Source organism: Mucilaginibacter sp. P4_C11, from assembly GCF_056402115.1.
Map to the genome: position 1 here is coordinate 57,672 of NZ_JBFUIA010000022.1, position 85,216 is coordinate 142,887.

At 41.9% G+C, this 85,216-nt stretch carries 78 protein-coding genes and 1 pseudogene (1 of these 79 running past the window's edge); 52 read left to right on the forward strand and 27 right to left on the reverse strand.

What is annotated here, in order from left to right; genetic code table 11:
* Positions 1 to 663 carry the 3' portion of an aminotransferase class V-fold PLP-dependent enzyme gene (locus AC1DU2_RS19770; RefSeq protein WP_477386278.1) on the forward strand. 561 nt of this gene lie to the left of the window's left edge, so 663 of the gene's 1,224 nt are visible here — the last part of the coding sequence; the start codon falls outside the window, past its left edge; it ends in the stop codon at positions 661 to 663.
* A 13-nt stretch (positions 664 to 676) separates the two neighbouring features.
* Here the strand turns inward: AC1DU2_RS19770 and AC1DU2_RS19775 are convergent, their stop codons facing one another.
* Positions 677 to 1,396, reverse strand: a complete 720-nt coding sequence (locus AC1DU2_RS19775) for a LytR/AlgR family response regulator transcription factor (protein WP_477360134.1) — start codon at positions 1,394 to 1,396, stop codon at positions 677 to 679.
* On the reverse strand, positions 1,393 to 2,442 hold the full coding sequence (locus tag AC1DU2_RS19780; RefSeq protein ID WP_477386280.1) for a sensor histidine kinase: 1,050 nt from the start codon (positions 2,440 to 2,442) through the stop codon (positions 1,393 to 1,395). The genes AC1DU2_RS19775 and AC1DU2_RS19780 overlap by 4 nt, the downstream gene beginning before the upstream one ends.
* A 186-nt stretch (positions 2,443 to 2,628) precedes the next feature.
* Between AC1DU2_RS19780 and AC1DU2_RS19785 the strand changes: the two genes are divergently transcribed.
* Positions 2,629 to 4,845, forward strand: a complete 2,217-nt coding sequence (locus tag AC1DU2_RS19785; protein WP_477386282.1) for a carbohydrate binding family 9 domain-containing protein — start codon at positions 2,629 to 2,631, stop codon at positions 4,843 to 4,845.
* Between the two features lie 34 nt (positions 4,846 to 4,879).
* On the opposite strand, the gene AC1DU2_RS19790 is transcribed toward AC1DU2_RS19785, so the two are convergent.
* The 3 genes from AC1DU2_RS19790 to metK form a co-directional block, all read right to left on the reverse strand.
* Positions 4,880 to 5,329, reverse strand: coding sequence for an SRPBCC family protein (locus AC1DU2_RS19790; RefSeq protein ID WP_477386284.1), 450 nt, complete (start codon positions 5,327 to 5,329; stop codon positions 4,880 to 4,882).
* Positions 5,330 to 5,741: 412 nt separating this feature from the next.
* Positions 5,742 to 6,779: a YncE family protein gene (locus AC1DU2_RS19795; protein WP_477386286.1), complete on the reverse strand. Its 1,038-nt coding sequence runs from the start codon at positions 6,777 to 6,779 to the stop codon at positions 5,742 to 5,744.
* 364 nt (positions 6,780 to 7,143) lie between these two features.
* Entirely contained in the window at positions 7,144 to 8,394 is a 1,251-nt protein-coding gene (gene metK, locus AC1DU2_RS19800) for a methionine adenosyltransferase (protein ID WP_147053396.1), read from the reverse strand.
* A 219-nt stretch (positions 8,395 to 8,613) separates the two neighbouring features.
* Between metK and AC1DU2_RS19805 the strand changes: the two genes are divergently transcribed.
* The 33 genes and pseudogenes from AC1DU2_RS19805 to AC1DU2_RS19965 all read left to right on the forward strand — a co-directional run bounded on the left by AC1DU2_RS19805 (position 8,614) and on the right by AC1DU2_RS19965 (position 39,639).
* On the forward strand, positions 8,614 to 9,501 hold the full coding sequence (locus AC1DU2_RS19805; RefSeq protein ID WP_477386288.1) for a diacylglycerol/lipid kinase family protein: 888 nt from the start codon (positions 8,614 to 8,616) through the stop codon (positions 9,499 to 9,501).
* Between the two features lie 6 nt (positions 9,502 to 9,507).
* Positions 9,508 to 9,843 (forward strand): translation initiation factor, encoded by a 336-nt coding sequence (locus tag AC1DU2_RS19810; RefSeq protein WP_477386290.1) that lies wholly within the window; start codon positions 9,508 to 9,510, stop codon positions 9,841 to 9,843.
* A 396-nt stretch (positions 9,844 to 10,239) separates the two neighbouring features.
* Positions 10,240 to 11,073 carry a MotA/TolQ/ExbB proton channel family protein gene (locus AC1DU2_RS19815; protein WP_477360120.1) on the forward strand — a complete coding sequence of 278 codons (834 nt, stop codon included), beginning with the start codon at positions 10,240 to 10,242 and terminating at the stop codon, positions 11,071 to 11,073.
* Between the two features lie 86 nt (positions 11,074 to 11,159).
* Entirely contained in the window at positions 11,160 to 11,774 is a 615-nt protein-coding gene (locus tag AC1DU2_RS19820) for an ExbD/TolR family protein (RefSeq protein WP_477360118.1), read from the forward strand.
* A 6-nt stretch (positions 11,775 to 11,780) separates the two neighbouring features.
* Positions 11,781 to 12,326 (forward strand): ExbD/TolR family protein, encoded by a 546-nt coding sequence (locus AC1DU2_RS19825; protein ID WP_477360116.1) that lies wholly within the window; start codon positions 11,781 to 11,783, stop codon positions 12,324 to 12,326.
* A 39-nt stretch (positions 12,327 to 12,365) separates the two neighbouring features.
* Positions 12,366 to 13,196 (forward strand): energy transducer TonB, encoded by an 831-nt coding sequence (locus AC1DU2_RS19830; RefSeq protein WP_477360114.1) that lies wholly within the window; start codon positions 12,366 to 12,368, stop codon positions 13,194 to 13,196.
* A gap of 4 nt (positions 13,197 to 13,200) precedes the next feature.
* On the forward strand, positions 13,201 to 13,440 hold the full coding sequence (locus tag AC1DU2_RS19835; protein WP_477360112.1) for a hypothetical protein: 240 nt from the start codon (positions 13,201 to 13,203) through the stop codon (positions 13,438 to 13,440).
* The gene (locus AC1DU2_RS19840; protein WP_477386292.1) at positions 13,430 to 14,350 is read left to right on the forward strand and encodes a PstS family phosphate ABC transporter substrate-binding protein; all 921 of its coding nucleotides are present in this window, start codon (positions 13,430 to 13,432) and stop codon (positions 14,348 to 14,350) included. Before AC1DU2_RS19835 ends, AC1DU2_RS19840 begins: the two co-directional genes overlap by 11 nt.
* Positions 14,351 to 14,359: 9 nt before the next feature.
* Entirely contained in the window at positions 14,360 to 16,057 is a 1,698-nt protein-coding gene (locus tag AC1DU2_RS19845) for a tetratricopeptide repeat protein (RefSeq protein WP_477360108.1), read from the forward strand.
* 276 nt (positions 16,058 to 16,333) lie between these two features.
* Complete coding sequence (locus AC1DU2_RS19850) at positions 16,334 to 16,705, forward strand: NADH-quinone oxidoreductase subunit A (protein ID WP_090651790.1); 372 nt, start codon at positions 16,334 to 16,336, stop codon at positions 16,703 to 16,705.
* A 120-nt stretch (positions 16,706 to 16,825) separates the two neighbouring features.
* Positions 16,826 to 17,368, forward strand: a complete 543-nt coding sequence (locus tag AC1DU2_RS19855) for an NADH-quinone oxidoreductase subunit B (RefSeq protein ID WP_090651791.1) — start codon at positions 16,826 to 16,828, stop codon at positions 17,366 to 17,368.
* A gap of 2 nt (positions 17,369 to 17,370) precedes the next feature.
* On the forward strand, positions 17,371 to 17,874 hold the full coding sequence (locus AC1DU2_RS19860) for an NADH-quinone oxidoreductase subunit C (protein WP_477360106.1): 504 nt from the start codon (positions 17,371 to 17,373) through the stop codon (positions 17,872 to 17,874).
* Between the two features lie 64 nt (positions 17,875 to 17,938).
* Positions 17,939 to 19,150, forward strand: coding sequence for an NADH-quinone oxidoreductase subunit D (locus AC1DU2_RS19865; protein ID WP_477386294.1), 1,212 nt, complete (start codon positions 17,939 to 17,941; stop codon positions 19,148 to 19,150).
* On the forward strand, positions 19,143 to 19,667 hold the full coding sequence (locus tag AC1DU2_RS19870; protein ID WP_477360103.1) for an NADH-quinone oxidoreductase subunit NuoE family protein: 525 nt from the start codon (positions 19,143 to 19,145) through the stop codon (positions 19,665 to 19,667). Before AC1DU2_RS19865 ends, AC1DU2_RS19870 begins: the two co-directional genes overlap by 8 nt.
* 4 nt (positions 19,668 to 19,671) lie before the next feature.
* Entirely contained in the window at positions 19,672 to 21,033 is a 1,362-nt protein-coding gene (nuoF, locus tag AC1DU2_RS19875) for an NADH-quinone oxidoreductase subunit NuoF (protein ID WP_477386296.1), read from the forward strand.
* Between the two features lie 42 nt (positions 21,034 to 21,075).
* Positions 21,076 to 21,435: pseudogene (locus AC1DU2_RS19880) on the forward strand (four helix bundle protein).
* Between the two features lie 56 nt (positions 21,436 to 21,491).
* Complete coding sequence (locus tag AC1DU2_RS19885) at positions 21,492 to 22,481, forward strand: NADH-quinone oxidoreductase subunit G (RefSeq protein WP_439699265.1); 990 nt, start codon at positions 21,492 to 21,494, stop codon at positions 22,479 to 22,481.
* Positions 22,481 to 23,521 carry an NADH-quinone oxidoreductase subunit NuoH gene (gene nuoH, locus AC1DU2_RS19890; protein ID WP_477386298.1) on the forward strand — a complete coding sequence of 347 codons (1,041 nt, stop codon included), beginning with the start codon at positions 22,481 to 22,483 and terminating at the stop codon, positions 23,519 to 23,521. Before AC1DU2_RS19885 ends, nuoH begins: the two co-directional genes overlap by 1 nt.
* A gap of 4 nt (positions 23,522 to 23,525) precedes the next feature.
* A complete protein-coding gene (locus AC1DU2_RS19895; protein ID WP_147053380.1) occupies positions 23,526 to 24,023 on the forward strand; it encodes a NuoI/complex I 23 kDa subunit family protein in 498 nt (165 codons plus the stop codon).
* A gap of 60 nt (positions 24,024 to 24,083) precedes the next feature.
* Positions 24,084 to 24,581, forward strand: coding sequence for an NADH-quinone oxidoreductase subunit J family protein (locus tag AC1DU2_RS19900; protein ID WP_090651869.1), 498 nt, complete (start codon positions 24,084 to 24,086; stop codon positions 24,579 to 24,581).
* The gene (gene nuoK, locus AC1DU2_RS19905) at positions 24,581 to 24,910 is read left to right on the forward strand and encodes an NADH-quinone oxidoreductase subunit NuoK (protein ID WP_090651799.1); all 330 of its coding nucleotides are present in this window, start codon (positions 24,581 to 24,583) and stop codon (positions 24,908 to 24,910) included. The genes AC1DU2_RS19900 and nuoK overlap by 1 nt, the downstream gene beginning before the upstream one ends.
* A 130-nt stretch (positions 24,911 to 25,040) precedes the next feature.
* The gene (gene nuoL / locus AC1DU2_RS19910) at positions 25,041 to 26,951 is read left to right on the forward strand and encodes an NADH-quinone oxidoreductase subunit L (protein ID WP_477386300.1); all 1,911 of its coding nucleotides are present in this window, start codon (positions 25,041 to 25,043) and stop codon (positions 26,949 to 26,951) included.
* A gap of 22 nt (positions 26,952 to 26,973) precedes the next feature.
* On the forward strand, positions 26,974 to 28,449 hold the full coding sequence (locus tag AC1DU2_RS19915; protein ID WP_477386302.1) for a complex I subunit 4 family protein: 1,476 nt from the start codon (positions 26,974 to 26,976) through the stop codon (positions 28,447 to 28,449).
* 64 nt (positions 28,450 to 28,513) lie between these two features.
* Positions 28,514 to 28,888: a four helix bundle protein gene (locus AC1DU2_RS19920; protein ID WP_477386304.1), complete on the forward strand. Its 375-nt coding sequence runs from the start codon at positions 28,514 to 28,516 to the stop codon at positions 28,886 to 28,888.
* Positions 28,889 to 28,966: 78 nt separating this feature from the next.
* Positions 28,967 to 30,349, forward strand: a complete 1,383-nt coding sequence (locus tag AC1DU2_RS19925) for an NADH-quinone oxidoreductase subunit N (RefSeq protein ID WP_147053376.1) — start codon at positions 28,967 to 28,969, stop codon at positions 30,347 to 30,349.
* Positions 30,350 to 30,404: 55 nt separating this feature from the next.
* Positions 30,405 to 31,052 carry a DedA family protein gene (locus AC1DU2_RS19930; RefSeq protein WP_090651803.1) on the forward strand — a complete coding sequence of 216 codons (648 nt, stop codon included), beginning with the start codon at positions 30,405 to 30,407 and terminating at the stop codon, positions 31,050 to 31,052.
* Positions 31,053 to 31,073: 21 nt separating this feature from the next.
* Positions 31,074 to 31,619 carry an inorganic diphosphatase gene (locus tag AC1DU2_RS19935; protein ID WP_274209777.1) on the forward strand — a complete coding sequence of 182 codons (546 nt, stop codon included), beginning with the start codon at positions 31,074 to 31,076 and terminating at the stop codon, positions 31,617 to 31,619.
* A 7-nt stretch (positions 31,620 to 31,626) separates the two neighbouring features.
* Positions 31,627 to 32,967 carry a hemolysin family protein gene (locus AC1DU2_RS19940; RefSeq protein ID WP_477360085.1) on the forward strand — a complete coding sequence of 447 codons (1,341 nt, stop codon included), beginning with the start codon at positions 31,627 to 31,629 and terminating at the stop codon, positions 32,965 to 32,967.
* A 12-nt stretch (positions 32,968 to 32,979) separates the two neighbouring features.
* The gene (locus tag AC1DU2_RS19945) at positions 32,980 to 33,690 is read left to right on the forward strand and encodes a 16S rRNA (uracil(1498)-N(3))-methyltransferase (protein ID WP_477386307.1); all 711 of its coding nucleotides are present in this window, start codon (positions 32,980 to 32,982) and stop codon (positions 33,688 to 33,690) included.
* Positions 33,687 to 34,349: a DUF4159 domain-containing protein gene (locus AC1DU2_RS19950; RefSeq protein ID WP_477360081.1), complete on the forward strand. Its 663-nt coding sequence runs from the start codon at positions 33,687 to 33,689 to the stop codon at positions 34,347 to 34,349. Before AC1DU2_RS19945 ends, AC1DU2_RS19950 begins: the two co-directional genes overlap by 4 nt.
* 130 nt (positions 34,350 to 34,479) lie before the next feature.
* Complete coding sequence (locus AC1DU2_RS19955; protein ID WP_477360079.1) at positions 34,480 to 34,977, forward strand: acyl-CoA carboxylase biotin carboxyl carrier protein subunit; 498 nt, start codon at positions 34,480 to 34,482, stop codon at positions 34,975 to 34,977.
* A gap of 127 nt (positions 34,978 to 35,104) precedes the next feature.
* Positions 35,105 to 38,224, forward strand: a complete 3,120-nt coding sequence (locus tag AC1DU2_RS19960; protein WP_477386309.1) for a SusC/RagA family TonB-linked outer membrane protein — start codon at positions 35,105 to 35,107, stop codon at positions 38,222 to 38,224.
* Positions 38,225 to 38,241: 17 nt separating this feature from the next.
* Positions 38,242 to 39,639, forward strand: coding sequence for a RagB/SusD family nutrient uptake outer membrane protein (locus tag AC1DU2_RS19965; RefSeq protein WP_477386311.1), 1,398 nt, complete (start codon positions 38,242 to 38,244; stop codon positions 39,637 to 39,639).
* Positions 39,640 to 40,040: 401 nt separating this feature from the next.
* On the opposite strand, the gene AC1DU2_RS19970 is transcribed toward AC1DU2_RS19965, so the two are convergent.
* Positions 40,041 to 41,741: an SUMF1/EgtB/PvdO family nonheme iron enzyme gene (locus tag AC1DU2_RS19970; protein WP_477386313.1), complete on the reverse strand. Its 1,701-nt coding sequence runs from the start codon at positions 41,739 to 41,741 to the stop codon at positions 40,041 to 40,043.
* Positions 41,742 to 41,978: 237 nt separating this feature from the next.
* Between AC1DU2_RS19970 and porV the strand changes: the two genes are divergently transcribed.
* The gene (porV, locus tag AC1DU2_RS19975; RefSeq protein WP_477360071.1) at positions 41,979 to 43,148 is read left to right on the forward strand and encodes a type IX secretion system outer membrane channel protein PorV; all 1,170 of its coding nucleotides are present in this window, start codon (positions 41,979 to 41,981) and stop codon (positions 43,146 to 43,148) included.
* Between the two features lie 2 nt (positions 43,149 to 43,150).
* Complete coding sequence (gene ispF, locus AC1DU2_RS19980) at positions 43,151 to 43,633, forward strand: 2-C-methyl-D-erythritol 2,4-cyclodiphosphate synthase (RefSeq protein WP_477360069.1); 483 nt, start codon at positions 43,151 to 43,153, stop codon at positions 43,631 to 43,633.
* Between the two features lie 81 nt (positions 43,634 to 43,714).
* On the opposite strand, the gene AC1DU2_RS19985 is transcribed toward ispF, so the two are convergent.
* The 3 genes from AC1DU2_RS19985 to AC1DU2_RS19995 form a co-directional block, all read right to left on the reverse strand.
* On the reverse strand, positions 43,715 to 47,170 hold the full coding sequence (locus AC1DU2_RS19985) for a trifunctional glycoside hydrolase family 18/polysaccharide deacetylase/glycosyltransferase family 2 protein (protein ID WP_477386316.1): 3,456 nt from the start codon (positions 47,168 to 47,170) through the stop codon (positions 43,715 to 43,717).
* 68 nt (positions 47,171 to 47,238) lie between these two features.
* A complete protein-coding gene (locus AC1DU2_RS19990; RefSeq protein WP_477386318.1) occupies positions 47,239 to 47,400 on the reverse strand; it encodes a FeoB-associated Cys-rich membrane protein in 162 nt (53 codons plus the stop codon).
* Positions 47,401 to 47,458: 58 nt separating this feature from the next.
* The gene (locus tag AC1DU2_RS19995; RefSeq protein WP_477386320.1) at positions 47,459 to 48,652 is read right to left on the reverse strand and encodes a hypothetical protein; all 1,194 of its coding nucleotides are present in this window, start codon (positions 48,650 to 48,652) and stop codon (positions 47,459 to 47,461) included.
* A gap of 316 nt (positions 48,653 to 48,968) precedes the next feature.
* Between AC1DU2_RS19995 and AC1DU2_RS20000 the strand changes: the two genes are divergently transcribed.
* The 3 genes from AC1DU2_RS20000 to AC1DU2_RS20010 are packed head-to-tail and all read left to right on the forward strand — an operon-like array spanning position 48,969 to position 50,701.
* The gene (locus AC1DU2_RS20000; protein ID WP_477386322.1) at positions 48,969 to 49,970 is read left to right on the forward strand and encodes an NAD(P)H-dependent glycerol-3-phosphate dehydrogenase; all 1,002 of its coding nucleotides are present in this window, start codon (positions 48,969 to 48,971) and stop codon (positions 49,968 to 49,970) included.
* A gap of 33 nt (positions 49,971 to 50,003) precedes the next feature.
* Positions 50,004 to 50,315, forward strand: a complete 312-nt coding sequence (locus AC1DU2_RS20005) for a hypothetical protein (RefSeq protein ID WP_477386324.1) — start codon at positions 50,004 to 50,006, stop codon at positions 50,313 to 50,315.
* Between the two features lie 50 nt (positions 50,316 to 50,365).
* On the forward strand, positions 50,366 to 50,701 hold the full coding sequence (locus AC1DU2_RS20010; RefSeq protein ID WP_477360059.1) for a hypothetical protein: 336 nt from the start codon (positions 50,366 to 50,368) through the stop codon (positions 50,699 to 50,701).
* A gap of 322 nt (positions 50,702 to 51,023) precedes the next feature.
* Here AC1DU2_RS20010 and AC1DU2_RS20015 read toward each other — a convergent pair whose 3' ends face one another.
* From AC1DU2_RS20015 to AC1DU2_RS20030, 4 genes are all read right to left on the reverse strand, one after another.
* Entirely contained in the window at positions 51,024 to 52,871 is a 1,848-nt protein-coding gene (locus AC1DU2_RS20015) for a DEAD/DEAH box helicase (RefSeq protein WP_477360057.1), read from the reverse strand.
* Between the two features lie 203 nt (positions 52,872 to 53,074).
* A complete protein-coding gene (locus AC1DU2_RS20020; protein ID WP_477360055.1) occupies positions 53,075 to 53,716 on the reverse strand; it encodes a response regulator in 642 nt (213 codons plus the stop codon).
* Positions 53,703 to 55,649, reverse strand: a complete 1,947-nt coding sequence (locus AC1DU2_RS20025) for a sensor histidine kinase (RefSeq protein ID WP_477386326.1) — start codon at positions 55,647 to 55,649, stop codon at positions 53,703 to 53,705. The genes AC1DU2_RS20020 and AC1DU2_RS20025 overlap by 14 nt, the downstream gene beginning before the upstream one ends.
* A 115-nt stretch (positions 55,650 to 55,764) precedes the next feature.
* A complete protein-coding gene (locus AC1DU2_RS20030; protein WP_477360051.1) occupies positions 55,765 to 56,235 on the reverse strand; it encodes a DUF4293 domain-containing protein in 471 nt (156 codons plus the stop codon).
* Positions 56,236 to 56,368: 133 nt separating this feature from the next.
* On the opposite strand from AC1DU2_RS20030, the gene AC1DU2_RS20035 reads away from it, so the two are divergent.
* The 5 genes from AC1DU2_RS20035 (at position 56,369) to AC1DU2_RS20055 (ending at position 59,617) form a co-directional block, all read left to right on the forward strand.
* Positions 56,369 to 56,899 carry a DUF892 family protein gene (locus tag AC1DU2_RS20035; RefSeq protein ID WP_477360049.1) on the forward strand — a complete coding sequence of 177 codons (531 nt, stop codon included), beginning with the start codon at positions 56,369 to 56,371 and terminating at the stop codon, positions 56,897 to 56,899.
* Positions 56,900 to 57,192: 293 nt separating this feature from the next.
* Positions 57,193 to 57,474 (forward strand): hypothetical protein, encoded by a 282-nt coding sequence (locus AC1DU2_RS20040; protein ID WP_477360047.1) that lies wholly within the window; start codon positions 57,193 to 57,195, stop codon positions 57,472 to 57,474.
* 159 nt (positions 57,475 to 57,633) lie between these two features.
* The gene (locus tag AC1DU2_RS20045; RefSeq protein WP_477386328.1) at positions 57,634 to 58,038 is read left to right on the forward strand and encodes a DUF983 domain-containing protein; all 405 of its coding nucleotides are present in this window, start codon (positions 57,634 to 57,636) and stop codon (positions 58,036 to 58,038) included.
* Positions 58,016 to 58,678: a DUF2461 domain-containing protein gene (locus tag AC1DU2_RS20050; RefSeq protein ID WP_477386330.1), complete on the forward strand. Its 663-nt coding sequence runs from the start codon at positions 58,016 to 58,018 to the stop codon at positions 58,676 to 58,678. The genes AC1DU2_RS20045 and AC1DU2_RS20050 overlap by 23 nt, the downstream gene beginning before the upstream one ends.
* Positions 58,679 to 58,810: 132 nt before the next feature.
* Positions 58,811 to 59,617 carry an OmpA/MotB family protein gene (locus AC1DU2_RS20055; RefSeq protein ID WP_477386332.1) on the forward strand — a complete coding sequence of 269 codons (807 nt, stop codon included), beginning with the start codon at positions 58,811 to 58,813 and terminating at the stop codon, positions 59,615 to 59,617.
* A 447-nt stretch (positions 59,618 to 60,064) separates the two neighbouring features.
* On the opposite strand, the gene AC1DU2_RS20060 is transcribed toward AC1DU2_RS20055, so the two are convergent.
* The 3 genes from AC1DU2_RS20060 to AC1DU2_RS20070 all read right to left on the reverse strand — a co-directional run bounded on the left by AC1DU2_RS20060 (position 60,065) and on the right by AC1DU2_RS20070 (position 62,748).
* Positions 60,065 to 60,298: a hypothetical protein gene (locus tag AC1DU2_RS20060; protein ID WP_477360036.1), complete on the reverse strand. Its 234-nt coding sequence runs from the start codon at positions 60,296 to 60,298 to the stop codon at positions 60,065 to 60,067.
* A 167-nt stretch (positions 60,299 to 60,465) separates the two neighbouring features.
* Positions 60,466 to 60,768, reverse strand: coding sequence for a DUF4286 family protein (locus tag AC1DU2_RS20065; RefSeq protein WP_477386334.1), 303 nt, complete (start codon positions 60,766 to 60,768; stop codon positions 60,466 to 60,468).
* Positions 60,769 to 60,942: 174 nt separating this feature from the next.
* Positions 60,943 to 62,748 (reverse strand): tetratricopeptide repeat protein, encoded by a 1,806-nt coding sequence (locus tag AC1DU2_RS20070; RefSeq protein WP_477386336.1) that lies wholly within the window; start codon positions 62,746 to 62,748, stop codon positions 60,943 to 60,945.
* 152 nt (positions 62,749 to 62,900) lie between these two features.
* Here AC1DU2_RS20070 and AC1DU2_RS20075 point away from each other — a divergent pair, with 152 nt between their 5' ends.
* Genes AC1DU2_RS20075 through AC1DU2_RS20085 form a run of 3 tightly spaced genes read left to right on the forward strand, consistent with a single transcriptional unit; the run spans position 62,901 to position 67,129 of the window.
* The gene (locus tag AC1DU2_RS20075; RefSeq protein ID WP_477360030.1) at positions 62,901 to 64,787 is read left to right on the forward strand and encodes an alpha/beta hydrolase family protein; all 1,887 of its coding nucleotides are present in this window, start codon (positions 62,901 to 62,903) and stop codon (positions 64,785 to 64,787) included.
* Positions 64,788 to 64,792: 5 nt separating this feature from the next.
* Positions 64,793 to 66,433, forward strand: coding sequence for a sensor histidine kinase (locus AC1DU2_RS20080; RefSeq protein WP_477386338.1), 1,641 nt, complete (start codon positions 64,793 to 64,795; stop codon positions 66,431 to 66,433).
* 3 nt (positions 66,434 to 66,436) lie between these two features.
* Complete coding sequence (locus AC1DU2_RS20085; protein ID WP_477360026.1) at positions 66,437 to 67,129, forward strand: response regulator transcription factor; 693 nt, start codon at positions 66,437 to 66,439, stop codon at positions 67,127 to 67,129.
* A gap of 86 nt (positions 67,130 to 67,215) precedes the next feature.
* Here the strand turns inward: AC1DU2_RS20085 and AC1DU2_RS20090 are convergent, their stop codons facing one another.
* From AC1DU2_RS20090 to AC1DU2_RS20100, 3 genes are read right to left on the reverse strand one after another with little or no spacing between them, the layout of a single operon-like run.
* Complete coding sequence (locus tag AC1DU2_RS20090; RefSeq protein ID WP_477360024.1) at positions 67,216 to 67,833, reverse strand: class I SAM-dependent methyltransferase; 618 nt, start codon at positions 67,831 to 67,833, stop codon at positions 67,216 to 67,218.
* 1 nt (position 67,834) lies between these two features.
* Positions 67,835 to 68,722 (reverse strand): UbiA prenyltransferase family protein, encoded by an 888-nt coding sequence (locus tag AC1DU2_RS20095; RefSeq protein WP_477360022.1) that lies wholly within the window; start codon positions 68,720 to 68,722, stop codon positions 67,835 to 67,837.
* A 27-nt stretch (positions 68,723 to 68,749) separates the two neighbouring features.
* On the reverse strand, positions 68,750 to 70,030 hold the full coding sequence (locus tag AC1DU2_RS20100) for a metallophosphoesterase (RefSeq protein WP_477386340.1): 1,281 nt from the start codon (positions 70,028 to 70,030) through the stop codon (positions 68,750 to 68,752).
* A 133-nt stretch (positions 70,031 to 70,163) separates the two neighbouring features.
* On the opposite strand from AC1DU2_RS20100, the gene AC1DU2_RS20105 reads away from it, so the two are divergent.
* The gene (locus AC1DU2_RS20105) at positions 70,164 to 71,108 is read left to right on the forward strand and encodes an Rpn family recombination-promoting nuclease/putative transposase (RefSeq protein ID WP_477386342.1); all 945 of its coding nucleotides are present in this window, start codon (positions 70,164 to 70,166) and stop codon (positions 71,106 to 71,108) included.
* A 157-nt stretch (positions 71,109 to 71,265) separates the two neighbouring features.
* On the opposite strand, the gene AC1DU2_RS20110 is transcribed toward AC1DU2_RS20105, so the two are convergent.
* From AC1DU2_RS20110 to AC1DU2_RS20120, 3 genes are all read right to left on the reverse strand, one after another.
* The gene (locus AC1DU2_RS20110; protein WP_477360018.1) at positions 71,266 to 72,771 is read right to left on the reverse strand and encodes a sigma 54-interacting transcriptional regulator; all 1,506 of its coding nucleotides are present in this window, start codon (positions 72,769 to 72,771) and stop codon (positions 71,266 to 71,268) included.
* A 108-nt stretch (positions 72,772 to 72,879) separates the two neighbouring features.
* Complete coding sequence (locus AC1DU2_RS20115) at positions 72,880 to 73,977, reverse strand: vWA domain-containing protein (protein WP_477386344.1); 1,098 nt, start codon at positions 73,975 to 73,977, stop codon at positions 72,880 to 72,882.
* A 233-nt stretch (positions 73,978 to 74,210) separates the two neighbouring features.
* The gene (locus tag AC1DU2_RS20120; RefSeq protein WP_477360014.1) at positions 74,211 to 75,089 is read right to left on the reverse strand and encodes a carbohydrate kinase family protein; all 879 of its coding nucleotides are present in this window, start codon (positions 75,087 to 75,089) and stop codon (positions 74,211 to 74,213) included.
* Positions 75,090 to 75,252: 163 nt separating this feature from the next.
* Here AC1DU2_RS20120 and AC1DU2_RS20125 point away from each other — a divergent pair, with 163 nt between their 5' ends.
* A complete protein-coding gene (locus tag AC1DU2_RS20125; protein ID WP_477386346.1) occupies positions 75,253 to 75,672 on the forward strand; it encodes a YybH family protein in 420 nt (139 codons plus the stop codon).
* A gap of 56 nt (positions 75,673 to 75,728) precedes the next feature.
* A complete protein-coding gene (locus AC1DU2_RS20130; RefSeq protein ID WP_477386348.1) occupies positions 75,729 to 76,721 on the forward strand; it encodes an AAA family ATPase in 993 nt (330 codons plus the stop codon).
* Positions 76,722 to 76,725: 4 nt separating this feature from the next.
* On the opposite strand, the gene AC1DU2_RS20135 is transcribed toward AC1DU2_RS20130, so the two are convergent.
* The gene (locus AC1DU2_RS20135; protein WP_477386350.1) at positions 76,726 to 77,637 is read right to left on the reverse strand and encodes a helix-turn-helix domain-containing protein; all 912 of its coding nucleotides are present in this window, start codon (positions 77,635 to 77,637) and stop codon (positions 76,726 to 76,728) included.
* A 57-nt stretch (positions 77,638 to 77,694) separates the two neighbouring features.
* Here AC1DU2_RS20135 and AC1DU2_RS20140 point away from each other — a divergent pair, with 57 nt between their 5' ends.
* On the forward strand, positions 77,695 to 78,672 hold the full coding sequence (locus tag AC1DU2_RS20140; RefSeq protein WP_477386352.1) for a phytanoyl-CoA dioxygenase family protein: 978 nt from the start codon (positions 77,695 to 77,697) through the stop codon (positions 78,670 to 78,672).
* 64 nt (positions 78,673 to 78,736) lie between these two features.
* On the opposite strand, the gene AC1DU2_RS20145 is transcribed toward AC1DU2_RS20140, so the two are convergent.
* The 4 genes from AC1DU2_RS20145 to AC1DU2_RS20160 form a co-directional block, all read right to left on the reverse strand.
* On the reverse strand, positions 78,737 to 79,291 hold the full coding sequence (locus AC1DU2_RS20145; protein WP_477386354.1) for a hypothetical protein: 555 nt from the start codon (positions 79,289 to 79,291) through the stop codon (positions 78,737 to 78,739).
* A 499-nt stretch (positions 79,292 to 79,790) separates the two neighbouring features.
* Positions 79,791 to 80,672, reverse strand: coding sequence for a cupin-like domain-containing protein (locus AC1DU2_RS20150; protein WP_147053222.1), 882 nt, complete (start codon positions 80,670 to 80,672; stop codon positions 79,791 to 79,793).
* A 262-nt stretch (positions 80,673 to 80,934) separates the two neighbouring features.
* Positions 80,935 to 82,056: a radical SAM family heme chaperone HemW gene (hemW, locus tag AC1DU2_RS20155; protein ID WP_477386356.1), complete on the reverse strand. Its 1,122-nt coding sequence runs from the start codon at positions 82,054 to 82,056 to the stop codon at positions 80,935 to 80,937.
* 85 nt (positions 82,057 to 82,141) lie between these two features.
* Positions 82,142 to 84,646, reverse strand: coding sequence for a mechanosensitive ion channel family protein (locus AC1DU2_RS20160; protein WP_477386359.1), 2,505 nt, complete (start codon positions 84,644 to 84,646; stop codon positions 82,142 to 82,144).
* Positions 84,647 to 85,216 lie beyond the last annotated feature (570 nt).

The following is an 85,216-nucleotide window of genomic DNA, read 5'->3' on the forward strand; positions in this document are numbered from 1 at the left end:
GCTAAATATTGCCAGGAGAACGGTGATAAAACATGGTATATTTTAGATGCCTGCCAATCGGCAGGGCAAATGAAGCTGGATGTTCAGCAGTTGCAATGCGATTTTTTATCGGCAACTAACCGTAAGTTTTTAAGAGGGCCGCGTGGTTCGGGCTTTTTGTATATTTCAGATAAAGCTTTGCGGGCCAAACTCGAGCCTTTGTTTATTGATATGCGCGGCGCGCGATGGACAGAAAAAGACCAATATGAGCAACAGCCCGATGCAAAACGTTTTGAAGACTGGGAGTTTGCCTACGCAACCGTAGTTGGCAGCGCCGAAGCAATCAGGTACTGCCTGGCCATTGGCGAAGACAGGATCTGGCAGCAGGTTAAACAGCTATCTGCCTATTTGCGCGGCCGTTTAGCATCAATACCAAATGTCAGGGTGTTGGATCAGGGGCCCGAATTGAGTTCGTCTGTTACTTTTACGGTTGCAAACTCATCGGCCGAGTTCCTGGTGAAGCAATTTTCACAGCACAATATCAACGTGGTATCGTCCTATCGTGAATTTGCGGTTATCGATTTTGACGAAAAGCAGGTAGAGTGGGCCATCAGGGTATCGCCTCATTATTATAACACCGTTGATGAACTTGACGCGTTGGTTGATTGCCTGGCCGGTTTTTAATTTAAGGAGGCGTTTAACCCTCCAGTTTGCCCAACACCTCTTTGGCGTATGAGCTACCGATTGGGATACTTTGCTTGCCAATTTCAATATGGCTGCCCGTATAGGCATTAATATGGTTGATGGAAATTATGTAAGAACGATGTACGCGGATGAAGTAATTGGCCGAAAGTTTTTCTTCCAGGTAGCCAAGGGTTTGGTAGGTAATAACGGGTTTATCTGTAGTATGTATTTTTACATAATCCTTCAGGCCTTCAATGTACAGGATATCTTTGAGTAGCAACCGCACCATTTTTTTATCGGCCTTTACATAAATAAAAGCATGCTGATCGGGCTTTGATGGTTGAAGTGGTGCGGGCAGGCTTATAACCTCGGGTGTTTTGGCGTTGATGAATTTATCAACAGCTTTTAAAAAGCGCTCAAATGATACGGGTTTCAGCAGGTAATCAATCACATTAAGTTCGTAACCTTCCAGTGCAAACTCGCGGTAGGCCGTTGTCATGATAACCGGCGGCGGATTTTTAAGTGTCCGCAACAGTTCTATCCCTGTTAATTGAGGCATCTGGATATCTAAAAACACCAGGTCCACGTTGTTTGCTTTAAGTGCGTTGTAAACCTCCATGCCATTGGCGCAAATGGCAACCGGGTTTAAGTTGTGGAGTTTGCTTACATGGTTTTGCATAATTTCGCGGGCAAGCTCCTCGTCGTCGGCTATGATGCAGTTTATAGGTTTCATAGGTCAAGTTTCAGGTCGGCCTCAAAAATGCCATTGTTTTGGTTTAGTACAAGCTCATGGTGGTCCGGGTAAGTTAGCTCCAGTCGCCGTTTAACATTTTTAAGCCCAAGTCCATAATTATCCGGTTTGGGCAACGGTTGATAACTGTTTTCTACCTTTAAATACAACCGTTTCCCGGTAACTTTCAGGTTAATGGTTATCCAGCCATCGCTTTCGGCAAGGCTGTGTTTAAAAGCATTTTCAACAAAAGGCAACAACAAAAGCGGGGCTATCATTTTGCCGGCAATATCGCCCGAGTATTGGAACGATAATTCAAGCCTGTCGGCAAAGCGCATTTGCTCAATACCAATATAGCTTTCCAGGTGTTTGATCTCGTCCTGTAGCAATACCTTGTTTTCGCTTGCTTCATACAACATATAATGCATCAGATCCGATAGGCGAAGCACCACTTTTGATGCCTGTTCGCTGCCCTTTAGTGTAAGCGCATAAAGTGTATTTAGTGTATTGAAAAAAAAATGCGGGTTTATTTGCGCTTTTAACAGCCCCATTTCGGCGTTAAATTTTTCCTTCTCCATTTCGCGCATGTTTTTTTCCTGCTGATATGCATTACGCATAAGTTTAATAAGCATGGCAATAAATAGGACAGGAGCATTGCCCGCCGCATTTTTGAAGATGCGTACCGGAATCCAGAAATCTGTTTTTTCCATTTTAAACATAGCCGGGTCATGAATTTTATCCCATGGTACCCAAATGGCGTAAGCAAAAAAGCGCGGCAGCAAACCACCAATTAATATTAACACCACCATCCCCATGGCGTACTGAATATACTTTTGAGGATAATAAAATAGCGGCATCAGCACATACAGGTTTAAATAAGTAACCAGCATGCAAATAGGAACGCTTGTTGACAACTGCGGATCAAGCTTAAAAGCAAATACATCCTTATCTTCCCAACCATTGTTTACACATTGGTACAGGATATAGGCCAGCCAGAACAGCAGGTGCAGTGTTATAGCCTGGTATGGTATCTGCCTGTTTTTTTGCATGTTGTAAAATTGAACATTCTAAGCTATTTGTACCTGCTTTTTCGACAAATACCCTTTTTTAAGCCGTTAATTATACGTTTACCCCCTTTAACGGGTTTAAGCCCGGCAAAGGTGTATCGGCGGCATATAAGCGGCAGTACGTCTAAAAGTACAAAATAGAAGGTTTTAGCTCCATTTATTTGGGGCATGAAAATTTTTAAGGCTGCAAGATTTAGCAGGAGTTTGTGTTTATTGGTAATACTTACGGTAACCGGTTTACAACAGTTATATGCACAGGACGCGTTTGCCCCGCTGCCGGTAGCAAGCCGCCCGCATTTGCAGGCCACACGCATTACCGGGCCAATAAATATTGATGGTATACCCGATGAGGCCGCGTGGAATAACGCGCCGGTAGCCGCTCATTTTACTACGGCTTACCCACGGCAGGGAGATAAGGCTACCTACGATACCGAAGTACGGTTGTTATACGACGACAAAAACATCTACATCAGCGCCCGCTGCGATTTTCCGCCAGGGAAGAAAAGCCTCCAGGTACAGGATTTGCGCCGCGATTTTAGCTACAGCAATAACGAGCTTTTTGAAATCCTGATTGATCCTTTTAAAGATCCGCGCATGCCGGTGATGACATTTTGTGTAACGCCCTACGGCACGCAAATGGATATTATGCACTATGCCGATTTTAGTTACGACTATAAATGGGATGCGGTATGGCAGGCCGCCAGCAAAATACAGGAACATTCATGGACAACCGAAGTGGCCATTCCGTTTACTTCATTGCGGTATCCAAAAAACTCAACAGAGTGGAGCATTAACTTTGCCCGCAACATCCGGTTTATTGGCGAAACCAACGGCTGGTCGCCGTGGCCGCAGGCTTTTAGCGAAACCCAGCTGGCTTATGGCGGCATTCTTACTAACATAGTGCCCCCGGAAGCCAGCTTCAATTTACGGGTTGAGCCCTATGCTTTGGTAAATGCAAGCAGAGTAGATAACAACAAGCCGCATTACAAATCCGAGTTTGGCGGCGAAATTAAGTATGCCATCAACTCCAACACCCTGCTTGAAGGTACCATTAATACCGATTTTGCCCAGGCCGATGTGGATAAGCAGGTAGTTAACCTGAGCAGGTCGAGCGTTTTCTTTCCCGAAAAACGGCAGTTCTTTTTAGAGAATTCAAGCTTGTTTTCGGTAGGTCAAAACAGCATTATTCAGCCGTTTTTTAGCAGAAGGATAGGGTTGAGCGATAATGGCTCGCCTTTAACCATCAATGGCGGCTTAAGGTTTATTCACCAGGATAACAAACAGTCTGCCGGAGTACTGGTGATGAAACAAAATGGCGATACTACCGAAAACGGGGCGTTGTTTGGCGTTTTCAGGTACAAAAGAAGCGTTAGCCAAAGTTTGCAACTGGGGGCGATGGAGGTATTGCGGCAAAACTTTGCCGGCTTAAATCAGCCCGCATCTGTTAACCCTGTCGAGGTGGTGGATGCTTTTTGGCAGGTAAGCCAGCCGTTATTTATAAGGGGGATGGCATCCTATTCGGGCAACTCGCTAAGCGGGCAAAAGGGGCCTGCCGCCTTCGCCGAATTTAACTACTCGGCTACACACTTTTTTATCGATTGGTTTCAAACTGCTGTATCTAAAGGTTACCAGGCACAAACCGGCTTTACCGCCAGGGACAATTTTATCAATACACAACCCACGCTGTATGTTTTTATGCATAAAAAATGGTTCCCCAAAAATGTACAGTTTTTTAGCCCGCAATTTACTGCCGATATTTACCATGAGGCATCAAGCGGCAAATTCCAGGAGGCCAGCGTAGTGGTGATGCCGCTGCAATTGTTTTTTACCAATCAATCGCACCTTAATTTTAGTATCACCAGTTCGTGGGAGAACCTGACAGATAATTTTCAACCGGTGCGGAATGTTGACATAGCCGCGGCCAATTATCACTTTAACCGGTACGAATTTTATGGCATTACCAATGCAGCAGCCCCCCTTAGTGCCGAAACCCGGCTGAGTACAGGCGGCTACTATAATGGCAGGCTTAATAGTTATTTTTTATCGTTACGTGCTGCCCCCGTGCCCCGGCTATCGCTGGTAATAAGCTATACCCGCAACGATTTTAAAAATGTGGGCATAAACCAGGTATCAACCACTACCCACCTGTTAGCGCCCGAATTGCGGGTAGCTGCAAATCCCAAAATGTTGCTCTCGGCCTTTTACCAATACAATACTGATGCCCGTAACGGATCGTTAAATGCCCGCTTCTCCTGGGAGTACACGCCGCTATCGTTCATTTACCTGGTGGTAAACAGCGTTAATAATTACTATAAAACCCCATTCGGAATCCCGCAGCGACAGCAGGGAGGTATCCTGAAGCTTACTTATATAAGGCAGATATAAAGGATAAAGTCTGCCGGTTTTGAAATGAATAATATCATTCTGCCTCCGCAATCGTTTTTACAATATCCAGTGCCTTAGGCCAAACATCCTTAAAGAAGGTGATTATGTCTTTAGGGAAATTGCCGCCGCTAAGTTGAATGGTAAGCAGGGTTTTGCCGTTGTTGATTTTGAGGGTATATTCTTCTAACGAACCCCTGCATACCTTGGCGCCGCTGCTGTCATAATTCTCGATACCATTAACTATTTCGCCAATGCCTTTAATTGCCAGAAATTCATTTGGGATGGCCTTATCTATCAAGCCTACCATCCCCGATCCTTTATGATCTAAAAATAAGGCCTTGCTGCCTTCTTTCCAGTCGGTAACGGCGTGCGAGCCTTCGCAAAAAACGGCAGTCCACTTTGGGTAATTAGCATCGGTAAAAAGTACGTCCCAAACCTTTTGGGGTGATGCATTGATCTCGATATTGAATGTCAGGCTTTCCATTTTGGTGTGTTTTGGTTACCTCAAAAATGGGTAATATTCAACAGGGTTCAAGGGGCAAAAGCGACAATTTGGGGTGTTGATACAGACGAATGTTGTGTTATGGGTAAATTGACGCTAAAACTGGTAAACGCGTGTAAACAGGGTTAACATAACTTAACATAATTTTGATTTATTTTTTGCTTAAGTCATTTATAATCAGTTTTTTACAGCAAAAACATGGTTAACACATGTTAACCATGTTTTCGCTGTTTTCCAGATATGAAACTTAAGGTTGAAATAACACGAGGAGGGTAGGCATTAAATATCAAACCCCACGCTGTACTTCAACTAACTACCACAACTCCAGTGTTTAATTAAACTTTTAAATAAAATCGGCGTTCTTTACTCCATTAATCACTACTCCTTAAATAAATCAGTTTTTCCCAACTTCGATAATATGGAACGAGCCAGGCACTTGTTTTGGGCGCGGCTTTGGGTTTTCGGCAGTTACCATACCTGGCTCTGTTTTGGCGGCAGGCAGGTACAGTTTGTGGGTTAACAGGTCGATGCCGATGGTACGGGCGCTGGGTTCGGTCGGGATGTTTTCTACAAACTCAAATTTATCGGCGCTAAGCTCTTTTACCACGCTAATAGTTCCCTCGCCGTTTGAGGCATAGGCTAATTTTAGTTTAGGATCAAACACCAGCCCGTCGCAACCGCCTATCGGGAATTTGGCTAAGTTTTTACCATTGGCGGCGTCCATTACCACCATGGTGCTGTTGCCGCCGCAACCAATAAACAGGCGATTGGTAACACGGTCGATATCTAAACCCGACGGTTCATCGCCGCCTTCAATTTTATAACGGGCCTCTACTTTTAAGGTAGTAGCGTTTATCACAACCACTTCGTTGGTAGTTTCGGCATTTACAAATACTTTTCCTTTGCCGTCAGATACGCCGGTTTCGGGTTTGGCATCCAGCGGGATGGTAGCCACAACTTTATCGGTAGCTACATCAATAACTGTAGCATCTTTACTACGGCCATTAAACGTGTACACTTTTTTTGCAAAAGGTTCATAAAATATAGCGTCGGGGTTGGTGCCTACGGCTATTTCATTTAAAACCTTTAAGGTGGTTAAATCAAAAACAATTACTTTATTGGCACGGCCTGCGCTGATGTAACCCTTATTTAAAGTATTAACCAGTGCAATTCCGTGAACACCCGGGGTATTTGGAACATAGCCAATAGAATCGCCGGAAGTTGATAAGATATTAACCTGGTTGCCATGCGATGTATAGATACGTTTATTGGCTCCATCTACAGTAATATAATCCCAGCCACCGGGGCTTTTTATGGGGAAGCTTTTTAACATATGGAAGCCTGTTTTTTGTTGGGCCTGGGTATAAATCGGTTTAGCAATTATTAAAATAGCCATAAAGGCCAATCCGGGTATAAGTTTAGCACTTTTCATAATTAATTGATTTTATGCAATCTACCTGTTTGATTCTGTAGAAATGTTGGATATTGGAAAAGAAACGGCATGCCAAATGTTTTGAAAAAAAAGTGATGTAACCCGTTACATTGACAAAAGGGGGAAACTGCTAAACCGATTAACAAGGGGAGGGCTTCGTGCTATCAAATTAATTAAAAGGAATAGTATGTAAACGCGTAAGGGATTGGCGCGGATACCGGCCTGCGTGGTTAAGGCCTGTGCAGTATGAGCATAAAGCCCGGCCCGACCAAAGGAGGGATACGCCCAAAAACATTCTTTTGGCAAAAAAAAGAGCGACCGGTTTACACCAGTCGCTCTTTTTCTATAATTTTTGTTTAAAAGATTACAAGCCGAAGGCGGCTTTCACTTTATCAACATAATCCAGCTTTTCCCAGGTAAACAACTCCACTTCGCGTACCAGTTCGCTGCCATCATGGGCAATAAAGGTTTTGGTTACGGTTTCGCTTGGTTTACCAAAGTGGCCGTAAGCCGCTGTTTCGCTGTAAATAGGGTTACGCAGTTTAAAACGGGTTTCAATAGCGTAAGGGGTCATGTTAAATACCTCTTCTACTTTGTTTGCTATCTCGCCATCGTGTAAAGCAACTTTGGCAGTGCCGTAAGTGTTTACGTAAATACCCATAGGCTGGGCAACGCCAATGGCGTATGATACCTGTACCAGTACTTCGCTGCAAACACCGGCAGCTACCAGGTTTTTGGCAATGTGGCGGGTTGCGTAAGCGGCAGAACGGTCAACCTTTGAAGGATCTTTGCCAGAAAAAGCACCGCCACCGTGTGCGCCTTTACCACCATAAGTATCCACAATAATTTTACGGCCCGTTAAACCGGTATCGCCATGCGGCCCACCTATCACAAATTTGCCGGTTGGGTTAATGTGGTACTTAATCTGGTCGTTAAAAAAGTGGGCGTATTTTGGATACTTCGCTTTAACACGAGGGATGAGGATGCTGATGATATCTGCGCTGATTTTGGCCAGCATAGCAGTTTCTTCGTCAAAATCATCGTGTTGGGTTGATATTACGATGGCATCTATACGTTGTGGCTGGTTATCATCGCTGTACTCTAAAGTTACCTGCGATTTTGCATCCGGGCGAAGGTATTTAATCTCGCTGTTTTCGCGGCGGATGGCGGCAAGCTCTATCAATAAAGCGTGGGCAATATCCAATGCCAGGGGCATATAGTTGTCAGTTTCGTTAGTGGCATAGCCAAACATCATGCCCTGGTCGCCAGCGCCTTGCTCTTCGGGGGCCTTGCGTTCAACACCCTGGTTAATATCTGGTGATTGCTCATGAATAGCCGATAGCACGCCACATGAACTGCCATCAAACATATATTCGCCTTTGGTGTAGCCAATTTTGTTGATCACCTCGCGGGCTATTTTCTGTACATCTAAATAGGCTTTTGATTTTACTTCGCCGGCTAAAATTACCTGCCCGGTGGTTACCAGTGTTTCGCAGGCTACTTTTGAGTTAGGGTCGAATGCTAAAAAATGATCAATCAGCGCGTCTGAGATCTGGTCGGCAACTTTATCCGGGTGTCCTTCTGATACGGACTCAGAGGTAAATAAATATGGCATATAAATTTTTTATACAATTAACGTAAAACAGCCGAGCGGGGATTTTTGAGGGATCGTAGTAAAAAGAAGCATGGGTATTAGCACTTTTTTACGTGGTTGCAATCCTTACCTTTTATACAAAGGGCGTTAAATCAGTCCACTTTCGGGTTGCAAAAATAAAACAAATTTTACAAAGCCGAAAATACATTTACTTTTGATACTTTAAATAATAACAGATAATTGAAACGTAAAGCGTTATTTATAATAAACCCTATTGCTGGGGGCAAGCAGAAGGATGGTGTGCCGGAGCTGATAGATCAACACCTTGATAAAAATGTTTTTGATTACCATATAATATTTACAGATGGGGTTTCGCATGCGCAGCAAATAGCCGCAGATGCCGCCGGTAAGGTTGATGTAGTAGCAGCAGTAGGCGGGGATGGTACCGTGAACGAAATTTCGTCGGCCATAGTGGGGAGTACTACCGCATTGGGCGTTGTGCCATTTGGTTCGGGTAATGGCCTGGCGCGTTTTTTAGGGATACCCATGGATACTGTGGCATCAATAAAGGCGTTAGGGGGGTATAGGGTTGAAACCATCGATTCGGGATTGATGAACGGACAGCCCTTTTTTAACATGGCGGGCATGGGGTTTGATGCCCATATAGCCGAAGTGTTTTCGCATGGTAAAAAGCGAGGCTTTTTAACGTACATTAAATCGAGCATGCAGGAGATTATGAGCTATAAGCCCGAAAAGTACAGCCTGGAGATTGATGGTGAAAAATATGAACGCGATGCCTTTATTATAAGCATTGCCAATTCATCGCAATGGGGTAATGATGTGCATGTAGCCCCCAGGGCATCTGTGCAGGATGGTTTGCTTGACGTTTGTATTATCAGCAAATTCCCGGTTTGGCGCCTGCCCGAGATTGGCGCGCGGTTAATGCTCAAAACAATTGAGGCAAGCCGGTATATCGAAATTATAAAGGGAAGGGACATCCATATTAAAAGAACAGGCCCCGGGCCGATACACCTGGATGGCGAGCCGCAGGTAATGGCTGCCGATTTACATATTAATATAAAACCAAATTCGCTGAAGGTTATAGTAGGAGCCAGCTATCAAAACTAAATAATCATGGCAAAAAAGAATTTTACAGGAGTAGTTTATTCAACCGACCCTGATTTTGAATACCAGGAAAACGGAGGACCGGATGCGCAAACCCTGCCTCCGCAACAACAAAATCTAAAAATCTACCTTGATCGTAAAGGCGGCAGCAAGCTTGTAACCAGGGTGAGCGGTTTTATAGGCGCAGATGCCGATTTGGAGGCCATTGGCAAAAAATTAAAAACAAAATGTGGGGTGGGCGGTTCGGTAAAAGATGGCGAGATATTGATACAAGGCGATTTTAGGGATAAAATCCTCGGCCTGTTACAAACCGATGGCTATAAAGCAAAAAAAGCAGGCGGATAGTTGCCTAAATGCTTCATTGCCTATATATTAAGCTGGTTCATAGCGTATTTTATACACTGAAACAGCGTAAAAAAGCGGCCGTTGTGCCACACCAATTATAGCGCATAATATATGTGTAACGAAATAGTAGCATAAATTTTATCACTATTGCTTGATAATATTAAAAAAAATGGTTTTCATTGCAAATAATTGTAGTGGCAACACACAATATTTTATTGGTATTACGTTATTTATATCCAATCGCACACAAAATGTAATTTGGTATTAAAAAATTGTAAAGAATAATATAAATGGTTTTTTTATTTAAAGAAAATTCTATTTTTGTTATTCGCATTTAAGAGCACATTTAACTAACTTATAACATAAACAAAAACTAAAACTAAAAATTTAAAAGTAATGGCAAACGCACCAACAAAACCAACTACTCCTGTTAAAAAAGAAAGCTCAAGTGCATCTGGCATGTTTGCTTCTCTAACTATCCCTATTTGTATAGTAGTAGCAATTTGCATATATATTTTCATCCTTGGCGATCCAAGCCACTTCAAGGGTGGAGATGTTGCAGGTACCCCAGCAGATATCTTCGGCACTGTACACAAAGGTGGTGTGATTGTACCTTTAATCATGTCCTTCTTATTAATGGTTATCGTTTTCTCTATCGAGCGCTTTGTGGTAATTAGCAAGGCTTCAGGTACAGGAAGTGTGGATTCTTTCGTAAGGAAAGTACAGGCTTCTTTAAATTCAGGTAACATCGCTGCTGCTGCTGCAGAGTGCGATAAACAAAAAGGTTCGGTAGCAGCGGTTATCAAATCGGCATTGAAAAAATATGGCGAAATGGAAGCAGAACCAAACCTTGATGTTGACCAAAAAACATTAGCTATCCAAAAAGACATCGAAGAAGCAACAGCTTTAGAAATGCCAATGTTAGAGCAAAACTTAACTATCATCGCTACATTAGTATCTATCGGTACATTAACCGGTTTGTTAGGTACGGTAATCGGTATGATCGGAGCGTTCTCTACATTAGCAGCTGCCGGTGCACCAAACCCTTCTGAACTTTCGGCACACATTTCTGAAGCTTTGATTAACACAGCTTTAGGTATCAGTACTTCAGCTATCTCAATTATCATGTACAACGTATTTACGTCAAAAATTGATAAACTGACTTACGCTATTGACGAAACTGGTTTCAGCATCGTACAAACATTTGCTTCGTCACATAAAAACAAATAAGAATATAGTAGTGAACCTGCACGTGTAGATAACGCCGGTAGGGTTTAAAAACATTATACACTATATATTTTTAAATAAATTTTAATATGGCAAGGATAAAAGTTCCAAGAAAGAGTACAGCAATCGACATGACCGCCATGTGCGACGTGGCGTTCCTGCTGCTAACTTTCTTTATATTAACAGCAAAACCAAGAACCGACGATCCGGTTCCAATCGATGTACCAAGGTCTTCTATTCAAGTGCCTGTTCCTGATGAGAATTTTGCAACGATAACTGTGGGTCATAACAAGGCTTTCTTCGGCATCGAGGGAACAGATCTTCGAAAAGAAACTTTAGAGAAAGTGGGAGCGATTTATAAACAGACTTTTACACCGGAGGAAATGAAAAAGTTTGCGGGTATAGAGTCATTCGGTGTACCGATTGCGAATATGCATCAATTCCTTAGTTTGTCATCAGAACAGCAAAGACAGTTTGCTCAGCCAGGCATCCCAAGAGATTCGGTAAGCAATGAGTTGTTTAACTGGGTCCGCGAAGCTCGTAAAGCTACAGCATCGCTGCATAACGTACAGATGCGTATAGCTATAAAAGGCGACAGCAAGGAAGACTACCCTGTTATAAAGGATGTTATTGGGATTTTGCAAAAGCAAAAACTTAATAAGTTTAGTTTAATAACCTCAATTAGTGGCGGCGCAAAAAAATAAGAAATCATGGCAGAATTAGATACCTCCGGGGGAGGGAAACATAAAGGCGGGAAGGTTAGAAGTAAAAAGCAATCAACCCGTATAGATTTAACCGCGATGGTGGATCTGGCTTTCTTATTAATCACGTTCTTTATCATGACAACCACATTGGCCAAGCCTAAAGCGATGGACCTTGTAATGCCTGATAAGGATGAGAAAACTAAAGATCAGTTGCCTATTGCTGCTTCGCGTTCATTAACCCTTTTATTGGGTAGCAATGATAAACTGGAGTGGTACATTGGTGAACCAGGCAAATCGGCACCCGAAGTTATCGGCTACGGGCCGGATGGCTTACGCAAATTGCTGGTTGAAAAAGGTAAAGATGTACAACAATCAACAGGTAAAGCTATGTTTGTTGTAATAAAACCGAGTGATAAATCAAAATACAAAAACATGGTTAGCGTAATGGATGAAATTAACATTACCAATATACAAATGTATGGTATTGTTGATATCTCAGCACCAGAAGTTGAGTTGCTGAAAAGAGAAAATCTTTACAACGATAACAAATAATAATAGATAACGTTAACTAACATTAAAGCCTGACAAAAAATGTTTGGATCAAAATTAGACATATTAGATCAGAAATGGATCGACGTTGTTTTTAGTAGCAGGAACAAAGCATACGGTGCTTATGAACTGAGAAAGGATAATGCGAAAAATACGAACAGGGCGCTTGTAATTGCCATTATATTGTTTGTATTTATAATTTCTTTACCTACTATAATCAACAAGCTGAAAGGCTTGATTCCAAAAGCTGATGAAAAAGTAAAGATAACAGACGTAGTGCTGTTACCGCCACCACCGGTGGATCAAACCAAAAAACCACCTCCGCCGCCACCAGAACCGCCAAAACCAAAAGTTGACCAGGTTCGTTTTCCGCCTCCGGTTGTAAAACCAGATAACGAGGTTAAGGAAAAAGATCCGCCAACAGTTAAGGAACTTCAGGTAGCCGACCCAGGTCAGAAAGACCAGAAAGGTGATCCTAACGCAGATATCAGGATTGACGAACCGGTAGGTAACTCGGATATTAAACAAGTTGTTGAGGAAGACCCTAATAAGATTTTCGCATCAGTTGAAAATTTGCCGGAGTTTCCGGGTGGCCAGGATAAATTTATTGCTTACTTAAGTAAAAATATCCGTTACCCGGCTGTTGATCGTGAAAACGGTACGCAAGGTCGTGTAATCCTTACCTTCGTTGTGGAACGTGATGGTTCGTTAACTGATATTAAAGTTACCAGGAGTCTTAGCCAGGGTACTGATGCAGAAGCTACGCGCGTGTTAAAATCGTCGCCAAAGTGGAAACCAGGTATCCAGAACGGTCGCCCGGTACGTGTACAATATAGTGTACCGGTAAGCTTTGCGTTAGCTGCCGATAATTAAGATAATGTCAATTAATTTTAATAAAGAGCAAAAATCGCCCAAAAGGCGGTTTTTGCTTATTATAGGAACTACCGTATTCATTTGCTTCATAGCTTTTGGATTAATGATTATGTTTTGGGATAAGCTTCAATTATCCTTACAGCCATATCAGCGCATTCTTTTTGGGGCCTTCATTATTGTATACGCAGGGTTAAGGTTTTCGAGGTTGTTCAAAAAAGATCAATATGATGAGGATGATGAATAGGTTAAAGTATACATTTCTGGCATTTAGTTTAATTATAGGGATACAGGCTTGCAAGCAAAAACCTGTAAAGGGCATCACTAATGATAGTTTTACATCAGGTAAGGTGACTTTTGCTGTTGATGATTCATTTGCACCAATTGTAGGGCAGGAGATGTATGTTTTTAAAAGCAGATACCCTGATGCTGATCCAACGGTTTTATACCTGACTGAAAACCATGTTGTAAATTTGTTGTTGAACGATAGTGTAAGGGTAGCCATACTTTCACGCGATTTGGATACAGCCGAAGTCAATGTGATTAAAAGACGGCAGTTAGACGTTAAAATAGTGCGGTTTGCCGTTGATGCGGTGACACTCGTTGTAAATAAGAACTCAAATGATACGCTGACTTCGGTAGCTGAGTTGAAAAAAATGCTTAATGGGCAGGGCGATATTAATAAAACTATTGTTTTTGATAACCCAAATTCAAGTTTGGTAAGGTATTTGAAAGAATTGTCTGGTAATAAGGAATTTAAGCAAAAGAATATTTATGCGCTTAAATCAAACAAAGAAGTTATAAAATATGTAAGCGAGCATCCTGATGCTTTGGGGATAACAGGTTACAGTTGGTTGGTTGATCCTGATAAGGAGTATGCTTCCTATGTAGATAATGTTAAGATAGTAGGCGTTAAGGACGAGGCTAATAAGAAGTTTCCAAACGAATACTTTAAACCTTCGCAGGAAACGCTTGTCTTAAAACAGTACCCTTTAAGCAGGGGATTGTATATCGTTGATTGTTCAAGCAAAACGGGCTTAGCATTGGGATTTGCCAGTTTTATAGCCGGCGATGTAGGGCAGCGAATTATTTTAAGATCTGGTTTATTGCCTGACAACATACCACCGAGAGAAATTAATATAAGAAGTAAATTATAACTAAATAAGATGAAAATGATCAGTAAAATAGCTAAGGCAACATTAGGACTGGTATTAATAGGTTCATCATCAGTTTTTGCGCAAAGTCTAGCCGACGCCAAAAAAGCTATTGACGCCGAACAATATCAGAAAGCCAAATCGATGCTTAAAAACCTTACGACCACGCAGGCCGATAAGGACGAAAATTTCTTTTACCTGGGTTGGGTATATATCAAACAGGATTACTCAGATTCTGCCAAAACTGCATTTAACAAAGGTATTGCTGTAAATCCAAAATCGGGTTTGAATTATGCCGGTTTAGGCGCTGTTGCCCGGTTGGATAAAGACAAAGCAGGTGCAACAACAAACTTTAACCAGGCTATATCCCTTGCCGGTAAAAGCGCTAAACCTTATGTATTTGTAGGTAAAGCTTATTTGCTGCCCGTAACTACTGATGGTAAAGTTTCTGTTGACGATGCAAGCGCCGCTATCGCCGTTTTGCAAAAAGGTAAGGTAGTTGCCCCTAAGGATGTAGAACTGTTAATTACTTTAGGTGATGCTTATGCTTCGCAAATAAAGAGTAACGAAGCTTACCAGGCGTATTCTGATGCCTCAACCATCGACCCTAAAAACCCAGCTGCTAAAGTAGCAACCGGTGTTTTGTGGAGATATGCTAATAACTTCGAAGATTCTGAAAAACAATTCCAGGATGCATTAGCCATCGACCCTAATTATGGTCCGGCTTACCGCGAATGGGCCGAAACAGATAACCGTTGGGCAACAACTGATCCTAAAATGGCATCAGCAAAAATTAAACAAGCGGTTGAGGAATACAAAAAATATATTAGCCTTACAGATCAGTCGCCAGAATCGCAAATGCGTTATGCCGACTTCCTGATCAGCGCCGGCCAGTACGCCGAGCTACAGCCCGTTGCAGCTGATTTGGTTAAATCAGTAAAATCAAACTTAAGGGCTTACCGCTACCAGGCTTACGCAGCTTACGAGAATAAGGATTATCCGACAGCATTAACAGCGATGAATAACTGGATGACAAAAGCGGATCCTAAAAGGATTGTACCCCGTGATTATTTATACCTTGGCCGTATTCAAATGGCATCTGGCCAGGATTCAACTGGTATCAACACTTTAAGGAAAGCCCTTACATTGGATTCTACACAAACAGATGTTTATGGAGAAATTGCTAAATCGCTTTTCCGCGGTAAAAAGTATGCTGAAGCCGGAGATGCTTATAAATTAGTTACTCAGAAAGGTGGCCGCAGTGTAAAACTTAGCGATTACTTCTATGAAGGCATTAGCTATTACTATGGTTATGATGAAAAGAAGCCTACTGCTGATAGTTTAATTGCAAGGGCCGATTCCGCATTTAGCTATGTGGTTCAAAAAGCCCCGACTACCGCAGATGCCTACATTTATCGTGCCCGTGTTAACGAGTTGAAAGATAAAGACAGGAACAACATTGTTGGCTACGCTAAGCCTTTTTATGAGAAATACATCGAGGTTGTAACTGCTAAAGGCGCACCTGATGATAAAGCCAAGAAAAACCTTGCAGAAGCCTACGTCTATTTAGGTACTTATGCCGAGTTTAAAGATAAAGATTTGGCCAAGGCTACAGACAATTATACCAAAGCGAGGGATAATGACCCTACTAATAAGCAGGTGGTAGCTTTCTTCGCCCGCAAAGCAGGCGGAGCCGGCAAAAGCAAATAGCTTTTAGAACCAAGAGTTAAGAATCAAGGGTCAAGACCAGGAAGTGCAACGCTTTTCCTGGTCTTGACCCTTTTTTTATGCCCGTTTTGAAACAGACTTAAGGTTAGCTTCAAAAAGCCGACACGCTCAATCGAAAACTTCGCAAGTTGGATAGTTACCTGATACTTTCACTGTCATAGGGGCTGTATCCCGATTTTTTTTTGTCTTAACTCTTGATTCTTGACTCTTGAATCTAATAAGGCTTTTTTATTATCAATCCATTAGTATATTTGCAGCATGGAAGCACACAGTTTACCGGGTAGCTATCTGCCCATTATATTTCAAATGCTGGTTGCATTAGGGTTTGTTGTTACTACCATGTTTGTAACACACAAGATTGGCCCTAAACGTAAAACAAAAGACAAGCTTACACCTTTTGAATCGGGTATCGAGGTTGTGGGTAATGCCCGTACACCTATTTCTATCAAGTATTTCCTGGTAGCTATCCTGTTTGTATTGTTTGATGTCGAGGTTATTTTTATGTACCCATGGGCGGTTAATTTTAAAGCTATGGGCGAACAGGGAATGATTGAGATGTTCATCTTTATGGCTACCCTCTTATTAGGTTTTATCTACGTTATTAAAAAAGGCGCGTTAGACTGGGATTAGTTTAGAACAATTCTAAATATAGCCGTTGGCTACGCATAGTGTACCTTTTACATCGTTATTTACGTAATTTTGCGCTCGTTACCTGTTAGGTCAGGTAATGTTTTCTATTAACATTATTCAATGAGTGATATTCAAATAGTTAATGCCCCTATGGGGGTTGAAGGTTCCGGTTTTTTTGCCACATCGCTTGATAAGGCGGTTGGCTTGGCCCGCGCTAACTCACTATGGCCATTGCCTTTTGCCACATCATGCTGCGGTATTGAATTTATGGCTACAATGGCTTCTCACTATGATCTTTCGCGTTTTGGTGCCGAGCGTTTAAGCTTTTCGCCACGCCAGGCAGATTTGCTGATGGTTATGGGTACCATAGCCAAAAAAATGGCGCCGGTACTGCGCCAGGTTTACCTGCAAATGGCCGAGCCCCGCTGGGTTATGGCTGTTGGCGCCTGTGCATCAAGCGGTGGTATTTTTGATACTTACTCGGTGTTGCAGGGGATTGACGAAGTTATCCCGGTAGATGTTTATGTACCCGGCTGCCCGCCACGCCCTGAAGCTATCATTGATGGTTTTATGAACATCCAGGAGCTGGTAAAAACAGAAACAGTGCGCAGAAGGAACGAGCCTAAATACCAGGAATTATTAGCTAAATACGGAATCCAATAAGAATGGCCCAGATACCCAACGAAGAGCTTTTAAAAAGAATCGGCGAGAAATTTGGCGAACAGGTTACCTTAGTGGGCGAACCTTATGGTTTGCTGACTGTAGAAACAAGCCGCGAACAGATCATTGACCTGTTAACTTTCCTGAAGACAGACCCGGCCCTTAAATTTATATTTTTAACAGATATTACCGGGATTCACTACCCTGAGCAGGAAAAGCAGATTGGTATTATTTACCATTTGCACAGCCTTACAACCAATACCCGTATCCGGATAAAAGTATTTTTGGTTGATGGCGATGTATACATCCCAACAGCCACCGTATTATGGGAAGGCGCTAACTGGATGGAACGCGAAACTTACGACTTTTTTGGAGTGATCTTCGATGGTCATCCCGATTTGCGCCGTATTTTGAATGTTGACGATATGACGGCTTTCCCGATGCGGAAGGAATTCCCGCTGGAAGATCCTAACCGTGTTGACAAGAAGGATTACTTTTTTGGAAGATAAATACGTGCCGCACAGGGTAACCTTATGCGGCATTACTATATAAAAAGAAATATAAATTATACTGATGCAAAACCATCCTGTATATACAGATAACGATCCGCAAAACGAGCTCTCGACCTTAAACCTCGGCCCTACGCACCCTGCAACCCACGGTGTGTTTCAAAACGTGCTGCAATTGGATGGTGAAAGAATTGTGAGCGGCGTATCAACCATAGGGTATATTCACCGCGCGTTTGAAAAAATTGCCGAACACCGCCCTTTTTACCAGATAACCCCGTTAACCGACAGGCTTAACTATTGCTCATCGCCCATCAACAACATGGGCTGGCACATGACGGTAGAAAAACTGTTAGGAATTACCACACCAAAACGCGTTGATTACCTGCGCGTAATTGTGATGGAACTGGCCCGTATTGCCGACCACATTGTTTGTAACGGTGTATTGGGTGTAGATACCGGCGCTTTTACCGGCTTCCTGTACATGATGGAGTTCCGCGAGGCTATTTATGAAATTTACGAAGAAGTTTGCGGCAGCCGCTTAACAACCAATATAGGTCGTATTGGTGGTTTCGAAAGGAATTTTAACTCCATCGCTTTTGCCAAACTGCGTAAGTTTTTGATTGATTTCCCTAAAACATTAAAAGAGTTTGAATCGCTGTTTAACCGTAACCGCATCTTTGTCGACAGGACAAAAGACGTGGCTGCTGTTACCGCCGAGGATGCCTTAGCCTATAGCTGGACAGGCCCGATATTACGTGCCACCGGTGTTGATTACGATGTAAGGGCCATGAACCCATACTCGTCATACGAAGATTTTGAATTTGAAGTGCCCGTAGGCACCAATGGCGATGTTTACAGCCGCTTTTTGGTACGCAACGAAGAAATGTGGCAAAGCCTGCGCATTATTGACCAGGCGTTAACCAAACTGGACAAAGAACCATCGGATGTTTTCCATGCTGATGTGCCGGAGTTTTACCTGCCTCCAAAAGAAGAAGTTTATAATAATATGGAAGCCTTGATCTATCACTTTAAAATTGTGATGGGCGAGATACCAACCCCTAACACCGAGGTTTATCATTCGGTTGAAGGTGCCAATGGCGAATTAGGTTTTTATTTGGTGAACGATGGCGGGCGCAGCCCATACCGTTTGCATTTCCGCAGGCCAAGCTTTATCAATTACCAGATGTATGCGCCAATGAGCCGTGGTATGTTATTATCAGATGCGATTATTAATATGAGTAGTTTAAACGTTATAGCCGGAGAGTTAGATGCTTAGAGTTGAAGATACTCAGGTTTCGGTTGAGTTTAGCCCGGAACTGCTGAATAAATTTGCTGACGTGGTTACCCGCTATCCCGCAGGTAAGCAAAAATCGGCATTGTTGCCTATCCTGCACTATGTACAGGCCGAGTTTGGCTGGGTAAGCCCGCAGGCTATGGATAAGGTTGCAGCCTATTTGGATATATTACCGATAGAGGTTTACGAAGTAGCTACATTTTACACTATGTACTTGCTTAAGCCAAGTGGTAAATACGTATTGGAAGTATGCCGTACAGGCCCCTGTGGAGTTGTTGGCGCCGATAAGATCATGGATCATATTGAGCAAACGCTTGGTGTACCCGAAGGCGAAGTTACAGCCGATGGCTTATTTAGCTGGAGAGGCGTAGAGTGCCTTGCCGCCTGTGGTTACGGCCCCGTGCTTCAAATTGGCCCCGAATATACTTTTTATGAGAATTTAACTAACCAATCGGTTGATAAACTGATTGGAGATTTAAAGGCAAAAGCAAAAAATTAAAGCAATGGGACGCAAATTACTTTTAGAACATATAAACGTACCCGGCATCAATACATTTGATGTTTACCGCCAAAAAGGTGGTTATGCATCTGTAGAGAAAGCTTTAAAAACCATGACGCCCGAGGCGATTGTGGAAGAGGTAAAAAAATCGGGCTTACGCGGTCGTGGTGGTGCGGGTTTCCCAACTGGCATGAAGTGGAGCTTTTTGGCTAAACCCGAGGGGGTAGAACGTTACCTGGTTTGTAATGCCGATGAATCGGAGCCAGGTACATTTAAAGACCGTTATTTGATGACTTACATCCCTCACTTATTAATTGAGGGGATGATTGTTGCCAGCTTTGCGCTGGGTGCCAAAACATCATACATCTACGTTCGCGGTGAAATGATGCCACAGATACGCATCCTGGAGAGGGCCATCGCGGAAGCTAAAGCAAAAGGATTTTTAGGAAAAAACATATTAGGATCGGGCTACGACCTGGAGCTGTACGTACAACCGGGTGGTGGTGCATACATCTGCGGGGAAGAAACCGCCCTGTTAGAATCATTGGAAGGCAAGCGTGGTAACCCGCGTATTAAACCGCCATTCCCGGCTATTGCCGGTTTGTATGGCTGCCCAACAGTGGTAAATAATGTGGAATCAATTGCCGCCGTAGTACCTATCATTAACGAAGGCGGCGACGAATATGCTAAATTAGGCATTGGCCGCAGCACAGGAACCAAGCTGATCTCGGCTGGTGGTAATGTGAAAAAGCCAGGGGTTTATGAAATTGACCTTGGCCTGCCTGTTGAAGAATTTTTATACTCCGACGAATATTGCGGTGGCATTGCCAACGGCAAACGCTTAAAAGCGGTTGTAGCGGGCGGTTCATCTGTACCGATTTTGCCGGCTAACCTGTTCCTGAAAACCATTAATAACGAACCACGCCTGATGAGCTATGAATCATTAGCCGATGGTGGATTTGTAAGCGGTACCATGATGGGTTCGGGCGGTTTTATAGCTTATGATGAAGACCAATGTATAGTACGCAATACCTGGAACTTCACCCGTTTTTACCACCACGAAAGCTGCGGACAATGTTCGCCCTGCCGTGAAGGTACCGGATGGATGGAAAAGGTATTGCACCGTTTAGAGCATGGCCATGGCAAAATGAGCGATATGGACCTGCTGGTTGATGTATCTAAAAAGATTGAAGGAAATACAATTTGCCCGCTTGGTGACGCGGCTGCCTGGCCTGTAGCCAGCGCTATCCGCCACTTCAGGGATGAGTTTGAATGGCATGTAACACATGGTGCTGAAGCAACGATAAGAAACTTTGGTTTAGCTCATTATGCTGATCCGCTGCCGAAACCGGAAGTTTTGGCATAGTTAAGTCAAAATTAAAAAGTCAAAATTCAAAAATAGGAAGCATTGAATGAAAAAACTTATGACATCAAACACAGGTGTTATCAGTTCTCGAAAGAGTTAGTACAATTCATATCAACAGCTAAATACGAAAGAATACACTTTTCAATGTTTGACCAGCTCCTGAGAAGCGGCACTTCAGTAGGGGCAAATATTATAGAGGCAAAGTCGGGCAGTTCGACTAAGGATTTTAAGAAGTTTTACATTATTGCTCTTAAATCTGCTAATTAAACGAAATATTGGTTGTGTCTGTTAAGAGATACCGTATTTCAAAACGAAAAAGAACAACTAAATAAGTTGCTGAATGAAGCTGATGAAATATACAAAATCATTGCTTCTATTATCATCAACCTTAAAAGTGAATAATTAGGTCCGTTCAAAAGTAATTTTTGACTTTTGACTTTTTAATTTTGACTTAAAAGATGAAAGTAACCATAGACGGAATACCCGTTGAAGTAGAACCAGGAACAAGCATACTTAATGCCGCAAGGCAGATAGGTGGCGATATTGTTCCGCCTGCTATGTGCTATTACTCCAAGCTGGAAGGCAGTGGTGGTAAATGCCGTACCTGTTTGGTTAAGGTGACCAAAGGATCTGAAAAAGACCCGCGCCCTATGCCAAAACTGGTAGCATCATGCCGTACAGGTGTTATGGATGGCATGGAGGTGCAAAACATTACATCGCCCGAGGTTATCGAGGCCCGTAAAGGTGTGGTTGAAATGTTATTGATCAATCACCCGCTGGATTGCCCGGTATGCGACCAGGCCGGCGAATGCCACCTGCAAGATTTGGGCTTTGAACACGGCGCGGCTAAAACCCGCTACGAATTTGATCGCCGTACTTTTGAAAAAATTGATATTGGCGATAAAATTCAACTGCACATGACGCGTTGCATCCTTTGCTACCGTTGTGTTTTCACTGCCGATCAGATCACCAATACCCGTTTACACGGCATCCTGAACAGGGGCGATCACTCTGAGATATCCACCTACATCAGCAAAGCTGTTGATAACGATTTTTCGGGTAACGTAATTGATGTTTGCCCGGTAGGCGCATTAACAGATAAAACCTTCCGCTTTAAAAACCGTGTTTGGTTTACCAAGCCGGTAGATGCGCATCGCGATTGTGATAAATGCTGTGGTAAAGTAACTTTATGGTATAAGGGTGAAGATGTGATCAGGGTAACCGGTCGTAAAGATGTTTATGGCGAGGTGGAAGAGTTTATTTGCAATACCTGCCGCTTTGATAAAAAGAAAACGGCTGATTGGGTAATTGAAGGCCCGCGTAAGATATCGCACAAATCGGTTATCAGCTCAAATCATTACGAGTTTACACCGCTGCCGGTTGTTAAAACCAACCCGGTATTACTGGAAGCCAATAAAGAACAATTTGAAAGGGATACACGCTTATAATGGGAACCGATTTAATATTTAGGATTGTACTGATCGTTATCATTTTCCTGATCAGTTTGGTTGTGGCCATGTACTCAACCTATGCCGAGCGTAAAATAGCGGCGTTTTTCCAGGATAGGATAGGCCCTAACCGTGCCGGTCCGTGGGGAATATTACAGCCGCTTGCCGATGGTGGTAAAATGTTTTTGAAAGAAGAGATCATCCCTACAAACGCTACACCTTTTCTGTTCATTGTAGGCCCTTGCCTGGCTATATTAACGGCCTGTATAGGTTCGGCGGTTATTCCATGGGGTCAAAAAATGGTTATCGGCGGTCACACAATTGATCTGCAGGTTACTGATATCAATGTTGGAGTATTATATATCTTCGGAGTGGTATCATTAGGTGTTTATGGCGTAATGATTGGCGGCTGGGCATCAAACAATAAATACTCATTGTTAGGAGCTATCCGTGCTGCATCGCAAAACATCAGCTACGAAATTTCGATGGGCTTATCCATCATTGCTCTATTGATGCTTACCGGTACTTTAAGTTTGAAAGAGATTGCCGAGCAGCAACATGGCTGGAACTGGAATATCATCCGTCAGCCATTAGGTTTTTTGATATTTATAGTATGCGCGTTTGCCGAAACTAACCGGACGCCGTTTGACTTGCCCGAGTGCGAAACCGAGCTTGTAGGTGGTTACCATACGGAGTATTCGTCAATGAAATTAGGTTTCTATTTGTTTGCAGAGTACATCAACATGTTCATTTCATCGGCAGTAATGGCTACCCTTTATTGGGGCGGTTATAACTACCCGGGTATGGATTGGGTTACTGCACATGTAGGCCCGGCAATTGGCCCCCTGATTGGTACAGTAGTGTTGTTCGCGAAAATATTCCTGTTCATCTTCTTCTTTATGTGGGTACGCTGGACAATTCCACGTTTCCGTTATGATCAGTTGATGGATTTGGGCTGGAAGATATTGATACCATTGGCAATTGCCAACATAGTGCTTACCGGTGTGGTGAGTACAGCACTTAAACACTTTGGATTTTAATTAAATGGAATCATTAAGCAATAAGAAAAAAGTATTGGAAGTAAAGCCGCTCAATTTTTTGGAGCGTGCTTACCTGCCGGCCATTGTTGGCGGTTTGGCCACTACGATGAAGCACTTTTTCAAGAAACCGGTAACCATCAGTTATCCTGAAGAGAAGCGTGAGTTTTCTGAAAACTTCCGCGGCATGCACTCGCTTAAGCGCGATGAGGATGGTAAAGAACGTTGCACTGCCTGTGGTTTGTGCGCTTTATCATGCCCTGCTGAGGCTATTACCATGACGGCCGCCGAACGCCAGAAAGGCGAAGAGCACCTGTACCGCGAAGAAAAATACGCTGCTGTTTACGAAATAAACATGTTGCGCTGTATTTTTTGCGGCTTATGCGAAGAGGCCTGCCCTAAAGAAGCCATTTACCTTGACGGAGATATTGTACCTGCCGACTATTTAAGGAAGGATTTTATTTACGGTAAAGACAAATTAGTAGAGGCACCCTTAAATCAATAAAGAAGTTTTATACCTTTGCCCAACCTTAAAGCAGGGCAAGGGTATTTTGTAAATATAAACATGAGTACATTTTACTTCATCGCGTTTTTGTCCATATTCTTTTCGATATTGGTAATCTCGGCCAAAAATCCGGTACATAGTATCCTTTATCTTATACTTACCTTTTTTACGTTCACCATTCACTATATTTTACTGAACGCCCAGTTTTTGGCAATCGTAAATTTTATAGTGTACATGGGCGCTATCCTGGTATTGTTCCTGTACACCCTGATGCTTATTAACCTGAATAAGGAAAGCGAGCCGGTTAAGCCGTTTATGATCAAGATAGCCGGTGTATTTGGCGGTGGCATTCTTGCTGTTGCAATTGCATCATCATTAAAACTAGTTGCCACATCAAACCCGGTGGTATTGCAAAACCCCGACCTTGGGTTAGTGAAAAACCTGGGTAAAGTATTGTTTAACGAATTTTTATTGCCGTTTGAAGTATCGTCTGTATTGCTGTTATCGGCAATGGTAGGCGCTGTTTTGCTGGCTACAAAAGACCCTAAAACTACATAATGGAAAGTTTAACAAATACCATGCACGCGGTGCCTCTTAATCATTACATATTGTTAAGTGCCATTATTTTTTCGATTGGCGTAATGGGAGTATTAATCCGCCGCAATGCCATCGTGATATTTATGTCGGTTGAGTTGATGCTGAACTCGGTAAATCTGTTGCTAACCGCATTTTCTGTATATAGGGGCGACGCCACCGGCCAGGTTTTCGTATTTTTTATCATGGCATTGGCTGCTGCCGAAGTAGCTGTGGGCCTTGCTATTATCGTGATGATTTATAGGAACACAAATTCGATAGATATTAACGTGCTGAATAGGCTGAAGTGGTAGCAGCCCCCCGGCCCCCTAAAGGGGGAGGATTAGAAAATGAGTATTCAACGCTTTTCGCAAGAGAAGTTTATAAATAGAACAATTAAAAAATAAAAGTCTCACCCTTCAGGGGGAGATTTAGAGGGGGCTTATGAATCAATATATCTGGCTTATTCCCATATTACCGTTAGCCGGTTTTGTTATTAACGGGCTTGGCCGTAATTCATTATCAAAAGGCGTAATAGGCTTTATTGGCAGTGCGCTGGTATTGGCATCTTTTGCCTTAAGCATTGCCGTTTTCTTCCAGGTAAAAGCAACCGGGGTAATTAACGTTAATTATTTCGATTGGATTAACGCAGGTCCTGTAAAAGTACCTTTCGCGTTTCTTGTAGATCAATTGAGTTCTATCATGCTGTTGATTATTACAGGCGTAGGTTTCCTTATCCACCTGTATTCTATTGGCTATATGCATGATGATAAAGGGTTTGGTAAGTTCTTCGCTTATCTAAACCTGTTTGTTTTCTTCATGCTTTTATTGGTGATGGGTTCTAACTACATCATTATGTTTATAGGATGGGAGGGCGTTGGTTTATGCTCATACCTGTTGATAGGCTTTTGGTATACTAATCCGAGCTATGCCGATGCTGCCAAAAAGGCTTTTATCATGAACCGTATTGGCGACCTTGGCTTTTTGATGGGGGTATTCCTTATTATATATGCTTTTGGCACTATTGAGTATATCCCGTTGTTTCACAAAGTAGAAGTAATGAAAGTTGGTGCTGCGCCGCTTACAGCTATTGCTTTATTACTGTTTGTAGGTGCCGTGGGTAAATCGGCACAGTTACCCTTGTTTACCTGGTTACCGGATGCGATGGCCGGCCCGACACCAGTTTCGGCATTAATACATGCTGCAACAATGGTTACTGCCGGTATTTATATGATTGCCCGCTCAAACATTATTTATACACTATCGCCGTTTGCTATGGAAGTGGTGGCAATAGTAGGTTTGGCTACAGCATTGTTTGCTGCACTAATTGCCCTTACACAAACCGATATTAAAAAGGTATTGGCTTACTCAACCGTATCGCAATTAGGGTATATGTTTTTGGGCCTGGGCGTAGGTGCTTATACTGGGTCTTTTTTCCACGTGTTAACTCACGCTTTCTTCAAGGCCTTATTATTCCTTGGTGCGGGTTCTGTTATTCACGCTGTAAGCGGTGAGCAGGATATGCGTAAAATGGGTGGCTTGAAAGGTAAACTGCCTGTAACCTTTGTAACCATGCTGATAGGTACCATCGCGATATCTGGTATCCCGCCATTCTCTGGTTTCTTTTCAAAAGACGAAATTTTAGCCCACGCCTACGAACATAGCACTACATTTTATGTAATTGGTGTGTTTACAGCCATGCTTACCTCTTTCTATATGTTCCGGATGATGTACCTTACTTTCTGGGGTAAGTTCCGCGGAACGCATGAGCAGGAACATCATCTCCATGAATCACCGGCTACAATGACGATTCCTTTGATCGTGTTGGCGGTATTGTCTATTGTTGGTGGCTTAATTGGCGTACCGGAAGTATTGGGCGGGCATCATGAATTGGCCCATTACCTGGCACCGGTGTTTAAAGCTTCAACGGCGGCATTGCCAATGGGCGAGTTATCAGCAGGTACGGAAAAGGCTTTGATGGGAATTTCGGTTCTGTTAGCAATGGTTGCCTTAGTGTATGCTTATATAAAATATGTTAAAAATGGCCGTGTTCCGGTTGCTGATACCGAAGAACGCCCGGCCTTAACCAGTTTATCTTACCATAAATTTTATGTTGATGAGCTGTATGATTTCCTTATCCGTAAACCCCTGGATTTTCTGTCGACCTTCTTCTACAACGTGGTAGAAAAATTAGGTATCGATGGATTGGTGAACGGCATTGGTAAAGGTACAATTGAAACCAGCAAGGGCTTGCGCTTACTGCAAACCGGTAATGTAGGTTTTTACATATTTGTAATGGTGCTGGGTATTATTGGCGTGTTGCTGTATACCGCATTTGGATTAACTAAAGTATAAACGATAGCGTTTAAAACATAAAATGACCGTTAGTATATTAATTTTTTTACCGGTAATTGCCGCAGTTATAGTAGCCTTTTTAAAAGGCAACACAGCCAAATATGCCGCTTTATTTTTTGCAATAGCCGAGCTGGCAGTAGCAGGCTTGTTTTTAAGCAAATTTGTACCCGATGCAACCTCGCAGTTTGTTATAGATGCACCATGGATACCCAGGTTAGGCATCTATTTTAAAGCGGGTATTGATGGGATTAGCATGATTGTAGTGTTACTTACAGTGTTGCTTGTTCCGCTTATCATATTAAGTACGTTTAAGCACGAGTACAAAAATGCGGGTGCTTTTTACGGCCTGATTTTATTTATGCAGGCCGGGTTACTACTGGTGTTTACTGCTATGGATGGCTTTTTGTTTTACGTAGGATGGGAGGCAGCATTAATTCCAATTTACTTTATATGTGCCCTGTGGGGTGGTGAAAACCGTATCCGTATTACGCTTAAGTTTTTTATCTACACGTTTGCAGGCTCGTTGTTTATGCTGGTGGCCATCATTTACCTCTACCTGCAGTCGCCGACGAAGACGTTTGATATACATGCCTTTTACACTTTAAAATTAGGCACTCAGCAGCAGTCGTGGGTGTTTTTAGCATTCTTTTTGGCATTTGCCATTAAGATGCCTGTATTCCCGTTCCATACCTGGCAGCCCGATACTTATACCGAAGCCCCAACCGGCGGTACCATGATGTTATCAGGTATTATGCTTAAGATGGGTGTTTATGGAGCAATTCGCTGGATGATCCCAAATGCACCGGCAGGTCTTGACCACTGGCAGGCCATAATAACTATATTGGCAGTTATAGGTATTGTTTATGCGTCGATTATTGCTTTTAAGCAAACTGACGGCAAGCGTTTGGTGGCTTATTCATCTATTGCGCACGTTGGCTTAATTGCCGCGGGTATATTTACATGGAGTCAGCAGGGGGTACAGGGAGCGATGGTGCAGATGCTTAACCACGGTATAAACGTTGTTGGTATGTTTTTTATATGGGATATCATCAGCACCCGTTTAAACACCCGCGAAATAGGAAATCTTGGCGGTATTGCCAAAGTAGCTCCCAAATTTTCGATAGCTTTTTTAATTATTGTATTGGGTACTGTAGGCCTGCCGTTAACCAATGGTTTTGTGGGCGAGTTTTTACTGTTAGATGGTGTGTTTCAGTACAGCGCATTCCATTACATGAATATCGCCTTGGCTGTTATTGCCGGTACAACCATTATCTTAGGTGCGGTTTATATGCTGCGCATGTACAAAAATGTAATGCAGGGCGAAACCAATGAATTAACCACTAATTTTAAAGACATCAGCGGCTCTGAGCAATTAGTGCTTGGCATTATCTGCGTATTAATAATTGGTATAGGTATATACCCGCAGCCTATTTTGCATATATCTGAAGCGGCTGTTACTAATTTGATAAATACTTTGAATACAAAGCCAAGCTTTTAATATAAACTCTAAATTCTAATTTCTAAACTCTAAAAAGAAAAGAACAAAATATTGAATGAAGTAGATGGAAACCGGAGATAACAACGCTAAAAAGTTTAATCTGGAAGATAGAACATTTGATTTCGCCAATAATTGTAAAGAGTTTTTAAAGAAGATAGAGAAAAATATACATAATGTTGAATACTACAAGCAACTTGTAAGATTGTCAGGTTCGGTAGCGGCGAATTTTATAGAAGCTAACGAAAGCTTTAGCAGGAACGATTTTTCGCACAGGATAAAGATCTGTAGAAAAGAGGCAAAAGAGAGTCGTTTATGGCTCAGACTAATAGATATAAATGAACAACAACTGGCAAACTCCAGGGATATGTTAATTCAGGAAACGATGGAATTGACAAGAATCTTTGGAGCAATGCTTGAAAAAATACTAATTAACAGCTAACCCGGGTTTTTGAATTTTAACGAAGCTTTAAGGGTTTTATTTAGAGTTTAGAATTTAGGTTTTAGGATTTATAAAAACATGACTACTTTAATCATCATATCTGTTTTACCAATAGTGTTGCTGTACCTTGGCTTGTACAAGGCTTCAAAGGCATTATTACCTGTTACCATTGTTGGTTTGCTTGCTGCGCTGGCTTGCGCTGTGGCCGAATACAAAAGGCCCGATACCACAATTCCTACTTTTCATGGTATGATGATGTTCAACAATTTTTCTGTTGTATTTTCATCAATAGCTATTATAACAACTATTTTAATCCTGCTGTTATCGGCCGGGTATTTTGAGAAGATAAGCAACCACGTTGCCGAATATTATGCCATTATCCTTTTCTCGTTGGCAGGCATTATTGTAATGGTTTCTTATTACAACTTAACCATGATGTTTATCGGTATTGAAATCATGTCGGTAAGCTTGTACATACTGGCCGGTATTAAGAAGAGCGATTTTGCATCAAACGAGGCGGCATTAAAATATTTCCTGATGGGGGCTTTCTCAACAGGTTTCTTGTTATTTGGTATTACCCTGCTTTACGGCACAACAGGCTCTTTTAGCCTCGAGGTTATCAGCGATTGGGTTGTTGCTCATCCACACGCCGATCCTATGTTTTATACAGGTATCGGGCTTATCATAGTGGGCCTTTGCTTTAAAGTAGGTGCTGCGCCATTCCATTTCTGGACACCAGATGTGTACGAGGGTTCGCCAACGCTAATCACTGCTTTCATGTCTACAGTCGTAAAAACTGCCGGCTTTGCGGCATTCCTGCGTTTATTTTCGGTATGTTTTGCACCAATATCTGATTTCTGGACGCCAATTTTATTGGTTATCACTGTAGCAACATTGTTTATAGGCAACATTACCGCATTATATCAGCAAAGCTTTAAAAGGATGCTTGCTTTTTCAAGTATCTCTCACGCTGGTTACCTGCTTTTTGCAATTGTGGCTTTAGGTGCAAGTTCGGCCAATTCGGTATTTATTTATGCAACCGCCTATTCTGTTGCATCCATTGTAGCTTTTGGTGCCCTTATTTTGGTGCAGCAACAAAGTGGCAGCGATAATTTTGAGAGCTTTAACGGCCTTGCAAAAAAGAATCCTTTCCTGGCATTAGTGCTAACGATAGCAATGCTTTCATTGGCCGGTATCCCGCTTACTGCAGGCTTTATGGGTAAGTTTTATATGTTTACCGGTGCGCTTGCTAAATATCAGTTTTGGTTGGTTATAGTAGCTGTTGTAAACGCCATCATCAGTATTTTCTACTACTTCAGGGTTATTGTGGCCATGTATTTCAGGTCGGCAGACAGGGCCGAGCTGGTGGTGCCGGCCTATTATAAAATTGTTTTTGCTATTTCGGCATTAGCAACTATCATCATCGGTGTTTACCCTGATTTTATTTCCTATTTCATTTAATAGTAACTGGGTACTGCAAATTGATATAATATTTGTAGTTTTACAGATATAGTGAATGGAAAGTTTTTGGGATTACCTTCAAAATTTAACGGACGCTCAATCCATCATAAGTAGGGGAGGTTTTTATTTCCTGCTTGTTGTTGTTTTTGCTGAAACCGGGTTGTTTTTTGGTTTTTTTTTACCAGGAGACTATTTGCTATTTATGGCAGGCTTGTTGTGTTCTGCAGGCAAGGTTGACGTAAATATATCTACATTGGTGTTATCGCTCATTGCAGCAGGCATATTAGGAAATTTTACGGGATATTGGTTTGGTCATCGAACGGGACCGGTATTGTTCAATAGAAACGACTCGCTGTTTTTTAAGAAGCGATATGTGATACTGGCCAGCGACTTTTATAACAAATACGGTGGTATGGCTTTGATTTTGGGCAGATTTTTCCCTATCGTTAGGACATTTGCCCCTATATTTGCAGGTGTTGTTAAAGTTGATCTTAAAAAGTTTGCTTTATACAACCTTGTTGGTTGCGTAGCATGGGTGTGCACCTTTACCTTAGGCGGCTTTTTTTTAGGAAAAAGGTTTCCGCAGTTGAAGGATTATATGCAGTATGTGGTGTTAGGGCTTATAGTGATTACTACCATACCCCTTGTTGTTGCCTACGTACGAAAGAAAATTGCAGAGAATAAAGAACAGAATATTAGATAATAAATATACTACAAATACCAAATGAGTACACAACATCCATGGCACCAGGTTTCTCCTGGCGATAACATTCCCGAAATTGTTAATGCTATAATCGAAATACCTAAAGGTTCAAAAGCTAAATATGAAATAGATAAGGATTCTGGTTTATTAAAATTAGATCGTGTTTTGTTTTCATCGGTGATGTATCCGGCTAACTACGGCTTTATACCACAAACTTATTGTGACGATAAAGATCCTTTGGATATATTAGTGCTTTGCTCTATTGATGTATTCCCGATGTCGATAATTGAGGCAAAGGTAGTAGGGGTAATGCACATGGTTGATAATGGCGAGCAGGACGATAAAATCATCGCAGTTGCAAAAAATGACATGTCGGTTAATTATATTAACGACCTGAATGAATTGCCCCCACATGCCATGACCGAAATTGTTCGTTTTTTTAAAGATTACAAAAAGCTGGAAGGCAAGAACGTAACTATCGAGCATTTATTAGGTGTGCGTTATGCGCATAAGGTAATAAATGAGAGTTTGGAATTGTATAAGTCTACTTTTCCGGTAACCCAATAAACATTAGATGGACCCCGCGCATTACGAAATAAGCACCTTTTATTTAATTGCAACCGTATTCCTGGTTTTGCTCAACGGTTTTTTTGTAGCCGCGGAGTTTGCTATGGTAAGGGTACGGGGTTCACAAATAGAAATTAAAGCAAAATCGGGCAGCGGCGTTGCCAAAGTTGCACGCGGCATACTGCATAACCTTGATGGGTACCTGGCTGCTACGCAGTTGGGTATTACCATTGCTTCACTGGCCCTTGGTGTTGTGGGCGAAGAGGTTGCCACCAATATTGTTATCAGGGCGTTTTTGGCAGTGGGGATTACACTTTCGCCCGGCTTTATCACAGCCAGCCACATCCTTGCCTTTACATTTATTACGGTATTGCATATTGTATTTGGCGAGCTTGCCCCCAAATCAATAGCCATTCAAAAGTCGGTACGTACGGTGCTGGCCATATCGTTGCCACTCCGTTTTTTCTTTGTGTTTTTTAAACCCTTGATTTGGGTATTAAATGGCTTTGCTAACTTTATTTTAAAACTTTTAGGGATCAGTACCTTAGAGGGCGGCGAAGCACACCACAGTTCTGAAGAATTGCAGTACCTGCTTGAACAGGGTAAAGAATCGGGTGCTTTAGATTCAAACGAGCATGAGCTGATTCAGAATGTTTTTGATTTTAACGAGCGTGTTGTTAAAAACATTATGGTACCCCGCACCAAAATTTCAGGCATCGATATCACCTCAACCAAGCAGGAATTGCTGGATATGATCATCGACGAAGGCTACTCCCGGATGCCGGTTTTTGATGATGTGATAGATAAGATCATCGGGATAGTACATGCCAAAGATATTTTGCCGTTGCTTGCACGTAACGAAGAGATAGTACTGAAAAACATCATCCGCAAACCGTACTTTATTCCCGAAACCAAAAAGATAAATGACTTGATGGCCGAGCTTCAGCAAAAACGTATTCAAATAGCCATAGTGCTGGATGAGTTTGGCGGAACGGCCGGAATGGTTACCCTGGAGGATATTGTGGAGGAACTGGTAGGCGAGATACAGGATGAGTACGATGAGGAAAAACCAATTGTAGAAAAAGTTAACGAGCGTGAGTTTATTGTAAACGCCCTTGCACCTATATATGATGTAAACGAACACCTGCCCCATGACTTGCCCGAAGACGGCGACTTTGATACGGTAAGCGGCTGGTTGGGCGATATATTTGGTAAAATTCCGGATGTTGGCGAGCAAAAGGAATCGAATGGGTATAATATCACTGTGCTGCGCAAATCAGATCAGAATATCGAATCTGTTAAACTTGAATTGCTGATAAATGAAGAAGATGCTGTAGATTTACATTAATCTGCTTAGCCAATGCATCTTTTTTATACGCCCGATATTGCCCCCACGCATCCCCAATATTTTCTTAGTGAGGAAGAGAGCAAACATGCTATACGTGTTTTGCGGCTGGAGGCAGGCGACGAAGTTCAACTGATTGACGGGCGTGGAGGGTTTTATAATGCGGTTATTCACGATGCGCATCCCAAACGTACCATCCTCAATATTACATCCGTTACTCCGGAGTTTAATAAACGGAACCATTACCTGCACATAGCGGTAGCACCCACCAAAAATATCGAACGCCTGGAGTGGTTTTTGGAAAAAGCCACCGAAATTGGTATCGATGAAATATCGCTCATCATCACTCAACGGTCGGAGCGTAAGGAGGCCAAGGTTGACAGGCTTAATAAAATCATCACCGCAGCTATCAAGCAATCATTAAAAGCATATCATCCTGTATTAAATGATGCGGTTAAATTTAACCAGCTGTTAGCGCTGCCTTTTGACGGGCAAAGATTTATTGCTTATTGTGAACCGGGCGATAAGTTCGATTTACGTAAAGTAATTAACCCACACGGGCGTTATTTGATATTGATAGGCCCCGAGGGCGATTTTAGCCCTGCCGAAATTGAGTTGGCTTTGGAAAGCGGCTTTAAACCGATAACTTTGGGTGAGGCCAGGCTGCGTACCGAAACCGCCGCCCTGGAAGCCTGCTTCGAGGTGAATTTTTTAAACCGGCTATGAAAAAACTCAGTTATATCATCATTGCCTTTGCTGCGTTTGTAGTTTTGTGTGGTTTCTGTGCCCCCTCGTATAAAATTGCCCGGCTTAAGTACGCCGGTGGGGGCGATTGGTATGGCGACCGTACAGCCTTAACTAACCTGGCAAAATTCTGTAATGAAAACCTGAAAACTAACTTTGATACCGATGATGAGGTTGTTGAAGTGGGTAGTGCATCGATATTTAATTATCCCTTTGTTTTTATGACTGGGCATGGTAACGTAATTTTTAGCGACCAGGAGGCCCGTAACCTACGCAAATACCTCACCGGCGGAGGTTTTTTGCATATCGACGATAACTACGGATTAGATAAATTCATCCGCCCGCAAATGAAAAAAGTATTTCCTGAACTTGAATTTGTGGAGTTGCCGCTTAACCATCCGATTTACCACCAAAAATACAGCTTCCCCAATGGCTTGCCTAAAATACACGAGCATGACGGCACCCGCGCACAAGGTTTTGGATTGATATACAAAGGGCGATTAGTGTGTTTTTATGACTATGAGTGCGATTTGGGCAATGGCTGGGAGGATTATGGCACTTATGCCGGCGATACGCAGGAAACCCGTTTAAAGGCGCTTAAAATGGGCGCCAATATGGTGCAATATGTTTTTACGCAGTAGTTTTATTTAACCGCATTATGTTTGCTCAACTATTTGCATTTTGCCAATAGCCTAATCCTGATATTTGCTTAACTTTAATTTGTCATTACGTTAAGAACTACACCATCCCGAAACTCAAACCCTGCAAAACATGTATCAGATAAAAATAAATGAGAAATATAGCTTTGATGCAGCAAAAGACGGTGACGGTCTGTTTATTAATAATACAGCTACTACGGCCGATATTAAACATATTAGCGAAGGCATCTATCATATTATAGAAGGCAACCAATCGTACAATGCCGACGTAATATCTTTTAACAGTGCCGATAAAACTGCCCAAATTAAGATAAACAATAATACCTATACAATTACGGTAAAAGATCAGTTTGATATTTTGCTGGATAAATTAGGCCTGAGTAGTTTAACCAGTGCTCAGCTAAGCGAAATTAAGGCCCCTATGCCGGGCCTTGTACTCAAAGTATTTGCTGTTGCCGGCGATGAGGTAAAAAAAGGAGATAACCTTTTGGTACTTGAAGCCATGAAGATGGAAAATATTATCAAATGCCCGGCAGATGTAACTATAAAGAAAATCAGGATAAAGAGCGGTGATAAGGTGGAAAAGGGACAAATTTTGATTGAGTTTTAAAGATTTATCTATTCTTCACTGTAATTTTGGTACTACAATTGTAAAAAATGCGAGAAATCCTCATCGCTTTAATTGTTTTTTTGCCTTTTTGTTAATAACTTACTTTTTTTAATTAATATTTAACTCTATGAAGAAAAATCTACTAACAATTTTGTTGTTATTTTCCTGCATTTCATTCGTTTTCGCACAAAATCGTGTTATTACAGGTAAAGTAACAGATCAAAAGGATGGTTCGCCCTTACCTGGGGTAAGCGTGACCGTGAAAGGTGCCGCCGGTATTGGCACTCAAACAGATGTAAGCGGAGCCTACAGTTTTTCGGTTCCTGCATCAGCAAAGGTTTTAGTTTTTAGGTTTATCGGTTTTAAGGTTGTAGAATTACCAATTGCCGGAAAAACTTTGAGTACTGCTTTAGAACAAGATTCTAAGCAATTAACCGAGGTTGTTGTTGTTGGTTATGGTACGCAAAAACGGGCTAATATAACCGGTGCAATATCTTCAGTAAGTGCAAAGGACATTGAAGGTACCCCAACTACATCTGTTGAACAGGCTATTCAAGGTAAAGTTGCAGGTGTTTTGGTTCAGGCAGATAACGGAAAGCTTGGCCAGGGCATCAAGATCAGCGTGCGTGGCACGTCATCAGTGTCGGCCGGTACACAACCTCTTTACATATTAGATGGAGTGCCAATTACTACCGAAAGTCAATCGAGCACCGGTGCTGCTACCAGCCCGCTTGCCGATATCAACTTTAATGATATCGAATCGATACAGGTACTAAAAGACGCTTCTGCATCTGCTATATATGGTGCCCGTGCATCCAATGGTGTAGTTGTAATCACTACCAAAAAGGGAAAAGCAGGTGCTGCCAAAATTAATTTGACAGCTCAGTTTGGTAACAGCAATCCATCAAGGCATCGCGATTTCCTGAATGCTAAGCAATTTGTGCAGATAGAGGAACGTGCGGGCGTAGGGGCAGCCAAACAGGATTTTGCTGCAGGTGCTTACGACACACTTGATGACGCTATTGCCGATTACAAATCATATGTTGATGATAACCTTACCTTTTTGTCGGCAGGTACCGACGACTGGAAAACAGGTAAAATTAATACCAACTGGGAAAAACAAGCTTTTCAGAGCGCACCGCAACAACAGTATGATTTAAATATATCTGGTGGTAACGATAAAACCACCTACTATATAGGCGGGCAATACCTTAACCAGGCAGGTATTATAATTGGGAATCATTTTAAAAGATATTCGGGCCGTTTAAATTTGGACAGCAAGATTGATAAAAATTTAACTATCGGGATGAACCTGAGCTTTGCAAATACGGTTAACGACAGGGTATCTGATGATAATCAGTTTAGCACACCTTTGCAAATAGTTGCCCTATCGCCAATTACCCCGTTAATTGACCCGCGCAGCGGTTTAATAAGCGGTACCCCTCCGGGCGAATCGGATGATTTTCCGCTTTATTATAATCCTTTGATCAGTAAAAACAATGCATTTTACCAGGCTAATGTTTACCGTACCATCGGGAACGTTTACGCAAATCTCGATATATTTAAAGGCCTTACCTTCCGCACCGAATTTGGCATCGATCAGTTGAACCAGGCGGAAGATAGTTATTTTGGCGCCCTTACCTACCGTAACACAAGTACCAACAACGGATTTGGCGAAAACACCACCTCGCAGGTTATTAATTATAATACCAATAACTATTTTAGCTATAAAACTCTTTTTGGCGGTAAAACAAGTTCATTGGATATGGTTTTGGGTACAAGCTATCAAAAATCAAAAAACGTAGGTAATGATATTCAAGGTAACCAGTTCCCGTCTGATGCTTACAAAAAGCTTTCGGCAGCGGCTGTTAAAACAGCGGGCTCGTCTTTTGAAACAGGCTACAGTTTTCTATCATATTTCTTTAGGGCGAATTATGCCTATAAAGGCAGGTACCTGTTATCGGGTAGTGCCAGAACGGATGGTTCATCAAGATTTGGCCCTAACAGCCGTTACGGCTTTTTCCCATCAGGTTCTGCCGGCTGGATCCTGTCTGAAGAGGATTTCCTGAAAGACAGTAAACTAATAAGTTCTTTAAAGATTCGCGGGAGTTACGGTTTAACCGGTAATGCCGAGATTGGTAACTTTTCGTCATTAGGTTTATTTGCTCCGGCCAACTATAATGGTGCTGCCGGCCAGCAATTTACACAAATAAGCAACCCTAACCTTAAATGGGAGACAACCGCACAGTTGGATTTAGCTGTCGATTTCGGGTTTTTCAATAACCGCTTATCCGGTAGCTTTGATTATTATCAAAAGCGTACAAGGGATTTGTTATTGAACGTTAACTTGCCGGGATCGTTAGGTATTTCTAACCCAAGTTCGGTGCCACTTAGTACACAGGTACAAAACCTTGGCAAGTTATATAACAAAGGTCTGGAGCTTGAGTTATCGGGCGATATATTTGTAGGGAAATTTAAATGGACATCATCAATAAATGCCGCTTACAACAAAAATATAGTCACATTTATTAACGGACAGGTTTTAGGCAGTAATGACTTAAACCGTGTAATTGAAGGGCAACCTATAGGCGTGTTTTATGGTCATGAATATGCCGGTGTCGATCCTGCTAACGGTGATGCCTTGTATTATCTAAATACCAAGGATGCTAATGGTAAAATTGATCGTACGAAGACAAATGACTATAACGCCGCACAAAATGTGGTATTGGGCAGCCCTACTCCAAAGTATATAGCCGGATTTACCAATACATTCAGCTATAATGGTATCGATTTGTCGTTTACCTTCCAGGGTGCATTTGGCAATAAAATTTACAATGGGGGTGGCCAATATATGAGCACCAGTGCAGGCAACGGTTTTGATAATCAAACCGTAGATCAGCTTAAATACTGGGATAAACCAGGCGATATTACCGATATACCCGAACCACGTTTGTTTTATGGTAACGGAGTGAACGCATCAAGCAGGTATTTATCCAGTGGTTCATATGTACGTTTAAAAACCATGACATTAGGCTACACTTTACCTAAGAATGTGGTGAGCAAGGTGAAATTGCAAAAGGTAAGGTTGTTTATGAATGCTTATAACTTATTTTTAATAACCAAGTACAAGGGATGGGATCCGGAGGTTAACTCGGATTACCAGTCGGGTAATATCAACCTTGGCGTCGATTTTTACTCGGCCCCGCAACCACGTACAATTACATTTGGTGTTAATATAGGCTTGTAATATTAAAACATACTAAAATGAAAAGAAGAAATTATATATATATATCGGCATTGACACTTACTATGTGCCTAAATGCATGTAAAAAACCGCTTGATATTAAGCCAACGGGGTCAATTGATCAAACTCAGGCCATATTAACAGCAAAAGACGTACAAAGTACCCTTGTAGGTACTTATAACCGCATGGCACAGTCAGGTGTGTATGGAGGAGAAGTATTCTTATATTCTGATTTACTGGCAACCCAAAACATTATTAACTGGACGGGTACTTTCCAGGATCTTACCCAGATGGTAAACCAGGAGATAACCAATGATAACAATTTTGCTTTAACTACATGGCAGGAAGGTTACCAGGTTATAAACTTGAGTAATAACGTGCTGGCTAATTTGAAGCTGATTACCGTTGCCGATGACGCCCAAAGAACCGAAGGTGAAGCAAAGTTTATCAGAGGCTTAATGTATTTTGATTTGGCAAGGCTTTATGGGAGGGCCTGGAACGATGGTAGTCCGTCAACAAATCTTGCTGTACCGATAGTATTAACGCCAACAACCGTAGTTAGCGATGCGTCATACGTTCCGCGCTCAACTGTTGCTGCTGTTTATGCACAGGCCATTAGCGATTTGACTGATGCCGAAGCGAAACTACCCGAAGATAATTTATTTTATGCCAATAAATATTCAGCATCTGCTATCCTGGCCAGGCTTTATTTACAGCAAGGTCAATACGCTAAGGCGGTTGCTGAAGCTAACAAGGTGATTGCTTCAGGGGCTTTTGACCTTACTGCTACTTATGACGCTGAATTTCCTAACGGATCAGATGCTGCGCACTTTGATAATACGTCTGAGGATATATTTGCTATCCAGGTAACATCTCAGCAAGGTGTTAACTCTTTTAATACATTTTATGCTTCATCGGGTTTTGGTGGCCGTGGAGATATCAGGATAAAATCGAGCTTTTTGGCAGGTTTTGAAGCCGCTGATGAACGCGGGAAATTTTATACGGTAACGTCAGTTATCAGGACAAAAAAATTCAACAACAATTTTGGTAATGCTCACGTGGTGAGGCTTGCTGAAATGTACCTGATACGTGCCGAAGGGAATATCAGAAGCAATACTGCTGTCGGAGCTACACCACAAAGTGATGTTAACACGATCAGGGCAAGGGCTGGGCTGGCCGGAAAACCAGCTACAGATTTTGTTCCTGTAGGTGGTACACCAAATCCGTTAGGTGTAGCTGATATATTAACAGAGCGCATACACGAACTATCGTTCGAAGGTGGTTTCTTCCTGCAGGATGCCAAGCGTTTACAGCAAAATGTTGGTGCATTACCCTATAATTCACCTAAATTGATATTGCCTGTTCCATTGCGTGAAATACAGACCAATCCTAAACTTGTACAAAACGAAGGTTATTAATCAAATTGAAATAGTTTTAAGAACCCCGGTGGCTTTATGCCGCCGGGGTTCTTTAGTATAATGGTAGTTGTTTCTCGTTTATAACGTAAGCACTTATGTCACGGCGTCTATCAAACAAGGGCCATTGGCGAAGCATAACTTGCTTAGCCTGGTAAGTGCGCCGGACGATTCACGCTGTCTTTTTAATGCCCTGGTAATGAATCCCGCTTGCAGTACGCTTCGTTATTATCTCTTCAAAGGCTTTAATATTCCATACGTGGCAACGAGTGTAGCCAGTAAATCACCCGTCAAATTGAGACTGCTTCATTTTGTAGTTATCAACTATAGCTGCTTTTTCCTGCCAACAAATAAGGCCATTCAATACTGAACGGCCTTAATACTTAAGTTTAAAATTGGGTATCTTATTTAGCCTTAAAGGGCTTTGGTTTTTTAACAGGGTAGTGCGGCTTGCCGTTAGGATAAACTTCCGGAGCACCTACTAAGGTCATCGCGCAACGGAAACCAACTTCGGCACTTGACTCGTCCTCGTCCATAAAGCGACGGGTGGCGGGGTTCATCCAAAAAGCAAGGTCATTCCATGAACCGCCTTTATAAACTTTGGAATGGTCATTTACCAATGAGGTTGTACCATATAGCGCAGTGCTAACAGTATCTTTTTCGCCCCTGAAATCGGGATCGTATTTTTTGCCCGAATCTTTAACCAATGAAGCAACTGCAGCTTTGGTAGCCGCCGCGTTGGCTGGTGTTCCGGGTGCTGCAACGGCGCCGTTAGCAGGTGTGCCTTGCGCAGGTGCACTGTTAACAGTGTTGGGGTCCTGACCTTGTTGTAATGCCAGGTAATCGGCATATTTCATTTTTTTGTTTGACTTGGCCGGATCTTTAATTGGCTTGCCATATTTGTCTTTAGCGTATAAGCCTTTTGACGGATCGGCTAAGCGTTTGTTGGTATACTGGTTACCACGGAAGGGATTAAAATCTTCAAATTCTTCAAACGATGTTTGACGATAAGTATCCTGCACCCACTCGTTAACATTACCCGACATTTGGTATAAGCCAAAATCATTTGGCGGGTAGGTACGTACCGGCGCTGTTATGTCGGCTTTATCATTTAAGTAACCGCCCACGCCCATGTTGTCACCGGCTCCTCTTTTAAAGTTGGCCAAAATTAAACCACGGGTTTTACTTTTTGCCGAACGAACGCCCATTCCGTTCCATGAATACATTTTACCGTCATCAATATTTTCAAACTGCGTATTTCCGGCCAATGCCAAAGCAGCATATTCCCACTCCGCTTCTGATGGTAAACGGTAAGCTTGTTTTAAAATACCATCTTCCATACGTACCGGCCTTACGGGTTTTGCATTTTTGMCTGTGCCGGCAGCAGCGTTAGGGCTTAAGTTAGGCAGCATTTTTTTACCGTCTACGCCGGTGCCTCTCATCTGTCCGTTAAGATAAATATCGGTGTTAAAAGGCTGCGATGATCCGTTTGCAGCGGTTGCACGACCACCATTTTTACCTTTTGCATTTTGATCTTTCCAGGTTACTAAACGCCCGGTTTCGCGTAAAATATTTTCATTGGTACGGTCGGTACGCCATGAGCAATAATCCTGTGCCTGATCCCAGCTAACGCCTACAACCGGGTAATCCTGAAATGCAGGGTGACGAAGGTAGTTATCTACGTAAGGATCGTTGTATGATAACGGTTTACGCCAAACCAGGGTATCTGGTAAAGCATTGTAATATAATTCGCGGTCTTGCGGGAATGTAATGCTTAGCCAGTGCAAATAATCCAGCCAATCCTGGTTAGCTACTTCTGTTTCGTCCATATAAAACGAGGGTACGGTTACCCTGCGCCTTACATTGTTATAGTCATAGGTTACGTCCTGATCGGCACTACCGCCCATTACAAAGGTACCACCTTCAATAGGTACCAGGCCCGGACCAGGTGCGGGGTGTGTTTGCCTGTAACGCTCGTAGCCACCATTGCTTTTGTTATTATAAACTAACCCGGTTTTTTGCGATACCGGTGGTTTACTACAGCTGCTTACCAATGCACATGCGGCCGCAAGGGCTAAAGCAGTTTTAGTAAAAAGTATTTTCATAATTTTACAATTATATTAATGACGTAAATTTAGAAAAAAATGGACATAATGCTAACGCTAATGTGCCTTCTTCTAAATAAATCAAACAATTATCAAAGTTTTTAACGAAAAAGTACGGCAAATAGTTGCAATATTTTGTTTTTTTTGAGGGTTTGCTATTAAATATTCCTTTAAAAATCCCATCTAAATTATGGGCCTATATTTATCAATTAAAATAATAAAGCTAAATTGCACCCAATGAAGTTTTTTACATTTCGGAATATAACCTTCTTATCATTGTATTTAGTGCCATTTACTGTTGTGGCGCAAACAAGTACTGATGGTAGCACATATAGAGGATCACGTGTTGAGGTGCCTTTTTTGAACATTACCCCCGATTCGCGTTCGGGTGCAATGGGCGAGGCGGGTGTTGCTATTTCTCCGGATGTTAATGCCAATTTCTGGAACCCCTCAAAGCTTGCATTTCTTGAAAGCAATGATGAACTTTCGTTGTCTTATTCTCCATGGCTAAGGCACCTGGTTCCCGATATCAGTTTATCCTATTTAAGCTATGCCCATAAGCTGGACGACCGTAATACACTTGGGGCATCGCTGCGCTACTTTAATTACGGATCGCTTCAATTGAACGACGATTTTTCAAATAGCCAGGGCACCTATACGCCAAATGAATTTTCGCTTGATGTGAGTTATGCACGCAAGTTTGGCGAAGGTTTTTCTTTAGGGCTAACCGGGCGTTTCATCCATTCAAGTATTTCAAGTGTTTCGTTTGCGACAGCCGGATCAACTCAGACCGGCCGTGCCGGGAATGCTTTTGCTGCCGATGTATCTATGTTTTATAAAACCACTTATGGGGATGATAACCTGTTTGCTTTTGGCGCCAATATATCTAACATCGGTACAAAAATCAGCTATACTACCAACGGGCCTAAATATTTTTTACCTGCCAATTTAAAGTTAGGCGCTGCTAATACCTGGAACCTGGATGAAAATAACCAGATAACGGTTGCTTTTGATGTAAACAAGTTGTTAACACCAACGCCGCCTGTTAAAGATGCTAATGGTAATATTATAAGCGGTAAAAATGATGATGTATCGGTACCGTCGGGTATTTTTCAATCATTTGGTGATGCACCTGGCGGTTTTAGCGAAGAACTGAAAGAAATTAGCCTATCGCCAGGGGCCGAATACTGGTATAATAAGCAATTTGCCATACGTGCCGGTTATTTATATGAAAACCCAGGCAAAAGCGACAGGCGCTATATCACCCTTGGCTTCGGCCTTAAATATGATATTTTTAAATTCGATTTCTCATACCTGGCAGCCAGCCAGCAAAATAGTCCTTTGGCCAATACCTTGCGTTTTAGTTTGTCGGCAAGTTTTGGCGGTACCTCCAATGTGTCAAAATAATAATGGGTAAAATTAAAGTAGGGTTTGGTTTTGATGTTCACCAGTTACGTGAACAGCACCCATTTGTTTTAGGCGGTGTTAACTTAGAGCACCACGCAGGCGCTTACGGCCACTCAGATGCCGATGTGCTTTTGCATGCCATTTGCGATGCATTGCTTGGCGCCGCTAACATGCGCGATATAGGTTTTCATTTCTCCAATACCGACAATCGTTGGAAAGGTATCAGCAGCCTTATCCTGCTTCAGCATGTTGTTGAACTTATAAAAGAAAAAGGCTTTAGTATCGGCAACATTGATGCCATGGTATGTTTGGAAGCGCCTAAGATAAATCCGCACATCCCGGCTATGAAGGTTCATATAGCCAAAGCGGCATCTATAAGTGAAGATGATATATCAATCAAAGCTACCACTAATGAGCAACTGGGATTTATAGGCCGTCAGGAGGGTGTTGTTGCTTATGCGGTTTGCCTGATCGAAAGAGAATAACCTAAGAGGCAAGTGAGTCAAGGCAAAAAATATTCCAGACGCGGGATATTTTTTGTCTTGACCTTCATGCAGTTCTTCAGCCTACATGTACCACTTTTTTACCACCCAAAATAGTATTGCGGCAGTTATTAGCAAGATAACAATAATATATATTGCCGAGTTATTCTTCTTTTGACCGCTTTTAATATTTACGTTACCCGTCCGCTTCAGCACGCCCCATCCGCTTAACTCGCCTTTAAGGGCTTTGCGCATCGATTTAAACAGTACGTAATACATTAGCTGCCTCCACAGGAAACGTTGTGGTATAATGTAAACAAGCTTCCTGTAATCTTCTTTTTCCATACGGAAGGCTATGATGCCCACAATGAAATCGACAACCACGAAGGCCACATAATAGATGAGCATTTTCTCCGGCTTTTCGCCAAATAAGGCAAAGATCATCATCAAATCTGCCAGCGGCGAAAACAGCGGTAATATGATCTGGAAGATGAGAATATTAGGCATCCCCACCATTCCGAAGAATTTGTATTTTTTGTTAAACAGCGCGTCGCGGTTTTTCCAGAAACTTTGGATTACACCAAAACTCCAGCGGAAACGTTGTTTAAGCAACATATCGATAGTTTCCGGAGCCTCGGTATACGCAATAGCCTCGGCACAATTTCTTACAATATAGCCCTGTTTAAGGATACGCATGGTTAAATCGCAATCCTCGGCCAATGTATCATAAGTAAAGCCGCCAGCCCGGAAAATGGCTGATTTGCGGAACGCCCCGATAGCACCAGGCACTACCGTAATGCTGTTGATGAGGTCAAAAGCACGGCGGTCCATATTTTGAGCGGTAATATATTCTATCGACTGCCAGCGGGTGATGATATTGGTTTCGTTGCCAACTTTTACCGTACCTGCCACAGCGCCAATTTCCTCATCGGTAAAGTAGCTCATTAAGTGATAAATGGCATCGTTTTTAAGTTGCGTGTCCGCATCAATACACACCACAAAATCGCTGGTGGCATGGGTTATCCCAAAGTTTAATGCCGATGCTTTACCACCGTTGGGTTTAGTTAATATTTTAACCAGCGGATGCCCCTCATAGGCTGCAGATACTACCGCGAAAGTGTCGTCTTTGGATCCGTCATCAACAAAAATAATTTCAAAAACGGGATATTCTGTTTTCAATAAGCTTTGTATGGTGGCAACAGCATTTACCTCCTCGTTATATGCAGGTACAATAATACTAACCGGGGGCAGGGGCAAATTATCGCCGCGCAGTTTTGCTGTCTTTTTGTTCTCGCTGTTTTGCCTGAGCGCCAATATGGCAATTAAAACAATACGGCCAATGGCCAGGAATATAGCCGACAAAAACACGTATATTAAAAACCAGTTGAAGTAATAATAGCCATGGACTGCAACATCATACATTGGGCCAAAAATCCCAGTATGGTCGTCCTTTATAGGTGGCATCAAGTCATCCTTGGTTTTGTCAAGCACATCGGCAATGGTGGTAAACTCATAACCATGTGTTTTAAAGTAGTGAATAATGGCAGGTAATGCCTTTACCGTTTCTTCGCGGGTGTCGCCGCCGGCATCGTGCAGCAATATCATTGATCCGTTGCCTGCCTGCCTGATGGTGCGGGCAACGATGCTATCGGCGGTTACGCCGGGCTGCCAATCCCACGGGTCAATGGATTCGCCAATGGTGATGTAGCTTTGTCTGCGGCTTTCGGCAACAGGGATAACTTCGGCAAGCGTTTCAGGCTCGGCATCCGCATTAAATGGCGGGCGGAACAATATGGTACTGCGGCCTGTAACCGATTCGATGATCTTACGGGTGGCGTTTAGCTCCAGCACCACACGTTGCAGGCTGATGGTTGATATATCGGGGTGGAAAAACGTGTGGTTTCCTATTTCATAACCGTCCTCATAAATGCGCCTGAGGATGGCTATGTTTTTTTCGGCCATGGAGCCCACTACGAAGAACGATGCCGGAACCTTTTCTTTTTGCAGGATGTCAAGAATGCGCGGGGTGTAATCCGGGTCGGGCCCGTCATCAAAGGTTAAAACAACCTTTTTAGGCTTGTACCCATACTTGCGAATCATATACTTGGTAGGCAGCCTTTTATAAGTTTGGGCAGTGATGGTATAATTGCCGGTATCCAGTTTTACGTCAATCTCGCCGGTTTGTGGCGTGGTAATCAGGTCAAGCACCTCGCCATCGCCGTCATACTCCACGTTTTTACGGCTGTTTAAACCAACAGATGTTAATCTACGCATATCTACACCTGTTTTACGCAGCGAATCGATAGACAGGTTTTTTTGAAAAAACGACCAAAGTCTTGGGTCTTCGGTACCCATGCGCCACAATGCCACGCCGCCCGTTGCCCAATCGTCGGCCATGCGGATAACGTTAAAGTTGGTAGCCGCATCGGCAAAGTAAATGTCATGGTCAAGGCTGTCCTTATCCATGTATGCAAAATGCGAGTTGGCCGATATGGGATCGAAGGTGATCTTGCTTTGGTTTTCCTGTGCGGTACTAATAGCCTGCTGATAGCCGATAGATTTGCCAATGCTGGTTTCGCGCCAGTCATAAGCGCCGCCTGCAAAGGTTAAAATAATTTTTTCGCTGGGTACTTTGCTGCATACATCATCCAGTATCTGCTCAACCCAGTGCTGGTTTGATAAATCGCCGGGGTTACTTAATTCATTATGCTCATCAATAGCCATAATGAACAGGAAATCGTTAACATGTTGTAATCGTACAATATCGTACGATTCATCTTCGGGCACTACGTTTTGGGTAACAAGGAAACCCTTCGCTTTTAATGTTTTGTAAAGCTCGGTTTGAAAAGTGATGTAGTTTTTGCTGTTACGGTCTTTTATTTCGTCAAGATCAACATTGATGCCTTTAAACTTATATTTTGTAAGGGCGTTTGTAACGCTATTGATAAAACCGGCCCGTAAAGCAGGATTTTTAATAATGCGTTCAACATCCTTACTATCATAACCACCCTCCTGGTTGTTTTTATTTACATAGTTTGATAGCGTGAGTATAATTGGCTTATTGTATTTTTTATTAACATTGATGAGACCGGTATCAACTTTGGTAATTACGGTATCAACACCCGGAAGGATGGAAAAGCCTTCGCTTACCACCATATCCAGCTTGGGCATATTGTCAAGCAACGAATAATAAGCCTGCGGTTCCCATGGGCGGTAAAAGGCAACATTCAGGCGGTCTTTATTGTTGGGGTGCTTGCGTTGGTGTTGTCGTTTGGCGCGTTCAAGAGCTTCAATTTCGCCTTTTTGTATCTTGAAAGACCTGTATTTGGTTGACCGCTTGATTTGCGCAAGCTCTTCTTTCGACATTTTTTTTGGCGCCAGGTCAAGGCTCGGCAGGCTGGGGTAATAGGTAGATTTAATGGTAACTATTACGGCTATAATGCCTATTACCAAAAATGCAAGCAGCACACGGCTGAGCCATTTAAAGCGGTTCCATCTGCCGGGGGTATCTGCCTGAAAAATTTGCTTATTTGAAGCCATTAAGTGAGATTACTTCTGGTTTAAAAGTATAGGTAACAAATGAAGATATGATGAATGGATGTTATAACTTACTTATGTGTTTTGCCAGGCTCGATGCCGGAAAAATCAACACCGCATTTACAATTGCCACCACAGCTTTTTTTTGCCGTGAGGCTTTTATACATCATACGGCCAATGTAAAAAACGGCAGCGGCAAAAAGAACAATTATTAAAATTACCTGGATGTTCATGGTACAAAAATACTTAATTTTTAATATATACGTACAGACCCTTCTAATAGTATATAGTTTAACGTGGCATAAAGGCAATTGTTCCGCCAACCCAGTCAAAATCTTTATTATATCGTACGCCAATCATCTTTCCGCGGCTTAGCCGGGCCAAATTTATGGCCAGTGTGGGTTTCCCGTCTCCATCCGGCCATAGGTATAATAATCTGATTTCGGCCTTTACACCCCCGTCTGGCGACTGTATAACCGGCTCGTAGTTTACTTTTTGCTGTAATATCCAGTTTTCCGGATCTTTAATATTGCTGATATCATCCAAGGTAACATCAATAATTACACCCTGCCCGGCAAAAGAAAACAGGGGTTTCAATACATAGTTCTCCAGGTCGGCCGGCAGGTAATCTACCTGGTGTAAAAACTGTGTTTTGGGAATATAATCGCCGCTTAAAAAAGGCATGGTAAATTTACTGACGCGGTAAAACCAGTTGGGATGGGTTATCCACTCCACATCAAAAGGCTTCCTGATATCAACAACCTTTTCAAAAATATCCGGATCGTTGTCAATTTCATCAAAAATCAAGCGGTTATAAATACGCTTAATTAATTGATGTTCGCCATTTGCCATGTAAAATAGATGATTACCTTGCTGTACCAGGTCGCTTAAAGATACCACCGAAATGCCAAGGTATTTTTCTGTAATATAAAAGTCGACAGCGGTTTTTTGCTCCGGGGCATTTACATCCATTAAAACCACTTCGGCGGGTTTGCAATCGCCAATAATTGTCCTTTTGAGCAGGTCAATATAGGTAGCCCTGTTTAGCCCGCTAAAATAAACGGTTTCATCATCGGCAATATCAAAAACATCTGCATAAACATCGCCCAGCAAAGCCTGGAAGCCATATAATGACGGAAACCCCTGCATTTCTATCAGCTGGGGCACAATATTGCCATGGGCATCTTTACAGATTCCAAAATCGAGCGCTATAAAATGAGGATGGTTGGTTTCATTGGCAACACGCCACTTATCGGGTATTGCCCGCTCGGTAAGTTCCTTAAAATCGGGCTTCAGTATAGTGCCGATAATGTCATCACCGGCGGCTATCAGTTTGTCGCGAAAATCGGCTGTCAGAAAAACAGGTGTCTCGGCCACACGGAATTGTACAGGATTGTGCAACCCATCATTAAGCTTTGTTAAAAACTCCTGGTATTTGGCGTTGGTAAAGCCTGTGTTAAATGTTTTCCTGGCTGATGGGTTCATATGGTAAAAAAGTTTTATACCCCTGTCATGCTGGGGAACGAAACATCTATTTGCCACTTTTAAGGCGGCGATGCATGTTGGCCAACAGATCCTTCGTTCCTCAGGATGACAGTGCTTGATAGCAGTGACAGTATAAACAAACTTAACCAATTTAGTTTATCATTTTAAAAGCCCTCTAACTTTAATCCCCATTAAAACATTTCCACCTTTTGCCTTTAACCTTTCGCCTTTTACCTTTCCCCTTATCTGAATAAAAATTCCTTAATTTGCCTTGTCAATTAAAACTTAAACCTGGCATTACTACTTTATTTATTCAATGTACAAGAAAAAGATAACCGTTGTTGGCGGAGGAAGCTGGGCTACTGCCAATGTAAAAATGTTGGTTGATAATACTACAGAAAAAGAAGTTTTTTGGTGGATGAGGAATGCGCAGGCTGTAGAACATTTGCATAAGTTTGGCCATAATCCTTATTATTTAAGTTCGGTTGAAATAAAGCTGCCTAAAGAGAATATATCAACAGATTTAAAATTGTTGATACAGGAGGCCGATTTTGTATTACTAAATGTGCCTGCGGCGTTTTTAAAGGAAGCGTTAACCGGTATTACTCCGGCGGATTTGGCAGGTAAAAAAATTGTATCGGCGATAAAGGGAATCGTACCCGATGAAAATTTAATTATAGGCGAGTTTTTGCACCAAAAGTATGGTATTCCGTTTGAGGATTTTATAGTGATAAGCGGCCCTTGCCATGCAGAAGAAGTTGCATTAGAAAAACTTTCTTACCTCACTATTGCATCGGGCGATGCTGCCTTGGCCGCGGAATTTGCGGGGATGATTAATACCCGGTATATTAAAACCAACGTATCTGATGATATTTATGGCACCGAGTGGGGTGCTGTATTAAAAAATGTATATGCTATTGCCGGTGGCATTTGCCACGGAGTGGGATATGGCGATAATTTTCAGTCGGTACTTATTTCAAACGCGATACGTGAGATGGAACGATTTGTCGCCGAGGTGCACCCCATTAACCGTGATATCAAAGAATCGGCTTACCTGGGCGACTTGCTGGTTACAGCCTACTCGCAGTTTAGCCGTAACCGTACTTTTGGCAATATGATAGGCAAGGGGTACACCGTTACATCGGCCCAACTGGAAATGAATATGGTTGCCGAGGGCTATTATGCAGTAAATTGCCTACAGCAGGTTAACAAACAGTACAAGGTAAATATGCCCATTTGTGATGCTGTTTATGCTATTTTGTATCAAAAACAGTCGCCAGTGGTAGAAATGAGGCTTTTGGCCGACAAATTGAGTTAATGGTAATAACATTAACTCAATTTGTTCATTACCATGAAAAATCTATTCAAAATTGCAATGTTTGCGGCCGGTACCTTTATGATATCGCCAGCATTTGCACAAACCCACAAAGACAGTACAATTGGACATAAAATTTCAAAAACCGCTAAAAAGGTTGGTCACAAAACATCACAGATTGCGGCTAACGGAGCATCGGCGGTAGTTGATAAGAAGTACGAAGGAAAGGTTGGGCCTGGCAACCATACGGTTTACATTGATGAGCACGATAAATACTATTACGTGAACAAAAAAGGTCACCGGGTTTACGTAAAAAAATCTCAGCTTATTGACAAGCCGGAAAAATAAAAGTTGTATCTTAACAGTGCAGGTTTAGGCCTGCACTTACCATGTTTGCCATGAAAAAATATTCTTTAGTAATGCCCGCTGTTTATGCCCTTACGTTGTTTGCATTTGCATGTAACAGTAACCAGGCTGCAAAAAGCGAGGTTAACAAAAAATTAATGGGCAAATGGGTATCAAAAGATGGTGCTACTAAACTGGAGATAACAGAAAAAGGTTTTACAACTGATGATGGGCAACCGGTTACTGAAGATTATTTTGTGCAAAAAGATACCATTTTTACATCGTACCAGGGTAGCCGCCCTTATACCAAATTCCTGATCAAAAACCTGGACGATCATAAGCTTACCCTGTTTTACCCCGATTCGGATTTGGTTGAGTTTGGGAGGTAGGTTTAATTCAAAATTCAAAAGTAAAAATTCAAAAAAACGGTTGGGGTTTTAAAATAAAACTCCCATAAAAAACAAAAGCCCCCATGCTGGCGGCATTGAAGGCTTTGTTAACAAAACTAAACTAAAACTTGCTTCCTTACCAGGGGAAGCCCATGAAAACTATCTTTTCTTTATTACAATCAAGAGTTAAGAGTCAAGAATCAAGAGGGAGCTGCAATAGCTATTTTGATTCCTGGTTCTTTTTTAATTAGAATGAAGTAGTAAAGAAAACTGCGTTTGCAGCTATCTTTACCCCTGATTTTTAATCTCTTGACTCTAAATATTAGAATCTTCTTTTGCGTTCCGGGCGTTCTTCGCGGGGTTTGCCCGAGAAGTCACGGAAGCCACCACTACGACGATCGCCGCCGCCTGAGTTGCTTCTTTCGCCACCACGGTAACCACCGCCGCCTTCGCGACGTTCGCCACCACGATAACCACCACCGCCTTCACGACGTTCGCCACCACGGTGACCACCGCCGCCTTCACGACGATCGCTGGTGCCTTCGCCGGATACTTCTATCCTAACCGGGCGGCCTTTATATTCGGCACCCTGGAAACCGGCGTTTACTTTTTCAACATCCTCGTTAGGTACTTCGAAGAATGAGTAAACACCCTTAACATCTATTTTACCCACGCTGCGGCCGCTAATTTTTGATTGATTGCAAATGTAACCTAACAAATCGCCACGGTTAAATTCATCAACCGAACCTAAGTTTATGAATAAACGGGTGTAAGCAGATGGGCCGCTTGGTGCACCACCACGTTCGCCGCGATCATCCCTATCCCTGCGGCCGGTTTCTTCAACACTTGCGTTAAGATCTGGCGCGTTTTTATAATAATCAAGGAAACGGTTAAACTCAATAGATGCAAAGCGTTTGATAAACTCTTCTTTGCTCATATCCTTAAACTCGTCCATAATACGCGGGATGTATTGCTCAATCTGCTGCTCATTAACCTGTACGTTATGTACTTTATGAACAATAGAGAATAATTGTTTTTCGCAAACATCAAACCCTGTTGGTATTTCGGCTTTAACAAAGCGTTTACCCAGGGTGCGCTCAATCTGGCGTATTTTACCTAATTCTTTGGCGTTAATAATGCTGATAGATACGCCCGTTTTACCGGCGCGGGCTGTACGGCCGCTACGGTGAGTGTAGTTTTCAACCTCATCAGGTAACGAGTAGTTAATAACGTGTGTTACATCATTAACATCAATACCACGCGCAGCAACGTCAGTAGCAATTAACAATTGCAGGCTGCGTTCGCGGTAACGTTTCATTACTTTATCGCGTTGTTGTTGCGACAGGTCGCCGTGTAAAGAATCGGCATTGTAACCGTCTTTGATCAGGGCTTCTGCAATATCCTGTGTTTCAATTTTGGTACGGCAAAATACAATACCAAAAATGTCGGGGTTAAAATCAACAATACGTTTAAAAGCGGCATACTTGTCACGGGCACGTACAATGTAGTACTCATGCTCGATGTTGGCGTTGCCGGTGTTTTTTGTGCCCATGGTAAGCTCAAATGGCTCATTCATGTACTTTTTCGCTATGCGGCGAACTTCAGTTGGCATGGTGGCCGAAAACAGCCAGGTTTTTTTCTCGTCCGGAGTGGTAGATAAGATATTATCAATGTCTTCCTGAAAGCCCATATTGAGCATTTCATCAGCTTCATCCAATACTACAAATTTTACCTTCGAAAAATCTATCGCCTTACGGTTAATGATATCAAGCATACGGCCCGGAGTGGCCACAACGATCTGTACGCCGCGTTTAATCTGGCGTAACTGATCCATGATGCTTGCTCCGCCATAAACGGCAACAACGTGAACGTTGTCCATCTTTTTGGAGTAATTTTTAATGTCGTTCGTGATCTGTAAACAAAGTTCACGTGTTGGGCATAAAACAAGTGCCTGTGGATGATTTTCTTCAAAATCCAACAGTTCTAATAATGGTAGGCCAAAGGCAGCAGTCTTACCGGTCCCGGTTTGGGCTAATCCGACAAAATCGTTGCTGCCTGTTAACAATACCGGAATTGACTGTTCCTGGATTGGCGTTGGGTTTTCAAACCCTAACTCAGAGATGGCATTAACAATATCATGACGGATTCCCAGTTCAATAAATGGGTTCATGAATTAAAATAACGAATTTGGCAACATCGCCAAATCGGGCGCAAAGATAGCGCTAATATTTTACAAAAGCAATAAGTATATACAAACAGATTTGCTTTTCATGGATATATTTTCAAATTGATGCTAATTGCCTTTAAAATAGCTATTTAATTGCGGAGTTTGTAATTTATTTGGTTGTTTTTATAATGCCCAATGTTGTTTTTCTACTCTACAATCCGGTTACTCAATGCAAAAACAATTAGCTCGGTTATGTTCTTTACTTCCAGTTTTCTGAAAATGTTTTTGCGATGGGTTTCAATGGTAAGACTGCTCAGAAATAATTTTCCGGCTATCTCTTTGGTGGTTAATCCATTTTTTAGCAGTTGAATCAATTCAATTTCGCGTTTGGTGAGCTTGTATTTTTTGATTAGATCATCACTATAAGTTTGCTGAAAAGGTTGCTGGCGGTTATTATGGTAATAGGTTTGGCCGGCCATAACAGTATTGATAATAGTAATCAGTTGCTCGGTAGTGGATGCTTTAGGAATATAGCCATGCCCGTACTGCATGCATTGTTTAATAATATTCCGTTCCTCGTACATCGATATGAATATGATGCGGATAGCCGGGAAATCTTTTTGGATTTGCTTAGCGGCCTCGATGCCATTCATATAGGGCATTAAAACATCCATCAGGATAAGATGGGGTACTTTGGTATTTAGCAACTGCATTAATTGTTTGCCGTTGGTTACCTTATCTATAACTTTCAGGTTGTCGGCCCGCGCCAATGACTGTTCAACACCAATTGAAAAGGCGGGATGATCTTCGGCAATGATAATTTGGATGGCTGGTTTAGCTGGCGTCATTATCGGGAATTAAATCGTGTTTAAGGTCAAAAGGTATTGATATGATAAATGTCGATCCGTTTTTGCTGGTATCAATGTGCATTTCCCCGTTCAGGAATTCAACCCTCGAGGCGATGTTTTTTAAGCCAATTCCTGCTTTATTGACTACAGTACTCATCCCTATCCCGTTATCTTCAATTATTATCTGGATGCCGGTGCTCAGTACAGCCAGCTGCACGCTGGCTTCAGATGCATCGGAGTGTTTAGTAATATTGGTAATTAATTCATTAATAATACGATAAATTAAAATAGCAGTGGTAACCTTATCTATTTTTTCTTCGTCGCCCTCGGTAACCAGCTGAAATTTTATCCGGCCATGGTAGTTAATATCGTCAACCCGGCTTTGCAGGGCTATAAAGAGCCCATCTTCCGAGAAATCGGGCGGGAGCAAGTCATGCGAAATAGCCCGTACATCGTCTGTAATCTTCGTGATCAGGTCAATTGACCGTTTATAATCTAAAGCTTCCTGTTTTGTTTTGGCTTTTTCCGGATGGTTGCTCAAATGCAATTTCAGGGTGCTTAAGGTGGCGCCAACGTCGTCGTGCAAATCGCGGGCTATACGTTCGCGCTCCAATTCCTGTATCTTAATAATTTCCCGGGCCCAACTGGTGCGCAAATTAAAGGTTTCGTTAAGGGCCCGGATGCTGTCGTTTTTTTCTTTTTTGTATTTGAAAACGAATATCACCGTAAGGGCCAGTATCTCGAAAGTAAATGCCACCACGATGTTGCCCGGCGGAATAAAAAAAAGTTGCCCAAGTTTAAGGGTATTTAGTAAAAAGTCAAGAAATGCAAACAGCAGGAAAATGGTAGATATTGAATAAATAATAGTGTAATAATGTTTTTTTATAACGCCGGCAATTACATTAATACCTATCAACATGAGTCCGGCCAGGGTGAGGTAATAGGCGGTAAGGCGCACAAAAGCAACAAAATTATTATTGGCAGGCAAAACAAATGAATTTGCAAAAACAAGTGCCAGGATAATTAGCGCTATGGATTTATATACGCTGAAAATTTTATAAAGTAATTTAAAATCTTGTTTTTGGTTGATGAAGATTTGTAAAATATTAATGCCCAGGTAAACGGGTAAAAGCAGGAACAGGCTTTTGGGTATAAGTGCCCATGGTTTGTATAGCCAATCGGGAAACGTGAACGTATCTAATAAAAATTCATTGATGTTAAACCCGATGAGCGATAACACGTACGCCGCATGCCACAGGTGTAACTTGTTTTTAAGCGCAAACCAAAGCAAAACGTTAAATACCAGTGCAAACAGAAAATAGCCTATGAATTTGCCCAGCAGGAACGAGTTATGCGTTTCGTATTGTAAATAATCCTCAGTGGTGGTAATATCGGTTGGAAAGTAGATGTTATCGGTATTAATGGCGCGCACCTTTACCAGCAACAGCTTTGTTTGCTGCGGTGCCATTAGTATTTTGAACGATGGGCTCCTTACAGGGTACTCGCGGTTATCAAGCGGGTTTAAACTTGATTGTGTGCTATGAAATTTTAAGGGCAGCCTGCCCTCATCAGCTTCATATAAATCAAATAACAGGTAGTTGTTATAAAAACTCCACAATATGGGGATTTGGATGGTGGTGTCGTTTTTTACATAAACGGCCAGCCAGTAGCTATCGCTCGTAAAACCACGGTTAAACACTTTCCGGTTACGGTCGTGCTTAAATTTATGGGCTTTAAGGCTATCGTAAGCGGCGTTGGGGGTTAGCGTGCCTGTGCCATCCTTAAACCAGGTGTAATAGTTGCTCAGGTAATCATTAACGGGGCCTTTAACAAGTAAGGTGTCGATATTATTTGCCGATACGCGTAAGCAGGCGCACAATATTACCGGTAAAATAAGGCCCTTAAGTTTGGCAAATTTTGTTAATAAACCCATTACATAAATTCACATAAATGTAATGGATTTATTACGCTAAATGAAATACCTGTTAACAGGTATTGTAATGGCAGTTGCCTGTAAGTTATTAAAAATGAGGCGGGAATGTGGTGCGTTACCTAAGCCTATCAGCAGATTTAATCAGCTTTTCGTCGTTTTTAATACCCTTGGTGGCCAATAAAAGCATAACAATGCTTATAGATGTCAGGAACAATCCAATACCCATAGAGTGTGTATCCAGTTGCACACCTTCGCCTACTGCTTTTTTTACAGTTTGTGCCATCCAAAAACTGTAGCCAAATAATGCCAATATGGCGCCATAGCAAAAAGCCAATTGTTGCTTACGGTTTTTGAACAGGAAAATAATAACCAGCGGTATGAGGGCCACTATAGCGGTTACAGCGGTAAGCGCTGTAAAAGATTCGATATTTTTTTGCACGCCGTTAACATTCTGAAAAATGCCGGTGACCGAAATAGTTACCTGGGCATTATTTACATATACGTTATGTGCCAGCGGGAAAAAGTAAAGGGCAAACAGCACCAGGCTGGCCGCAAGCAGGTAAATGCTTTGTATTCGTTGTAGCATAATATTAAAATTATAGAGGCAAATATAGTTGTTTTAATTATTGCCTTCAGGCATTTTATTGACCCTGAAAATTTGCTTTTAATGATAATTATTATAGTATATTTAAACGGATTTTCTAATAACTATTTAAGCGATGACCCCAAGCCCTGATAAAAACCTATCGCCACAGCAGGTGAAGTTTGAAGATGCGCATCTAAAAAAAATCTTCCTCGAACATTTAAACAGCATTTATTGCGGCAAACAACATCTTATCGATTTTTTTGATGAGATAAAAACCCTTGCGACTTTGCAGTATTTAAAAAACGCTATACAGGATTGCCGCGATGACGCCGAGAACCAGATAACGCATATGGACGGCATATTTAACGCGATAGGCGAAGATCAGTCAAAAATAAGTGTGCTTGGCATGAAAGCTATGACGCTGGAAGCCTACATAACCGCCATCCGTACGGGCAAAACACCTATGGAGCGTGATGTGTTTATTGTATTTTACCTGCAACTGGTTGAAGGCATCGAGGTTACTTATTTTAAAGTGCTGAAGAACCTGGCTAAGGCAATAGGTTACAGCAACACTTTTTTAGATAAACCATTTAACCAGGCAGTTGAAGATAAGCTGATGTTTGAAGGGATTTACAAAGAATACATAACCCAGCCAGCAGGATAATTTAAGCAGAAGATTTTCTTAAAGTTTAATTTTTTACCTTCTGGTAGTGTGCCACCCCGTACCAGGGTGTAGCATCAGTACCGGTACACACAATGTTGGTATGCATAGTACCCGAAAATAAGTAAAAAACAAACTGTCTTCAATTAATATTCATTTGATGGAACTACTTGACTTGATCAGTTTAGTTATAAATCCGGGATTGGCGGAGTTTTAAACTTAGAAAGTCTTGAACAATCCTTCAGGCGTAATTAGCCAATACTATTTATCCCAATTTATTACTTAAATTTGCCTTCATGAAACGGGTTTCAAAAATCATTCTTTTCGTAATTGCGCTTGGCTTAATGGTAGGCGTAAAGCAGCCTGTGAAGGCGCAATGTGCGCAATGTGCTGCAACTGTAGAGACTAACACCAAAAGCGGCGGTAACGCGGCTAAAGGTCTTAATAAAGGCATCCTGTTTTTGCTTGGTGCTCCTTACTTTGCAGTTGCTGTAGCAGGGTATATCTGGTACAAAAAATATCGCCGTAAAAACGTTAACCTTAACGAAATGCGGCACGAAAGGCTTAACCTAAACTAACAGAAAAAGATCGTCATTGCGAGGTACGAAGCAATCTCCTACATGCACATCACAATGCCTATCGGGGATTGATTCGTGCCTCGCAATGACAGAGAAATGTGTTAGGATAGTAATCGAAATAAAGAAGGCTTTACGTTAACATTTCCCCCATTACCCACTATGCCCGAAACGCCAAAATCATGGGCTATGCTCAATTGTAAATGCCCGCGTTGCCGCAGGGGCGATATGTTTCAGGGCGGCCCTTATAGTTTTGCAAACAAAATAAATTTAAACTGCCCACATTGTAACCTGTATTTTGAAATTGAGCCCGGCTATTTTTACGCGGCCATGTATGTAAGTTACGCGCTTAATGTGCTGGAGGCCTTAGGCCTTGCCTGGCTTACTTATTTGGTTACGCACAATTCCGATTCGCCCTGGTTATATCTTGGTGTATTAATAGGCGGCTGTATTTTTCTGGCACCTATTAATTTCAGATATTCGCGGGTGCTTTTGTTATACTGGTTATCGCCAAAGATACATTACCAGGCTTATTTAGATACCGATGATTTACCAGGAAAGTCTTGATTTTTTAAAAGACCTGGCCGAAAATAATAACCGCGACTGGTTTACGGCCAATAAAGAACGATATGATGCCGCACGTGAAAACGTGATTGATTTTACCAGTAAGCTGCTGGCCAAACTGCAAAAGATAGACCCGGCTATTGATGAAAACACGGACGCCAAAAAACGGGTGATGCGCATTTACCGCGATATCCGTTTCAGCAAAAATAAAACACCTTATAAAAATAATTTCGGCGTAAGCATTCCGTCCGGCGGTTCAACGGGTGGTACGGTTGAGTTTTATTTGCAAATTCAGCCGGGTAATTCTTTTATAGGAGGAGGTTACTGGATGCCCGAGGCGCCACACCTGAAAGTTATTCGCCAGGAAATTGATTACAATGCTTCGGAGTTGAAGGCTATTATTGACGATAAAACGTTTGTGAAGCTATTTGGCGATTTCAGAAAACAAGAACAGTTAAAGTCTGTTCCTCGTGAATATAGCGTTGAAAATGAAAACATCTACCTGCTGAAACTAAAAAGTTTTGTAGCCTGGCACAAAATAACCGACGAGGAAATAACTTCAGGGGATGCCGTGCAACAGGTAGCCGATATTTGCAGCAAAATATACCCGTTAAACGTTTTCCTGAAAAATGCGCTTGCATAACAATACTACTGTCCTGTCATGATTAGATTGACGTTTAGTCTTGAGTCGAAAGTCTCAAGTTCTAAGTAAGAAACAAGAAAAATATGACTTGGACTTCCGACTAATGACTTAATACGACATAATATCTATTTTATGAAAATCAAATATCTTTTATTAGCCGCTGTTTTTTGTTTGGGCTTTAACTCATGTAAAATATTATCGCCAAAAGAGTATAAATCATTAGTCGCGCAGCGCGATTCGTTGAATACGCGTACCGGTAACCTGGAAGAAGAACTTTCGCGCCTGCAAAACGATACCGCACGCCTGCACCGCCAGATTAACGATTTACGCGACAATAACAACGCTTTAAATAACAACCTGGATGTTACTTCAACCAAAGCAAACCAACTGGCTGTCGACCTGCAAAAGCGCGAAGCACGGTTAAAAGAGGTAGAAGAAATCCTGAAAAAACGCGACGAGGCAACTAACGCGCTAAAAAACAAATTACAAAAAGCATTATTGGGCTTTCAGCAAAGCGGCTTAACGGTAGATATCCGCAACGGCAAAGTATATGTATCGCTTACGGATAAACTCCTGTTCCCGTCGGGCAGTATCATTATTGACGATAAAGGTAAGGAGGCGCTAAAACAACTGGCCGCCGTATTGAACAAAGAGCCAGACATTAACATGGCTGTTGAAGGGCATACCGACGATAAAAAAGTAAAAAACCTTGGCCAGATTAAAGATAACTGGGATTTGAGCGTATTGCGCGCCACATCGGTAACCCGTTACCTCACCGAAGTGGAGATGGTAGATCCGCACCGCCTTACCGCCACAGGCAAAGGCGAGTTTCAACCCATTGACACCGCCGACAGCGACGAGGCCCGTACCAAAAACCGGAGGATTGAAATTGTGCTCACCCCGAAACTGGATGAACTGTACAACCTGATTAGCAAATAACAAAAAAGCTCCCGAATCCTGGGAGCTTTTTTGTTATTTGCTAATGCTACGCTGCTGCCGCGGGTTTTCAACCCGTGGTATTTATGGTTTCAGCTTTTAGCTGAAATTAGGCTAGCCGTTAAATTATGGAGCCGAAGAGTTACGCTACACTGTCTTTCAATCAATAATTTTGCCGCCTCGGATTTTGCCTGTTATCAATAAATGCTATTAATTCAATCGTTTGGGTTTTTGGCTTTATTCTATATACGATAGAAACTTGTTTAATAAGAACGCCAATATGCGTATGCTTCAGCTTTGATGATTTGCGGAACATCAATGGTTGTGTTTGGAGAGTTAGTAAATATTCATTAACTCTTTTAGTAAAGTTGAATATTTCTTTATCTGTCCAATGCTCCTGAAGATAGGCGATCCTTTTACCGAATGTTTCAACAGTTTTAGGTGTCCAAACTATTTTAAGCCCCATTTTCCAAATAGCTTTACAACTTCATCATGGGGGACAATTTCGCCACCGTCGGCCTGAGCGATTCCTTCTAACACATCTTTTTGTTGATCGTCAGTTAACTCGTCAAACCAATCAGCTTTTCTATCTGATAAAAAAGCTTTTACATCCATAATTAAGCTTTCGTCATTAATGCCAATAATGGTTTGCAAAATATCTAATTTCTCTGCTTGTATATTCATGACCTAAAGTTTAATACTAAAATAAACATTTATTTTGTCAATTTAGATACAAAAACTAAACCCGCAGCCCGCGTTAGTGATAGCAGCGGATACCGGCCGTGAGGCTAAGGCAGGTGCAGTATGAGCGGATAGCACGGGCCGCAGGCAACGCCCATATCATTTAAAGTCTACTCCATCTCCTCCATCAGCGTATTAAAAATTACAAACTTTTCATCAAACATTTGCTGATGGGTGGCCTGTAACTTGTGCAAATGGTTCATGTAATACTGCTGAAACTGATCAATATTATCGGCATTGTATTGGATGCAGTAAGTAACCCCCTCGTTCGGAGAATCGATAACCCTTAAAACGCGGTGTGAGCTAAAATGTCCGGTAGCCATTACAGCCGGGATATGGATGGTTTTCATATAATGAAGCCATTCGTCGTGAATAGCTTCGTCAAGTATTATGGTGTCGTTATATACAATCATGGCGCGAATTTAGTTAATTAGGTTCATTTGGTGAGTAGTTGATTAGGTGAGTGGTTGAATGAGTTGATTAGGTTAAGTGGTTATTGGTTGAATTGGGCTATACATTCAAAAAACTTACTTAGACGCTTATCTTAACCTAATCACCCCATTCAACTTAATCAACCACTCACCAACCTAAGAATCTGTTTTATCGCCCCTCAATAATCTGAACCGTTTACGGGCTTCGTTAATCCAGAGACTGCCGGGATAATCAGTAATTATTTTTTGATACCAGGCTTTGGCGTTTGTTTTATCATCAAGGTGGTTTTCGTAAATGTCGCCCAGCATAAAAACGGCGTCATCAGCCCAAAGTTCGGTAGGGTGATCGTTGAAGATTTTTTTGAGCAGGGGCACTGCATCATTATAGTTTTTCTGCTGAATGAAAATGCGTGATTTGGCCATCAGTATATCGTCGCTAAGGCTGTTGCCTGGGAACTTTTTGTCAATACTGTCTAACGTCATTAAAGCCTTTTCGGGTTGCCCGGCAAAAATCTGGAGGTCGGCCCGGGCATATATTTTTAAAGCACCACCGGCGCTGTCGGCCGCAGTGTTGTCATTAATTAATAATAGCAGGTTGAGGGCGTCATTTGCTATTAATTGCGATGTAGCCGCCTTCAATACATCCAGCTGCCCCTTGGCCCAGGTAAAATCGCCGGTATAATAGGCCATTTTTGCATTACGAAATTTGGCATCCTGGCCTATATTCGTATTCACAAAGCTCTTTTCAACCTGGCTATATGTCAGGGTAGCTTCCCAGGGCAGGTTATTTAGCATGTAAACATCGCCCAAATCAAGCTTACAACCGGCAAGCAACTCGGCGCGGATATTAGGTATTGTGATAGCGCTCTCCAATAATTTTTGAGCATCATTAAGTTTGTGGAGTTTAAATGCCTGTAAATTAGCCAGTTTTTGCATGGCAAAAACCGTGTTGTTGTTGCGCCCAAATTCGGCAAGCAGGGCTATGTAGTCCTGTTCAAGGCCCAGTAAGTCGGCAGGCATGTATTTGCCCGTAGTAACCTTCAAGTTTTTGGTGTTGATGAGTTCGATCTTAGCAGGAATATATAATGGATTCCCTGCACCCTTGGCAATAATATATTCATAACCACGAATAGCGGCATCGTAAGCCTCGCTGCTGGTAAGCGTGCGGCACAACTCGTAAATATTATTACCATCATCATTTTGCCTGCGGCTGAGTGCTAAAGCCTGGTTAAGCGCCAGGTCGTATTCTTTTTGCTGCATATACTGCCAGGTAAGCAACTCAATATAGATGGTTTGCTGCGGGTCTTTTTGAATACGCCTCAGCAGTGCTGCCTTAAGCAGGTCATAATCGGCTGCACCCTCAAAAACTATGGCAAAATTGCTTTCGGCCTGGGTAATAAAGCTCGGGTTTGCCGGCAAAAAATTAAGATACTCGTCGGTAAGTGATATCTTATCCCGTTTAAAGCGGTAAAGGTTAATGAGCTCATAGGTAAAAGCTTCGTCGTTTTTAAGCAGTTTACGGCCCTGTATAAATATTTTTATGGCATAGTCGATATTCGCATTCTGGTAAAACTGGTTGGCCAGGCTGGCAATCTCCATTTGGTCGGCAGGTAAATTTTTCAGCAGATCGTCATAGATATTGTTTGCTTTATCAAGTTTGCCCTGCTGAGTGTAAATGGTGCCCAGCATTATCTGGTACTGGTTTATGTTGGGGTGTTTACGCTGCAGTTTTTTGGTAATGCTTTCGGCCTCGTCAAATTTTTTGAGGTTTAAAAGGGTATTTACGTAATAGGAGTAATAGGTTTCGTTGTTTTGCTTGTATAGTTTTTGGTAAATTTCAAGCGCTTTTTGGGTTTCGCCATTGGCATTGTATTGCATGGCCAATTGAAGTTCATTATCCTGTGCAAACAGTGTACAGGTACCCAACAAAACGAAAATAATAATTGCAAATAAAACCCTCATCTAATCAAAAATAGGTAATTAATACGAATGCCGGGGTTACTTTCGGTTAATATCCGTATAAAGGTGACACCGGGTAAAATTGTAGTGACATTTTGATAACCTTAACTAATTTTATCTAATTTGACCTGATTAATAAAATTGCATAAGCAAATATGTTTGGGCGTTTAAGGATTTTTCTTTTTATTGTATTTACAACAATTATATGTTCATGCAAACATGTAAAGCAAATCCCAATTGCCGATTTTTTTAAAACCCCTGAGAAAACAGTTTTTAAAATATCTCCCGACGGCAAGTATATAGCATACCTGAAGCCATACAAGGATAAACAAAACCTGTTCATACAATCGCTGGCCGATGGTACCGAACATATGGAAACATCCTTTGATGATTATCCTGTAAATGGATGGTATTTTTGGACTTATAATAATCAACTGGTTTTTAACCAGGATATTGTAGCAAACGATGGGTTTAAAATGTACGCGCTTGATATATCTACACACCAGATGCGTACAATCCTGTCGCTCGAAAAAGTACGGGTAAACCTGGTTAACCGCAACAAGCAACAGCCGGATATCATCACCATCAGGATGAACAAACGCGATCCGGCTAATTTTGATATCTACCGCCTGAATATTAAAACTGGAGAGCTTTCGCCCTATCTCATAAACCCTGGCAATATAACCGAATGGTTCCCGGATGCTGATGGAAAAATCCGACTGGTAAAATCGTCAGATGGGGTAGACGAGACTATTTTATACCGGCCCGATGATAACTCACCCTTTAAACCTATTATTCAGAATAATTTCAAAAACTCGGTAAGGCCGATTGCTTTTGCGGGCTCGAAAAATAATTTTTACGCGTTATCAAACGTAAATCGCGATAAAATGGCGCTGGTTGAAATTAATGCCGAAGATGGAAAAGAACAACGTACCGTTTTTAGTAACAGCAATGCCGATTTAATGTATGTTGAATATTATAAAAATAAACATCGCCTTGAATTTGCCAGCTGGGATGAGGCCAAACCACGAAAATATTTTTTATCGCCCGATATACAACGCCTTTATAAAAAGTTAGGAGACTTGCTAAAAGGCAACGAAGTAAGGGTTGTTGACCGGGACAGTTCTGAAAATAAGTTTATCTTGTATACCTATACCGATCGCAGTCCGGGTACTTACTACCTGTATGAGGCCAGCAACTGTAAACTAACTAAACTGGGCGATAATAATCCATCTTTAATTCCAACGGAGTTGTGTTCTATGAAGCCCATTGCCTACAAAGCCAGCGACGGCCTGACTATCAATGGCTATTTGACCATGCCATTGGGCAATAAAAAAACTAATTTACCTGTGGTAGTAATGCCGCACGATGGCCCCTGGGCCCGCGATACCTGGGGGTACGACGAGCAGGTACAATTTTTGGCCAATAGGGGCTACGCGGTTTTCCAGATGAATTATCGTGGATCAACCGGGTACGGCAAAGCTTTCAGGAGTGCGGGGTATAAGCAGGTAGGCGGCAAAATTCAGGATGATATAACCGACGGTGTACATTGGCTGATAGATCAAAAAATAGCCAACCCTAAAAAGATAGCCATTTTTGGTGGCCGCTTTGGTGGCTTCTCTGCATTATACGGCGTGTCTTTCCATCCCGAGTTATATAATTGCGCGGTTGTACAATATGGGCTCATCAACTTTTTTACCTATATTAAAGATGCCCCACCGTTTTTTAAACCTTATTTAAAAATGACCTATGAAATGGTTGGCAACCCCGAAACGGATGCTGATAGGTTAAGGGCCATATCGCCGGTGTTTCATACCGATAAAATAAAAGTGCCTTTAATTATTTTTCAGGGCGCTAAAGATCAGCGAGCCAATATTAGCGAACTGAACCATTTTGTGTATGAATTACGGAAGCATGATGTTGATGTAAAATATTTTTTAAAACCCAATGAACGCGCTTTTTTCAGGAGGGAGCGTAACAGATTTGAAATGTATACCGAGATAGAAAAATTCCTGAATTACAACATGAGGGTTAAACCATGACGGTTATGCCTGCACAAAAAACTGCTTACCGGAAAAACTTTTTGCTGATCATCATCTTCCTGGTGCTCATATCCATAACATTTGTGGTAGCGCTTTTTATATCGTACAGCCTTACATCCAAATATGTTGAAAACGAGTTCTCATCAAAAAAGGTAGATGTACTGGAACAAACGTTAAAGCCATACTACGATTTTTTTCAGAATAAGATCCCCGAGATACAATTTTACGGTGGTTTTTTGGATTCGGCTTCGGCCCGCAAATATGCTTCAACGGTTTTTAAAGAATACCGGTTTGTAAAAAAGATTGTTTTTTATGATGTGCAGATAGGTACCCGTAAGCCAGTGGTGCCGCGTGCCAATAACCTGGATATCTCGGTAAAAGCGATTTACCTGTACGGCCAGGGCAAAGATAAAATATGGGGCGCAAGGCAGCGGCATATTGGCGATGAACCTGATTTTACCGCGATGGCGTCCAAATTGCGTAACTATATTGCATTTTCGGATACGACACGCCTGCCCAGCCAGGATGAGATGTATAAAACCTTCTGGGATGTAAAACCTAATAAAATAACCTACACCAATACTTTACGCCCCCTTGATGTTAAAAACTACCGCGAGCTGCTGAGGGGCAAAACAGTATCGGAACCGTATAAACAAAATATGATGACCTTTTACCTTGAGCCACTTTTGCTAAAGGTAAAAAATACGCATCACGAACTTTATCAGAATGTATCTATACAGCCGGTGGTTTATGATCCTATTGATAGCGATGGAAAAAAATTGATAACAGAAATACCTTTCGGTGCTTTTTCTGACTATAAATTGTTTTTTAGCTCTGAGCAAGGATACTTAACCGCCGAAACAAACCGGCGCTTTATGCCCATCGGGGCAGCAGTATTGATAATAACGCTTTTTTTAGTGGCCATAGGCTGGCTTATTTACCGTAACCTTAATGTGAATATCAAGTTGTTTAAGTTACAATACGATTTTATAAACAATTTTACCCATGAGTTTAAAACACCTGTAAGCGTAATAAAAATAGCTGGTTCAAATTTAAAAGGCGACGGGGAACTTACCGAGCGGCAGCGCAAACATTACGGGAAAATTTTGGATGAAGAAGCAGATAAACTAAACGATTTGATGAACAAGTTGTTATCATTCACCCAACTGGAAAATAAATCGATCAATATTAAAAAAGAGGAAATTGTAGTGGCCGATTTTGTAGAGCGTTATATTGATACTTTTAAAATTAAGTATCCCGATTTTAAGCTAAATTATACCAGTAACGGTGTGCATACTTTTTATACCGACCCGGTGCTTCTGGGTAGTATTTTTCAAAACCTGGTTGAAAATGCTTATAAGTATTCGCACCCTAAAAAAAAGGAGCTTAACATCAATATCATACAAAAAAAAGGCAACATCGTGTTTTCCTTTATAGATAAGGGGATAGGGATTCCCAGGCATGAACAGCACAACGTGTTTAAGAAATTTTACAGGATAGAGAACCAATATAACCAAAACGGGAGCGTTGGTTTGGGTTTGGCATTTTGTAAAGAACTGGTTAATTTTATGGACGGCGAGATAACGGTGAACAGTAAGGTTAATGAAGGTTCGGAATTTATAGTTACGCTTCCAAACGAAAATTAAAGTATGAACAAAGAAATCAAAATTGCGCTGGTTGAAGATGACGAAAACCTGCGTTTCCTGGTTGCCGAGCGTTTGCAAACCGAAGGTTACAAAGTGCTGGAAGCCGACAACGGCGAAGATGCGGAGACAATGATACTGGCCGAACATCCTGATATTGTACTGCTTGACTGGATGCTGCCCGGCAAAACAGGATCGGAAGTTTGCGGCAATATCAGGGAAAGCGGGTATGATAAGCTGGTGATTATGATGACAGCCAAAGCCCAGGATGTTGATAAGATTGAAGCTTACAACTTTGGCGTATCAGACTATATCACCAAGCCGTTTAATATGGACGTGCTTGTGGCTATGATTGACAGCAAAATTAAATTCAGCCTGAACAGCGAGAAGGCGGAATCATACAAGTTTGCCAATATGGAGCACCTGCCCAATACCCACTTACTCATTCGTGATGGCCGTAAAATTGAACTTACCATATTGGAGAACCGGATATTACTATACTTCCTTAAAAACAAAAACAAGGTTATTAACCGCGAAGAACTAATGATGGAAGTATGGGGCTACAACGCCGATGTAAATACCCGCACCTTGGATATGCACATTGTACGCCTGCGCAAAAAGATAGAAACAAATGCAGATTCGCCGCAATATTTACAAACTGTGCGGGGGATAGGTTATAAGTTTGTGTATAATCAGTAATGATTTCGGAATTTGGATGTTCGATTTCGGATTTAGAATTGAATAGATATATGATAACGTCATTGCTTTTACAGGTAATGACGTTCCTATTTCCTGTAGACCCTGGCCACAATAAAATCGCCCAAAAAAGTTCGTTCGCTTTTGGGGGAGTAGTTGTTGCGATTAAAGCAAGCCTCAATCTCCGGTAGCTTATTAGCTTCTATACCGTCAATCATCCTGAAAAATAAAAACATGCTTTTTAAAAGAAAGGCCTGCCACCATTTACCTGTTAATTGAAAATCGCAATTGAGCCAAAGTGCACCAGGTTTTAGTAACGAGTGGATCTTATTAAATACCGTTTTTAACGTTGCTTCAGTAAAATTATCGAATAGAAAAGGTGTGATCGCCACATCAAAGCCAGGGGACAGGTTTACAGCTTCAATAACATCATTTATAAAAATAATTTCATTGCCGCCGGTATCCCTCTTTTGGGATAGCGCCATCATTCGTTTTGCTGCTTCTACATAGGTTATCTTTAGCCCTGTTGGATGTAACCTTGTAATTTCTTCGAGTATCCAGCCTGTGCCACCGCCAACTATGAGTATATTATTGTTGGGGTGGATGTGATTGATTAAATAAAGCTGCGTATTGATTATGGCTTTACCATAAACTAAACGCGAAAGGATATCATAAAAACTGGCCGAATTATTAAAGCTGGCGGCCATATCAACGGCCCTTGAAAATGAGATTAACGGCCAATAACACTACGTACTGAAGAATAAGTACGCCATCCATAAAGAAGAAATAATAGTACTCGTCTTTTTTCCAGGCCGATTTAAAGATAAGCCAGCCGGTTAAAAATACGGTCAATGTCAACGCAAAAAAGTCGAGACTAAAGCCGTTATCCCTGAAAATAAACAGGAGGACCACATAGCCCGCTAATAACACCTGGCAAAATAGGTACGCATTTTTTTCGCCCCAGACTACGGGGATGGTTTTCAGGCCCATTTTGCGGTCGTCAAAAAGATCGCGAATATCAAAAGGAATAGTAAGCGCTCCTATGAACAAAAATCGTTTGGCTATCAGTATAGTAGTATCGCGCATGGATACGCTGGCGGCATGGAGATGCATAGCCTCCAGTATAGGGAATAGTACGCAACTCATTGTCCATACCAGGGTAATAAGAAATGGTTTTAGGCCGGGTATATTGCGCAGCCCGAATTTTTGCTCACCTACAGCAAACAAGGGCAGGCCATAGGCAAACGATAAAATACCCAGAAAAACGAGAAGGATTTTTGATTCAGTGGTGATCAAAAAAAATAATGGAACCAGCGATAATAACGAAACTATGGTAAACGTAACCATGAGCCGGTAATGGGCAAAAAACCAGCGTACACGTTTATAAGGTGATTTTTCGGGTTTTTGAGGTTTGGTAATAATAATACAGAAGTTGTAGATTCCTAATGTAGAGGTAAACAGCAAACCCAATACCGGCAACACCGGTTTTGACCCTATTAAATGGAATGTTACCAACGCCTGAGCCACCGCGCAAAGCGACATGAAGATATTACTGAACAGCAGGAAATCAAAAACAGACTGAAGCGTTCTTTTCATTGGTAATGAATGTGCCTGGGGTTGATGTTACGTAAGCTTACCCGAAGGAGCATGCCCGGCTTTTAATGTAAATATCGTAATCTCTGGTAATATTCCAACCCTGCCGTATAAACCAACAAAGCCATAGCCTACATTTACATATAATTGTTGCATACCTTGCTGGTAGTGGCCCGCCCATTCGTTATAAACATATTTTATCGGGCTCCACTGAAAATCATTTGTACGCACACCAAATTGCATACCGTGCGTATGACCCGAGAACATCACATCAATTTGCGGGTAATCTTTTAAAACCTGTACCCGCCAATGCGATGGATCATGGGATAGCAAGAGTTTTACCGGCAGGTCATCTGTGTTTTTGGTAGCCAGGTCCATGCGGCCGTGTTTAGGGAAGCGGCTGTGCAAGCTCCAGTTTTCGATGCCGAGGATACCTATTTCTTCGCCATTTATTTTTAGGCGGCGGTTCTCGTTACGCAATAAGTCCCAGCCCATATTTTTGTGGGTGAGTATCAGATCATGCTGATCTTTTATTTTGTCGGCCGGGTTTGGCCAGTCGCAGTAATCACCATAATCATGGTTGCCTAAAGAGGAGTATACGCCAAGCGGCGCCTTTACTTTACTAAAAATATCCTGATAATCCCTCATTTCGTTGGCTTGGGTGTTAACCAGGTCGCCGGTAAAAAATATAAAATCGGGCTTCTCTTTCAAAAGCATTTCTACCCCGCCCAGTACCGCTTTCTTATCATAAAAACTCCCGGAATGGATATCAGAAATTTGTCCCAATTTAATGCCGTCAAATGCTTTTGGCAAATTGGGCAGGTATAGAGTTTGGTAACGTACATGGTAATCATATAGCCCCTTTGGCATATTGATTTTTATAGCAGCCAACGGGATAGCGCCGGCAAGCAAACCTGCTTTTAATAAAAATTCCGACCGGGGGATAGCGTCCGGCGGCACCAGGGTATTATGAGCAGATGTTTGATTTTTAAACCTGTTTTTACGCCATACCAGCAATCTATTTGCATCGTCAATGAGCAGGAATGGTAAAAATGTAAGTTTACCTATAAAAAGCAACGAAAATATGAGCAGGCCCGCTGCCCTAACGCCAAGGCCTGCAAATTGTACATAAACACCGGTAAGCAAGCCAAAAATAACAATAAGGCAAGTTGTCCAATATAAAAAGATAAATACCTTTTTTCGTAAAAAATGCCATTTCCGGAAAGCGCCACGAATGCCGTTTAATACATAAAGGTCAATTAGCAAAAGCGCCGAAATGATTAATATGATATTAAGTGCCTGTTCCGCCATTTAGAGCAAATATATCAATATTAAAGTTTTTTGTGATTGAATACAAAAGCGAATCTGGTGTAATGCAGTAAATCGGCAGGGCATTAAGTTTTCCGGGAGCAATTTGAAATAATATATTCTTTTATATTTGATAATGCACAAAAGTAAACCACCCGTTACCGGGAAATATATTGATCCTTTAGTAGATTTTGCTTTTAAAAAGATATTTGGAAGTGAACCTAATAAGGATTTGCTGACTGCTTTTTTAAACGAAGTTTTCAGAGGGCGTAAACACATTGTTGACTTGGTTTATAATAAGAACGAGCATCCGGGAGATTTAAAAGATGAAGGTGCCGCCATATTCGATTTACTTTGTACTGGTGCGGGCGGCGAACAATTTTTGATAGAGGTGCAAAGAGGGCGGCAAGGGTACTTTAAGGAAAGAGCTTTGTTTTATACCAGCCGCTTAATAAGCGACCAGGCACCAAAAGGTAGACGCAGCGATTGGGCTTATAATTTAACCGAAGTATACCTGGTTGCTTTGCTGGAGGATTTTACATTAGAGATTGACGCTGAGACGGGTTACTTACATAATATTTGCCTGTGTAATAGGGAGACCGGTAAAATATTTTATGATAAACTGGGTTATACATATATTGAATTGAGTAGATTTGTGAAAACGGAAACCCAATTGGAAACCGATTTAGACAAATGGTTATATGTTTTAAAGAACATGAGTCAGATGGATAAGATCCCGGTTTACCTGCGGAAACCGATATTTGAAAAACTATTTAACATAGCGGAATATACTAACCTGAGCAAGGAGGAAAAAACGATGTACGATAGCAGCTTAAAATACAAATGGGACAATAAAAATGTACTGGATTATGCCTTAAACGAAGGTAGAGAAGCGGGTAGGCAGGAAGGCATTAAAGAAGGTATTAAAGAGGGTATTAAAGAAGGCATTAAAGAGGGTATGGAGAGGGGTAAATATGAAGAAGCCGTTGCAATTGCCCGTGAAATGAAAAAGGAGGGCTTGCCGGTTGCCCAAATAGTAAAGTTCACTAAACTATCAATTGAAGAGATAGGAAAACTTTAGTTTATATATTGGAAAACATATCCATCAGAAACCCGCAACTTGTAAAAGTTTGCGGGTTTTTTTATCGGATTTGGCAGGCTGATAATTCAATTCTTCTCCTGGCCCAGGAAATAGTGCTATATCTAAAGTTATAGAACGCTAAAATTTCTTCAATAATTTAATAACGGTCATCATCTAAATCAAGATCGTCTTCATCAGGTTGCAGGTTAAACAAACTGTTAAACATATCCGAGAAGGCAAAGCCATTATCCAAAAAGCCTTTGTTTAATTGCGAAAATTCAGACAGGCCATGCAGTACAAACTCCATCAGCAACAAAGTTTGGTTTTCGCTCAGGCGCGGATGCAGCTTTTTAACCAGGTCTTTTAAGCCGGCAACTTCAGATAGCTCTCTTTTATAGTCAATTGCCGACATGTCATCAACTAAAGCCAGGTTATTGCCTTCGCCAAACCAATTGATAATGCTGGCATAAGGGTTTACGCCTTTAGCCTTTTTAGCCTTTTCAGGATCAGGAAAAAACGTTAGCAACAATGTTTTAATAGCTTTACCTATCAGGATGTTGGCCACTTTACCAGGGCCTTCCAGTTCGCCTTCATAAACCAGTTCAATTTTACCGGTTATGGCCGGGATAACGCCTAAAAAGTCGGTAATGCGTACAAAGGTGCCTGGTTCATGGTTCATGATCATGCGGCGTTCGGCATTGCTTACCAGGTTTTCATAAGCTGATATGGTTAAGCGCGCTGATACGCCCGATTTTTTGTCGATATATTCAGAGTTGCGGGCCTCAAAAGCAATTTGCTCAATAAGGTCTTTTACCAGGTCGTCGGCTTCAACGGTGTTACGTTGCTCGTCAGTCAACGATGCTTCCTGCTGGGTGATCTTCCTTGAAATTTCGACTGTACGGGGGTAGTGCGTTAATATCTGGCTTTCAATCCTGTCTTTCAGCGGTGTAACAATAGAGCCACGATTGGTATAATCTTCAGGGTTGGCTGTAAATACAAACTGGATATCTAAAGGCAGTCGCAGCTTAAAACCGCGTATCTGGATATCTCTTTCCTGTAAGATATTGAATAGCGATACCTGGATACGTGCCTGTAAATCGGGCAACTCGTTGATCACGAAGATACCACGGTGTGCACGCGGGATTAATCCAAAGTGGATAACCCGTTCGTCAGAATAGGTTAGCTTTAAGGTGGCGGCTTTAATAGGATCAACATCGCCAATCAAATCGGCTACGGTAACATCGGGCGTAGCCAATTTTTCGGTATACCGCTCAGAGCGGTGGATCCAGCCTATTGGCGTATCGTCTCCTTTTTCTTCGATAACACTATGGCCGTACCATGATATTGGATTATACGGATCGTCAAACAGATCTGACCCTATAACATAGGGTACATATTCGTCAAGTAAATTGATTAGCAAACGCGCTATACGGGTTTTTGCCTGGCCACGTAAGCCAAGCAGTAAAATGTTGTGGCGCGATAAAATGGCTGTTTGTAAATCGGGTATTACTGTATCCTCAAAACCGATGATACCAGCAAATCCACCTTCGCGTTTTTTAAGCTGTTCTATCAGGTTGGCACGTAATTCGTCCTTAACCGAACGACTTTTATAACCACTTTTTTTTAGCTGACCGAGGGTTTTTATATCTAATAATTTACTCATGTTTCTTTTATAGTCCGGAAGTCGGGAAGACCGAAAGTCCGAAAGTTTATTGATGATTTAATGTAGCTTCTTTCGGACTTTCCGGACTTTCGGACTTCCCGACTAAACTTATCTAACCGTTTTTCTTCTGTTCTTAATATAATCTTCAAAAATGTATTCACCTAAACCATTCAGCGAGCTGTAAAAGGCCTTGCCGCCATTGGTCTCTGTGAATTTACGCACAAACTGCTGCAGGTAAGGGTCTTTGGCTATCATAAATGTGGTTATAGGTATTTTTAGGCGCTTGCACTGTGCGGCCATGTTCAGGGTTTTGTTAACCACTTTTCTATCCAGGCCAATGCTGTTTTTATAATACTTGTTACCTTCCTTTAAACAGGTTGGCTTACCATCGGTAATCATGAATATTTGCTTATTGTGGGTTTTGCGGCGGCGCAGCAAATCTGTTGCCAGTTCCAGCCCTGCATAGGTATTGGTATGGTAAGGGCCAACCTGCAGGTATGGCAAATCCTGTAGCGTTATGGGCCAGGCATCGTTACCAAAAACAACAATATCCAGCGTATCCTTGGGGTATTTGGTGCGAATGAGCTCGGCCAAAGCCATGGCTACCTTTTTGGCCGGGGTAATCCTGTCTTCGCCGTAAAGGATCATCGAGTGTGAAATATCTATCATCAGCACGGTAGAGGTAAGGGTTTTATAATCCATTTCCTCTACTTCCAGATCGCGTTCGGTCATCATAAAATCACCGATGCCATGGTTAACCTGGGCATTATGGATAGATTGGGTCATGTCTATCTGATCCAAACTGTCGCCAAACTCAAACTCACGGCGTTCAGCATTTTTTTCATCGCCCTGCCCTGATTGTGGCGAGCGGTGATTGCCTTTACCCGATTTTTTAAGCTTGCCAAAAATCTCCTCTAATGCCGATTGCCGGATGCTTTGTTCTGTTTTAGCCGTAATATTAAAACCGCCGGTTTGCTGGTCGTCGCTTAAATATCCCTTTTGCTTAAGTTCATCAATAAAATCGCCCATACCATAATCATCGTTGGTAAGGTTGTATTGTTTATCAAGTTCGTTTAGCCAGGCTAAAGCTTCGCCGGCATCGCCCGATGTGTAATTGAGCAACTCAAGGAATAATTTCAGTAATTCTTCAAATCCGCCTTTAGGGATCTGGTTGGGGGTAAATCTTGAAAATCCAAAACCACGCATATCTTGTCCTTTCTGTACTATAAAGGAACGGATAATTATTCTGAAAAGTTTCGCGGTATGAGGATTAAAACAAATTGTTAGGTAAGAATGACAAATGGCAGATGTGTGGGTGTGCAGATTTCAGATGCGCAGATTTTGGTATTTAAAAATGGAAGCCGCCGACATAAAGGGCCGATAGCAGTCTTTACTATCAGCCCTCAAGATATTTTGAATTTTGAATTTTTACTTTTGAATTAAATATACACCAAGCTATTCAACAACTCGGTGGGGTAAATAGGGTTGGCACCTCGCTGACTGGCAACATAGGCGCCTACGGTACATGCTTTATCAACAACCATTTGCATAGGGTGATTGGCCAGCAACCCTGCCACAAAAGTGGCCAGGAAGGCATCACCTGCGCCTACCGAATCTCCAACTTTTACAGGGCATCCGGGGCTTTCATAAAACTCATAATCGTGCCATACTATCGCGCCGTGCTCACCGCGGGTTACACATATGGTACGGTTATGGTATTTGGAGCGGAATTCAGTTATCTGGTCGCGTAAAGAGCTGTTGCTACCACCAATTAACAGGTTGGCCTCTTCTTCGTTCATTTTTACCACATCGGCGCGGGCCACAAGCGTTTCGATAGTAGATAGTGTATAATGCGGCGGGCGCAGGTTTACATCAAATATTTTAAGGGCATCAGTTTCGTCGAGCAGGTTGAGCAAGGTTTCGCGCGTTTGGGTGGAGCGGCAGGCCAGGCTACCATAAACAATGGCCGCCGAATTTTTCGCCGCGGTATTAAGCGCATCGGTAGTTTCAATACAATCCCATGAAACAGGCTCGGGAATGATGTAAGTAGCCTGGTTATTCTCGTCAAGCTGCACCGTAACCTCGCAGGTTGGGTATTCATCCTCTTGTTGGATGAGGTCGGAATACAGGCCGTTTGATTTCAGAAATTCAATCAGCATGTCGCCGCTATTATCCAAACCAACCGAGCTTGCAAAGGCAACGTTTACGCCTTGCTGTACCAGGTGCCTGGCCACATTCATAGGCGCGCCGCCCGCTTTTTTACCATCGCCAAAAGCATCCCATAAAACTTCGCCGAAGCTTAATACCTGGTTTTTCATAAAAGAGTTTTTTGTTAAGGCAGTGAAATCAAAGATAACAGGATTTTTGACACGGTTTAAGGATTTAGCAGGATTTTAATGTAAGACAAAAGTCATCGAATGTAAACTAAACAAAATTCTGTTAGTCCTGTCGAATCTTGAAAATCGTGTTTATATTCAACGTATGAAAAAACTTACATTTTCTTTTCTTCTTATGCTTACGGTTTGTGTGTGCCGTGCGCAGGACAAGCAAGCAATTGCCAATTTAATGTATACCCAGCAAAAAGCATGGAACCGCGGCGATGTTGAGGGTTTTATGCAGGGCTACTGGAAATCAGATTCGCTGGTATTTGTAGGCAAAACCGGCCCCGATTATGGCTGGCAAACCACGCTTGATCATTATAAAAAGCGTTATCCGGATAAAGCGGCCATGGGGCAGCTTAAGTTTACCCTGTTGCAGGTTAAAGTGCTCGATGCAACTAATGCCTTCGTTTTGGGTAAATGGCACCTTAAGCGAATTAAAGATGAGCTTGGTGGTTATTATACCCTTTGGTTCCGCAAAATTAACGGCGAGTGGAAAATAGTATGCGATCATACCAGCTAAATATCATATTTGAGATTTGCTTAAAAGCTTTATACCTTTGGCCGGGATTTTAATGGATGAAAAGAGGTTTGGTTATAGGCAAGTTTATGCCTTTGCACAAGGGGCACATTGCATTAATTGATTTTGCTTTACAGCATTGCGATGACCTTATTGTTTTGGTAAGCGCCAGTTATGACGAACCTATATGGGGCAGCCAGCGGTTGGAGTGGCTGAAGGAAACCTATAAAGACAATATTAAAGTGAGGCCATGGCTGTTAAACTATGATGAAGCCGTTTTGCCAAACACCTCTGTATCCTCAGAAGGGGTGTCCCGCATTTGGGCCAATTACTTACAAAAGGAATTACCTGCTGTTGATATCATATTTGCATCAGAACCCTATGGCGCTTATATGGGGCGGTTTTTGAATTGCGAGAGCATGATATTTGACGAGCCACGCAAAATAGTACCCGTATCGGCTACGCAGATCAGGGAGAAGCCATTCGCCTTTTGGAATTTTTTGGCTGATGCTGCCAAGCCCTATTTTACCAAAAAGATATGCCTGCTGGGTACCGAATCTACCGGGAAAACAACGATGGCAAAACGACTGGCCCATCATTTTCATACGCTTGATGTTCCCGAAATGGCGCGCGATATTTTGGAGCACACCAACGAATGTACCGAAGAAGATTTACTACAGATAGCCGAACTGCATGCCAAAACCATCAATGAAAAGATAAAAGTAGCTAACAAGATTTTGTTTGTAGATACTGATCTGAATACTACCCGGTCATATAGTCACTTTTTGTTTGATAAGGATTTGCAGGTACCCGAATGGGTTGAAGCGACAAATCATTTTGATTTGTATATATACCTGGATGTTGATGCTCCCTATGTACAGGACGGCACCCGCCTTAATGAAAACGACAGGAACCGGCTGGACGAAAGCCACAAACAGGAGTTAGCGAATCATGGTATCCACTATGTGTTAATACAGGGCGATGACTGGGACGAAAGGTTTGAAAAAGCAGGTAAAGCAGTAGTGCAGTTTATTAAAACAGGGGCGGTTTAGGATTTTACGTGTTAACCCAATGCCTTTTAAAATCCGACGGATTTTGGCCCTCTATTTTATTGAATAGTTTGTTAAAGTACGATAGGCTTTCAAAACCAACAGCGTAACATACTTCGGTTACATTTTTATCCTGCATGAGCAGGTTTTTGGCAACATCAATGCGGTATTGGTTTACAAAATCGGTGAAGGTGATATTGGTTTGTTTTTTGAAGTACCTGCAAAAGGCCGCTGTGGTAAAATTTACTTTGGCCGCTACCACATTTACATCGGGGTTGCGGTTGTAGTTACTGCCTATGTATTCATACACGGCACCCATCCTGATTTTATCTTTCAAAAAAAATTGCAGGCTGATTTCATCATCATTTAAAATGGTTATTTCAGAAGAATTGGCCAGCACCTGGAAAATCTCCATCAGTGCCAATAATTGGTCGAATGAGTTTAACGCCGGTAACTGCTTTAACTTTTGTACCGCTATGCTTTTGGTTTCGCCATGAAATGCAATGCCATTGGCCGCTTTTTTAAATAGTTGATTAATAGGGGTAAACTCGGGTGTTATGGCAACGGCTGTGCCCAAAAAATCTTCTCGCAATTGAACAACAATCTGGTGATATTCGCTGCGGAGGCGGTAATCAAAATTAAGGTGGGGTAAATTGCTGCCGATCAAAACCAGGTCGCTTTGGGTATATCCCGATATGTGCGAACCAACATGCCTTATGCCTGCATCAGCCTCTACATATACCAGTTCATATTCGGGGTGGTAATGCCATAAAAAGGTATTACGGAGCCTGGGCGAAAACAGCTTGAATGATTTGCCCGGTTCAAAATCAACTACCTCTAACTGTATTTTATCCATCCATTGTCCATTGATGTTTAATAAAGATACATATTTGGTCAATGTAGAGCAAATAATGGTCATTGTAAAGAATAACCGCCTTTGCAAGGGGCGGTAAATTTGTATTATTAACCAATACAAATGATGAAGACAACAGACGCCACCATGACCATGACACCCGGACCGGAAAACGCGCATAAAGAAATTCCCGGCAATCCATCTACAGCCAAAACGAGCAGTATTCACCTTAATGAACGCAAGAACAACGAACCGTTGCGGGTATTAACCGAAGCAGACTGGAAGTTTTGGGTAGAAAATGGATACGTGATCGTTAAAAATGCCGTACCTAAAGAACAGGTTGCCAAACTGGCCGCTTACCTGTGGGAATATGAAGATAAGGATGCCGATAATGTAGAAACCTGGTATAAAAGGCCCAGCGCCCAAATGCAAATGACCGAGCTGAATAACACGGGTATGGTTGAGATTTATAATCAGCAATTGATGTGGGATAACCGGCAGTACCCCAAAGTTCATGCGGCCTTTACAGATGTTTGGGGTACCGAAAAACTTTGGGTTACCATTGACAGGGCCAACCTTAACTTTCCGCTTAAACCAGGTTTTGAATACAAGGGATTTATTCATTGGGATTATGACCCCGAAACCAAGCCGCAAAATGTACAAGGTGTACTTGCCCTGGCCGACCAGACAGACGAAGCCATGGGTGGTTTTCAGTGCATTCCCGAATTGTACCGTACCTACGATACATGGAAACTTACCCAGCCTGCCGACAGGGATCATTACAAACCAGATACTACCGGTTTTAAGATAGAGAAAGTGAAACTGGAAGCCGGCGACCTGCTGATATTTAATAGCCTGCAGCCCCATGGTATTCGCCCCAACACCAGTAACAACAAAGTGAGGATAGCACAATATATAGCCATGATGCCCGCCCAGGAAGATAATGAGGAATTGAGGCAGTGGCGCATTAACAGCTGGCAAGGCCGCGAAGCCATGCAAGGTTACGCTTTCCCCGGCGACCCGATGGAGCGCGAAAAACAAAACCCGGTTGCTGAATTATCTGATTTAGGGAAAAAGCTCCTGGGATTGGAGCGGTGGTAGAAAGATAATTTGCTTTGTTTTCAGTTGGCTGTGTCCTCACAGCCAACTTTTGCCGTATAGATGTTTATTCCTTTTTAGTTTTTTTCTTTCTCAAGTACTTGCTAAAAACATTAATATACCTGTCGTCAAATTTCACTTTAGTTATATCTTCGAAATTAATTTTATCCGGGCTGTCTGAAATGAAACCTTCGGCATCAAAATACTCAATGTGGACCTTTTTTGTGGTGATTTTCAAGATTGGGCCGATACTAAAGATAATGTTGGTTGGATCTTCAACCTCGACAATAACATTCAGCCCGGTAGCTTGTATACTTTTGAAAACTGATTGCCAATTGCTCAAATCAATTTTATAGCCGATACCTACTTTGGCCGCTTCGCCTTCGGCTATCATGATTTGTTTAAAACACTTGTCGAACTTATTATGCCTGATCTTCTTTAATTGGTTAACAGGAAGCACAACGTAACCATGCAGTGTAAAGTCGCCTGCTTCGTGCAGCAAAATAAGATCATCAGAAAAATCAAGAATATATCCGCTGCTGGTTTCGTCGACTCCGTGGGCTACCGTTCGCGTAATTTTGACGTAATTGCCTAAATGAAGTTTTAATTTATCAGCGATCATAAATGATAAGTTTTGCCTTAAAGATATAATAATACCTGTGATTGGCCGAGGTAAACTGCCTGTGAGGCAGGCAAGCGCATTAAATATTTATTGACGATGACCTGTTATTTAACTAGCTAAGGTAACAAGCTTATAATGTAAAAATAGCTATAACCATCAAACGATACCTTGTGTTTATGCATAGCCCAGGTAAAAAGATCCCAGCCCTTTAGGCTCCTTGCCTGGGCCAACAACAGGCGCAAACATTTAGATGCGTTTGAATTGCGAACAACAATAATTTAGTGTTAACCATGTTTAATTATAACATATTAATTATCAGCTGCTTAAAAATAAAATCCGTAAAATGTGTTAAGTTATGTTAACCCAGTTTGATGCGTTTGTCCTTAGGGTACGAGCATACAGCCGACGGTAGAAATAAAAATAGCGGAGAAGAAAACCTCACCGCCATAAAAAGTCTTTAATAAAACCCGAACCGGGCAACACGACCTGGCAACAGAAATCAAAAAGGTTTGCCCGCTGCAAGCTCTTTGTTAGCCCATTTAACAGCCAATTCCTCGCGGAACTTTGCGTATTTCTCCTTAAAAGCCATCTTGAGCAAGCTATCTACGCCGCCTTTAATTGCCAGGTTGTACAAGCTGGCGGCTTTGCGGGTCATGGACGCATCCCAGGCACGCAGGCTTAATGAATAGGAGCCGTCAATATATTTCATCCAGTGCCAATATCCGGTAGGCATAAACAGGGTATCGCCGTGCTCTAAAAATACTTCGGTACCTTCTACACCGTCCAGTGCAGGGAATTTTTTTACATCGGGGTTCAGCACATCATAATCCTCCAGCGCATAGGTAGCGTTAGGGATGCAGTACAGGCGGCGTTTCCATTTATTTTCAAATAATATAACGTGCTTACGCCCGCCAAAATGGGTGTGGAAAATGTGGGGTAAATCGATATCATAATGTAAAAACGTTACCGAGTTTGATCCACCGAAGAACATGCCGGGCATGCTTTCTAAAAAGCCACCCATGAGGTCTTTGGGTAATACAATATCATTTAATAATTGGGGCGCCTGTTTGAAAATATTGAAAAAGAAGATACGCAACTCTGTGGGTTTACTGCGTATCAGATCAATATACTCATCAAAAGGCATTTCGGTAGCCGATGAATTGATAGGTTTTGATGGATCGGCTTTGGAGTTATCGTACAAGGGCACCACCTTATTGCCAACAACGCTCTTAAGATATTCTGGTGTCCATTTTTCGCGGGCGGGCCATGTTTTGGTGAGCCCCTTGATTACTAATGGACGGCGCGGGTTTAAATAATTGTTCTTGAAATCCTCCGGAGAGATATTTTCAACAGTATCAATCGGCTTAAGTATAAAACTCATAAATGTTACCTTCCGGTTGGGTTAAATTTAATTAGGGATACTACAGTATTACCAAAAAGTAAACAAAGGAACGAAATAAAACACCAAAAGGTAACCGGGTGATGTCAAAAAAAATGTACCCGCTTCATCATTTACTCATAAACATAGCCTATTTGGCATGGTTAACGGCCAGTTTTTCGTTCCAACCCATATAATACTTTGCGCTTAGTTGTTTCTTAATTGGAGTATCAAGTTGCCAAAAAGTGACCACATTTGATACCAGTTAAAAGAAGAGACCGGCGGCTATATTATCAGCGTAAAGCTTGCCGGCGGCTGTCAGATAGATGATACCATCCTTTTCAATAATCCATTCTTTATCAAAAAACTCGCGGGCCTCTATTTGCAACTGATCTGATGCGCCTTTGGCTATGGCATTCAAGCGGTTTAAATCCAGCCCCCACATGGTGCGGATGGAGGTCATGATGTATTCGTTCAGTCGGTTATTTTCGGTGAGGGTTTCCGTTTCGGCAGGTATTTTACCGCTGATGATGGCTTTAGTATATTTAGCGTTATTGGCAATATTCCATTGCCTTACCTCACCGTTATAGGAGTGTGCCGATGGGCCGATGCCCAGGTATTTAACCCCCTGCCAGTAGTTGGAGTTATGTTTTGAATATTTACCAGGTAGGGCAAAGTTTGATATTTCGTAATGCTCAAAACCATGCTCGGCCATGGCTTGCATCAAAACCATAAATTGGGCCGCGCTTTGCTGGTCGTTCATGGGCGGCTGTTTTTTTTTGCTGATGAAGGCTGCCAGGGCGGTTTGTGGCTCTACCGTCATGGAATAAGCAGATATGTGCGGGATAGACAATTCAAAAATCCTATCCAGGTTTTGCTTCCACTTGGTGTCGGTAAGTAGGGGGTAACCATAAATTAAATCGGCCGTAATGTTTTCAAAACCGGCATCCTGTACCCTTTTTACAGCCGTTTCAGATTCGCGGGCCCGGTGGGCGCGGTTCATCCAAACCAAATCCTCGTCAAAAAACGATTGGATGCCTATACTAAATCGGTTTACATCGGTCTGTTTAAACGCTTTTACTTTGGCCACATCCAAATCATCCGGATTGGCTTCCAGCGTAATTTCGGCATCTGAGGCCACGGTATGCAGTTCTGTTATGGTATTAATAAGCAGGTGAATTTCATCCGCTGCCAGTACCGAAGGTGTGCCACCACCAAAGTAGATTGTCTCAACTGTTTCGCCGTTTAGGAAACTTTTTTGTAGCTTAATTTCGGTTACCAGTGCTTGTACCAATTCATCTTTATACTTTGGCGACGTACTAAAATGAAAATCGCAGTAATGACAAGCTTGTTTGCAAAAGGGTATATGTATATAGATGCCTGCCATTATTTTTAGTGCTTAAACGGCAAAGGTAAGCGCAAATAGGCTTTTAATGCACACATAAAATCATCTTACTAAATCAACGGCTATTTTAACGTCTTGCCGGTGGAAGCCCCGCATCACCAGCCTCGTCGACTTTTCCGGGAATACCGATATTTCCCGGAAAATTAACCTGTATATCTTTTTGCCCTTTCGGTATCTCTATCCCCTCTTTATCAAACTCAATATATATTGCCAGCATCACGCTGCTTTTCAACCCTTGCCATTTAGAGATATCGTCGGCCCAAAATAAAGCCTTAAATTCGATGGCCGAGTCGCTAAAGTTATTTAGAAAGACTGTTGGGGCCGGGCTTTTCATAATATCATTATTGGCCTTTATAATCCCGTTAAGAATGCTCTCAACTTTAATTACGTCTGCGCCGTAGGCAACCCTTATCAGTAGTTCCACCCGGCGGTTGTTATTGCTTAAGGTCCAGTTTATCACGTGTTGAGATATAAGGTCGCCGTTGGGTACAATAAGTTCCGATCCATCGCCACATTCAATTTTGCTTGACCGGATTCCAATTTCTTTAATTGTGCCCGATTTGCCGCTTACCTCAATAACATCGCCTACCTGCACCGGTTTTTCAAAAGCCAGTATAACGCCCGATACCAGGTTGTTTACTATATTTTGTAAACCGAAACCAATACCTACGCCCAATGCACCAATAATGATAGTTACCCTATCCATAGGGATACCCGCAGCTGTTATGGCTACAAAAAAGCCAACCACAAACACGGTTAACCTGATGAGTAATATTGACGAACGGGTTTTTTTAGCCTGCGGAGTCAGCTTGGTTTGCTGTCCTGCAAAATCATAAAAATAACTGATCACCCTTGCTACCAGGCCAGATAACCATATAACGGCCACAAACACCAAAATGCTGCGGAAGGTAAATGCGGTGCTGCTTACCTGGTGCGGCGAGTTTAAAAAATCATTTGCCTGGTCATATATATAATCGTCGATGGCCAGGTTTTTAGCCAAAGCCACAAACCATAATATACCAATAATTTTAACCAGGAAACCTTTTGATTTTTTTTGTAGCTCTTTAAAATCAAGAAAAGATGTAATGTTATGTCCTGATTTTTTGTTGCCCTCTAATTGTAAAAACAAGCTTTCCATCAGTATTTGCAACAGTATATAAAAGCCCATGGCCAGGCACAGGTTTAAAGTAGCAGTAACACTGAATATTTTGGCCAGGCTAAACCGCCCCGTAATGTTTAGGAGTATGGCAAACCCATGCAGCGCTATAAATACTTTTAATATCAACTGCATATAAGGCGGGTACGCTTGTGCTGTTTGTTTTACCTGTTTAAGTAGCTGCAACGAATAATAGATTACTACTCCGGATAACAGCAACAATAAAATCCTGTCTGTGTAGGTTATCAAAACCATAAGGCTGCTGATGCAAAAAAATGTAGCAGCTATAAATAACACATAATAGATTTTATATAGCGGCCTGGGCCAGTTGTTTTTAATCAACAAGCCAATACTTGCCATCATGATTAAAAACATGGTATGCGTAAATGCCTGGGTAGGATGATCATACAGGTAAGGTGATACCAGGCTAAAAACAGTTAAGGTTGATAGGTACGGATACTTTACTATGTAATTTGTTTGTTCAAATATGCCATCGCATTCACTGTTCAATTTTGCCACTTTTTTGCGGCTATTGTAAATCCATCCAAAAAAGGCAACCAATATCAATAAATTTACAATGTGGGCAACAAAGTTTGATTTGTTGGTTATAAAGTAGGCGTAAAGCAGGTAAATCAAGCGGCCGGTCTTTGTAAAAGCAACACTTAGGGTGTTAGGCGTTTTACTTGGGTGTGGGTTCCAGATAAAGCCATATTCATTGGTAAGTGCATTAATTGTAAATTCGTGAATTTTTAAATCTATCCTGTCATCAAGGTCAATTAGCAAAATGGATAAGGCTGATACCCTGTTTTCGAGCAGGCCAATCCTGATCATCGATTTTTTGGCGCCGTTATCTAAATTTTGCCATTTGGTATCCAGGTCTTGCACCTGTGCAATGGTTTTGGCTCGAAGGCTGCTATCTGAAGGGGCATTGCGCAAAACAGTATCCGACTTAAATTCAGATACCTTGTCGTTAATGGCATCAAGCTGATTGTTGTAAATAGTTATCCGGTCTTCCCATGAGTCCATTTGACTTTTAAGATGATCAATAATGTCCCTGATGGTAACCAGGTTTCCCAATGTAGATGAACGATCGATGGCGTTACGCATCAAGGCCATCCGTTTCTCTAAAGTAGGTAGCTCCTGGCTTATCTCTAAAGTGTCGAAACCGCGCGACAGATCTGAATTTGTTTCCACGTATGAGGTAGTATAATCCTCAATTTTACCAAGCAGTATATTTACCGAACCATCTACATTCTTAAACGAACGARTTACAGAATCTCTTCGCAAAACCTTCTTCCGTAACGAGTCTCTTACAGATAGGTGGGCCTTCTTTTTTTTGACCTGGGCGGGGCAGTCCTGAGTTAATGCCAGTATAGCAATTAAAAAGAGGCAGATGGTTTTAAATAGGTTTTGCATTATCAATTATACGTAATAGATATTGTTGAAGTATTGCCGGTAGCCAAATAGTTTTTAAACTATCGGGAGTTTGAATAATTATACTGATAACGGTATTAACAGAGCAATTGTGTTTGCTGTTTTTATTATTTAACGAGAACAGGGTAAAGGGAGAGGAAGATTAGCGCTAAGTTTAAATTTTCAAGTATTTGATTGTAATAAGTAGATGTAATTTTTATACCTAAGTGTCGAATTTAAAGAACAACGTAAATCGCTCGCTTAAGTTAATAAAATCGCGTGCGCTGATTAAGGTATATTTCTCCGGTGTTAGAAGTGATGCCCCGTTTTTTTTGATTGCTTACGGGACGTTAAGTACCGGCTATCATTCACTACAATATTTAATGCAAATTGTTAGTATGCAAAAGAGTTAGTGAAAAAGTATAAATATATGATTATCGTTTAAAACGTATTAAATATCAAAATTTATCTGTGTTGTATTTTGATTTATCAAAACTGTTAATTGATATTATGATATATATAATGACATAGATTAAGCACCATGCTGTCATGCAAAATAGTGCTATTTGAAAC

Coding starts and splice junctions, on each gene's coding strand:
- AC1DU2_RS19775 (WP_477360134.1), bottom strand. CDS start 1,396: ATGAAACCTATAAACTGCATCATAGCCGACGACGAGGAGCTTGCCCGC.
- AC1DU2_RS19780 (WP_477386280.1), bottom strand. CDS start 2,442: ATGCAAAAAAACAGGCAGATACCATACCAGGCTATAACACTGCACCTG.
- AC1DU2_RS19785 (WP_477386282.1), top strand. CDS start 2,629: ATGAAAATTTTTAAGGCTGCAAGATTTAGCAGGAGTTTGTGTTTATTG.
- AC1DU2_RS19790 (WP_477386284.1), bottom strand. CDS start 5,329: ATGGAAAGCCTGACATTCAATATCGAGATCAATGCATCACCCCAAAAG.
- AC1DU2_RS19795 (WP_477386286.1), bottom strand. CDS start 6,779: ATGAAAAGTGCTAAACTTATACCCGGATTGGCCTTTATGGCTATTTTA.
- metK (WP_147053396.1), bottom strand. CDS start 8,394: ATGCCATATTTATTTACCTCTGAGTCCGTATCAGAAGGACACCCGGAT.
- AC1DU2_RS19810 (WP_477386290.1), top strand. CDS start 9,508: ATGGCAAAAAAGAATTTTACAGGAGTAGTTTATTCAACCGACCCTGAT.
- AC1DU2_RS19815 (WP_477360120.1), top strand. CDS start 10,240: ATGGCAAACGCACCAACAAAACCAACTACTCCTGTTAAAAAAGAAAGC.
- AC1DU2_RS19820 (WP_477360118.1), top strand. CDS start 11,160: ATGGCAAGGATAAAAGTTCCAAGAAAGAGTACAGCAATCGACATGACC.
- AC1DU2_RS19825 (WP_477360116.1), top strand. CDS start 11,781: ATGGCAGAATTAGATACCTCCGGGGGAGGGAAACATAAAGGCGGGAAG.
- AC1DU2_RS19830 (WP_477360114.1), top strand. CDS start 12,366: ATGTTTGGATCAAAATTAGACATATTAGATCAGAAATGGATCGACGTT.
- AC1DU2_RS19835 (WP_477360112.1), top strand. CDS start 13,201: ATGTCAATTAATTTTAATAAAGAGCAAAAATCGCCCAAAAGGCGGTTT.
- AC1DU2_RS19840 (WP_477386292.1), top strand. CDS start 13,430: ATGATGAATAGGTTAAAGTATACATTTCTGGCATTTAGTTTAATTATA.
- AC1DU2_RS19845 (WP_477360108.1), top strand. CDS start 14,360: ATGAAAATGATCAGTAAAATAGCTAAGGCAACATTAGGACTGGTATTA.
- AC1DU2_RS19850 (WP_090651790.1), top strand. CDS start 16,334: ATGGAAGCACACAGTTTACCGGGTAGCTATCTGCCCATTATATTTCAA.
- AC1DU2_RS19855 (WP_090651791.1), top strand. CDS start 16,826: ATGAGTGATATTCAAATAGTTAATGCCCCTATGGGGGTTGAAGGTTCC.
- AC1DU2_RS19860 (WP_477360106.1), top strand. CDS start 17,371: ATGGCCCAGATACCCAACGAAGAGCTTTTAAAAAGAATCGGCGAGAAA.
- AC1DU2_RS19865 (WP_477386294.1), top strand. CDS start 17,939: ATGCAAAACCATCCTGTATATACAGATAACGATCCGCAAAACGAGCTC.
- AC1DU2_RS19870 (WP_477360103.1), top strand. CDS start 19,143: ATGCTTAGAGTTGAAGATACTCAGGTTTCGGTTGAGTTTAGCCCGGAA.
- nuoF (WP_477386296.1), top strand. CDS start 19,672: ATGGGACGCAAATTACTTTTAGAACATATAAACGTACCCGGCATCAAT.
- AC1DU2_RS19885 (WP_439699265.1), top strand. CDS start 21,492: ATGAAAGTAACCATAGACGGAATACCCGTTGAAGTAGAACCAGGAACA.
- nuoH (WP_477386298.1), top strand. CDS start 22,481: ATGGGAACCGATTTAATATTTAGGATTGTACTGATCGTTATCATTTTC.
- AC1DU2_RS19895 (WP_147053380.1), top strand. CDS start 23,526: ATGGAATCATTAAGCAATAAGAAAAAAGTATTGGAAGTAAAGCCGCTC.
- AC1DU2_RS19900 (WP_090651869.1), top strand. CDS start 24,084: ATGAGTACATTTTACTTCATCGCGTTTTTGTCCATATTCTTTTCGATA.
- nuoK (WP_090651799.1), top strand. CDS start 24,581: ATGGAAAGTTTAACAAATACCATGCACGCGGTGCCTCTTAATCATTAC.
- nuoL (WP_477386300.1), top strand. CDS start 25,041: ATGAATCAATATATCTGGCTTATTCCCATATTACCGTTAGCCGGTTTT.
- AC1DU2_RS19915 (WP_477386302.1), top strand. CDS start 26,974: ATGACCGTTAGTATATTAATTTTTTTACCGGTAATTGCCGCAGTTATA.
- AC1DU2_RS19920 (WP_477386304.1), top strand. CDS start 28,514: ATGGAAACCGGAGATAACAACGCTAAAAAGTTTAATCTGGAAGATAGA.
- AC1DU2_RS19925 (WP_147053376.1), top strand. CDS start 28,967: ATGACTACTTTAATCATCATATCTGTTTTACCAATAGTGTTGCTGTAC.
- AC1DU2_RS19930 (WP_090651803.1), top strand. CDS start 30,405: ATGGAAAGTTTTTGGGATTACCTTCAAAATTTAACGGACGCTCAATCC.
- AC1DU2_RS19935 (WP_274209777.1), top strand. CDS start 31,074: ATGAGTACACAACATCCATGGCACCAGGTTTCTCCTGGCGATAACATT.
- AC1DU2_RS19940 (WP_477360085.1), top strand. CDS start 31,627: ATGGACCCCGCGCATTACGAAATAAGCACCTTTTATTTAATTGCAACC.
- AC1DU2_RS19945 (WP_477386307.1), top strand. CDS start 32,980: ATGCATCTTTTTTATACGCCCGATATTGCCCCCACGCATCCCCAATAT.
- AC1DU2_RS19950 (WP_477360081.1), top strand. CDS start 33,687: ATGAAAAAACTCAGTTATATCATCATTGCCTTTGCTGCGTTTGTAGTT.
- AC1DU2_RS19955 (WP_477360079.1), top strand. CDS start 34,480: ATGTATCAGATAAAAATAAATGAGAAATATAGCTTTGATGCAGCAAAA.
- AC1DU2_RS19960 (WP_477386309.1), top strand. CDS start 35,105: ATGAAGAAAAATCTACTAACAATTTTGTTGTTATTTTCCTGCATTTCA.
- AC1DU2_RS19965 (WP_477386311.1), top strand. CDS start 38,242: ATGAAAAGAAGAAATTATATATATATATCGGCATTGACACTTACTATG.
- porV (WP_477360071.1), top strand. CDS start 41,979: ATGAAGTTTTTTACATTTCGGAATATAACCTTCTTATCATTGTATTTA.
- ispF (WP_477360069.1), top strand. CDS start 43,151: ATGGGTAAAATTAAAGTAGGGTTTGGTTTTGATGTTCACCAGTTACGT.
- AC1DU2_RS19985 (WP_477386316.1), bottom strand. CDS start 47,170: ATGGCTTCAAATAAGCAAATTTTTCAGGCAGATACCCCCGGCAGATGG.
- AC1DU2_RS19990 (WP_477386318.1), bottom strand. CDS start 47,400: ATGAACATCCAGGTAATTTTAATAATTGTTCTTTTTGCCGCTGCCGTT.
- AC1DU2_RS19995 (WP_477386320.1), bottom strand. CDS start 48,652: ATGAACCCATCAGCCAGGAAAACATTTAACACAGGCTTTACCAACGCC.
- AC1DU2_RS20000 (WP_477386322.1), top strand. CDS start 48,969: ATGTACAAGAAAAAGATAACCGTTGTTGGCGGAGGAAGCTGGGCTACT.
- AC1DU2_RS20005 (WP_477386324.1), top strand. CDS start 50,004: ATGAAAAATCTATTCAAAATTGCAATGTTTGCGGCCGGTACCTTTATG.
- AC1DU2_RS20010 (WP_477360059.1), top strand. CDS start 50,366: ATGAAAAAATATTCTTTAGTAATGCCCGCTGTTTATGCCCTTACGTTG.
- AC1DU2_RS20015 (WP_477360057.1), bottom strand. CDS start 52,871: ATGAACCCATTTATTGAACTGGGAATCCGTCATGATATTGTTAATGCC.
- AC1DU2_RS20020 (WP_477360055.1), bottom strand. CDS start 53,716: ATGACGCCAGCTAAACCAGCCATCCAAATTATCATTGCCGAAGATCAT.
- AC1DU2_RS20025 (WP_477386326.1), bottom strand. CDS start 55,649: ATGGGTTTATTAACAAAATTTGCCAAACTTAAGGGCCTTATTTTACCG.
- AC1DU2_RS20030 (WP_477360051.1), bottom strand. CDS start 56,235: ATGCTACAACGAATACAAAGCATTTACCTGCTTGCGGCCAGCCTGGTG.
- AC1DU2_RS20035 (WP_477360049.1), top strand. CDS start 56,369: ATGACCCCAAGCCCTGATAAAAACCTATCGCCACAGCAGGTGAAGTTT.
- AC1DU2_RS20040 (WP_477360047.1), top strand. CDS start 57,193: ATGAAACGGGTTTCAAAAATCATTCTTTTCGTAATTGCGCTTGGCTTA.
- AC1DU2_RS20045 (WP_477386328.1), top strand. CDS start 57,634: ATGCCCGAAACGCCAAAATCATGGGCTATGCTCAATTGTAAATGCCCG.
- AC1DU2_RS20050 (WP_477386330.1), top strand. CDS start 58,016: ATGATTTACCAGGAAAGTCTTGATTTTTTAAAAGACCTGGCCGAAAAT.
- AC1DU2_RS20055 (WP_477386332.1), top strand. CDS start 58,811: ATGAAAATCAAATATCTTTTATTAGCCGCTGTTTTTTGTTTGGGCTTT.
- AC1DU2_RS20060 (WP_477360036.1), bottom strand. CDS start 60,298: ATGAATATACAAGCAGAGAAATTAGATATTTTGCAAACCATTATTGGC.
- AC1DU2_RS20065 (WP_477386334.1), bottom strand. CDS start 60,768: ATGATTGTATATAACGACACCATAATACTTGACGAAGCTATTCACGAC.
- AC1DU2_RS20070 (WP_477386336.1), bottom strand. CDS start 62,748: ATGAGGGTTTTATTTGCAATTATTATTTTCGTTTTGTTGGGTACCTGT.
- AC1DU2_RS20075 (WP_477360030.1), top strand. CDS start 62,901: ATGTTTGGGCGTTTAAGGATTTTTCTTTTTATTGTATTTACAACAATT.
- AC1DU2_RS20080 (WP_477386338.1), top strand. CDS start 64,793: ATGCCTGCACAAAAAACTGCTTACCGGAAAAACTTTTTGCTGATCATC.
- AC1DU2_RS20085 (WP_477360026.1), top strand. CDS start 66,437: ATGAACAAAGAAATCAAAATTGCGCTGGTTGAAGATGACGAAAACCTG.
- AC1DU2_RS20090 (WP_477360024.1), bottom strand. CDS start 67,833: ATGGCCGCCAGCTTTAATAATTCGGCCAGTTTTTATGATATCCTTTCG.
- AC1DU2_RS20095 (WP_477360022.1), bottom strand. CDS start 68,722: ATGAAAAGAACGCTTCAGTCTGTTTTTGATTTCCTGCTGTTCAGTAAT.
- AC1DU2_RS20100 (WP_477386340.1), bottom strand. CDS start 70,030: ATGGCGGAACAGGCACTTAATATCATATTAATCATTTCGGCGCTTTTG.
- AC1DU2_RS20105 (WP_477386342.1), top strand. CDS start 70,164: ATGCACAAAAGTAAACCACCCGTTACCGGGAAATATATTGATCCTTTA.
- AC1DU2_RS20110 (WP_477360018.1), bottom strand. CDS start 72,771: ATGAGTAAATTATTAGATATAAAAACCCTCGGTCAGCTAAAAAAAAGT.
- AC1DU2_RS20115 (WP_477386344.1), bottom strand. CDS start 73,977: ATGCGTGGTTTTGGATTTTCAAGATTTACCCCCAACCAGATCCCTAAA.
- AC1DU2_RS20120 (WP_477360014.1), bottom strand. CDS start 75,089: ATGAAAAACCAGGTATTAAGCTTCGGCGAAGTTTTATGGGATGCTTTT.
- AC1DU2_RS20125 (WP_477386346.1), top strand. CDS start 75,253: ATGAAAAAACTTACATTTTCTTTTCTTCTTATGCTTACGGTTTGTGTG.
- AC1DU2_RS20130 (WP_477386348.1), top strand. CDS start 75,729: ATGAAAAGAGGTTTGGTTATAGGCAAGTTTATGCCTTTGCACAAGGGG.
- AC1DU2_RS20135 (WP_477386350.1), bottom strand. CDS start 77,637: ATGACCATTATTTGCTCTACATTGACCAAATATGTATCTTTATTAAAC.
- AC1DU2_RS20140 (WP_477386352.1), top strand. CDS start 77,695: ATGATGAAGACAACAGACGCCACCATGACCATGACACCCGGACCGGAA.
- AC1DU2_RS20145 (WP_477386354.1), bottom strand. CDS start 79,291: ATGATCGCTGATAAATTAAAACTTCATTTAGGCAATTACGTCAAAATT.
- AC1DU2_RS20150 (WP_147053222.1), bottom strand. CDS start 80,672: ATGAGTTTTATACTTAAGCCGATTGATACTGTTGAAAATATCTCTCCG.
- hemW (WP_477386356.1), bottom strand. CDS start 82,056: ATGGCAGGCATCTATATACATATACCCTTTTGCAAACAAGCTTGTCAT.